Origin of the sequence: Micromonospora sp. NPDC049114, assembly GCF_040648635.1 — a bacterium.
In the GTDB taxonomy this organism is placed as follows: domain Bacteria; phylum Actinomycetota; class Actinomycetes; order Mycobacteriales; family Micromonosporaceae; genus Micromonospora.
In genome coordinates this window covers 807,576-922,918 of record NZ_JBEZEA010000002.1, presented here as the reverse complement: position 1 = coordinate 922,918, position 115,343 = coordinate 807,576, and the positions used below count along the sequence as shown (strand labels likewise).

General features: G+C 69.9%; 88 protein-coding genes (2 of these 88 cut by a window edge). 48 read left to right on the top strand and 40 right to left on the bottom strand.

The annotated features are described in order from the left end of the window. The 5 genes from AB0B39_RS11635 to AB0B39_RS11615 form a co-directional block, all read right to left on the bottom strand. Window positions 1–669, bottom strand: the 5' portion of a protein-coding gene (locus tag AB0B39_RS11635; protein WP_357574249.1) for a glycoside hydrolase domain-containing protein. It extends 591 nt beyond the left edge of the window; only the first 669 of its 1,260 coding nucleotides appear in the window; its start codon is at window positions 667–669; its stop codon lies off the left edge, out of view. A gap of 128 nt (window positions 670–797) precedes the next feature. Continuing rightward, entirely contained in the window at window positions 798–2,789 is a 1,992-nt protein-coding gene (locus tag AB0B39_RS11630; protein WP_357574248.1) for an acyl-CoA dehydrogenase, read from the bottom strand. 165 nt (window positions 2,790–2,954) lie between these two features. Then, a complete protein-coding gene (locus AB0B39_RS11625) occupies window positions 2,955–3,953 on the bottom strand; it encodes a carboxypeptidase regulatory-like domain-containing protein (protein ID WP_357574247.1) in 999 nt (332 codons plus the stop codon). A gap of 180 nt (window positions 3,954–4,133) precedes the next feature. Further along, a complete protein-coding gene (locus AB0B39_RS11620; protein ID WP_357574246.1) occupies window positions 4,134–4,715 on the bottom strand; it encodes a dihydrofolate reductase family protein in 582 nt (193 codons plus the stop codon). Between the two features lie 64 nt (window positions 4,716–4,779). Continuing rightward, window positions 4,780–5,610, bottom strand: a complete 831-nt coding sequence (locus AB0B39_RS11615) for a helix-turn-helix domain-containing protein (protein ID WP_357574245.1) — start codon at window positions 5,608–5,610, stop codon at window positions 4,780–4,782. A gap of 319 nt (window positions 5,611–5,929) precedes the next feature. Between AB0B39_RS11615 and AB0B39_RS11610 the strand changes: the two genes are divergently transcribed. Then, complete coding sequence (locus AB0B39_RS11610; protein WP_357492981.1) at window positions 5,930–6,940, top strand: mechanosensitive ion channel domain-containing protein; 1,011 nt, start codon at window positions 5,930–5,932, stop codon at window positions 6,938–6,940. Window positions 6,941–7,079: 139 nt separating this feature from the next. After that, window positions 7,080–7,907, top strand: coding sequence for an aldo/keto reductase (locus AB0B39_RS11605; RefSeq protein ID WP_357574244.1), 828 nt, complete (start codon window positions 7,080–7,082; stop codon window positions 7,905–7,907). A 35-nt stretch (window positions 7,908–7,942) separates the two neighbouring features. Here AB0B39_RS11605 and AB0B39_RS11600 read toward each other — a convergent pair whose 3' ends face one another. From AB0B39_RS11600 to AB0B39_RS11570, 7 genes are all read right to left on the bottom strand, one after another. Continuing rightward, window positions 7,943–8,626 (bottom strand): TMEM175 family protein, encoded by a 684-nt coding sequence (locus AB0B39_RS11600; protein ID WP_357492977.1) that lies wholly within the window; start codon window positions 8,624–8,626, stop codon window positions 7,943–7,945. Window positions 8,627–8,766: 140 nt separating this feature from the next. Continuing rightward, window positions 8,767–9,942, bottom strand: a complete 1,176-nt coding sequence (locus AB0B39_RS11595) for a zinc-dependent alcohol dehydrogenase (RefSeq protein ID WP_357574243.1) — start codon at window positions 9,940–9,942, stop codon at window positions 8,767–8,769. Continuing rightward, on the bottom strand, window positions 9,939–10,928 hold the full coding sequence (locus AB0B39_RS11590) for an SRPBCC family protein (protein WP_357574242.1): 990 nt from the start codon (window positions 10,926–10,928) through the stop codon (window positions 9,939–9,941). Before AB0B39_RS11590 ends, AB0B39_RS11595 begins: the two co-directional genes overlap by 4 nt. 168 nt (window positions 10,929–11,096) lie before the next feature. Then, window positions 11,097–12,221: a hypothetical protein gene (locus AB0B39_RS11585; RefSeq protein WP_357492972.1), complete on the bottom strand. Its 1,125-nt coding sequence runs from the start codon at window positions 12,219–12,221 to the stop codon at window positions 11,097–11,099. Between the two features lie 415 nt (window positions 12,222–12,636). Next, entirely contained in the window at window positions 12,637–13,938 is a 1,302-nt protein-coding gene (locus AB0B39_RS11580; RefSeq protein WP_357574241.1) for a PQQ-dependent sugar dehydrogenase, read from the bottom strand. A gap of 89 nt (window positions 13,939–14,027) precedes the next feature. Then, window positions 14,028–14,621, bottom strand: a complete 594-nt coding sequence (locus AB0B39_RS11575) for a lytic polysaccharide monooxygenase (RefSeq protein WP_357574240.1) — start codon at window positions 14,619–14,621, stop codon at window positions 14,028–14,030. 263 nt (window positions 14,622–14,884) lie between these two features. Beyond that, entirely contained in the window at window positions 14,885–15,463 is a 579-nt protein-coding gene (locus AB0B39_RS11570; RefSeq protein ID WP_357492966.1) for a hypothetical protein, read from the bottom strand. 707 nt (window positions 15,464–16,170) lie between these two features. Between AB0B39_RS11570 and AB0B39_RS11565 the strand changes: the two genes are divergently transcribed. Together AB0B39_RS11565 and AB0B39_RS11560 are read left to right on the top strand one after the other, a co-directional pair. Next, window positions 16,171–17,550, top strand: coding sequence for an endo-1,4-beta-xylanase (locus AB0B39_RS11565; protein ID WP_357574239.1), 1,380 nt, complete (start codon window positions 16,171–16,173; stop codon window positions 17,548–17,550). 198 nt (window positions 17,551–17,748) lie between these two features. Then, the gene (locus AB0B39_RS11560) at window positions 17,749–18,522 is read left to right on the top strand and encodes a hypothetical protein (RefSeq protein WP_357492962.1); all 774 of its coding nucleotides are present in this window, start codon (window positions 17,749–17,751) and stop codon (window positions 18,520–18,522) included. 177 nt (window positions 18,523–18,699) lie between these two features. On the opposite strand, the gene AB0B39_RS11555 is transcribed toward AB0B39_RS11560, so the two are convergent. Continuing rightward, window positions 18,700–19,929, bottom strand: coding sequence for a GAF domain-containing SpoIIE family protein phosphatase (locus AB0B39_RS11555; RefSeq protein ID WP_357492960.1), 1,230 nt, complete (start codon window positions 19,927–19,929; stop codon window positions 18,700–18,702). 192 nt (window positions 19,930–20,121) lie between these two features. On the opposite strand from AB0B39_RS11555, the gene AB0B39_RS11550 reads away from it, so the two are divergent. After that, on the top strand, window positions 20,122–20,559 hold the full coding sequence (locus AB0B39_RS11550; protein WP_357574238.1) for an ATP-binding protein: 438 nt from the start codon (window positions 20,122–20,124) through the stop codon (window positions 20,557–20,559). Window positions 20,560–20,626: 67 nt separating this feature from the next. Here AB0B39_RS11550 and AB0B39_RS11545 read toward each other — a convergent pair whose 3' ends face one another. Then, window positions 20,627–21,892, bottom strand: a complete 1,266-nt coding sequence (locus tag AB0B39_RS11545) for a PHB depolymerase family esterase (RefSeq protein WP_357492956.1) — start codon at window positions 21,890–21,892, stop codon at window positions 20,627–20,629. 111 nt (window positions 21,893–22,003) lie between these two features. Next, window positions 22,004–22,948: an AraC family transcriptional regulator gene (locus AB0B39_RS11540; RefSeq protein WP_357492954.1), complete on the bottom strand. Its 945-nt coding sequence runs from the start codon at window positions 22,946–22,948 to the stop codon at window positions 22,004–22,006. A 73-nt stretch (window positions 22,949–23,021) separates the two neighbouring features. Here AB0B39_RS11540 and AB0B39_RS11535 point away from each other — a divergent pair, with 73 nt between their 5' ends. Next, window positions 23,022–24,056, top strand: a complete 1,035-nt coding sequence (locus tag AB0B39_RS11535) for an SDR family NAD(P)-dependent oxidoreductase (protein WP_357492952.1) — start codon at window positions 23,022–23,024, stop codon at window positions 24,054–24,056. 153 nt (window positions 24,057–24,209) lie between these two features. Here AB0B39_RS11535 and AB0B39_RS11530 read toward each other — a convergent pair whose 3' ends face one another. Further along, on the bottom strand, window positions 24,210–24,773 hold the full coding sequence (locus tag AB0B39_RS11530) for a helix-turn-helix domain-containing protein (protein ID WP_357492950.1): 564 nt from the start codon (window positions 24,771–24,773) through the stop codon (window positions 24,210–24,212). A gap of 81 nt (window positions 24,774–24,854) precedes the next feature. On the opposite strand from AB0B39_RS11530, the gene AB0B39_RS11525 reads away from it, so the two are divergent. The 3 genes from AB0B39_RS11525 to AB0B39_RS11515 all read left to right on the top strand — a co-directional run bounded on the left by AB0B39_RS11525 (window position 24,855) and on the right by AB0B39_RS11515 (window position 30,612). Next, the gene (locus AB0B39_RS11525; protein ID WP_357492948.1) at window positions 24,855–25,739 is read left to right on the top strand and encodes an NAD(P)H-binding protein; all 885 of its coding nucleotides are present in this window, start codon (window positions 24,855–24,857) and stop codon (window positions 25,737–25,739) included. Between the two features lie 318 nt (window positions 25,740–26,057). Continuing rightward, window positions 26,058–29,243: a penicillin acylase family protein gene (locus AB0B39_RS11520; protein WP_234581028.1), complete on the top strand. Its 3,186-nt coding sequence runs from the start codon at window positions 26,058–26,060 to the stop codon at window positions 29,241–29,243. Between the two features lie 301 nt (window positions 29,244–29,544). After that, window positions 29,545–30,612, top strand: a complete 1,068-nt coding sequence (locus AB0B39_RS11515) for an FUSC family protein (RefSeq protein ID WP_357574380.1) — start codon at window positions 29,545–29,547, stop codon at window positions 30,610–30,612. On the opposite strand, the gene AB0B39_RS11510 is transcribed toward AB0B39_RS11515, so the two are convergent. Beyond that, window positions 30,588–31,295: a TetR/AcrR family transcriptional regulator gene (locus tag AB0B39_RS11510; protein WP_357574237.1), complete on the bottom strand. Its 708-nt coding sequence runs from the start codon at window positions 31,293–31,295 to the stop codon at window positions 30,588–30,590. The two genes, AB0B39_RS11515 and AB0B39_RS11510, sit on opposite strands and share 25 nt — an antisense overlap. Before the next feature lie 157 nt (window positions 31,296–31,452). Next, the gene (gene msrA / locus AB0B39_RS11505) at window positions 31,453–31,959 is read right to left on the bottom strand and encodes a peptide-methionine (S)-S-oxide reductase MsrA (RefSeq protein ID WP_357574236.1); all 507 of its coding nucleotides are present in this window, start codon (window positions 31,957–31,959) and stop codon (window positions 31,453–31,455) included. Window positions 31,960–32,386: 427 nt separating this feature from the next. Here msrA and AB0B39_RS11500 point away from each other — a divergent pair, with 427 nt between their 5' ends. Further along, entirely contained in the window at window positions 32,387–33,304 is a 918-nt protein-coding gene (locus AB0B39_RS11500; RefSeq protein WP_357574379.1) for an NADP-dependent oxidoreductase, read from the top strand. Window positions 33,305–33,459: 155 nt separating this feature from the next. On the opposite strand, the gene AB0B39_RS11495 is transcribed toward AB0B39_RS11500, so the two are convergent. The 6 genes from AB0B39_RS11495 to AB0B39_RS11470 all read right to left on the bottom strand — a co-directional run bounded on the left by AB0B39_RS11495 (window position 33,460) and on the right by AB0B39_RS11470 (window position 45,069). Further along, window positions 33,460–39,642: a S8 family serine peptidase gene (locus AB0B39_RS11495; RefSeq protein WP_357574235.1), complete on the bottom strand. Its 6,183-nt coding sequence runs from the start codon at window positions 39,640–39,642 to the stop codon at window positions 33,460–33,462. 15 nt (window positions 39,643–39,657) lie between these two features. Next, window positions 39,658–39,822, bottom strand: coding sequence for a hypothetical protein (locus tag AB0B39_RS11490; protein ID WP_357574234.1), 165 nt, complete (start codon window positions 39,820–39,822; stop codon window positions 39,658–39,660). An 80-nt stretch (window positions 39,823–39,902) separates the two neighbouring features. Continuing rightward, the gene (locus AB0B39_RS11485) at window positions 39,903–42,854 is read right to left on the bottom strand and encodes an AAA family ATPase (protein WP_357574233.1); all 2,952 of its coding nucleotides are present in this window, start codon (window positions 42,852–42,854) and stop codon (window positions 39,903–39,905) included. An 88-nt stretch (window positions 42,855–42,942) separates the two neighbouring features. After that, window positions 42,943–43,734: a maleylpyruvate isomerase family mycothiol-dependent enzyme gene (locus AB0B39_RS11480; RefSeq protein ID WP_357574232.1), complete on the bottom strand. Its 792-nt coding sequence runs from the start codon at window positions 43,732–43,734 to the stop codon at window positions 42,943–42,945. Between the two features lie 96 nt (window positions 43,735–43,830). Continuing rightward, entirely contained in the window at window positions 43,831–44,136 is a 306-nt protein-coding gene (locus AB0B39_RS11475) for a hypothetical protein (RefSeq protein ID WP_357492930.1), read from the bottom strand. A gap of 57 nt (window positions 44,137–44,193) precedes the next feature. Further along, entirely contained in the window at window positions 44,194–45,069 is an 876-nt protein-coding gene (locus AB0B39_RS11470; RefSeq protein WP_357574231.1) for an IclR family transcriptional regulator, read from the bottom strand. A 76-nt stretch (window positions 45,070–45,145) separates the two neighbouring features. Here AB0B39_RS11470 and AB0B39_RS11465 point away from each other — a divergent pair, with 76 nt between their 5' ends. From AB0B39_RS11465 to AB0B39_RS11440, 6 genes are all read left to right on the top strand, one after another. Then, window positions 45,146–46,393, top strand: a complete 1,248-nt coding sequence (locus AB0B39_RS11465; protein ID WP_357574230.1) for a sugar ABC transporter substrate-binding protein — start codon at window positions 45,146–45,148, stop codon at window positions 46,391–46,393. A gap of 75 nt (window positions 46,394–46,468) precedes the next feature. Next, the gene (locus AB0B39_RS11460; protein WP_357492924.1) at window positions 46,469–47,422 is read left to right on the top strand and encodes a sugar ABC transporter permease; all 954 of its coding nucleotides are present in this window, start codon (window positions 46,469–46,471) and stop codon (window positions 47,420–47,422) included. Further along, a complete protein-coding gene (locus AB0B39_RS11455; RefSeq protein WP_357492922.1) occupies window positions 47,419–48,249 on the top strand; it encodes a carbohydrate ABC transporter permease in 831 nt (276 codons plus the stop codon). Before AB0B39_RS11460 ends, AB0B39_RS11455 begins: the two co-directional genes overlap by 4 nt. Window positions 48,250–48,257: 8 nt before the next feature. Further along, on the top strand, window positions 48,258–49,439 hold the full coding sequence (locus tag AB0B39_RS11450) for a mandelate racemase/muconate lactonizing enzyme family protein (RefSeq protein WP_357492920.1): 1,182 nt from the start codon (window positions 48,258–48,260) through the stop codon (window positions 49,437–49,439). Then, window positions 49,436–50,644: a fumarylacetoacetate hydrolase family protein gene (locus AB0B39_RS11445; RefSeq protein ID WP_357574229.1), complete on the top strand. Its 1,209-nt coding sequence runs from the start codon at window positions 49,436–49,438 to the stop codon at window positions 50,642–50,644. The genes AB0B39_RS11450 and AB0B39_RS11445 overlap by 4 nt, the downstream gene beginning before the upstream one ends. After that, on the top strand, window positions 50,641–52,158 hold the full coding sequence (locus AB0B39_RS11440; protein ID WP_357492916.1) for an aldehyde dehydrogenase family protein: 1,518 nt from the start codon (window positions 50,641–50,643) through the stop codon (window positions 52,156–52,158). The genes AB0B39_RS11445 and AB0B39_RS11440 overlap by 4 nt, the downstream gene beginning before the upstream one ends. A 255-nt stretch (window positions 52,159–52,413) precedes the next feature. Here AB0B39_RS11440 and AB0B39_RS11435 read toward each other — a convergent pair whose 3' ends face one another. Further along, window positions 52,414–53,937, bottom strand: a complete 1,524-nt coding sequence (locus tag AB0B39_RS11435) for an alpha-N-arabinofuranosidase (protein WP_357574228.1) — start codon at window positions 53,935–53,937, stop codon at window positions 52,414–52,416. A 691-nt stretch (window positions 53,938–54,628) separates the two neighbouring features. Between AB0B39_RS11435 and AB0B39_RS11430 the strand changes: the two genes are divergently transcribed. The 7 genes from AB0B39_RS11430 to AB0B39_RS11400 all read left to right on the top strand — a co-directional run bounded on the left by AB0B39_RS11430 (window position 54,629) and on the right by AB0B39_RS11400 (window position 64,209). Further along, on the top strand, window positions 54,629–55,651 hold the full coding sequence (locus AB0B39_RS11430) for a LacI family DNA-binding transcriptional regulator (RefSeq protein WP_357492912.1): 1,023 nt from the start codon (window positions 54,629–54,631) through the stop codon (window positions 55,649–55,651). Window positions 55,652–55,823: 172 nt separating this feature from the next. Further along, entirely contained in the window at window positions 55,824–58,001 is a 2,178-nt protein-coding gene (locus AB0B39_RS11425; RefSeq protein ID WP_357574227.1) for an alpha/beta hydrolase-fold protein, read from the top strand. Between the two features lie 104 nt (window positions 58,002–58,105). Next, window positions 58,106–59,446, top strand: coding sequence for an extracellular solute-binding protein (locus AB0B39_RS11420; protein WP_357574226.1), 1,341 nt, complete (start codon window positions 58,106–58,108; stop codon window positions 59,444–59,446). Between the two features lie 69 nt (window positions 59,447–59,515). Continuing rightward, entirely contained in the window at window positions 59,516–60,457 is a 942-nt protein-coding gene (locus AB0B39_RS11415) for a sugar ABC transporter permease (protein WP_357492906.1), read from the top strand. Further along, window positions 60,458–61,342 carry a carbohydrate ABC transporter permease gene (locus AB0B39_RS11410; protein ID WP_234581062.1) on the top strand — a complete coding sequence of 295 codons (885 nt, stop codon included), beginning with the start codon at window positions 60,458–60,460 and terminating at the stop codon, window positions 61,340–61,342. A gap of 49 nt (window positions 61,343–61,391) precedes the next feature. Then, window positions 61,392–63,119: an IlvD/Edd family dehydratase gene (locus AB0B39_RS11405; protein ID WP_357492904.1), complete on the top strand. Its 1,728-nt coding sequence runs from the start codon at window positions 61,392–61,394 to the stop codon at window positions 63,117–63,119. A 76-nt stretch (window positions 63,120–63,195) separates the two neighbouring features. After that, window positions 63,196–64,209: a LacI family DNA-binding transcriptional regulator gene (locus tag AB0B39_RS11400; RefSeq protein WP_357574225.1), complete on the top strand. Its 1,014-nt coding sequence runs from the start codon at window positions 63,196–63,198 to the stop codon at window positions 64,207–64,209. Between the two features lie 76 nt (window positions 64,210–64,285). On the opposite strand, the gene AB0B39_RS11395 is transcribed toward AB0B39_RS11400, so the two are convergent. Then, window positions 64,286–65,695, bottom strand: a complete 1,410-nt coding sequence (locus tag AB0B39_RS11395) for a ricin-type beta-trefoil lectin domain protein (protein WP_357492900.1) — start codon at window positions 65,693–65,695, stop codon at window positions 64,286–64,288. A gap of 481 nt (window positions 65,696–66,176) precedes the next feature. Beyond that, window positions 66,177–67,316 carry a substrate-binding domain-containing protein gene (locus AB0B39_RS11390; protein WP_357574224.1) on the bottom strand — a complete coding sequence of 380 codons (1,140 nt, stop codon included), beginning with the start codon at window positions 67,314–67,316 and terminating at the stop codon, window positions 66,177–66,179. Window positions 67,317–67,708: 392 nt separating this feature from the next. Here AB0B39_RS11390 and AB0B39_RS11385 point away from each other — a divergent pair, with 392 nt between their 5' ends. The 7 genes from AB0B39_RS11385 to iolB all read left to right on the top strand — a co-directional run bounded on the left by AB0B39_RS11385 (window position 67,709) and on the right by iolB (window position 75,750). After that, window positions 67,709–69,748: a DUF2264 domain-containing protein gene (locus AB0B39_RS11385; protein ID WP_357492896.1), complete on the top strand. Its 2,040-nt coding sequence runs from the start codon at window positions 67,709–67,711 to the stop codon at window positions 69,746–69,748. Further along, window positions 69,745–71,049 carry an extracellular solute-binding protein gene (locus tag AB0B39_RS11380; RefSeq protein WP_357492894.1) on the top strand — a complete coding sequence of 435 codons (1,305 nt, stop codon included), beginning with the start codon at window positions 69,745–69,747 and terminating at the stop codon, window positions 71,047–71,049. The genes AB0B39_RS11385 and AB0B39_RS11380 overlap by 4 nt, the downstream gene beginning before the upstream one ends. 76 nt (window positions 71,050–71,125) lie before the next feature. Next, window positions 71,126–72,031 carry a sugar ABC transporter permease gene (locus AB0B39_RS11375; RefSeq protein ID WP_357492892.1) on the top strand — a complete coding sequence of 302 codons (906 nt, stop codon included), beginning with the start codon at window positions 71,126–71,128 and terminating at the stop codon, window positions 72,029–72,031. Beyond that, the gene (locus AB0B39_RS11370; protein WP_357574223.1) at window positions 72,031–72,927 is read left to right on the top strand and encodes a carbohydrate ABC transporter permease; all 897 of its coding nucleotides are present in this window, start codon (window positions 72,031–72,033) and stop codon (window positions 72,925–72,927) included. Before AB0B39_RS11375 ends, AB0B39_RS11370 begins: the two co-directional genes overlap by 1 nt. A 5-nt stretch (window positions 72,928–72,932) precedes the next feature. Beyond that, window positions 72,933–73,610, top strand: coding sequence for a hypothetical protein (locus AB0B39_RS11365; protein ID WP_357574222.1), 678 nt, complete (start codon window positions 72,933–72,935; stop codon window positions 73,608–73,610). Window positions 73,611–73,694: 84 nt separating this feature from the next. Next, on the top strand, window positions 73,695–74,879 hold the full coding sequence (locus AB0B39_RS11360) for a glycoside hydrolase family 88 protein (RefSeq protein ID WP_357574221.1): 1,185 nt from the start codon (window positions 73,695–73,697) through the stop codon (window positions 74,877–74,879). Between the two features lie 46 nt (window positions 74,880–74,925). Next, window positions 74,926–75,750, top strand: a complete 825-nt coding sequence (iolB, locus tag AB0B39_RS11355) for a 5-deoxy-glucuronate isomerase (RefSeq protein ID WP_357493429.1) — start codon at window positions 74,926–74,928, stop codon at window positions 75,748–75,750. Between the two features lie 95 nt (window positions 75,751–75,845). Here iolB and AB0B39_RS11350 read toward each other — a convergent pair whose 3' ends face one another. Next, the gene (locus AB0B39_RS11350; protein ID WP_357492884.1) at window positions 75,846–77,159 is read right to left on the bottom strand and encodes an RICIN domain-containing protein; all 1,314 of its coding nucleotides are present in this window, start codon (window positions 77,157–77,159) and stop codon (window positions 75,846–75,848) included. 535 nt (window positions 77,160–77,694) lie between these two features. On the opposite strand from AB0B39_RS11350, the gene AB0B39_RS11345 reads away from it, so the two are divergent. After that, the gene (locus AB0B39_RS11345; RefSeq protein ID WP_357492882.1) at window positions 77,695–79,134 is read left to right on the top strand and encodes a glycoside hydrolase family 43 protein; all 1,440 of its coding nucleotides are present in this window, start codon (window positions 77,695–77,697) and stop codon (window positions 79,132–79,134) included. Window positions 79,135–79,247: 113 nt separating this feature from the next. Continuing rightward, window positions 79,248–80,684, top strand: a complete 1,437-nt coding sequence (locus tag AB0B39_RS11340; RefSeq protein ID WP_357574220.1) for an RICIN domain-containing protein — start codon at window positions 79,248–79,250, stop codon at window positions 80,682–80,684. Window positions 80,685–80,815: 131 nt separating this feature from the next. Here the strand turns inward: AB0B39_RS11340 and AB0B39_RS11335 are convergent, their stop codons facing one another. The 3 genes from AB0B39_RS11335 to AB0B39_RS11325 all read right to left on the bottom strand — a co-directional run bounded on the left by AB0B39_RS11335 (window position 80,816) and on the right by AB0B39_RS11325 (window position 82,638). Next, window positions 80,816–81,325, bottom strand: coding sequence for a DM13 domain-containing protein (locus AB0B39_RS11335; protein WP_357574378.1), 510 nt, complete (start codon window positions 81,323–81,325; stop codon window positions 80,816–80,818). Between the two features lie 222 nt (window positions 81,326–81,547). Continuing rightward, window positions 81,548–82,153 carry an STAS domain-containing protein gene (locus tag AB0B39_RS11330; protein WP_357574219.1) on the bottom strand — a complete coding sequence of 202 codons (606 nt, stop codon included), beginning with the start codon at window positions 82,151–82,153 and terminating at the stop codon, window positions 81,548–81,550. A 56-nt stretch (window positions 82,154–82,209) separates the two neighbouring features. Next, complete coding sequence (locus AB0B39_RS11325) at window positions 82,210–82,638, bottom strand: STAS domain-containing protein (RefSeq protein WP_357492876.1); 429 nt, start codon at window positions 82,636–82,638, stop codon at window positions 82,210–82,212. A gap of 152 nt (window positions 82,639–82,790) precedes the next feature. Between AB0B39_RS11325 and AB0B39_RS11320 the strand changes: the two genes are divergently transcribed. The 4 genes from AB0B39_RS11320 (at window position 82,791) to AB0B39_RS11305 (ending at window position 86,817) form a co-directional block, all read left to right on the top strand. Then, window positions 82,791–83,480, top strand: a complete 690-nt coding sequence (locus AB0B39_RS11320) for a response regulator transcription factor (protein ID WP_234581085.1) — start codon at window positions 82,791–82,793, stop codon at window positions 83,478–83,480. Continuing rightward, window positions 83,477–84,832, top strand: a complete 1,356-nt coding sequence (locus AB0B39_RS11315; RefSeq protein WP_357492874.1) for a HAMP domain-containing sensor histidine kinase — start codon at window positions 83,477–83,479, stop codon at window positions 84,830–84,832. The genes AB0B39_RS11320 and AB0B39_RS11315 overlap by 4 nt, the downstream gene beginning before the upstream one ends. Continuing rightward, on the top strand, window positions 84,829–85,389 hold the full coding sequence (locus AB0B39_RS11310; protein WP_357492872.1) for a GerMN domain-containing protein: 561 nt from the start codon (window positions 84,829–84,831) through the stop codon (window positions 85,387–85,389). The genes AB0B39_RS11315 and AB0B39_RS11310 overlap by 4 nt, the downstream gene beginning before the upstream one ends. 138 nt (window positions 85,390–85,527) lie before the next feature. Next, complete coding sequence (locus AB0B39_RS11305) at window positions 85,528–86,817, top strand: ArsB/NhaD family transporter (RefSeq protein WP_357492870.1); 1,290 nt, start codon at window positions 85,528–85,530, stop codon at window positions 86,815–86,817. A gap of 3 nt (window positions 86,818–86,820) precedes the next feature. Here AB0B39_RS11305 and AB0B39_RS11300 read toward each other — a convergent pair whose 3' ends face one another. Then, entirely contained in the window at window positions 86,821–87,267 is a 447-nt protein-coding gene (locus tag AB0B39_RS11300) for a CBS domain-containing protein (RefSeq protein WP_234581093.1), read from the bottom strand. A 70-nt stretch (window positions 87,268–87,337) separates the two neighbouring features. Next, on the bottom strand, window positions 87,338–88,660 hold the full coding sequence (nhaA, locus tag AB0B39_RS11295; protein WP_357574218.1) for a Na+/H+ antiporter NhaA: 1,323 nt from the start codon (window positions 88,658–88,660) through the stop codon (window positions 87,338–87,340). A 168-nt stretch (window positions 88,661–88,828) separates the two neighbouring features. On the opposite strand from nhaA, the gene AB0B39_RS11290 reads away from it, so the two are divergent. Together AB0B39_RS11290 and AB0B39_RS11285 are read left to right on the top strand one after the other, a co-directional pair. Then, complete coding sequence (locus AB0B39_RS11290) at window positions 88,829–89,212, top strand: hypothetical protein (protein WP_234581096.1); 384 nt, start codon at window positions 88,829–88,831, stop codon at window positions 89,210–89,212. 106 nt (window positions 89,213–89,318) lie between these two features. Continuing rightward, complete coding sequence (locus AB0B39_RS11285) at window positions 89,319–89,465, top strand: hypothetical protein (protein WP_234581098.1); 147 nt, start codon at window positions 89,319–89,321, stop codon at window positions 89,463–89,465. A gap of 139 nt (window positions 89,466–89,604) precedes the next feature. Here AB0B39_RS11285 and AB0B39_RS11280 read toward each other — a convergent pair whose 3' ends face one another. The 5 genes from AB0B39_RS11280 to AB0B39_RS11260 all read right to left on the bottom strand — a co-directional run bounded on the left by AB0B39_RS11280 (window position 89,605) and on the right by AB0B39_RS11260 (window position 96,706). Beyond that, window positions 89,605–90,003: a hypothetical protein gene (locus AB0B39_RS11280; RefSeq protein ID WP_357492865.1), complete on the bottom strand. Its 399-nt coding sequence runs from the start codon at window positions 90,001–90,003 to the stop codon at window positions 89,605–89,607. A gap of 135 nt (window positions 90,004–90,138) precedes the next feature. After that, window positions 90,139–91,638 (bottom strand): FAD-dependent monooxygenase, encoded by a 1,500-nt coding sequence (locus AB0B39_RS11275; protein WP_357492863.1) that lies wholly within the window; start codon window positions 91,636–91,638, stop codon window positions 90,139–90,141. A 127-nt stretch (window positions 91,639–91,765) separates the two neighbouring features. Next, window positions 91,766–92,386, bottom strand: a complete 621-nt coding sequence (locus tag AB0B39_RS11270) for a TetR family transcriptional regulator (RefSeq protein WP_357574217.1) — start codon at window positions 92,384–92,386, stop codon at window positions 91,766–91,768. Between the two features lie 95 nt (window positions 92,387–92,481). Then, window positions 92,482–93,141, bottom strand: a complete 660-nt coding sequence (locus AB0B39_RS11265) for a response regulator transcription factor (protein ID WP_357574216.1) — start codon at window positions 93,139–93,141, stop codon at window positions 92,482–92,484. Window positions 93,142–93,442: 301 nt separating this feature from the next. Next, complete coding sequence (locus AB0B39_RS11260; RefSeq protein WP_357574215.1) at window positions 93,443–96,706, bottom strand: BTAD domain-containing putative transcriptional regulator; 3,264 nt, start codon at window positions 96,704–96,706, stop codon at window positions 93,443–93,445. A gap of 629 nt (window positions 96,707–97,335) precedes the next feature. On the opposite strand from AB0B39_RS11260, the gene AB0B39_RS11255 reads away from it, so the two are divergent. From AB0B39_RS11255 to AB0B39_RS11215, 9 genes are all read left to right on the top strand, one after another. Further along, complete coding sequence (locus AB0B39_RS11255; RefSeq protein ID WP_357574214.1) at window positions 97,336–97,770, top strand: hypothetical protein; 435 nt, start codon at window positions 97,336–97,338, stop codon at window positions 97,768–97,770. Between the two features lie 10 nt (window positions 97,771–97,780). After that, window positions 97,781–98,323, top strand: a complete 543-nt coding sequence (locus AB0B39_RS11250) for a MauE/DoxX family redox-associated membrane protein (RefSeq protein WP_357492855.1) — start codon at window positions 97,781–97,783, stop codon at window positions 98,321–98,323. Then, a complete protein-coding gene (locus AB0B39_RS11245; RefSeq protein ID WP_357492853.1) occupies window positions 98,290–98,853 on the top strand; it encodes a hypothetical protein in 564 nt (187 codons plus the stop codon). Before AB0B39_RS11250 ends, AB0B39_RS11245 begins: the two co-directional genes overlap by 34 nt. Beyond that, the gene (locus tag AB0B39_RS11240) at window positions 98,850–99,209 is read left to right on the top strand and encodes a hypothetical protein (RefSeq protein WP_357492851.1); all 360 of its coding nucleotides are present in this window, start codon (window positions 98,850–98,852) and stop codon (window positions 99,207–99,209) included. The genes AB0B39_RS11245 and AB0B39_RS11240 overlap by 4 nt, the downstream gene beginning before the upstream one ends. A gap of 143 nt (window positions 99,210–99,352) precedes the next feature. Next, the gene (locus AB0B39_RS11235; protein WP_357574213.1) at window positions 99,353–99,874 is read left to right on the top strand and encodes a hypothetical protein; all 522 of its coding nucleotides are present in this window, start codon (window positions 99,353–99,355) and stop codon (window positions 99,872–99,874) included. A gap of 196 nt (window positions 99,875–100,070) precedes the next feature. Further along, complete coding sequence (locus AB0B39_RS11230; protein ID WP_357574212.1) at window positions 100,071–100,781, top strand: ThuA domain-containing protein; 711 nt, start codon at window positions 100,071–100,073, stop codon at window positions 100,779–100,781. Further along, window positions 100,751–101,869: a Gfo/Idh/MocA family oxidoreductase gene (locus AB0B39_RS11225; RefSeq protein ID WP_357574211.1), complete on the top strand. Its 1,119-nt coding sequence runs from the start codon at window positions 100,751–100,753 to the stop codon at window positions 101,867–101,869. The genes AB0B39_RS11230 and AB0B39_RS11225 overlap by 31 nt, the downstream gene beginning before the upstream one ends. A gap of 288 nt (window positions 101,870–102,157) precedes the next feature. Further along, window positions 102,158–108,463 carry an RHS repeat-associated core domain-containing protein gene (locus AB0B39_RS11220; protein ID WP_357574210.1) on the top strand — a complete coding sequence of 2,102 codons (6,306 nt, stop codon included), beginning with the start codon at window positions 102,158–102,160 and terminating at the stop codon, window positions 108,461–108,463. Beyond that, complete coding sequence (locus AB0B39_RS11215; protein WP_357492841.1) at window positions 108,454–108,921, top strand: hypothetical protein; 468 nt, start codon at window positions 108,454–108,456, stop codon at window positions 108,919–108,921. The genes AB0B39_RS11220 and AB0B39_RS11215 overlap by 10 nt, the downstream gene beginning before the upstream one ends. A 63-nt stretch (window positions 108,922–108,984) precedes the next feature. On the opposite strand, the gene AB0B39_RS11210 is transcribed toward AB0B39_RS11215, so the two are convergent. After that, window positions 108,985–111,339: an AbfB domain-containing protein gene (locus AB0B39_RS11210; RefSeq protein WP_357574209.1), complete on the bottom strand. Its 2,355-nt coding sequence runs from the start codon at window positions 111,337–111,339 to the stop codon at window positions 108,985–108,987. Between the two features lie 246 nt (window positions 111,340–111,585). Continuing rightward, window positions 111,586–113,823 carry a tetratricopeptide repeat protein gene (locus AB0B39_RS11205; RefSeq protein WP_357574208.1) on the bottom strand — a complete coding sequence of 746 codons (2,238 nt, stop codon included), beginning with the start codon at window positions 113,821–113,823 and terminating at the stop codon, window positions 111,586–111,588. Window positions 113,824–114,139: 316 nt separating this feature from the next. Here AB0B39_RS11205 and AB0B39_RS11200 point away from each other — a divergent pair, with 316 nt between their 5' ends. Then, window positions 114,140–115,343: the start of a LamG domain-containing protein gene (locus tag AB0B39_RS11200; protein WP_357574207.1), read on the top strand. 2,423 nt of this gene lie beyond the right edge of the window; only the first 1,204 of its 3,627 coding nucleotides appear in the window; the start codon lies at window positions 114,140–114,142; its stop codon lies off the right edge, out of view.

The window sequence follows — 115,343 nt, the reverse complement described above, 5'->3', positions numbered from 1 at the left end:
CCAGATCTGGTCGAGTCGGGTGTAGCTCGGGTTGCCGTACGCGTCGCAGACGTCCTTGATGCCGGACGAGCCGCTGGAGTACATGCCGGCGAGGTAGCCGCGCACGTGCAGTTGCTCGGTCCAGCCGGACAGGAACGACAACACGGCGGCCCGGCACGACGCGTTCGTCGGGTACTGCTCGATGTCGTTGTAGATGGTGCTCGCACTGCCGATGCCCAGTGCCTGAGCGGCGTTCGCGGACCGGTTCGCCGCGGAGACGCCCTGTGACCGGGCGGTGGTGGGGTCGGCGGACATCTTCGGAGCGCGAGTGCCGCAGGGTGCCTGGTAGCCCAGCTCGATGGGGAGCAGTCGCCATCCGTTGTTCGTCTGGTTGGCCACCCACGTCGGCGTGAGGTTGGGCTGGGAGCAGGTGCGGCTGTCCCCGCTGATGTAGATGCCGATCGCGCCGTAGGGCGAGCTGGCCCGCCACGTGTCCATGGCGGCCTGTGCCGGCGCCGTGCAGGTGTCGAACCCGCGGCCGGTGAAGGTGCCGGGCTGCGGGCCGGTGGCCAGCGGCACCACGGCAGTCGGTGCTGGCGCGGTTGTCGCGGCACCCGCGACCGGGCCAGCCGGTGCCACGACACCTGCGGCAACGGTGAGAACGACAAGCCACCCGGCGAATGCCCGCACGCCGCCTCCACATGTGAAGAAATCCTTGGCCTCTGGCAGCCACTGTGGAGGATTTCTACCATGAATCGATGAGCGGCAATAGAGGGGCAGTCGGGGTGGGCCCGGTTCGGAACGCCGCGAGCCGCGGACTACGCCGGGACCACCTGCGGCTCCCCGGCGGTGTCATGGGCGGCCATCGTCTCCTGCCGGCCGAGTTCCTCGCGCAGGATCGCGCAGTGCAGCCACGAATCCGGAATCGCGAAACCGTCCACGAGCGTCCGCATGTGCGGGCGTAGCTCCTTGAGCAGGCTGTTCACCACACCGGTGATCGCCTTGGATCGGGCCGGGGTGAGACGGCCGTGCTCCAGGTACCAGCCCTTGTTGGCCTCGATGACGCTGAGCGCGTACAGGTCGCAGACCCGGGACAGCAGATCCCGCAACGTCGGGTCGGCGACACCCTCGATGCCGGCGACGAACGCCTCCAGGGTGACCCGGTCGACGTGCGCGGCGGCAACAGCGAGGACATGATCCTGGACGTCGTTGAAGATGTCGAAGGGATGGTCCTTCTTCGTGGCCGCGCCACCGCGCAGGCGGCGGACCGCGCCCTCCAGGAGATGCCTCTCGCGGTCCTCGAAGGCCTTGAGCTGCCAGCCGCGGTCGGTGAGGGCGACCTCGTCGTCGCGTCCGGGCACCGCACTGATCAGCCGCTCGATGAGCGACCGCGCGGCGGTGCGCTCCAGCACCATCTCGCGGACCTGTTCGGCGACGAAGGAGGCACGACCCCAGCCGTCCAACGAGCCGAACTCGTCCCGATAGCCGGTCAGCAGTCCCTTGGCCACCAGTTGCAACAGCACCGTGTTGTCGCCCTCGAACGTGGTGAAGACGTCGGTGTCGGCCTTGAGGCTGGGTAGCCGGTTCTCGGCGAGGTAACCGGCGCCGCCGCACGCCTCGCGGCACATCTGGATGGTGCGCGTCGCGTGCCAGGTCTGCGCCGCTTTGAGGCCCGCGGCCCGGGACTCCAACTCCCGCTGCCGGCGCTCGTCGACCGGCCCGTCGCCGCCCTGCACCGAACTGAGCGCGGCGACCAGCTCGGTCTGGGCGAAGTGCAGCGCGTACGTGGTGGCCAGGGCGGGCAGGAGCTTGCGCTGGTGGGCCAGGTAGTCGTTGAGCAGCACCTCCCGGTCGGCGTCCGGCGTGCCGAACTGGCGGCGGATGTCGCCGTAGCGCACCGCGATGGTCAGCGCCGACTTCGTGGCTGCCGACGCGGCGCCGCCCACGCTGACCCGGCCACGGACCAGGGTGCCGAGCATCGTGAAGAAGCGCCGGGAGTCGTTCTCGATCGGGCTGGCGTACGTCCCGTCCTCCGCGACCTGCCCGTACCGGTCCAGCAGCATGTCCCGCGGCACCTCGACGTGCTCGAAGCTGAGCCGCCCGTTGTCCACGCCGAGCAGGCCGGCCTTGGGGCCGGCGTCGCCGATGGTCACGCCGGGCAGCGGGTTGCCCCGCTCGTCGCGGATCGGCACCAGCCACGCGTGTACGCCGTGCCGCTGCCCACCGCTGATCAGCTGCGCGAAGACCACCGCCATCCGCCCGTCCCGGGCCGCGTTGCCGATGTAGTCCTTGCGGGCCGCCTGGTGCGGGGTGTGCAGATCGAAGGTCTGCGTCTGCGGGTCGTACGTGCAGGTGGTGCGCAGCTGCTGGACGTCGGATCCATGGCCGGTCTCGGTCATCGCGAAACAGCCGAAGATCTTGCCCGAGGCGATGTCCCGCAGATAGGCGTCGTGGTGGCGCCGGGTGCCCAGGGCGGCGACCGCGCCGCCGAAAAGGCCCCACTGCACGCCCGCCTTGACCATCAGTGACAGGTCGACCTGCGCCAGCATCTCGCTGGCGATGATCGAGCCGCCGACGTCGCCCCTGCCGCCGTACTCGGTGGGGAAGCCCGACGCCATGCCCAGCTCGACGGGGAGCTGGGTGAGCAGCCGGGTGATCCGCTCCCGTGCCTGGTCACCGGTTTCGCCGTACACCGGGAGGAAGCGCTCGTCGAGGTGATCCCGGTGTGCCTTGCGAACCTCGGCCCATGGCCCGTCGAGCACTTCCCGCAGGTGTGCGAGGTCGATCCGGCTGGTCTCGTGAGCGGGCATGGGGTCCCCCCTGGGATGGCGGACATATGGGGACAGTCTGTACTCGATCAAGAGTACCGGGCCCCTGGCGCGATCCGCCCGGAGAACCATCGGTGAGACCGGACACCATCGCGGCCGGTCGCCGAGCGACCGCACCGCTGCGTCTCGGACGTGGTAACTGTCGGCTCAGCCCTCCTGGAAGGGCGACCTGCTGACGGGACGCAGGACAACCGTCGGAGCATCGACCATGCCCCCACCGGCCGGCGCCAACGGCTGGGTCGTCGAGGGAACGTCCTCCTCCGGTGCGCTCCTGCGGCGCATCACCACCAGTGCGAGCGCGCCCAGGCCCGCGGCGACAAGCACGCCGCCCAGGAGGAAGAACGGCGACGAACTGCTTCCCTCGTCGCTGACGGCCTTGAGGGTGGGCGGGGCGGCCTCGGGGGTGCCGTCGCCTGCCGCGGCGAGAGGGCTCTCCTCTGCCGTCGGCGACGCCGACGTCCTGGTGGGCGCTGCAACCGCCGAGAGGGTCAGCCGCACGGTCGCGGCGTCACCGGCGCTGCCGCGTACCGTCGTGCGAGCGGCGCGGTAGCCATCCTTGGTCGCGCGGACGGTGATGGCTCCCGCGGCGATCGTCCTGCCGGCGCTCGACGTGATCGAGAACTGGCCACTGGGGCCGCTGGTCGTCCGGTATTCGTGCCCGGCGCTGTCCTGGATGGTCAGGGCCACGCCGGCGATCGCCTTCCCGTCGGAGTCGCGGACCCGGCCGGAGACCCCGCTCACCCCGGCCGCCGGCTTGCCGCTGGCGGACGACGACGCGCCGGGGCCGTGGACGTAGACCATCTTGTACGCATAGCTGTTCTGCTCGGCAAGCCGTACGCCGATCGAGATGTTGAGGCCGGTGATCTCACCCGGGCGAGCCGCGGGGGCGACCAGCGTCGCCTCGAAGCTCTGGCTCTGGCCGGGTTTGAGGTTCGGCTCCGCCCGGCATCCGGAGGTGCACCGCAAGCCGCCACCGACCACCACGATGGCCTTTTCGGCCCGGCTTGCGCTGTTGGTGACGCGGTAGCGCACGCGTACCGTCTCGTTGGGTTTCACGTTCTCCGCCGACACGCTCAGGATGCTGACGGTCTCCGGGGCGGCCGCCGCAGGCGCCGCCGACACGGCGAGCGTCCCCCCGGTCAGCATGATCAATGCGGCCGCTCGGGTCCATCGGACACGTAAGCGCGTCGTCACTTCCAACCACCTATTCCAAGGGCAGGCAATATCGGTCGATGGTGCCGCGGGTCACTATGCCCTGTCCGGCACGGGCTGCGCGATCCACCTCCGACGGACGCGTCGCCATCGCAACCCGCCCACCGCGCACCGTCAGCGGCGCACCCGGTAGCGCAGGTGAAGCACCCGGTTGCCCGGAATCACCACGTCAGGGTCCTCCAACAGGTGCTGCGCGTCGACCGACCCGAAGTAGCGCTTGCCGGACCCGAACACGACGGGTACGACGTCCATGCGCACCTCGTCGATCAGGCCCGCGGCGAGCACCTGGCCACCGACGTCGCCAGCGGCCACCTCGACCACGCGGTCACCCGCGAGTTCCTGCGCCCTGGCCATGGCCGCCTCGACGCCGTCGACGAAGTGAAACGGCGCCTCCGGGTCCCAACCCTCGGGTGCCGGCCGGTGCGTCACGACGACCACGTGGTCGATCCCGCCCGGAGGCTTACCGTCCCAGCCGTCAGTCATGTCGAAGACGTGGCGGCCGACGACTGTCACCCCGATCTGGTCCCAGTAGGGCCGGGTGTAGTCGTAGGACGTCTGTGACACCATCAGCGCGCCGCTGTCGTCCAACGGGACGTCACCGCTGGACAACCAGTCGAACAGCGGGCCGGGCTGGTCGTTCTCGTCCGCGACGAAGCCGTCCACCGACACCGAGCTGTACATGACGACAGTGCCCACGGGGCTCTCCTCTGCCTGGGGGCCCTCAAATTAGCGTGCCGTGAGCCGTCGTTCTTGTAAGAAATCAATCGATTGGCAGCGGCCAGCCGTCCAGCACGTGGCCGGGATGGTCGCGGAGGAACCGCCGCCGGACTTCGACGTACCGGGTCGGCGTGAGGCCGGTGAACGCCCGGAACTCGTGGCCGAAGTGGGCCTGGTCGAAGTAGCCCGCGCCGCCGGCGAGGTGGCCCCAGTCGATCGGTCCGGCGGGATCGATCGAGAGCACGGTGGCGGCGAAGCGGTGGGTGCGGGCCAGTCGCTTCGGTGTGACGCCGATGAGCTCCTTGAAACGCCGTGCCAGATGGGTGCTGCTGACACCGGCTGCCACGCTCAGGTCGCCGATCGCCACGCTCCCGCTGGTCGTCGCGATGAGACTGCTCGTGTGCCTGACCAGCCCCAGGCCGGCGGTCTCGCACAGCCGCCGCATCAGCTCGTCCTCAAGCAGCGTCAGCATCTCGTGCGGTCCGGCCGACGCGGCCAGCCGGTCGCGCAGCTCAGCAACGGCGGGCCGGCCCCACACCTGTTCCATCGTCACCGGCCGGTCACACAGCTCGGCCGCGGGCATCGGCAGGAACGGCGCCAGCCCCCACGGCTTGACGTGTACGCCGACGGAACGGGTCGGGAGTGGGTAGCCGAACTCCAGCGCGCGGGTGGGCGTGGTGACCACGCAGCCGTCGGCGTAGTCGGCCGCCTCGATGTCGGTGCCGCCGCGGATGCGGAACGGCGCTCCGAGGTTCACGATCAGCAACGCCCCCGGCATCGGCGGCAGCATCAGCCGGGCGTACGGCGGCGTACCTTCCAGGTAGTAGATGTCGTCGATCAGTCGGTCCAGCGGTGGCCGCGGCAGTCTGGACACATACTCCACGCCCACAGCATCGCCGACACCCTGAACGAGGGCCGGCCGCAACACGTCTTCGGTGCGGACCAACGCCCGACCCGTGGCGCGGGCACCGGCCGGTCGAGCGTGCCGGGGAGGCGGTCGCGACGTTCGCGGCGAGAGGCGTGGCAACCAGGCAGGCAGACCGGCACCCACTGTCGGGCGTTTGCGGCAGGCTCGTTCAGCGCCTGTTTGCCGATGTTGCCGCCCGCCACCGGATCGGATGGCACCCTGGGCCCGTGGACCGGGCAGCGAGCCCGGGGGAGGGTGGCATCAGGATCACGGTGAACGGCTTCTGATGCATACCGCGTTGATCGTGTTGGCCGCGCTGGCGACGGCTGTGGTCGTCGACCTGGTCTCCGGCGTGCTGGTGCGCCGGGTTGCCCGGGGCCGCTACAGGTGGCTGCTGGAGCCGCTGCGGCTCGCCTGCCGCCGCCCGGCAGCCACGGCTCTGCTGGTCGGGGCGCTGTACTACGCGCTGCCGCCTGAACTGGCCGGGTGGGGGCGTTATCTGCGGCATGCCGCCCTGCTGGTCCTGATCGCCGTCGGTGCGTGGCTGGTGGTCAGGGCATTGCACGTGGCCGAAGCGGTCGCGTTCAGTCGACTGCCGAGTAATTTGGCAACGAACCGGCGGGTCCGGCGGGCCCGGACCCAGATCCGTCCGGTGCGGCGGCTCACGGTGGCTGTTGTCACGGTCCTCGCGATCGGCCTGATCCTGATCACCTTCCGGCCGGTACGCCTCTTCGGCGTCTCGATTCTGACCTCGGCCGGGGTGGTCGGCGCGCTGATCGGCCTCTCCGCCCGAACCGCGCTCGCCAATGCGTTCGCCGGCATCCAGGTCGCCTTCGCCGACGGGCTGCACGTCGGCGACGTGCTGGTGGTGGAGGGCGAATGGGGTCGGGTCGAGGAGGTGAAGCTGACCAACGTGGTAATCCGGCTCTGGGACGAACGGATTCTCATCCTGCCGACCACGTACTTCACCGAGCGGCCGTTCCAGAACTGGACCCGGAACGAGTCGCGGGTGATCGGCAAGATCCAGATCCACGTCGACCACACCGCGGACCTGGACGACCTGCGCCGGGAGGCACGCCGACTGGTCGAGTCCGCACTGCTGTGGGATCGCAGCCAGTGGGTGCTCCAGATGGTCGACGCCACCGCGCAGACCGTGATCGTCCAGGTGCAGGCCTCTGCTGCGGACGGTGCCAGCGCCTGGGACCTGAGCTGCGACCTACGCGAGGGACTGATCCGCTACCTGCGTGACCAACACCCCCAGTGGCTGCCCCGAACCCGCAGCCAGTACCAGCCCTGACCGGCGGGTATGTCTCCACGTCCTCCACTCCGTCAGTGGCGGGCGGGGGCGGCTCCCCGGTGCGGACCTCGCGTGTGCCGCCTGCCGCAGCGGGTAACCCAGGCAATCTACTGGTACCCAGGCTCAGGAAGGTCGACAAATGATCGAGCTGCCGTCCGGCCAGACCATGCCCGTACTCGGTCAGGGGACCTGGTACCTGGGTGAGCGCCCCGCACGGCGGCGGGACGAGATCGCCGCCCTGCACACCGGGCTCGACCTGGGCTTGACCATGATCGACACTGCGGAGATGTACGGTGACGGCGCTTCCGAGGAACTCGTCGGCGAAGCGATCACCGGACGACGCGCCGATGTCTTTCTGGTCGACAAGGTGCTGCCGTCCAACGCCAGCCGACGGGGAACCGTGCAGGCCTGCCGCCGCAGCCTGCAACGACTCGGCGTCGACCACATCGACCTCTACCTGCTGCACTGGCGCGGCTCGCATCCACTCGCGGAGACCATCGAGGCGTTCGCCGAACTCGTCGACGCCGGTGACATTGGGCAGTGGGGCGTCAGCAACTTCGATCTTTCCGACATGACGGAGCTATTCGAGGCAGCGGGCGGGCAAGACTGCGCGACCAATCAGATCCTGTACAACCTCACCCGCCGCGGCCCGGAATACGACCTGCTGCCGTGGCTACGCGAGCACGGGATTCCGGCGATGGCCTACTCGCCGATCGAGCAGGGCCGACTGCTCGGCCACTCCCAGATCGCGGAGATCGCCGCCCGGCACGGGGCCACCCCGGCCCAGGTGGCGCTGGCCTGGGTGCTGCGGCAGGAGATGGTTGGGGCCATCCCGCGATCGTCCAATCCGGAACACACCCGGGAGAACGCGGAAGCGCGAAACCTGCAGTTGACCGAGGAGGATGTAGCGGCACTCGACACGGCGTTCCCGCCGCCGACCGGTCCGCAACCGCTCGAGATCTTGTAGCGGCGCCCGCCTGGTGAAACCGCCGATCGCCCGCCTCAGCCTCTTGGTGGGTCAGGTTCGTGAGTGATCCGGCGGATCACCCGCGACTGGTAGAGGCCGGCGCTGGTGATCGCGTAGAAGACGGGTAGAAGGAGAAAGATGGCGAGGCCGAGCAACGGCGCCACCAGATAGCCGACTATCCCCGCGAGGACGTACAGGACGACCCCGGCGAGGGCCCGGAATCGCTCGACGTGAAAGAAGCCGTCCCTCACCTGGTCCTTCAGCAAGTCCGGGTTTCGGGCCAGGTAGTGGTAGAACGCCAGCCACGTCGCACACAGCAACGCGCCGATCAGCGCGTAGAAGCCGATAGCCACCCGCTGGTCCGCGTTGTCGTGCTCCTGCAACGCGTGCGACACGACGATTGTCGGAAACGGCAGCAGCGCCGTGCTGAACAACACAAACAGGTTCATCCAGTGCAGGCCGCGATCGACCTGCTGAATGCGGTTGAACGCCGCCTTGTGATTGAGCCAGACGACCGCCACGTACGAGTAGGAGGCGAGATACGCGGCATACGACGGCCACTGGCTGAGCAGGCCGGACAGGAGGTGGCCGGGCGGGACGTCCGGTACCCGGAGGTCCAGGACCAGCAGTGTGATGATGATGGCGAAGATGGCATCGCTGAACGCGACGGCGCGGCTGGTGTCCGATCGGGTGCCTAGGTCCGTGTCTGGCCCGCTCACCGACTGCGCCTACCCGGGGCCGTCTGCGGCAAACAGGTGGGCGGCTCGGTTGCGGATGCCTGGTGCCCGCAGGTCGACGCCTCTTGATGTGGCGCATCCGGCCACCGCGCGGGCGGCGGTGGCCGGATGCGGGTGGTGGCTCACGGTTTGAGAACGACCTTCTCGCAGTGGTCTTGCTTGTTCTTGAACATTTCGAAGCCGCGTTCTGCCTGGTCGAGCGGCAGGGTGTGGGTGATGACCCGGGTCGGATCGATCTCCCCGCGTTCGATGTGCTGTAGCAGCGGCTTCATGTAGCGCTGCACGTGGCATTGGCCGGTACGCAGGGTCAGCGCCCGATTCATCCACGCCCCGGCCGGGAACTTGTCGAGGAAGCCGCCGTACACACCGATCACCGACACGATGCCGCCGCTGCGGCACGACAGAATCGCCTGCCGCAGCGCGTGCGGGCGCTCGGACTCCGAGCGGACCGCCTGCTTGACCCGGTCATAGGCGTAGAGGGCCGCGCTGCCGTGGGTGGCCTCCATGCCGACCGCGTCGATGCACTTGTCCGGTCCCCGCCCACCGGTCAGCTCCAGCAGCCGGGACCGCACGTCCACCTCCTCGAAGTTCACCGGCGTATAGCCCGCCCGCTCGGTTATCTGCAGCCGGTACGGCTCCTTGTCGATGGCGATGACCTTCGCGGCGCCGAGCATCCGGGCGCTGTCCATCGCGAACTGGCCGACCGGGCCTGCGCCCCACACCGCCACCACGTCGGTGGACTGGATGTCGCACATATCGGCACCCATGTAGCCGGTGGGCAGGATGTCCGAGAGGAACAGCACCTGCTCGTCGGTCAGGTCGGACTCGATCTTCAGCGGACCGACGTCGGCGAACGGCACCCGCGCGTACTGCGCCTGACCGCCCGCGAAGCCGCCGGTCAGATGCGAATAGCCGAAGATCCCGGCGACCGGATGACCGAACATCTTCTCCGCGATCCCCGCGTTGGGGTTGGAGTTCTCGCAGCAGGAGTACAGCTCGGCGGCGCAGGCGCCGCACGCGCCGCAGGCGATCGGGAACGGCACGACGACCCGGTCACCCTTACGCAGCCGACCTGGATCGACGCCCCGGCCGACCTCGATCACCTCACCCATGAACTCGTGACCCATGACGTCGCCGTTCTGCATCGTAGGCACATAACCGTCGACGAGGTGCAGGTCCGAGCCACAGATCGCGGTGGAGGTGATCCGTACGATGGCATCGCGCTCGTTCAGGATCCGCGGGTCCGGCACGTCACGGACCTTGACCTTGTTCCGGCCGGCCCAGGTGTTCGCCCTCATGCCTGGGCCCCCTTCGCGAACTCGGCATCCGACAGCGGCTGCGCCGGACGCTGCGGGAACTCCTTGCGGGCCCGTTTGCCCCACGGGGCGCCGTCGGACCGGACCACCTCGCCGGTCTCCAGCACCTGCTTGAGCCGGCGCAGGTCGTCGTCGAGCTGCTGGTGCGGCTCCTCGCCGAAGTACCTGGCGACCGCCTTGCCGATCGCCCCGCCCGGGATGTCGTACGACAGAACGACGTGCACCTCCGTGCTCAGGCCATCCGGGGCGGGCACGAACCGGACCGTACCGGCGTTCGGCACGTCGGCGTTGCCGGTCGACCGCCACGCGATCTTCTCGCCGGGCGTGTCGTCGACGATCTCCGCGTCCCACTCGACGTTCGTGCCGAACGGGGCGCTGGCGGACCAGTGGCTCGTACGGTTACCGGTGGAGCGGATCTTTTCGAGATGAGCCATGAACGTCGGCAGGTTGTCCAGATCGCGCCAGAACGCGTAGACCTTGGGCGGCGGTTTGCGAATGGTTGTCGTGGCTGTCAGCTCCATGGGTCCTCCTCTGCGTGAACCTCGTACCGCGCCGACCTCCTTCGCCCGCGTGGCCTGTACGGCGGTCAACAGGTCCACCACCGTGATCCCGACGATGGCGCCGGTGACAACGAGGAGCCGCCGACGGCGGCGCCCGCCGCGGTGGGCGATGGCCAGTCCGAGCGAGGCCACGTCCATCGCGTCGCCCGCGACCCGGGTCCAGGCCCACATGCTCTTGCGCCGGCTCGTCAGGAGCCCGGCCGCGTGTATCAGCTCCCGCGCCCCGACGAGTGGCACCACCGCCCGGGACGTCGGGGAGTCGTCCACGCCGCTGATCCGGCGTACCGTGTCCGATGCCGCCAGTTGTGCCACGCCCAGGCCGAGGCTCATCCAGCCGAGCCCGCGCCCTCGCCGCTGTACCTCGTCCTGCCTGGCCTTGGTCGCCTCTCGGGTCGCCAGTCCGGTCACGGGTAGCCTCCGTATCCGGTCGCGCCCGCCCGGGCAGCCCGATTCACGGTGCCCCGGGGCACGACTCATCGCGGCCCGGTTACCCCCTGGGAACCACCCGAATCCGCCGATCGGCCGCTGCATCGAGATCGCCCTTGGATCATCAGCGGTTCGGTCGCACCTGACCGCTCATCCCGCCCGCGATGGACGGGCCGTCTCGTCCCGCCAGCCGTCGGGTTCGGGATGGTAGCCGTACGCGGCGGCCCGCACCGTCTCCTCGTTCTCCAGTCCGGAGCCGATCGCCCCGCCGACGGTGGCCAGCGAGCTGGTGATCCAGGCGAGCGTCAGATAGTCGGTGAAACCGACCGGTCGCTGCAGGGTCTGTTGCAGCACGGATGTGTCGATCAACAGCGCTCCGACGAGCACCGTTCCCACGAACAACACCACGTAGGACACTGCCGTGGCCAGCGTGAGGGTGAGGACCGTCCCCAGGTTGAAGAGGCGGGCCAGCTCAGCCGGTGTCTCGCGGTCTGGCTTCTCCCACAGGTCGTGCGCGACGATCAGCCAGGCCACCAGCGCGGCCAGTCCGAGTAGCATGATCACGGCGAGCCGGAGTCCGCCGAGCGCATCGCCCATCTGCCAGATGGTGTCCGTGGTGAGCGCGAACGCGGCCGTGCCGAACGCGCCGACCAGCAGCTTGGACAGGCCCAGCAGGGCACGCCCCGGGCGGTTGGCGCGGACCATGCCGGCCACCAGCCGTGCCCGGCCGATCAACCCGGAGGCGACGTAGCGCCGCTCGCCGGTGTCGGCCTCGCCGATGACCCGGTGTACGGCGGGAACCCGGCGTGCCAACTCGGCCGGTGCGCAGCCGGCCGGCGGTATTCGCTGGTCGGAAGCGTCGGTCAGCAGCCTGCTCACCAGATCCGGGATGGCCGAGCGGACCGCTCGCAGCTGTTGCAGTCCCAGCGCGGGCAGGGACACCATCACGGCTCGGCGCCGGGCCGAGGTCTGCGCGACCAGCGGCATCCGCTCGGCGTGCAGTGGCAGGTCGGTCAGGCAGATTGCGATGTCCCACTGGTCGTCGGCACGCCGCTGGGCAAGATCGTCGAGCAGTGCCTCAACGCCGCCGTTGCGACGTGGCGCCACCTCGCCCCAGCCCTCCCGGACGGTCCACCGCACGTCCGCGTTGACCCGCTCGGCGAGCTGGGCGGCCAACTCGGCGGCGAGCGGCGCGGCCACCCGGGCGGGCTGGTCCGGCGGGGTCGCCACCAGCCCGACGATGATCTCCGGGTGCTGCTGTTCGCTGGGGGTCATCGGTGCTCCTGCTCCTCACCGGTAGCCGGGCCCGGCCGTCGACCGCGAAAACCGGGGGCGTCGCGCGCCGAAGCGGCAGCTTCTGTGCCGACTGACGTAGTGGTGGAGCCCGGGCGCCGAGGGAAGCACCCCGACGAGCCCGGACAGCGTCACTGCGACGCCCTCATCGAGCCGGGTGCCCGCCCACGCAGCCTAAGAGACCACCCCGAGGGGTGCAGCGGATTCAGCGGAAGGCGCTCTTTTGGCTCGCACCACCGTGGCCAGCCGGTGACGAGGTGCGGGCGATCCGCGCGCGTGTCGAATGCCGGTGGGGCGGTAGGCGAAGCGGTGAGGGCCGGAACCGGTGTGGACGGCCGCCCCGGTGCGCGGCCGTCCACCAGGTTGGGGCGGATGCGGAGCGAACCGCCCCCAGTGCTCAGCGGCTCGCCACCGCGCTGGGCGAGGCCGGTGGGACCCGCTCGAACCGCACCTTGCTCAGCCATCCCGGGAGGTCACTGAGCACGTACAGCTCGCCGTGCACATCGGCGGCGAACGCCGTCGGCTGGGTGGGGAAGGTGCCGATCTCGGCGGACTCGTAGCCACCCGTGGACGTTTGACGCACGGCGAACGCGCGGGTCGAGCAGTAGTCGCTCGCGATGTAGGTCCCCTGCGCCTCCGGGGTGACGGACCCCCGGTACACCAGGCCGCCGATGATGGAGCAGTTCTCCGTCAGGTAGTGCTCGTACTCGACGACCGGGTCGGTGAGCCGTACGCCCGGCCGGCACTGCGTCTGGTCGAAGACCGGCGTGCCCTCCTTGCAGGACCAGCCCAGGTTCGCGCCGCGCTGCGACGGGCGGATGTGGTTGATCTCCTCGATCAGGCCCTGGCCGACGTCGCCGATCCACAGTGAGTTGTCGACCGGGTCGATGGAGAACTTCCACGGGTTGCGCAGCCCGTAGACCCAGATCTCCGGCCGCGCGCCGGCCGTGCGGACGAAGGGGTTGTCGAAGGGTACGCAGTAGGGCTTGCCTCCGCAGCTGCGGTTGACGTCGATCCGCACGATCTTGCCGAGCAGGGTGCCGAGGTTCTGGCCGCTCTTGAAGGGGTCGTTCGCGTCGCCGCCGTCGCCGGTGGACCAGTAGAGGTAGCCGTCGCGGCCGAAGGCCACCTGTCCGCCGTTGTGGTTGCCGAACTGGGCGTGCTCCTGGGTGAGCAGCACCTGCAGCCGGTCGGGAGCGCCGAGGGGCACTCGCGCCAGGGTCAGCGTGCCGGCCGGCAGGCTCGTGTAGGCCACGTACAGGATCCCGGTCCGCGCGAAGTTCGGCGCAGGCGTGATGCCGAGGAGGCCACGCTCGTTGTCCGACGTGTCGACGCGGGCGGTCAGGTCGAGCACCGGCTCCGCCGCCAGGCCGGTGTCGGGGTGGTACGCGCGGACGGTGCCGTTCTTCTCGGCGATCAGCATCCGACCGTCGGGCAGTCCGGTGATCGCGATCGGACGCTGCAGGCCGAACGCGACCCGTTCGGATACCACTGTCAGCTCGGCGAGTGGCGCCGCACGGGTGTGGGATGCGCCGGCCGTCGCGGTGCTGGCCACCGACGCCGATGGCATCAGAAGCGCGGACAGGGCCAGGGTGAGCAGCCCGACCAGCATGGTGGCCGGGCGATAACGCCGTCGCTGCATGTTCAGCTCCTCGAGCAGGTGGATGGAGGCGCGGTCGGGGAACGTTCCACAGAACATCGGCTCACGGCACTATCGGGAGGGCGCTCCGGCCCAGGGTGCCAACGCGCCCTGGGCCGAAGTGGTGCCGTGCCGGTCGGACCTGCCGATCAGGTGATGGTGATGTCGCTGCACCACATGTAGGTCTGGTCCAGGTGTGACGCCCTCCAGATCACGAACAGGATCTGGTTCCCGCTGCGTGCGGGCAGCGAGATGTTGAACGAGATGTTCTGCGCTGGCGCGTAGCGCCCGGTCGTCGCGATCAGGTCGAGGTTGCCCCACCCGAGTCGCTGGGTGGCCGGGTTGAACCCCTGCTTGGTGACGTAGACCTGGAAGTAGTCAGCACCGTGGCTGGCCTGGTCGTACATCTGGACCGTGAGGTTGCGGCTGACGGTGGTCGCCTTCCACGGTCCGGGCTGGTTCACCGCGTCGTTCCTGGAGAGGGCGTTGCTGCACAGTTGCCCGTCGGGCGTGCGGGCCTGGTACTGACCAGCGAGGCCGTCCCGCAGTTGGCTCATCCAGTTCCACATGGTGTCGGGGTTCGCCTGGAACGCCTGCCAGCACATCGGGTCCTGCTGCTGCATGGCCGGGTTGGTGTGCTGGTTGCCCCAGGTCTTCCAGCACTGGTACGCGCGGGTCGCCGGACTGATGACGGTGCCGTGGGCCTGGGCTGCGCCGGTCCAGGGCAGCGTGCCGATCACCATGGCGAACATCAGAACGAGCGCCTGGAGGGACCGCCGGACGGTTGACCTGGGTCGTCCGCCGGATTGATCGGACGTGTGTGAACGCACTGTTCATCCTCCGTTCCTCGGTACGAGAGATCAGCATGGGAACGCTCCCAAAGTCACTGTTTCATCTATTAACTTAAATATCAATGCTGATCTATCTATAGGTGGATGTGAAGCAAGCTGTCCGAGATCGCCGGATCGATGACGGGTCCACGGACCCTGCTGGGGCGCCGGTGTGGTCAGAGCCCGGCGGCGGCGTCGTACCGGCGCCGCTGGTCGGCCATCTCCGCGGCGGTCAGCGCCTCCTCCTGCGCCAACGTCGCGTATTTGGCCGGGAACATCTCGCGCAGCCGGTCGACGAACCTGACGTCGGCCGTCGCCTCGACGACCTGGATGCCGGGAGGGTCGGTGGACATGTCCATGATCAGTGGGCCGGCCAGCTTGACGGCCACGTCCCAGGGGCGCTTCTGCTCGGCGATTCCGCAGAGGTGGAAGCCGTAGACCTTCTGCACCTCGGCGACGGTGGTGGCGTCGGCCGGTTCGTAGCCGTAGACGCGCACCCCGCAGATGACCGGTGGCTTCTCGGCGGCGTCGCCCTGCTGGGCGCTGTGTCCGGCGTGGTTGTGCTGCCCCGGGTCCGTCTGTTCGAGCGTGGTCCGCATGCGGGCCACGATCTGCACCTGCAGATCGGCCGGCTCCGCCCCCGAGTCGGCCCGAGTGGCAAGGACGACCGCGCCGACCAGCACCGCCAGCAGGACCACCGCCGCCCAGAGCGGACGGCGGCCGTACCGCTCCGCGAAACTCTCTCCGGAATCCATGATCGCTTTTCACCTCGTCGCCGGTTCTGATGTGGTGGCAGGCCGAATCGGATGCCCGGCATCTCAGCGGTCGAGCGCGCCGGCCATCGGGTCGCGTGCCGGGGATACCTGTGGCGGGAAAGTGGCGGGGGAAATGCCTACCCGGCAGAGTGCCCGCCGTCCTGACGATGGCCCGGCGATGGGGGCATGCGGGCGTCTGTCACCAGGACGCGCTGCCACCCCTGCGATGCTCCCGTGCTGGCCGTTCTCAGCACGGTTGCCCCCGTGCTGCGGCGATATGAGCCATTCCAACACGTCTGTGTCCACTCTGGCAACATTGACAGGCGTCAGTGTGGATTCGGCCCGGGTGGGCCGGGGTGGCGGTGAGGCGCCGGTTGGCAGCCAGGTCGATACCCCGGAGTCGGTCGAGTGTGGGCTGGCCTCCACAAGCGCCCGCTCGTCGCTCGCCCGACGACGCGTCGATACATCGACCGCCGGATGCGCGGATCGAATTGATTCGATATAGCATCGCGGCAGGGCAGGGTCACTCCGCACGGGCGTACGACGCCGGTGCACTTCATCCACCGGGCGGACCGGGCAGCGGCCGGTGGGCACACCGAGGAGAAACGCAGATGAACGACGTACCCGCTCGACCCAAACACCGAACCAGAGGTGCCGCCAGGCTGCTTCTGGGCGGGGCCTGCTCCCTGGCGGTCATCGTGTCCTCGATGGCCGTGGCGACCTTCGCCCAAGCGGATCTCAGCGGCCCGCCCGGGACCACACTGCAGGCCGCCGCCGAGCGCAGCGGCCGGTACTTCGGCGCCGCCATGGGCGCCGACCGTCTCAACGACTCGGGCTTCCTGGCCATCGCGGACCGCGAGTTCGACATGATGACGGCCGTCAACGAGATGAAGCCCGACGCGACCGAGCCGAACCCCGGCCAGTTCGACTTCCAACGTGGTGACGCGATCTACAGCTGGGCCACCCAGCACGGCATGCGGTTCCGGGGCCACACCCTGGCCTGGCACGCCCAGCAGCCGAGGTTCTGGGGGAGCCTCAGCGGCAGCGCCCTGCGGTCCGCGATGATCAGCCACATCAACGGCGTGATGGCCCACTACAAGGGCAAATTCGCCTACTGGGACGTGGTGAACGAGGCCTTCGCCGAGAACGGCAGCCGGCGCTCGTCGAACCTGCAGTCCACCGGAAACGACTGGATCGAGGTGGCGTTCAGGACCGCCCGCGCGGCGGACCCGAGCGTGAAGCTGTGCTACAACGACTACAACATCGAGAACTGGACGTACGCCAAGACGCAGGGCGTCTACAACATGATCAAGGACTTCAAGGCCCGGGGCGTACCGGTCGACTGCGTCGGTCTCCAGACCCACTTCACCGGTGGCAGTTCGCTGCCGGGCAACTTCCAGCAGACGCTGTCCAGTTTCGCGGCCCTCGGGGTTGACGTGGCGTTGACCGAGGCCGACGTCACCAATGCCTCGACCAGCCAGTACCAGGGCCTGACCCAGGCCTGCATGAACGTCCCCCGCTGCGTCGGAATCACGACGTGGGGCATCCGGGACAGCGACTCCTGGCGCGGCAGCGAGAACCCGCTGCTGTTCGACCGCAACAGCAACCCCAAGGCGGCGTACACCGCCGTCCTCAACGCTCTCAACGCCGCCTCCACGACAGTGCCGGGCACGCCGCCGACCACCGATCCGCCGACGACCGCTCCACCGACGACCGCTCCACCGACGACGGCTCCGCCGACCACTGCTCCGCCGACGACCGCTCCGCCGACCACGGCGCCGCCTGGTGCCTGTACCGCGACGTACCGCATGGTCAACAGCTGGGCCGGCGGCTTCCAGGGCGAGGTCACCGTGGCCAACAACGCCTCCGCCGCCCTCAGCGGCTGGACCGTACGGCTGACGCTGGCCAGTGGGCAGAGCATTGCCAACGTCTGGAACGGCATCAACACCGGCACCAGCGGGACGGTGAGCGTCCGTAACGCCGACTACAACGGGTCCCTCGGCGCGAACGCCTCGACCACGTTCGGCTTCCTGGTCAACGGCAGCAGCAACGCCGCGCCCGGCGGTCTTTCCTGCACCAGCCCCTGATCGGCGAGACGTACCAGCCCGCCGCCGCCTCAGGACGCTGACCCGGCCCGGAGCCACCGGCTCCGGGCCCGGGTCCGTCGTGGTCGATCGAACCCGCTGTGCTTCGGTCGGTCGGCAGCCGGCCGACCGAAGCACCTGCCGAATGTTCCTGCTGGCCCGGCCCGTGTGGTGGGGGACCAGCCGTCATGGAGGATGACCATGCGCAATCTTCTCGCGGCGCTCAGCGCCGCCCTGATCCTCGGCACCGCAGTCGGCAGCGTTCCGGCCGGCGCATCGGGCGCCCCCCAGTCCTCGTGCCCCCGCGGCCTGCTCTTCTGTGAGGACTTCGAGCGACTGCCTCCCGGAGGGGCCAGCACGGTGAGCTGGGGCGTCGACACCCGCCACGGCACGCTCACCGTGGAACGCGCCCGTCGCGGCAACCAGGTGCTGCACATCCACACGGTGGACAACGGCCGCGCCTTCCTGCGCGTCGACGACTTCGCCGCGCCGGGCAACCGCTTCTACGGCCGCATGCGTCTGCGCGTCGATGCCTTCCCCACCGCACCGGACTGGGCGCACTTCACGCTTGTGGAAGCCACCGGCGCCGGCAGCGCGGAGGTCGTCCGTCCGGTCGGTGGCCAGTACGCGCCCACGGTCCCCGGAACGTTCTGGGGGGTCGGCGCCGACGGTGGTCCGACCGGCGACTGGACCAACTGGCGCGAATCCGCGCCGGTCGTCGAGGACACCTGGCAGTGCTTCGAGTGGAAGATGGACGCGGCGGACAACCGCGTCGCGGTGTGGATCGACGGCGTGGCGAACCCGGAGCTGACCGCCTCCACGACCGACCACGGTGGCAACGATGTTCCCTTCGTCCTGCCGACTGTCGACACGGTGAAGATCGGCTGGCAGCTTTACCAGGGCGGCACGACACCTGGCGAATTCGACCTCTGGATCGACGACATCGCCCTCGCAAGCAAGCGGCTCGGCTGCTGAGCCGAAGCCCGGCTCGGAGGCTCTCGACACCTGTCGTCGCGAGGTAGGTCCCGATCGGCGTCCCTGCCGGGGTGCGGCGGCAAAGCCGCACCCCGGCAGCGGGTCGCAGGGCGGGTCAGGCCGAGAGGGGAGGCACCGTCTTCCCGGCGGTGCGGCCGCACCTGTCGAGTCAGCTGCCTACGGGGCCTGTTCCGGTGGTGGTTGGCGGCGGATGACCAGGAGGGCGATGTCGTCGTTCGGGTGCTCCTGGGCCGCCGTGGCCATGATGTGGTCGCACAACGCCTCGGCTGGCCTGGACCGCACAGCGTCGGAGAGACGCTCGATACCGGTGTCGATCAGTTCGCTGCGGCGCTCGACCAGTCCGTCGGTGTAGAAGACGAGCGCCGCGCCCGGCGGCAGGTCCACGACTGTGGTGCGGCGGTTGGTTGCTGGTCTGCCCACACCCAGTGGCCGGTCCACCGTCAGGTTGACGGGCTGGGTGGGCTGGCCGGGGACAGCCAGCAGCGGCGGCAGATGGCCTGCCGAGGAGAGGTGCACCCGCGTGCCGTCCGGTGTGATCAGGGCGTAGACGGCGGTGGTGAGGTTGCCCGCCTCGAAGTGGTGGATCTTACGGTCGAGGGAGGTCAGTGCCTGGGCGGGATCGACGGAATCGAGGGCGTAGGCACGTAGCGCGCTGCGGATGCGTCCCATGACGACCGCGGATGGCAGCCCGTGGCCGGAGACGTCGCCGATGACGGCGCCGACCCAGCCGGAGGGCAACCTGAACACGTCGTACCAGTCGCCGCCGATGCCCAGGTCGTGGCCGGGTACGTACCGGGCGGCCAGGTCGAGGCCGGGAATGTCGGGTAGCTTGCCCGGTAGCAGGCTGTGTTGCAGGGCCAGCGCCGCCTGCCGGTCGAGGGCCCGCGCCCGGGCCTGTCCCGCGAGGCTGGCGCGATCGGCGACGAGCTGCAACAGCTGCACGTCGTCGGGGCCGAACTCGCGCAGGGCCAGGGAACCGACGTGTAGTACGCCGACGAGGTTGCCGTTGGCGAGCATGGGCACGCCCAGCAGGGCTCGTATCCCCGTGGCGAGCAGGATGGGATTGACGACGTCGTCGGGCGTGACGTTGTGAATCGTGACTGGCGCGCGTGTCGCTGCCACCCGGCCGGCGAAGCCGCGTCCGACCCGGATGCGGAAACCGCGCCGCACTTCCTCCTCCAGGCCCTTGGCCGCTGTCGCGACGAGTTCGCCGGTGTGGTCGTCCAGCAGGAGGATGGTGGCGGTATCGACCTCGAGCAGGTCCCGGACCCGGTCGAGTAGCTCGTCGAGCAACTCGGTGATGTTCAGCCCGGACAGGGCGGCGTCGGTGATCGCCTCGATACGTCGCAGCCGCTCGTCGTTCGTCATCAGCTCGGCATCGGCCACGCAGGAAGCCTAGACGCTGGCACGTCGTCGACGGCACACCCCGAGGAGAGCAGGAGTACACCGCCTGGGCGCGGGGTACGTTCTGATGTAACACCGGCGTGCTCATCGTCCGGCAAGTCGTTCTTGGAAGGCTGTCCGCCTTCGTGCCACCGGTAAGGTCACCGGCTCCACGTCCGACAGGGAAGGGAAGCAGTGGCTGATCCACCGCTGGACCAGCATGCCCCTGGCGCCGGCAAGGCCTTGTTCTCGTCGGCGTTCACCCTCTTGGATCTGACCCGGGTTCGACACGAGGTCGAGGCGGTCAGTCGCCGGTGCGGCCTCGCCCATGACGAGATTGAGAACTGGGTCATCGCGGTCAACGAGCTGATGATCAACGTGATTCGGCACGGGGGTGGGCAGGGTGGCCTACGCCTGCTCCTGAACGGGCAGCTCACCTGTGAGGTCACCGACCAGGGGCGGGGCTTCAACACCGCTCGTTACGTTCCCAGCGCCGAACGACCGCCCTTGTCCGACGCAGGAGGAATGGGCCTGTGGGTGGTCGGACGCATGGCCGACTACGTCCTCGTCGACAGCGGCCCCGCAGGCACCACCATCCGCATCGCGGCACGCAGCCGCGACACTCTCCGATAACCGTGCGGTTTCCCTGCTGCCGACCGGCGGACGGTCACCACGCGTCCTCTCGACCTCGGCCGGCGGATCACCGACGGTGGCGGGCCATCCACTGCCAGATGTGGGTGCCGTTGTGGCTCGGGTCGTTGCGGGCCACGTAGATCCAGGACCAGTGACCGGGGAACTGATAGCCGTTCCAGACGACATGGTCGTACAGGCTGATCAGTGATCCTCCGATGAGGTCGTGGGCGTGGATCGTGTTGGTCTCGGGGGGCACCGTGTCGTCGTCGCGCGAGGCGACCAGCCAGGTCGGGGTGTGGATCCTCGCCAACTCCGCGTCGGTGATCAGCGGCGGGCCCGCCCCGTCGAGCGGCTCGACGACCCCGCAGATCGGCACCGACGCGGCGAACAGGTCGGGATAGGCGACTGTCATCTCCAGGGACATGTAGCCGCCGTTGCTGCAACCGACCACGTAGATCCGGTCGGGGTCGACCCGCTTGCGGCGAACGAGGTCCTGGACGATCTCGCGGATCAGCGGGGCGAACCGGGGGCCGTCCTGGATCCAGTAGGAGGTGCTCTGCGGAGCGACGACGTACGCGCCGGAGAAGATCCGTTGAGCCTGCGGGGTGGCGAAGCCCAGCGCGCCGCGGTTGGCGCGCAACGTGGTCTCGTTGTCGTAGTAGTCGTCGGGCAGCGAGGCGCCCTCGCCGCCGCCGTGCAGCCACAGGATCAGTGGCCGTCGGCCGTGGCGGGGTGAACGCTCCGGCGAGTACAACCGGTACTTCAGACCCGAGCCCGACACGTGGTGGCTGAAGGCGTCCACCTCGGGGTTCGACAGCCGCCCCTGCACGAAGCGCGCGATGGTGACCGGCGGGCCGTGTCGCCGCACGAGCGGAGCGTTCTGCGTGATGGTGTAGACGAGGTCCAGCCGGACGTTGCGGCCCCTACTCACGATGTAGCCGAGGGTGCCACCGCCGAGTTGCCCCTCGGCGGTGCTGAGCTCCAGCACGATGTTCCCGTGCCGGTCGAGCCGGGCGGCGGTCACGGTGCGGTCCAGGTCGTACTCGCTGAAGATCAGATCGCCGGGAGCGATCGGGATCGGGCTGGTGGCCTTGGCGTGCACGGTGAACGTGCCGGGGGTGAGCCCGGCGGGGTCGATCGGTCCGAGCCCGCTGGTGTCGAGGGTGACCGAAGTGACCTGCTCACCGCCGTCGAGCGTCCTCGCGTCGAGGGTGAAGCTCACGCTGGTGCTGTGGTGGCCATCGGCGTGGGCGGCGGGGCCGGGCAGCGCCAGGCCGATGGCGGCACCGGCGCCACCTGCCAGGACGCTGCGGCGAGTGACAGACGTGGACATGCGGCCCCCGTACCCCGAAAGGTGTAGACGTTCGTCGATGGCATCCCAACGTAACGCCCCCGAGATCCGCCGGCAACCGGCGCCGCCGCAGTGCGCTCGACGGCGGTGCGGTCAGACGACGGCTGTCACGTTCTCCTGCTCGGCGCGCACCCGGTACCGGTAGCGCAGCGGTGACACGCCCACCTCGCGCTTGAAAGCGGTGCTGAAGGCGCTCTCGGACGCGTAGCCCAGGCGGGAGGCGAGCGATCCGACGCGGACATCGTCGTCGCGCAGGGCACGTTGCGCGAGCAGCATCCGCCACCGGTTGAGATAGGTGACCGGCGGCATCCCCGCGACGGCCCGGAAGCGGTCGGCGAACGACGTGCGCGACATCGCGGCGGCACGCGCCAGTTCTTGCAGGCCCCAGGGCTTTTCGGGTTCGGTGTGCATGAGGGTGATCGCCGGGCGCAGCCGTTCGTCGGTCAGCGCCCGCAGCCAGCCGGGAGGCAGCTCGGCCTGGTCGACGTAGGCGCGCAGCACCTCCAGCAGCAGGAGTTGGCCGTGCTGCCGGACCGCGAACGCCGAGCCGAGGCGAGCGCCCGTCGCCTCGTCGAACAGCCGGTCGAGGCTTGTGCGCAGGCTGCTGGCCGCCGCGGCGGACGCCCGTACGTGCGCGACCGGGGGGAGCGCCTGCAGCAGCAGTGTCCGACCAGCCTGGTTCAGGTCCACGCGTACGCCGATGACGACGTCGTCGGCGTCCCGGTCGGCGCCAGCGAGGCCGAAGTGGTGGCCGGCCTCCTCCGGGGCGATCACGCGGAGCGGAGCGTCGCCGGCGCCACCTGCGATCTCCAGCCACGACCGGCTGTTCACGATCGCGACGTCGCCCGGCCCGAGCTCGATCGACCCGTCGACCCCGTCGGTGGTCAGCCGGGCGCTGCCGCGCACCACCGCGAAGAACTTCAGGAGATCCTGCAACGGTGCGCGCGACACCCACCGACCCCGGGCTGTCAACCCGCCGGTCAGCAGCCCGCGCACCTCGACGAGGTCCAACACCTCGGACAACTGGTCACCGGGCATTCCCGTACTCTTGCATAAGAAATCCGGACCGACAACCATTCATAGTTCGAAAGCGCTGGCGCACAGTGGTGTCATGACACCGAACATGACCCACCGGCAGCACCCCATCGGATCCGGTTTCACCGCCGCGTCGACGGCCGACGAGGTGCTCGCGGACATCGACCTGTCCGGCATCAACGTCATCATCACCGGCGGTCACCACGGACTCGGCCTGGAGGCGACGCGCGCGCTGAGCAAGGCGGGCGCGTCCGTGACAGTGGCTTCGCGTAACCCGAACCGGGCGGCGGCCAGCCTGACGGGCATCGAGCGCGTCGACACCGGCGGGCTCGACCTTCTCGACCCGGGCTCGATCGACGCCTTCGTCGCTCGGTACCTCGACTCCGGACGCCCGCTGCACATTCTGATCAACAACGCGGGCATCATGGGTGGCCCCCTGGTCAGGGACGCCCGCGGGTACGAGTCGCAGTTCGCCACCAACCACCTCGGTCACTTCCAGCTGACCCTCGGTCTGCTGCCCGCCCTGCGGGCGGCGAACGGCGCCCGGGTGGTCAACCTGACCTCCGGGGGGCACCGCCTGTCCGACATCCGCTGGGACGACCCGCACTTCACCAGTGGGTACGACCCCATGGGGATGCTCGGATACGGTCAGTCGAAGACTGCCAACGTGCTGTTCGCCGTCGAGCTGGACCGCCGCTGGGCCGCGGACGGGATCCGGGGATACGCCGTGCACCCGGGCATCATCCACGGCACGAATCTGGGTCCCCACATCACCGAGGGCGCCCCACGCACGGCGATGTTGAGCGACGAGCAGTTGCGGGCCATGAGGCTCATCGACGAGTCGGGCCAGCCGATCATCGACCCTGACCGCGAGCACAAGACGCCGCAGCAGGGCGCCAGCACCACCGTCTTCGCCGCGACCAGCCCGCTGCTGGCCGACATCGGCGGCGTCTACCTGAAGGACAACGACGTCTCGCCACTGGACGAGAACCCGCAGCCCATCACCTTCGGCTCCGAGGAGGTGCCCCCCGCCACCGTCGTGCCGCACGCCATCGACCCGAGGTCCGCACAGGCCCTCTGGAAGCTGAGCGAGGAACTGCTGGCGGCGTAGGCAGGGGCAGGGTTCGCCGTGGTCCCGACCTGTCGGGTACGCCCCACCCGACAGGTCGAGTCCACGTGACTGACACCACCGCGGCGTCACGGGCACGGGCCGCTTGTCGGTCGGTCGGGCGACGTCCGCGCACCCCGATGTGCGCGCCTCGCGTCAGCGCACGGGGCCGCGGATGCCGTCGAGCAGGAGTGCCACGTGCCGGCGCCAGTCGCCGGTACCGGTCATGTTCGCCATCGCGCCACGGGTGATGAGGACGAAGTCGTCAGCGAGGAAGTCGGCGCGCAGGCGGCCGGCGGCAACGGCGCGTTGAGCGATGCGGTCGGCGATCGCCGCGAACTCCTTCTTCTCGGCGACGATGTCCGCCCAGTGCGGCTCGGCCGGGCCGAGGAGCGCGAAGCGAAATGCGGCGTCCGTCTGCGCGGCTGCCAGATAGTCCAGGAGCAGCGTCTCGAAGGCGGTCCAGGGGTCCTCGACGGCCTCGGCGGCGCGGGCCAGGGTGGTCATCGCCGCGAACCGGCGACCGATGATCGCCGCGAGCAGCGACTTCTTGTCGGCGAAATGCCGGTACAGGGTTCCGACGCCCAGGCCGGCGCGCTCGGCGATCTCGTCCATCTGCACCGCGTCGCCCCGCTGGGCGAACAGCTCACTGGCGGCGTCGAGAACGGCTTCGCGGTTGCGTCGGGCGTCGGCGCGCAGCGATCGGTCGGGAGCAGTCATGGCGGCTCCATCGTAGTTGACGTTCGAGGGCGGGCGACGATAGATTCGGAACCGGAATTCACCTTCAGGTTAGGGGTCCTCATGATCGTGGTCAGCGCGCCGACCGGACAGATCGGCAGCCAACTCGTCCGGCAGTTGCTCGACCGGGGGCGCCGGGTTCGAGTGATCGCCCGCGACGTCACGCGCCTGGACCGCGCCCTCCGCGAGCAGGTCGAGGCCGTCGAGGGCTCCCACGACGACCCCGTCGTGCTCGACCGGGCGCTGCCGGGCGCCGAAGCGTTGTTCTGGCTGGTCCCACCGAATCCGCACGCCCCGAGTGCCGAGGAGCACTACCTGCGCTTCGCCCGGGCCGGCACCGCCGCCATTGCCCGCCACCGGGTGGGCCACGTGGTCGGCGTGTCCAGTGCCGGGCACGGCTGGCCCAAGCCGGCGGGTCTTCTCTCCGCGGCCTTCGCCATGGATGCTGAGCTTGCGAAGTCGGGTGCGGCCTACCGGGCCCTGTCCATGCCCTTCTACCTGGAGAACCTGCTTGGACAACTCGATGCGATCCGCGGGCAGGGCGCCTTCTATCTGACCTGCGCCGGTCACCTTCCGCTTGCCACGGTCGCGACGCGCGACATCGCCGGCGCGGCTGCCGAACTCCTCACGGACCTGTCCTGGACCGGGCAGGAGGACGTCCCGGTGTTCGGGCCGGACCGCCTCACCCCGGACGGCATGGCCGAGGTGATCAGTCAGGAGCTCGGCCGGCCGGTCGCCTACCGCCGGACGACAGTGGAGGACTTCGCGGCGATGCTGCGGTCCCGGGGCGCGACCGATCAGGCGATCACGGACCTGACCGAGATGTTCGCCGCCCAGGACGAGGGCATCTACGACGCCGACTGGGCGCGCGCGAAACCCGTGGCGACCGACTTCCGGACCTGGTGCCGGCAGGTGCTCGTACCTGCCGCCAACACCCGCGAATCCTGATCAGGCCGGCTCGCTCGATCGCGACAGGCGGACGGGAGGGACCACGCGCCCGTCTGTCGCGATTCGCGCCGACAGATCGTGCCGGCCACTGACGAGGTGCCGCCGTGCCTGCCTCCGGAGTGGAAGGTGGCGAAACGTCGGCATTGGCGCGTGGTGAACGACGGGTATCCCGAACAGGGCTCCTGCGTCGATCATTGCCCGGAGATAGACATGAGTCACTCTCACCTCCTGGTGTAACGCCCGGGCGCGGAGGGCGAGACTTCGGCACCGAAGCCGGGCGTACCGAACGGCCCGACTCCGCGTCCCCGGAGGATCGCCATGCCTCGTCCCGCTCTCCGAAACCGGCTCGCGGCGTTCACCGCCGCCGCCCTGACCGCGAGCGTGCTGACGGTGACACCGCCAGCACCGGCGCTCGCCGCCAGCACGTTCGCCGCCAACGACTACTGCCTCGGCCAGTGCGCCGACATCCTGCCCCCCGGGCAGAACGGCAACGCCACGCTTGTCGCCATCCTGGCGCACCAGGCGCTCGGCACCCGCCCGGCGCACTCCAGCGACCAGCTCGACGAGTACGCGAACCTGGTCTACAACTACGCCGGGCTGACCGACGAGCAGATCGCCCACTTCTACAACGACGCCTCGTTCGGCGTCCCGGCCGCGCAGGTGGAGAGCACCGTCTCGCCGCGCGCGGACGTCACCATCGTGCGGGACAAGGCCACCGGCGTCCCGCACGTCACCGGCACCACCCGCGGCGGCACGATGTTCGGCGCCGGCTACGCAGGTGCCCAGGACCGACTCTGGGTGATGGACCTGCTGCGGCACGTCGGTCGCGGCAACGTCACATCGTTCGCCGGCGGCGCCCCCGGCAACCGGGAACTGGAGCAGAGCGTCTGGGCCAACTCGCCCTACACCGAGGCGGACCTCCAGGCTCAGGTGAACGCGCTGCGCACCAAGGGCGCCCGGGGTCAGCAGCTCTACACCGACGTGGCCGACTACATCGCCGGCATCAACGCGTACATCGACAAGTCGATCGCCGACGACAACTACCCGGGCGAGTACGTGCTCGCTGGCGCCGGTAAGCCGACGCACTTCACCATGACCGATCTCATCGCCACCGCAGGGGTGATCGGCGGGCTCTTCGGCGGGGGAGGCGGCAGCGAGATCCAGTCCGCGCTGGTCCGAGTGGCCGCGCGGGCCAAGTACGGCGCCACCGAAGGTGACCGGGTCTGGCAGGCGTTCCGGTCGCAGAACGACCCGGAGACAGTGCTCACCCTGCACGACGGGCAGAGCTTCCCGTACGGGGCGACACCGCCGGGCGCGACCAGCGCCGTACTGCCCGACGCCGGGTCGGTGGTCGCCGAGCCGCTCGCCTACGACGCCAGCGGCGGGGCCGCCGCCCGCACCGGCACCAGCACCGCCACCCAGGAGCTGATCGGCGGCCTGTCCAACCTGCGCGCGCACGGGATGTCCAATGCCGTGGTGGTGTCCGGGCGGCACACCACCACCGGCAATCCGGTCGCTGTGTTCGGGCCGCAGACCGGCTACTTCGCGCCGCAACTGCTGATGCTCCAGGAGCTGCAGGGGCCGGGGATCAGCGCGCGCGGCGCCGCGTTCGCCGGGCTCAACCTCTACGTGCTGCTCGGTCGGGGCCAGGACTACGCGTGGAGCGCCACCTCCGCCTCCCAGGACCTCACCGACACGTACGCGCTGACGCTGTGCACCACCGATGGCAGCGCCCCGACGCTGCGTACCAACCGCTACCTCTACCACGGGCAGTGTCTCGCCATGGAGGCGCTGGAGCAGCGCAACTCGTGGTCGCCGACGCTTGCCGACTCCACCCCGGCCGGGTCGTACACGCTGCGCGCGCTGCGCACGAAGTACGGGCTGGTGTCCTACCGGGGTCTGGTGAACGGGCAGCCGACCGCGTTCACCAAGCTGCGCTCCACCTACCGGCACGAGGCCGACTCGGCGATCGGCTTCCAGGCCTTCAACGACCCGTCGGCGATGGGCAGCGCGGCGGCGTTCCAGGCGTCCGCGGCCAGCGTCGGGTACGCGTTCAACTGGTTCTACGTCAACTCGACCGAGGCGGCGTACTTCAACTCCGGCTCGAACCCGGTCCGGTCGTCCGTCACCGACCCGAACCTGCCGGCCAGGGCCGAAGCGGCGTACGAGTGGGCCGGCTGGAACCCGGACACCAACGACGCCACCTACGCTCCGGCGTCGGCCCACCCGCAGTCGGTCAACCAGGACTACTACGTCAGCTGGAACAACAAGCAGGCGCGGGACTTCGGGGCGGCCGACGGCAACTTCAGCTTCGGCTCCGTACACCGGGCTCAGCTGCTCGACGGCCCGGTGCGTGCCGCGATCGCCCAGCGCAAGCTCGGCCGCGCCGACGTCGTCAAGATCATGGCGGATGCGGCGGTGACCGACCTGCGCGGCCAGCAGGTTCTCGGCGACCTGCTGCGGGTGCTGGACAGCACACCGGTCACGGATCCGGCGCTGGCCGACGCGGTGGGCAAGCTGCGCGCCTGGCAGCAGGCCGGGACCCGCCGGGTGGAGACGTCGCCCGGCTCCAAGGTCTACCAGCACGCCGACGCCATCCGGATCTTCGACGCCTGGTGGCCGCTGCTGGCCTCGGCGGAGTTCCGCCCCGGCCTCGGGCCGGACCTCTACGCCGCGCTTGTCGACGCCATCGAGGTGAACGAGGCACCGTCGGGCGGCCAGAACGGCGCGCGCGACGGCACCGCGAGCTGGGCATTGCAGGGTCAGGCGCACAAGGGCTCGTCGTTCCAGTACGGCTGGTGGGGCTACGTCGACAAGGACCTGCGTACCGTCCTCGGCGAGCCGGTGGCCGGTGGGCTGGGCCGCGCGTACTGCGGCAACGGCAACCTCGGCACGTGCCGGCAGGCCCTGCTCGGCGCGCTCGGCCAGGCCGCCGCGGTGCCGGCCACCACTGTCTACCCCGGAGACAAGTCCTGTGGGGCCGGCGACCAGTGGTGCGCCGACTCGATCGCCCAGTCCGGGCTCGGCGGCATCACCCACCCCCTGATCGCCTGGCAGAACCGCCCCACCTACCAGCAGGTCGTCTCGTTCCCGGCACGTCGGGGCGACGACGTCGCGAACCTGGCGCAGGGTCGTCCGGCCACCGCGTCGAGCACCCAGTTCCTGACCAGCTTCACCCCAGACAAGGCGGTCGACGGCAACCTCGGCAGCCGATGGGCAAGCAGTTACAACGACAACCAGTGGCTGCGGGTCGACCTCGGCGCGGCCCGCACGGTCAGCCGGGCCGTGCTGCGGTGGGAGGCCGGGTATGCCACCTCGTACCGGATCGAGGTCTCCGGCGACGGCAGTTCCTGGACGCCGGTGTTCGCCACCACCACCGGCAACGGCGGCGTCGACAACGCCACCTTCGCGCCGGTCACCGCCCGCTACGTGCGGGTGTACGGGGTCAAGCGGGCCACCTCGTACGGCTTCTCGCTCTACGAATTCGAGCTGTACGGACGGTGATCTCACCCGGGAGGGGTCGGCGGGGTGTCACTCGCCGGCCCCTCCCGGGCGTGTTCAGCGCCTCGGCTGGCCGGCGCCCCATCCGGAAGTCCCGTGAACTGGACAACTGTCGCAGTGGTGACGAAGATGGCGATCCCGTCGAGGTTCGCGAGGAACAACCGGGGTAACCACGGCGATGTCCTCCGACCGAAAGGGCCGGCCGGCCTACGACGCTCTCGGTGCGCAGGCCCAGGAGATCGCGGAACGAGCCCGTCGCCAGGGCGGTGCGGTTGGCAGGTCCCGGGTACGCCAACTCGAAATCATGCTCCTTCTCGCCGTCCAGTCCGGACTCGCCGCCGCGCTGTCCTGGGTGATCGCACACGAGTTGCTGCACAGGTCGGCACCGGTCTTCGCGCCCAGGGCGGCGGTCGGAACGATCGTCGCCGCCCTCGGGCAACGCGCCAGGCGAACGGCCGAACTCATGGTCGGCGTCGCGCTGGGCCTGCTGACCAGTGATGTCCTGATCCTCGCCATCGGGTTCGGGCCCTGGCAGATCGGTCTGGTGGTCACACTGGCCATCACCGTGGCGCTGCTGCTGACCGGACGCAGTGGCGCGCTCGTCGCACATGCCGGTGGTACCGCGGTACTGATCGCCACCCTGTCGCCGACCACGCGGGACCTTGAGATGCCCCGGATCCTCGACGCTGTCGTGGGCGGCGGCGTCGGACTGGCGGTGGTCGGGTTGTTGCTGCCGATCAACCCGATGCGCGTTCTCGACCACACCGCCGCGCCGGTGACGGAGAGGCTCTGCGCACACCTGCGGCAGGTCGCGCAGGCACTGCGACAACGCGACCCGAACCTTGCGAGACACGCACTCGACCGGCTCCGGGGCGTGGGACCCGACCTTGATCGGCTGCACGAAGCGCTGTCCGGTGCCGACGAGGTGGTGATCCTCGCGCCGGCACGGTGGCGGCGCCGGCGCGATGTGGAGCGCTACAAGCGCGGTATGCAGCACTTCGAGCGGGTGGCGATCGAGTCCCAGGAACTGGCCCGTTGGGCCACGACGAGCCTGGAATACGACGAACCGGTGCCCAAACAGCTCGCGATTGCCGTGGAGCGACTCGCCGACGGGCTCCGGTTGCTTCGGCAGGACGTCCGCAAGGGTAAGGCCCCGGAGCAGACCCAGCAGGCGGCCCTGGACGTCGGGCGCTTGGCCGGACAAGCCGACGCAACGGGCCTGCGGCCGTACGGTGCCGCCATGGTGACCCAGCTGCGTACGGCGGCGAGCGACCTGCTCCGGGCGAGCGGGTACGAGCCGGAGAGGGCAAACAGGCTGGTACGCGGGGCGGCCCAGGAGGGCTTCGGTCAGGCCGGCGCCAACCCGGCCTGACCCGCCTCCGGTGACGGCGCAGACGACGCAGGGGTCGGCTCACCGGCCGGCTGCGCGAGGAACGACCTGATGTGTTCCAGCGCCATGTCCAGGGCGACTTCCATCGGTGCGACGTCGTGCGCGGCGTTCGCCAGCAGGTAGCCGCCCTGCAGAGCGGCCATCAACCCCGTGGCCAACTTCTCCGGGTCGGCGTCCCGGCGGAGTAGACCGCTGTCCCGCATCCGGTGCAGACCATCACTGATCAGCTTTTCCCATGCCGCGAACGTCTCCGACAGCGACGATCGAGCCTGCTCATCCTGATCGGACAGCTCGAGGGCCATCGACCCGAGGCCGCACCCGTATTTGCCGTTGTTCAGCGAGTTGGCCTGGACCAGCGCGTTGCGCCAACGGACCAGCCCGGAGAACGATCTCAGTCGTTCGAGCCCCGCACGTTCACGCTGGAGCACGAGCGCGCCTCGATAGGTGACCAGGGCGCGCACGAGTTCCTGCTTGTCGGCGAAGTGGTGGTAGAGCTGGGACTTGCTCGTCTGGCTCGCCTCGCGGATGTCGTCAAGGGTCGTCGCGTTCACGCCGCGTACGAGCATCAGCCGGTTCGCCGCATCGAGGATCCGCTCGCGGGTCGCGATGCCCCGCTGACTGATCCTCCGCCCGTTTCTCGGCGCGGCAACCTGCTCCTCGCTCATCTGTCAAGTGTATCCAGCGCACCGGATGATCCAGCGAGAATGGGACCTCGCAGTCCATCCGGTGCCCTGTCCTATGTGCGAATGCCGAAGAGCCGACGGACTTGTTGCTGGACCATGTGGTCCTGTTCCTCAGACGCCGCTGCCGGCGCCGGAGGGGTCAGGCCGTCGCCCGCTTGGGAAGCTTCCACCCGGGGCGGGGGAAGTGGCAGGTGTACCCGTCGGGGTAGGTCTGCAGGTAGTTCTGGTGCTCGGGCTCGGCCTCCCAGAAGTCTCCTGCCGCGGTGACCTCGGTGACGACCTTGCCGGGCCACAGGCCCGAGGCTTCGACGTCGGCGATCGTGTCCTCGGCGACCCGCTTCTGCTCGTCGCTGGTGTAGAAGATCGCCGAGCGGTAGCTGAGGCCGATGTCGTTGCCCTGGCGGTTCTTCGTCGAAGGGTCGTGGATCTGGAAGAAGAACTCGAGCAGCGCGCGGAAGTCGGTCTTGTCGGTGTCGTAGACGACCTCGATGGACTCCGCGTGGGTGCCGTGGTTGCGGTAGGTGGCGTTCGGGACGTCGCCGCCGCTGTAGCCGACGCGCGTGGACACGACGCCGGACTGGCGGCGGAACAACTCCTCCATGCCCCAGAAGCAGCCGCCGGCGAGGATCGCCTTTTCGGTGTTCATGTCATCTCCCTGCCTGTCGTCGTGCCGGTGTCTCTTGTGCAAAGCGCAGTGCGAGCCAGGTGGAGCGCACCTCGACCCGCACGTACAGACGCTCTGCGGGGCGGTGGTATTCCCGCGGCCTTCACCTTTCTTGGACTGTATAGTCCGAAAGCGCATTGACAAAGCGCCCGGAGATCGCCCCAAACAAGCTGTTGAACTGGTAACTCTTGCAGCAGCGCGAGCGGTCGTTGCAGCCCCAAACTGGACTTGACGGACCAGTTTGAGGCGGCTAGGTTCGGGTCCCGCCGCTCCCGGCGCCATCCCCGCGCCCAACCGCTACCGATCAGCCCTGGGTGTACGGCGCCGGGGCTTGACGCCGCCAACGCTGGGAAACGGACATGCGCTCCTCGTGCGGCGCAGACGAGGGCTGGATACAGGGAGGTATCTGATGAAGGCGATTGTGGTGACGGACGAGGCTGCGGGAACAGCCGGAATGACGCTGGTGGACCGGCCTGAACCGGAACCGGCCCTCAACGACGTCGTCGTCCGGGTCCACGCGTCGGGGTTCGTCCCGACCGAGATGGCGTGGCCCTCGACCTGGACCGATCGCCTCGGACGTGACCGGACGCCGTCGATTCCCGGGCACGAGCTGGCCGGAGTGGTCACCGCTCTCGGGTACGGCACGACGGGCCTGTCGGTGGGACAGCGGGTGTTCGGCCTCACGGACTGGACCCGGGACGGCACCCTGGCGGAGTACGTGGCCGTCGAGGCGCGCAACCTCGCGCCGCTGCCCGGCGACGTCGACTTCACGGTGGGCGCGAGCCTGCCGATCTCCGGCCTGACCGCCTGGCAGGGACTGTTCGAGCACGGCCACCTTCAGACGGGGCAGAGCGTCCTCGTGCACGGCGCGGCCGGCGCGGTCGGTTCGATGGTGACGCAGCTCGCACGTGAGTTCGGCGCCTACGTCATCGGCACGGGGCGCGCTGCCGACCGGCAAAAGGCGCTCGACTTCGGCGCGCAGGAGTTCGTCGACCTCGAGAACGACGTCCTCGAAGCCGTCGGTGGACTCGATCTGGTCATCGACGTCATCGGCGGCGACATCGGGAAGCGGTCGGCGGGCCTGGTTCGGGCCGGGGGAGTCCTGGTCTCCGTCGTCGGGCCGCCCGAGGTGCGGCCCGCGGACGGCCTGGCGATCGACTTCGTCGTGACGCCTGACCGCGCCCAACTGGGGGAGATCGTCCGGCGGGTACGGGACGGGCGGCTGCGGACGAACATCGGCACCGTCGCGGACCTCGACGACGCCGTCGCCGCTCTCAATCCGACCGAGCGGATCACCGGCAAGACGATCATCCGCGTTCGCTCGTAACGGGTTCGGAGGACAGCGGGCGACGGCACCGCAGGTCCGCGGTGCCGTCGACGCGCTCCACCACGTCCGGCAACCGTGGGTGGTCATGGTCAGAGCCTCCCCGGCGATCGTTCTCCGAGGAGGCCCTGACCACTTAGCCGACCTGGTCGGTCAGCTCAGAGGCGCGGGTCCTCCTGCACCTTCAGCGCATTGAGGATCGGATCGCTCTCACCCTTCTCGCGGGTGAGCTGGATCCTCAGATCGCCACCGGCGTGCTCGACGGTGACCGTGTTGACGTCGGCCTTCAGCGCACCCACCTTCGCCTGCACGTCGTGGTCGTAGAGCACGACCTTGCCGTCGATGAGGACATCGAAGGCACGCTTGCCGGCCTTGACCTTCTCGATCTCCGCGAAGTCGAGAGCGATCCGGTACGTGCCGGCGGGAGCGTTCTTGAAGACGTAGCTGAACGTCTCGCCGGTCCGCTGGGTGCGGAACAGCGCGTCGTCCTCGGTGCCGGCGATGTCGGCCTTGGTGGCACGCGTCCTGCCGCCGACGTAGCCCCACTGTCGCGAGCCGAGCTCCTGGTCGGGGGACCAGACGAAGCCGTCGGTGCCGACGAACCCGGTTCCGCCGACGTCGACGCCCCTGTCGTAGGCGGAGGTCGCCAGGCGTACCGGCGTGAGCTGGGCCTCGCCCTTGCCGGCGTTGGACGCCACGAGCACGTCCCCGACGAGCACGCCCGGCTGGAAGCCTGCGTTGTCGGCCGTCGCGGTGACCGTGGTGGACTCGCCGACCGCGAGCGTGACCGTGCCGGTCGCGGCCGCGCCCGTGAGGGTCAGCCACGGAAGGTCGGCCGCCTCGTGGCCGCCGTCGCCGGTGCGCTTCTGCTCGCTGATCCGCACCTCGAGCGGGGCGGAGCCGGTGTTGGTCACGGCCACGTCGGCCGTCGCCTTCTGGTTCCGGTCGAGGAGCCAGTCGAGATTGCCCGCGGTGACGGTGGCGATGCCCGTGGTCAACGCCGTGTCGACCACCTCGGCCTGATCCTTCTTGGCGATGGTCACCCGGTGGCCGGCGGTGACGTAGTTCGGGGCCGACACCTCCACGGTGTTCTCGCCGACCAGCGCCTGGGCCTTCCACCGACCCTTGGCGTCGGCGGTGATGACCCGCTCACCGTTCGGCCCCTTGAGCGTGACGATGGCGCCCTCGATCGGCTTGCCGTCGTTCCGGTCGGTGACCGTGCCCTCGATCGTGCCCGCCGCGGGAAGCGTGTACTCCAGCCCCAGGCCGGCCTTCAGGATGGGCTGGTTGAAGGAGTACTGACCCGCGGGGTTGCGCGTCAGGCTCTCCACGCCGACGGTCGCCGACGACCCCCGGGTGAGGGGGTTGTCGCCGCCGACGCCGTCGCCGTACCCGATCTGGATGCGGCCGTCCGCGATCAGGGTGACCGAGAAGCTCACGCGGGCCGTCTGGTCGTCGTAGAAGGCGACGTTGCGCCATTCGATGACCTCCGCCGCCAGGCCGTCCACCTCGGTCCGGCCGAAGTAGATGCCTGCCTCGTCGTCGACGACGAGGTCGTCCCAGAGCGGATGGATCGCGTCGATCGGACCGGACGACGGCAGCGCCGTGTTGTTCCCCAGCGTGCTGGCGCGGTCGAAGGCCAGCGTGCCGTTCGTCGTCACGCACACGCCGTCCCAGGCCGTGTCGTAGAACGGGAACAGGAAGCTGGAGTCGAACCACAGCACGCCGCACACGTCGTCGCCGTGCCACCCGGACTCCTGGGTGCCCTGGCGGTAGAGCCCGTCGGTCACCTTCATCGCGTACGAGCGACCGGCGGGTGCCACCGGCACCGGGCCCGGCTCCGGCTGCTCGGGCTGGGGATCCGGCTCCACCGCGTCGGCGCGCGGATCGAGCGTCACCCGCAGCGCGGCGATGGTCGGGGCCTTCAGACCCTTCGAGCCCCGCAGCTCCACGGTCAGCGGACCGCCCTCGTGCTGCACGACCGCGGAGCGCCAGTCGGCGGCGTTCGACCCCACGGCCGCTGCCGGGTCGTACGCGTACTCCGTGAGCGCTCCGTCCACGACGACGTCGAACACCCGCTTGCCCCGGGCCACGTCCTCGATCTCGGCGAAGCCGAAGTCGATCGCGTAGGTGCCCTTGGGCGCGTCCGGGAAGCGGTAGAACAGCTGCTTGTCCGAGGTGGTGCGCTGCGACTGGAACAGGGCGTCGTCAGTCGTACCGGAGATCGGGGCCTTCGTGGCGGCGGCCTTCGTCTTCCCCTCGTAGCCCCACGACGTCCTGCCGGCGGCCTGGTCGGCGGACCAGATGTAGCCGGAGCCGTCGGTGAGCTTGGAGCCGCCGGCGTTGACGCCGACCTGGTACTTCGTGGTCGTGAGCGTCACCGGAACGTACGTCTTGGACTGGCGTCCGGAGTCGGACCGCACCACGATGTTCGCGCCCAGGACGCCGGGCTTCGCGCCCTTCGAGGAGATCGAGACCCTGACGGTCGTCGACTGGCCGGGGGCGAGGGTGCCGCCGGTCGAGGAGAGCGACAGCCACGGCAGGTCGGTGATCTGGTCGTCCTCGACGTCGACAAGCACGACGTCGTCGGCGAGCTGATCCGCCGCCCACAGCGCACCTGTCGAGTCGGTCTCCAGACCGCCGCCCTGGCCCACCTTCTGGCCCGGGAACCACCACGCGTTGACCAGCGAGCAGTCGTCGGGGTCGACCTGCAGCAGGCGGGTGGGCCGGTTCGAGGTGAGGTCGGTGTACCAGATGGTGTCGGACGCCTGGTTGTAGGCCAGGCCCATCACCTCGGGCAGCGGCGGGGTGCAGAAGGACAGCAGCGCACCCGCGTTGTCGTGCGATGTCCCGGCGACGGTGCCGATCATTCCGTTCGCCCGGCCGCCGACGTAGAACACGTCCTGGTTCGGGTTGTAGGCCAGACCGGTCAGCGGCAGCGTGGACCAGTCACCCTTGATCTGCCGGGTCTCCTTCCCGGTCGTGCGGTCGAAGCAGTGGATGTAGCTGGCCGGGCTGTCCTCCATCTGGCACATGTCACCGGTCTTGGTGTCGAGCGCCATGTCGAACGCCCGGTACGCGGGGTTCCACGACGCGTCGAAGACCTTGCCGGTCCGCTTGCCCGTCACCGTGTAGGCGGTGTTGGTCCGCGCGTTGTAGTCGTGGACCCAGACGTCGCCGTCGTACCCGATGCCGGTGGGCTCCTTCTCCGCGATGGTGCCGGGGATGGCGATCCGCGTGATGACGTCTCCGCCGGAGGTCGGGCCGACCTTGGCAGCGGCCTGAGCCTCCGCGGCGCTCGCCGTCGCGGCCTTGCCGTCGACGTTTGACGGCTTCATGCCGCTCGCGCCGGCCTTCCAGGCGGCGAGGTCGATCGTGCTGGCCGCGCCCTTTCCGGTGCGCGCGGTGGCGCCGACGGCGTCGAGGTCGGGGTGGCGTGCTGCCTCGCCCAGGTCGTACGTGAGTGGGGCCGAGCCGTTGTTGGTAAGCGTCAGCGAGCCGACGCCGTTCTGGTCGGTACCCAGCAGCGCCTCGAGGCCGTCGGCCTTGAGGCCGGCGACACCAGTGGTCAGACGCGCGTCGATCGTCGCCTTCGCGTAGAGCTTGTCCAGCGCGAAGGGGTACGTCCCGGTCGTGTAGTTCGGCGCGTCGACAGTCATGGTGTAGTCGTCGACCGGGAGCTGGCGGTGCACGACGCCCGTCCCGTTGGTGGTGACGGCCTCGACGAGCCCCTTCTCGTTGCTGAAGGAGACCTTGGCGCCGGCCACCGGGAGCCCGTCGTTCTTGTCGACGACCGTCGCGTCGAGGTACCCGAAGTCAGGCATGCCGTAGGTGACGACCATCCCGTCGCGCAGCACCGGCGCGCTGTCGGAGAACCGGATGCCGTCGACGCCGGCCCAGCCCTGGATGCCCGTGGTGGCGTGGGCGCCGGCGGTCACCGCGTCGTCGGTCCCGATGCCGTCGCCGTAACCGAAGATCACGGTGCCGGAGCGGGTGAGCGTGGCCGAGTAGCTGACCGGCTCCGTGTACTCCGACCGGTCCGGATAGGCCCAGAGCCTGGCCTTGCGGAATTCGACGACGAACGCGTCCTCGCCGTTGACCTTGGTGGCCGCCGTGAAGACTCCTCCGCCGGGGGCGAACTCGACGGGAGTCTGGACGTAGAGCGGGAAGACGCCGGCACCGCCACTGCCGGGTCCGGTGCTGGTGTCCGGGGAGATCACGCCGCGCAGGCTGATCCCGAGGCTGTCGTGGCTGCCGTTGTAGAGCGCGATCGGGAACGGCAGCTGCACCGTCGCCCACACGCCGCTGGTGAATGCGACCGGGTCGGTGCCGCGCAGGTATTCGCCGTCGGAGACGGCGCAGCTGTAACCGCCCTTGTCGACGACCAGCCCCACGGGGATTTCCCGCGACTCGTTCTGCGCCCCGACGGTCAGCGGGGCGGTGGTGGGCGAGAAACAGGCGTTGGGCTTGACGTTCAGCGAGTACGTGCCCTCGGGCACGGCGCTGATCGTGAACGCGCCGTTGGCGTCGGTGCGTACCGGCTTCAGCGGCGTGTCCGTGACGGACACGTCCGCGTTCGGGACGGGTCGCTTCTTGTCGTCGACGACCTTCCCGCTGATGTCGTGCCTCGCGGCGGCCGTGAGCGGCAGCGTGACCGACGTGTCCTGGCCGAGGGAGATCGTGACATTGGCGGTCGCCGTCAGGTAGCCGAAGACCTTGGTGCTGAGCTGATAGTCGCCGACCGGCAGGTTCGTCGTGAACCGGCCGTCCTTGTCGGTGCCGATCGACCGGCTGAACGGCCCGCTGATCGTCACGTCGGCAGCGGGGACCGGGGCGCCGTCGGCGGTGACCACACCGGTGAGGGTGCCGCCCTTGCGGGGCGCGAGTTCGAGGAGGCGGACGAGGTCGAGGCGGCCTTCGCCGTACTTGTTGTTGATCTCGGCGGTGCCGCCGCACTCGGTGTCGTCGACGTCGACAGCCGACTCGCCGAGCAGGCGGCGGGTCTCCTCGACCTGCCCGATGAGGGTCGGGTCGTAGCTCCACAGCGCCGCGACCGCGCCGGCGACGTGGGGGGCCGCCATCGAGGTGCCGGACATCTCGACGTAGCTGTTGTTCGGGTAGGACGAACGGACCGCGTCGCCCGGAGCGGAGATCTCCGGCTTGATCCGCCCACCCTCACCCTCGCCCTTGCGGGAGAACAGCGCCAGCGTCCCGTCCTCGGCGTACGCGCCGACCGAGTAGGCACTCTCGGCGGAGCCGGGCGAGGAGACGGTGTCGCAGGCCGCGTACGGCGTGGTGTTGCCCGACGACCAGACGCTGAACATGCCCGCGGCGCTCCACGCCTCGTCGATGGCCCGGAAGAAGTCGTCGAAGCTGTGCTCGACCGTCTGACCCCACGAGTTGTTGACGACGTGGGGGCGCTTGGACGGGTCGGGGTTGTTCCCCTGGACGTCGGTCGGGGCGAGCAGCCACCAGCCGGACCGCAGCAGCGACTCGACGCCACTGTTGTCGCAGCAGCCGTTCGTCGCGATCCACTGCGCGTCCGGGGCGACACCGACGTGGTTGGTGCCGTCGTCGCCGACCATGGTGCCCATGGTGTGCGTGCCGTGTCCGTTGTCGTCGCACGGCGCTCCCGTGCACGAGCCCCGGGTGGCCATCCAGTTGTAGTTGTGGTCGACGGTGCCGTCGGGCTTCGTGCCGCGGTACTGGTGCGCCAGGGCGGGGTGGTCGAACTGGACGCCCGAGTCGAGGTTCGACACGGTGATGCCCGCACCGGTAGCGCCCATGGCCCACGCCTCGGGTGCGTGGATGGCGTCCAGACCCCACGACACGGTGCCGGCCTCGCCCGCCTTCGCGGCGGGACGGGCAGCCTGGTCAGTGGGGACCTTCTCGTCCACCGGCTTGACCAGCGCGACCTGCGGCGTCGCGTGGATCTCGGCGACCTGCACCCGCGCGGCCACGTCGAGGGCGAGCTTCTCGGTGCCCCCCTTGACGAGCACGGCGTTGGCGATCGGGTAGGAGGTGTACGTGACGCCCGCCCGGTCGAGTTCGGTGGAGACCGAGGCCAGGGAATCCTTCGCCGCCGTGGTCAGCGCGTCGTAGACGAACTGACCACGAGCGGCCCACTCGGCGATCTTCTTCGCCGGCCCGAGGTCGGCCCTGGTCTCGAACGTGATCCAGAAGTCGGACGCCGGAGACGTACGGAAGCGGTCCTTCAGGCTCGGGGCGATCTTGTTGGCGGCGGCGCCCGGGTCGGGCTCCGCGGCGGACGCCGGCGGTGCCTGGATCAGGCTCAGGCCGACCACCGCGGCAAGCGTTGCCGCGAGGGCTTTCAATCTCATGGGGGGTCCTTCCGCCTACAGGGGTTGGTAGGGGTCGTGGCTCTCGTGGTCGCCGGCGTCGTCGTGGGCGTCGCGGGCGCCGTGGGCGTCGCGGGCGCCGTCGTGCGGCTCGCGCGACAGATCGAGAGGTGAGGGCTGCTCGGTGGCGGTGTCGTCGCGCGCGACAGGTCGCTCAGGCACGCATTGCCCAAGGGCTATGAATCATGGAGTCATGCTCGGTGGGCCGAGAGGCCGTCGCTATCCAGCGGATACGTCAATTTTCACGACGCGTCGTCGAGGGAGTCCTCTTCCGCGAACACGCCGGCCTCCACGGCCTTGACCGCAAGGGCGGTCCGCGAGCTCACCTTCAACTTGCGCATCGCCGCCCGCAGTTGCTGATCCACAGTGGCCGGTGACTTGGCCAGGATCCGGCTGATCTCCCGGTTCGTCTTGCCGGCGACAACCAGTTGGACCACGTCGAGCTCGCGAGGTGAGAGCTGGTCGCCGTACCCGCGTCGGCCGCCGCGCCACAGTCGCGGGACCTCGGCGCCGTGTTCGCGGAGCCGCTGCGCGACACGGTCCGCGTCGCCACGGGCGCCGAGCCTGAACAACTGCTCGTACTGTGCCGCCAGCAGCTCCCGGCCCCGCTCGATCTGGCCCTGCGCGATGAGCGCCTCGGCCTGCCGCTCGCGGGCGAGCATGGCGTCGTAGGGGCGCGGCAACGCACTCCAGGCGCGTGCCGCCCGATCGAATGCCGACGCCGCGCGGGTGTGGTCTCCGGCCGCGGCGAGCAGCAGCGCACGGCATACGGTGAGCGCGGCGCGCGGCGCGGGCGCCGTACGGCCCCGCAGCCCCCTGGCGAACTGGTCGCCGAGGCGTGTCGCGGCCATCAGGTCACCCGCGGCGAGGTGCGCCTCGACCCGGGCGGGGACGAGGTCCGTCGCCCAGACCCAGATGCCCTTTCTCCGGACGGTCTCCATCGGCTCGTTCGTGATCTGCAGCGCCCGGCCGCTGTTTCCGTCCGTCAGCCACAGTCTGGCCAGCGCGGCGGCGGCCTCCATCGTGTCGTCGGCCGCGCCGAGACGGGCGGACTCCTCAAGGACCAGCCGGAACTGCTCCTCGGCGGCACGGCGCCGGCCGGCCGCAGCTGCCAGCCGGGCGGCGAGGCGGATGCTGCCGAGGTAGTGGGCCGGCCGGTCCCGGTCGGCATCGGCGAGTGCCGCGCTTCGTTGGGCGAGGTCCTCCCACCGGCCGGTGAGCCACGCCAGGTTGGCCTGTTCGAGTTCGACGTTGTGGTGCAACCGGGACGCCTGCTCGGCGTCGGCAAGGCGCATGGCCACGGCCAGGTGTTCCTCGGCGTCGGCGTACCGACCCCAGATCAGCGCGCCGGTGCCGACATTCGCGTGGATGCGGGCCACGTCGAGACGCTCCGCCGGGGTCGCGCCGTCGATGGGCAGGTGGGCGACGACGTCCCAGGCCTCCTCCTCACCGAGCATGAGCAACGCCGCGGCCCGGTTGCCGGCCAGGTTCAGCCGCTCTGCGGGAGAGTCGAATCCGGCGGTGAGCTCAGCGGCGCGATCGAGCCAACGCCTGTGGGTCGACGCCGGCCACGGTCCCGCATAGGCCCAGCCGAGGTAGGTCATCGCCCGAGCCGCCTCGACCGGGTCGTGGTCGAGGTTGGCCACCGCCTGCTCCAGCTCGCTCAGCGCGGCCTGCGCCTCACCTCCGGTGATCAGGAGCCGACCCAGGGGATTGCGGATCTCGGCCTGCTGGCGGGCCGAGAGACCGGGGGTCTCCAGCACCGAGCGCAGAGTACGGATCACGCGGTGGTAGACCTCGTCGACCGCCTCCCGACGGCCCAGCGCGGCAACTCCGGCGATGCGCGCGACCCGCGCCCGATCCACCGGCGCCAGCACTGCCCACGTCAACAGATCGACAAGCAGGTCGACCGCCCTGGTGTGGTCACCCGAGGCCATCGCCAGCTCGGCGCTCTGCTCGGCGTACCGCGCCCAGGACCGCGTGTCGCCCGCCTCGCGGAAGTGGTGGGCGAGGCGGGCCACCGGCGGCGGATGGATGTGTTCCAACGCCCGGCCGGCCAGCAGGTGGACGTGCCTGCGGTCGGTCAACGGGATCGCCTCGTAGACAGCGGTGGCGGCCAGCACGTGCCGGAACCGCCAGCCGCGGTCGTCCCCGTCCAGGACACCTGCGGCGGCGGCCTCCGCGACAGCGCCTCGGCACGCAGCTGGCGACAGCCCGGCGGTCATCGCGATCGTGGCCACCGACGACCGCTGGGCCAACGTGGCCGCCGCCCGCAGCACCTGCTGCGCCGTCGGTGACAGACGGCCCACCCGTTCCCGGGTGGAGTCCCGCACCGTCGGCGGCACCTGGAGCTCGCGCAGCTTGAGCCGGACCCACTGTCCGTCGCGGAAGACGAGGTCGGCACGGTCGCACATGAGGCGGACCGATTCCTCCAGGGCCAGCGGTACGCCACCGGTCCGCTCGTGCATGAAGGTCGTGAACTCGTGCGAGATCGGGTTGCCGTCCAGCATCGAGGACACCAGCGCCGCCGTGTCGTCGGGTCGCATGGGCGCCAGGGCGATCCTCAACTGGGTCACGCCGGCAGGCAACCGGGACGTGAGCCGCAGCAACAGCGATCCGTCGTCCACCTCCTCCGGCCGATAGGAGATCACGAGGCTCGGCCCGTGTGCTTGCTGTCGGGAGGTGACGAACAGCAGGAACTCCAGGGTCACCTCGTCGGCCCAGTGCGCGTCCTCGAGCACGAGGACGCCGACACGCAGGGCCCGCAGCAGCTCGTCCAGGGCGCGGAACAGGCGGTGCCGTGCCGCCTTCGCGTCGTCCAGGGGCTGCGGCGCGGGGGGCAGGTCGGCGGACCATTCCGGGAAGAGGGGCCGCAATGCGCCCGCGAGTTCGGTGAGCCGCAATCCGGACACCGGGTGGTCGATCCCACGGAACGCGTCGACGATCGGCCCCAACGTCAGCGACTCGCGAAGCGGCGGGCACACCGACACCAGGGCGGTGCGCTGGTCCGGCGCGGCCAGCCACTCCCGCAGGAGTCGACTCTTCCCGATCCCCGCCTCGCCCTCCACCAGCACGATCGCCGGTGGCCGGGCCAGGGCGCTCCGGAGCGCCGCCATCTCCCGATCACGACCCACGAAGTGCGGCGTGGAAACGGTTGGTGAAGTCCTGGCATCCTCGGGGGAGGGGTCGAGCATGCGTGATGATCTCTCTTTTCGCTGCTCGGACACAAGTGCGTCGTTGCGGGGGCCGCATCGAGGCGCGGCCGACCGCCCCCGCTACGCCCTACTCCTCCGGCTCCCAGGCACGGAGCAGGTCGAGCAGCCCCGCGTCCCCGTCGACGTGCAGGGAGTCGGCCGGGATCCGGTCGTACAGGTAGATGACCAGCTCACTGGCCGTACCGCGAATGGAGGCGCCGGCGGCGTCGTCCGGGTCGTCGCCGGTCGCCGCGGGGATCCGGGTGACGCGTGCGCCGTCGCCGTCCACGGTGAGGCGCCAGGAGCGGCCCTCGGCGGCGTGGAAGTCGAAGGCCGTGGGCTTGTGCGGCCAGGCGCTCGGCGTTGCGCAGACGGTGAACAGGAACTCCTCCACACCGTCGAGTGCCACCTCGACCGGCAGCGGCTGCGGTGCGCCCCCGGTGAGCTGGACGTCGTACGTGTGCATCGCGCTCTCCTGGACCCGGTGCCGGGCGACACCGCCGGCGGTCTGCGGCGACTGCGACCCAGGCCACCACGTCCAGCAACCGCTCTCCGGTCCCGCCTCGCGCAGTGTGCTGAGCAGAAGCTGCGTCGACCCGGCCAGCCAGGCCAGCAGGGCCGTACGCTCGCGCGGCACGTCCAGACCGGCGCGCGCGGCGGCAGCCTCGGCCGGGGGACCGTCGGCAGGCCCCGCGCCGACGATGGCGGCCCAGAAGCGATCTCCCCCACCCAGGTGCTTGACCAGGTCGAACAGCGTCCACCCGGGGCAGGAGGGCACCTGCGCGTCGAGGCTGGGCGCGGCGGCGACTGCGGCGCGGAAGGCGGCCGACCGTTCGTCGATCAGTCGTAGCAGGTCAGGGAACTCGAGGTTCTTGTCCACGCCGGTTGTCTACCACCGCGCTCCGGTGAACGGACAGCGATTTCGGCGGCAGCCATCGTGGACGTCCCGCCTGCGACGGGTCCGAGCGACAGGGCGTCACCGCTCGACGGGGAGGTGGGCGGCGATACGGTCCACCGCCTGCTTCGCCTCGACCAGGCTCGTGCCGGTCTGCCTGCGGTAGGCGCGAACCGCCTCGATCGTGCGGCCGTTCTCCAGGTGCCGGAGCACGTCCGGGTCCACTGGCTCGGCGATGCCCAGGTGATCCATCACCAGGTCGAGCTTGCGCTCCATCGCCGCGAGCCGGGCGGTCGAGCTGCGTCTGTCCTGGGACCAGCCTCCGATCGCAGCCGCGACCGCCCCGATCGTGGCGATGACGAGCAGTGTTCCTTCCCAGGGATCCATCAGCACATCTAATCAGCGGTGCGCCACCCGGGAAGGTTCGGTGTGGTGACCGCCCGGTCAGGTCGTGGACCGGCCGTCACCGTCCGGGTTCGCGGAGGGCCGCGGGTAGCCGAGCTCGTACGAGATCTGACTGGCGGTCTCCAACAGCAGCGGGAGGTTGCTCTTGAGCTTCTCGAGGCTCGCGATGACCTCGATGGCCGTGATCGAGGCGGCGGCGATGACCTGACCTCGCGAATCCCTGATGGGGGCGGCCACGCACATCACGTAGGCGTCGTGCTCGCCGTTGTCCACGGCCCAGCCGCGTTCGTGGATGCGGGCGAGTTCGGCTTCGAGGGCGTCGTGGTCGGTGAAGGTGGTCGCGGTGAATCTCTCGAAGACGACGTGGGACAGGAGACGGTCGCGTTCCTCCCGAGGGAGGTAGGCCAGGATCGTCTTGCCCACCGCGCTCGCGTAGATGGACACCGCGCGCCCGATCCGCGAGGGCAGCTTGACGGCGTCGAACGCGGGACTGTCCACCTTGTCGATGTAGATAATCTCGTCGCCGGTCAACTGTGCCAGGTGGACGGTGTGGCCGGTTTCGCGTTGCAGCGCCCGGAGGTGCGCGGCGGCGGGCTGGCGCAGGTCCATTGAGCCCAGAGCGAGCTCGGACAGCTCGATGAGTCCACTGCCGAGCACGTAGGTGCCCGCTCCGGTCCGGCGGACGAAGCGCGCCGATTCCAGTGTCTGCAGGATCCGCAGGGCGGTGGACTTGTGGACGCCGAGCACGTCCGCAGCCTCGGTGAGAGACAGCGGGTGCTCGGCCGATCGACGGATGAGGTCGATCGCGCGGCGAATCGATTGCGCCAAGGCTCTGTCTCCCCTCGGACGACGGTACGGCACCGTCGCTGTCATTGCATCATGTGCAATGTAGTTGACGAGATGCGCAACCGCCACTTGACACCGTTGCACATGTCGCTACGATCGTTGCAATTTCATCAGCTCGACGCCAACTCGTAACAGTGGAGTAACGATGGGTAAGCAGCGCGCTCGTTTCGGCTTCGCCAGGGCGGCATGTGCCCTCGGTCTGGCCGCCACTTTCTTGACCGGTTGCGGCTCCGACGGCGGTTCCAGTGACGGGGTCACCAAACTGACCTTCGCCGCCTCGACCTTCGGCGACCCCGGCCGTGGGCCCCAGTTGACGAAGTGGCTCGACGAGTTCAACCAGAGCCAGACCAAGATCCAGGTCTCGGCCGCCGCGGTGCCGTACCCGACCTTCGGTCAGACCGTGCTCACGCAGATGGGCAGCGGCAAGGGCCCCGACCTGGTCCGATTCGACATGCCCGAGTTCGAGGCCGCCTCGGACGCCGGCCTCGTCGCGCCGCTGGACAAGCTCGTCGACGCCAGCAAGTACGACCTGCTCAAGCAGCCGGACCAGTTCATGGTCCACGACGGTGTCCGGCACGGCGTCATCTTCGAGGCGTCCAACTACGCGATGTTCTACAACGCGGACCTCATCCCGACGCCGCCGACCACCTACGAGCAGTTCGCCTCCACCGCGAAGTCGCTGACCAAGGGTGATGTCTTCGGCCTGGCGTTCCGTCAGACGGAGGCCGAGGAGGCGGGCGTCTGGCAGGACATCTTCAACTACGTCTACGGCTTCGGCGGCGCGTGGTCCGACGGCAAGAACCTGACGATCAACTCGCCCGAGAACCTCAAGGGCCTGCAGGCGTTCAAGGACCTGTACGACGCGAACGTGATCCCGCGCGGTGCGGACGCGGCGACGTTCCGGCGGATGTTCGCCGAGGGCAAGGTCGGGATGGAGCTCAACAACGGCGGGTACGTGACCGCCACCCGCGGCCAGAACGCGAAGCTGAACTTCAGCGTCGCGCCGATCCCGTTCCCGGTCCGTAAGCAGGGCACGATCCTCGCGCCGATCGTGATCAACGAGGCGAGCGAGGGCAAGGACGAGGCGGCCACCTTCATCAAGTGGGCGCTGGAGCCGCAGAACCAGGTCAAGCTCCAGGAGATCCTCGGCGCGAGCAGCGTCGCCACCACGACGCAGCGCAGCGCGGAGACGCTCAAGGCCACCCCGTTCCTTCCCGTCTTCGACGGGCTGACCGAGAGCAGCCTGCCGCAGATCGTCCTGGGGTTCGAGGCCAAGACGCCGGACATCCGCAAGGTGGTCGTGCAGAACGTGGTCGCGGCACTGCAGGGCAAGACCGACCTCAAGTCGGCGCTGGATCGCGCCCAGCAGCAGGCGACCGAACTGGTCCGCTGACAGCTCGACGCGGCGACGCTGCCGGCGCGACGGTTCGTGCGCCGGCGGCGTCCTTCCTCAGGAGGATCGAACCCGATGACTGTGGTCGAGCAGACCGGAACACCGAAGACAACACCCCCAGCCCGGGCCTGGCGTCGGCCCAGCCCGCTGGGCAGCAAGTGGACGCCGTACCTGTTCCTGGCGCCCGCCGCCCTGTTCATCCTCGTCTTCCAGGCGGTACCCCTCGTTCAGGAGGTGTACCTCAGCTTCACCAGGACGAGGCTGCTCAACCCCACGCAGAGTGAATGGGTCGGGCTCGACAACTTCAACCGCGTCTTCGGCGACTCGGACTTCCACCGCACCCTGCTGATCACCGTCGTCTACGTGATCACCTGCGTGGTCGTCGCCATCGGCGCCGGGCTCGTCGTCGCGCTCCTGCTCAACGGGAAATTCCGGGGACGTGGTGTGGCGCGTGCGCTCGTGACCGTCCCCTGGGCCGCCCCCGGCATCGCGGTCGCGCTCATCGCCACCTGGATGCTCAACGCGCAGTACGGCATCGTGAACCGCTTCCTCGACGCGGTCGGGCTCGGGGTGCCCGGTGGCGCCATCCTGGACAGCCCGCGCTACGCGCTGCCGGCGGTGCTCGCGACGACGATCTGGCAGCTGTTCCCGTTCACCTCGGTGGTGCTGCTCTCCGCGTTGCAGTCCGTTCCGCAGGATCTCAACGAGGCCGCGACCGTGGACGGCGCGGGACGATGGGCCACCTTCCGCGCCGTCACCTGGCAGGTCATCAAGCCGACAGTGGGTCTGCTGGCGCTGCTGATGACGATCTGGTCGTTGCGGAGGTTCGAGCTGATCTGGCTGATGACCAAGGGTGGGCCGGTCGGCGCCACCGAGACGCTGGTCATCGACCTCTACTCGCAGGCGTTCGACTCGAAGGAACTCGGATCGGCGGCGGCCATCGGAATGGTCGGCGTCGTCATCTCGCTCATCGTCGTCATCGGCAGCCGCCTGGTCGCCCGTGCCGTGGAGAAGGGGGACGTCCGATGAGGCGCTTCCGTTTCGGTGTCACCGCACGGATCGTCGCCGTGCTCGTCGTGCTGGGTGTCGCGGTGTTCCCGCTGTACTGGATGTTCGTCACGGCGCTGTCCAGCAACAGCGACCTCTTCGCCGATCAGCCCCGGCTCACGCCCGACCTCGGCCAGTTCGGGGTCTTCGTGGACGCGTTGGCCGAGGGCAAGGCGGCCGGGTGGCTGTTGAACAGCCTGATCATCGCCGTGGGCACCATGGTCGTCTCCGTCGGCCTGGGCATCCCGCTCGGCTACGCGCTGTCCCGGTTCTCGTTCGGGGGCAAGGCGGTGCTGACCGTCGTGCTGCTGTTCACGCAGATGCTTCCCGAGGCGCTCATGGTGGTGCCGCTGTTCGCGCTGTTCCGCCGCTTCGAACTGCTCGACTCGCTGACCGGCCTCGTCCTCGTGAACTCCGCCTTCGTCCTGCCGATCGTCGCGCTGATCCTCAAGGGCGCCATCGACGGCATCCCGAAGGAGCTGGAGGAAGCCGCACGTGCCGACGGCGCACGGCCCTTCACCACCCTGACCCGCATCAACGTGCCGCTCATCGCGCCGTCGATCGCGGCCACCGCGGTCATCGCCTTCTTCCACGCCTGGAACGAGTACGTATTCGCGGTGACGTTCATCTTCAACCCCGACCTGCAACCCGCCTCCGTCGGCATCGCGAACTTCATCGGCGAACTGGGTACACCGATCCAGACGGTGATGGCCGTTGCCTTCCTGTTCACGTTGCCCGCCGTCGCCTTCTACCTGTTGGTGCAGAAGTACGTGGTCTCCGGCATGACCGCCGGCGCGGTGAAGGGTTGAGCCGAACTATGAAGATCACCTCTGTCGACACGCTTGTCGTCGACTTCTACCGCACGAATCTCGTCATCGTGCGCGTCCACACCGACGAGGGGATCGTCGGGCTCGGTGAGGCAACCCTGGAGGGCAAGGAACGGGCCGTCCAGGGCGCCATCGCCGAGCTGGCCGAGGCGGTGGTGGGCCTGGACCCCACAGGCATCTCGAAGATCCTCTACGAGACCGCGCGGGACTGGTACTGGCGGGGCGGGCCGGTCATCATGACCGCGTTGAGTTCGCTGGAGATGGCCCTCTGGGACATCTCGGCGCGCGAGCTCGGCGTCCCGGTCTCCCGACTGCTCGGCGGCGCGACCCGCGACCGGGTCCGGGCGTACGCGAATGGCTGGTTCTCCGGGGCCGTCACGCCGGAGGATTACGCGGCAGCGGCGCGCAGGACTGTCGAGTCCGGTTTCCGGGGCCTCAAGTGGGACCCGTTCGAGAACTACGACCTCACCATCAGCACCGCTCAGCTGGACCGGGTGCTCGCCCAGATCGACGCCGTCCGTGGGGCCGTGGGCCGCGATGTCGAGCTGTTCGTCGAGGGGCACGGCCGTTTCGACGTCCGCCACGCGATAAAGGTCGCCAACGAGATCGCCCAGTTCGACCCGGTGTGGTTCGAGGAACCCTGCCCGCCGGACAACCTCGACGCGCTCGTCGACATCCGCCGCGCGTCGCCGGTGCCGATCGCGGCTGGGGAGCGGTGGTACGGCCGGCAGGGCTTCGCTCCGGCGTTGGCCCGCCAGGCTGTCGACTTCGTCCAGCCCGATGTGACGCACGCCGGCGGGATCGCGGAGCTGGCCTTCATCTCGACCCTCGCCGCGACCAGCTACGTGGGCTTCGCACCGCACAACCCGAGCGGGCCACTGAGCACCGCCGCGACCCTGCAACTCGGGGCGACGCTGCCCAACTTCCGGTACCTGGAGATCATGGCGACGGACGTGCCCTGGCGTCCGGAGATCACCAACGAGCGACTGGTGCTGACCCCGGACGGCGACATCCTCATCCCGACCGGTGTCGGTCTGGGCATCGAGGTCGATCTCGCCGCGATCGAACAGCACCCGTTCACACCGCACCCGCTGCGGATGTTCCAGGACGCCGTCTACGACATCCGTCCCCGGGACGAGCGGTCCTTCTTCAACCTGGAGAGCGGATCATGACGGTCCCACGGCCCCGGGGTGGGGCCGCCGGCGCGGACTGGGCCGGGACCGCCGCCGAGGCGTTGCCGGACGATGCGGACGCGGTTCTGATCGGCCGGATCTGGGATCCGTCCGTCGACGGTCCCACGCCCGTGGCCGTGCGCAACGGCGAGGTCATCGACCTCAGCCACCGGTTCCCGACCGTACGGGACATCTGCGAGCTGCCCGACCCCGCCGCGACCGTGGCCGGGCTCGACGGGGCGCGGGTGGGCGACTTCGGGGCGATCCTGGCCAACACGGGGGCCGCGACCCGGGACCGTGCTCGGCCCTGGCTGCTCGCCCCGGTGGACCTCCAGGCGCTCAAGGCCGCCGGCGTGACCTTCCCCATCTCGATGATCGAACGCGTCATCGAGGAACGGGCGCGGGGTGACCTGGCGCTCGCGGCCGACATCCGGCAACGGATGTTCGCCGACATCGGTGTCGACCTGCACAACCTGGAGGCGGGCTCGGCCGAGGCGGACCGGCTCAAGAGCCTGCTGGTCGCCGAGGGCATGTGGAGCCAGTACCTGGAGGTGGGGATCGGCCCGGACGCCGAGATCTTCACCAAGGGCCAGATCCTCAGCGCCGTCGGCACCGGCGTTCCGGTAGGCGTGCTCGCCGCGTCGACCTGGAACAACCCGGAACCCGAGATCACGCTCGTCGTCCAGTCCAGCGGCCGGATCGTCGGCGCCACCCTCGGCAACGACGTGAACCTGCGCGACATCGAGGGCCGCTCGGCGCTCCTGCTTCCCCTGGCCAAGGACAACAACGCCTCCTGCGCGCTCGGTCCGCTGATCCGGCTCTTCGACGACCGGTTCGGAATGGATCGGGTACGCGAACTCGAGGTGCGCCTGGAGGTCCACGGTCAGGACGGCTTCCTGCTGGAGGCGGTCTCGGAGATGACCCGGATGTCGCGCGACCCGGAGGAGCTGGTGCGGCAGTTGATCGGCCCGCACCACCACTATCCCGACGGGGCCGCCCTGATGCTCGGCACCATGTTCGCGCCCATCCAGGACCGGGACCGCCCCGGCGAGGGCTTCACCCACAAGGTCGACGACGTGGTACGGATCAGCTGCCCGGCACTCGGGACCCTGGTCAACCGGGTGCGGCACGCGGAGGAGTGCGAGCCCTGGCACTTCGGCGTCCGCGACCTCATGGGCAATCTGGTAAGGAGAGGACTGCTGTGAACGTGGTCAGCACTGTCGATCCGCGCGACGGTAGGCGTCGCGCGACGGATCTCACCGAGACCGACGAGTCTCGGCTGGAGGTGATCACCGGTCAGGCGTCCCTGGCGACGCGGTGGTTGGCCGACCTCGGGAGGCTCGGCCGGGCCGAGCTGCTGGACGCGATCGCCGCGTCGCTGGAGGCCCACCGGGTGGATCTGGTCGCTGCCGCCGAGGCGGAGACCGGGCTGAGCCACGCGCGCCTCGACGGGGAACTCACCCGGGCCGCCGTCCAGTTTCGGATGTTCGGCGAGGTGCTGCGCGACGGGGCGTACGTCGAGGCGGCCATCGACCACGCCGCCGACACACCGCTCGGACCCGGCCCGGACGTGCGGCGGATGCTCGTACCCCTCGGGCCGGTCGCCGTCTTCGGTGCCAGCAACTTCCCGTTCGCCTTCTCGGTCGCCGGCGGTGACACGGCCGCCGCGCTGGCCGCCGGCTGTCCCACGGTCCTGAAGGCCCACCCGTCGCACCCGTTGACGTCGCACGCCTCCGCCGCCGCGATCGCCTCGGCCGTCCGCGACCTGGGCGGGCCCGACGGTGTCATCGCGACCGTGTACGGGGAGCCGGCGGGCCGCTCGCTGGTGCGTCACCCCGCGATCCGCGCGGCCGCCCTGACCGGCTCGGTGAACGCGGCCCGCGCCATCCAGGCGGCCATCGACGAACGACCCGATCCCATTCCCCTGTACGCCGAACTGAGCAGCGTCAACCCGATCGTCGTCCTGCCCGCCGCGGCCGCCGAACGGGGTGACCGGATCGCCGAGGGTCTCTTCGGCTCCTTCACCGCCTCCGGTGGCCAACTGTGCACCAAGCCCGGCCTGGCGTTCATCCCGGCGGACCAGGGCGGTGACCAGTTGGTCGACGCCCTGCGGTCGAAGGTGGCCAACTCGGGCGGCACGGTTCTGCTCAACGAGCGCATCCGGGACGCGTACGAGAGCCGGGCCACGGAGTTCGAGCGGGCCGGTGCCCGGATCTCGGCACGGGCCCAGGACGACGCCGGCGCGGGCTTCACCGCCGCACCGAGGCTCCTGGAGGTCGATCTGCCGGGCCTGACCGCCGAGATCGCCGACGAGTGCTTCGGTCCGCTCATGGTCGTGGTCCGGTATCACGACGCCGCCGAACTCGACGCCGCGCTGGGCGCCGTGCCCCCGTCGCTGACCGGCTCCGTCCATCGTGGCTCCGGTGACGACGCCGATGTCGTACGCCGGCTGGTCGACGTGCTCGCCGCCCGCGCGGGTCGCATCGTCTTCGACGGCTATCCCACGGGTGTGCGGGTGTCGTGGGCGCAGCACCACGGTGGACCCTGGCCGTCGACGAACGCCGTGCACACGTCGGTGGGCGCCACCTCGATCCGACGGTTCCTGCGCCCGTTGGCGTGGCAGGACGCCCCGGCCTGGGTTCTTCCCGAGGAGTTGCGCGACGAGTACACCGCCATTCCGCGGCGAGTCGACGGGAGGTTGGCGCCAGCGGCCGAATAATCGCGTCTGCCGGTCTCTCCCGGGTGCTTTTGTGGGCCACCCGTGAGTGGCGCGCGAATTCCGTGCGGAAACGGAACCGACACCGAATTCGCACGCCGGTCGCCGGGGCGTCGCTGACGCGTGCCCGAATTGTTTTCGACGGCGCTTTCGGATCCCATTCCCGGGCCCATCCTGACCGTCAATGCAATTCCTGGTTTTGGGGAAGTCCCGGCCGCGCACCCCTGGTGAAAGCCAGGGTTGCGCGGCCGGGGCGGCTCACGACGTCACGTCGGTGGCACGGAGTCGCAGCATGGTCCAGGACGCGGGCGGGAGAGTCAGCTCGACGCTGGCGCCGCTGCCCCGGACCGTGTCGTTGGCGCGCGGCTCGGCGTGGTCCGGACCGTCGGCGGTGTTCTTGGCGTCGAGGTCGGCGCCGCCGACGGTGACGCACTCGATGATCCCGCCGACCTGGGCGCCGGCGACCTCGACCGTCACCTCGGCCGCGGTGTCGACGACCCGGTTGACGAGGAAGACGGTCATCTCCCCGGTGTCGTCGTCCCAGGTGGAGGCCGCGTCGACCGCGTTGACCGCGCCGTAGCGGTCGGTGCTCGTCGTGCTGCTGTCCAGGAGCACGTCGAGGACGGCGCCCTGGGCGTGCCGGGCCGTGCGGGCGAAGGGGTGGAAGATGGTCTGCCGCCAGGCCGAGCCGCCCGGTTCGGTCATGATCGGTGCGATGACGTTGACCAGTTGGGCCTGGCACGCGGCGGTCACCCGGTCGCTGTGCCGCAGCAGGCTGATCAGCAGGCCACCGACGACGACGGCGTCGGCCACGCTGTAGTGGTCCTCCAGCAGGGGCGGCGCGACAGGCCAGTCCTCCCCGCTGGGCGGTGTGGACGGCGCGGCCGACTGGTACCAGACGTTCCACTCGTCGAACGCGATCATGATCTTCTTGGTCGACCGGCGGATCGCACCTACCGAGTCGGCGATCGCGGTGACCGCGTCGATGTACCTGTCCATGTCCTCGCCCGAGGCGAGGAAGCTGGGCAGGTCGTCGTCGACCGGCTGGTAGTAGGCGTGCAGCGAGATCAGGTCGACGTCGTCGTACGCCTCGGTCAGCACGTCACGCTCCCAGCTGCCAAAGGTCGGCATGCCGAGGTAGGAGGAGCCGCAGGCGACGAGTTCGAGATCGGGGTCGAAGCGGCGCATCGCCTTCGCGGTCTGCGCCGCGAGTCGCCCGTACTCGGTCGCGCTGCGCTGGCCCACCTGCCACGGGCCGTCCATCTCGTTGCCCAGGCACCACAGCCTGATCCCGTACGGGTCGACGGCGCCGTTGTCGCGGCGTTGATCGGCGAGGTGGCTCCCCGCGCGGTGGTTGGCGTACTCCAGCAGGTCGACGGCTTCAGCGGTGCCGCGGGTGCCGAGGTTGACCGCCATGATCGGGTCGACGCCCGCCTTGCCGACCCAGCGCATGAACTCGTCCAGCCCGAACGCGTTCGTCTCCAGGCTGTGCCAGGCGAGGTCGAGCCGTGCCGGTCGCTTGTCGACCGGGCCGATGCCGTCCTCCCAGCGGTAGGAGGAGACGAAGTTGCCGCCCGGGTATCGGACCGTGGTGATGCCCAGCTCGCGGACGAGCGCGAGGACGTCGCCTCGGAAGCCGTCCGCGTCGGCGCTCGGGTGGCCCGGCTCGTAGATTCCGGTGTAGACGCAGCGGCCCAGGTGCTCGACGAACGAGCCGAAGAGCCGCCGTGGCACCGGTGCGACGCGTCGACGGGGGTCCAGGAGCAGGCGCGCGGTGTTCACGACTGCCCTCCCTGCTTGTCGCGTCGGTGCCGGACCGGCGGTGCGGCGCGGTGGTGGGGGAGTGGGGTCGTGCGGCCGGCCGAGCGCTGCGGCAGATGGTCGAGGTGGGTGTTCAGGGCGGGCTCCCTTCGTGCGAGGCCCCGACGTCGAGACCTGCATCGCGGCGGCGGGACCCGGGGGGTGGTGGGTAGGTGCGAGCTCTGGACATCGCCATGATCGTCGATTACGTTCTCGATCTATGTAAACGTTACCGATCACGTTTGCGCAAGGGAACACGGCGCCCGTGGTCAATGTCCGCGCCGGGCGGCTCCGCAGCACGCCGCCCCCTCGGGTGCTGCTGTCGTGCCCGCACGCCCCGTCCCGGCGCGCTGCCGCCCGGGACCGTCGACCCGCATGTCGGTGAGCGTTCACCGACGTCCGGGAATGGTCCCTGACGGAGAGTGCCGTCTCGTTGTTCGGGGTGGAGCGGACGCGGAAATCGCGGTCCACTTCGACCGCTGGTGATGGCAAGCGATCGCGTTCTCCGCATCGGTTACCACAGTGGGAAGTGCGCCCTGCGAGCATCCCGTTAGGACGTTCCGGTGGAGCGTCGCGGAGGGGCGAAGAGGTCTTGTGTTCGTAATCGGTGTCCGTTACGTTGGCAACATCCTGGAAACGTAACCGATAACGATTGCAGTCCAGAGAGAGCCGCATGATTGAAGCCAATGCGCCGGTAACAATGAGTGATGTCGCCCGGGTCGCCGGCGTTTCCACAGCCACCGTCTCGCGCGTGGTCAACGGGCATTACGGCGTCAGCGCCCGCACGATCGCTCGGGTCCGTACCGCCATCGAGCAGCTCGGCTACGAGTCGAGCCTGGTGGCGTCGAGCCTCCGACGCAGCCGCACCAACGTTCTGGGCCTCGTGGCGCACAGCTTCCAGTCGTTCACGGCGGAGGTGCTCAAGGGGGTCATGAAGGCCCTGAGTCGCTCCGGCTTCGACCTCATCATCTACGCCAACAGCGACCTCTACGGGTCGTACTCGGAGGGTTGGGAGCAGCGGCACCTGACCCGCCTGTCGGGCACCCTCACCGACGGGTGCATCGTCGTCACGCCCTGGGGTGAGGTGCGCAGCCGGACGCCGGTCGTGGCGATCGACCCGGTACGCGGCTCGACGGCGCCCTCGGTCACCGCCGACAACCTCGTGGGCGCGACCACCGCGGTCGAGCACCTGCTCGGTCTGGGCCACCGCCGCATCGGGTTCATCGCGGGTCGCGACAGTCTGGCCTCGGCGTGGTCGCGGGAGGAGGGCTACCGGGCGGCGCTGGCCGAGGCCGGCGTCCCGGTCGACCCGACGTTGATCGGCAGGGGGGATTTCAACCCCGAGTCCGCAACTCCGTTGGCGCGAGCGCTGCTGCGACGAGCGGATCCGCCGTCGGCGATCTTCGCGGCGAGCGACGGGATGGCTCTCAAGGTCCTGGAGGTCGCCAGGGAGCTGGGGCTCTCCGTCCCGGGGGACCTGTCCGTCGTCGGGTTCGACAACATCCCGGAGTCGGCGTCGACCGAACCGGGTCTGACCACAGTGGACCAGTCGATGTATCAGCTCGGCTACGAGGCCGCGCGGATGCTCAAGTCACTGGTGACGGGCGAGTGGGACGAACCGAACCAGCTAGTGCTACCGACCAGCCTCGTGGTCCGCAGCTCGACCGCAGCACCGAAGAGCGCGGCACGACAATGACATCCGCCAACGGGTGCCCGAGCCTGATCGCTCCCGACCGGGCGATCAGGTCAGGTGTGCCCGTGGGAGCAGCCTGAAGGAGGTGCACGAAGCACACACGGTCAGATCCACCGTTGAGTTGCGCCGGTCAGTCGGGTCGCATCCGCTGCCGGCACCTTGAAGGGAGTGGAGTGTGGCTACCGAACAGTATCATGGGCGCTTACGCCGCCCGGGCGTACGCCGGCGGCTGTCGGCGGCGTTCACCGCAGGCGTCATCGCCGCCGCGGCGGTGCTCCTCGCGCCGCAACCGGCGGCGGCTGACACGCCGTGGCTGGCCGTCTCCCCGGACCGCTACGCCTCGTTCTCCGTGCCGGCCGCGTACGTCCAGGAGAAGCTGGGCACTGTCTCGCAGGTCGTCGTCGAGGGAAACTTCGGACCGTCCGCCGCCTGGGCGGAATTCGGTCTGACCCGGCGCGGTGACGTGTGGTCCGGTGTGCTGGGCGCGCTGAAGCCCGGGCTGTACCAGTACCAGCTCACCGCCGACGACACCAAGAGCATCAAGGACCCGACGAACGGCACGAGCGTGGCGTCCGACCCGCTCCTGAGCACCTTCCTGGTCGCGGGCGACTCGGCACGCTGGCTGGCCGACGCCCCGGCCGGCACCGGCGGTGCGGTCGGGACGTTGACCTACCGGGTCCGCGGCGAGCAGCGCTCGGCCCTGGTCTGGACTCCGCCGGGGTACGCGGCCAAGACACCGAAGGGCTACCCCACGCTGTTCCTGGAGTCGGGCGACGGTGTGGCCGCCACCGACTGGCTCGACCTCGGGCGCACGAAGCAGATTCTCGACAATCTCTCGGCGGCCGGCGTCCTGCAGCCGATGGTGGTGGTGATCGCCGACAGCGCGGACGATCGGGAGTTGAAGGATCTGCGCAAGGCGGTCGCCGACCACTACCGGGTCCTTCGCGATCCCGCGCACCAGGCCATCGCGGGAGTGTCCGAGGGGGGCACGCAGGCGCTGGCGGCAGCGCTCGCCACGCCGCGCCAGTTCGGCTACGTCGGTTCGTTCTCGGGCACGTCGGCTCCGGCGATCGACCGCAGGGACGCCAAGGCGATCAACCGCGACGTCAGGTTGCTGCGCCTCTACACCGGAAACGTCACCGATCCCGCGTACAACACCACCTACCGGCTGATGACAGCGTTGGATCGAGCCGACGTCAGGTTCGAGTTCGACGGGGTCGACCCGGACGGCGGCGCGAACTGGACCACCTGGCAGCAGAACCTTGTCGACTTCCTGCCGCGGCTGTTCCGGCACGTGGCGGATCACGGCCCGAGTGCCGGTCACCAGCCGTTGAAGCGCGAGTTCAACCCGCCGCCGGCCGGCACCACCCCGACGCCCTTCGTCAGCGAGGGCGGGTTCGTCACCTTCGAGACGACCACGGACTTCACGGACGCTCAGCACGTCACGGTGTGGGCCAACATCGCGCCGGGCGGCAGCTGGCTGCGCGTGCCGATGACGCGGGACGGCGACCGGTGGCGGGCGACAGTGGGGCCGCTGAAGCCCTGGTTCTACTACTACCGGCTGATCGTCGACCGGGTCCCGTTCAAGGACGTCTCGAACCCGACGACTGTGACCTCCGAACCGATGTGGAGCACCTTCCTCCTCCCGGGGCCGGGCGCCCGACTGCTGTCGGACGTCCCCGCCGGCCAGGGCGGGAAGGTCGAGAGCATGACCTACACCAGCACGGTGGCGGGGCAGGACCGCACCGCGCTGGTGTGGACCCCACCGGGGTACGACCCGGGCCGGGCACAGCCGTATCCCGTCCTCTATCTCCAGCACGGCAGCGGCCAGAGCTACACGGACTGGGTCGAGATGGGACGCGCCAAGCAGATCCTCGACCATCAGTTCCTCGACGGCGACCTCACGCCCATGGTCGTGGTGATGGGCAACGGCAACTCGTCGAACTTCAACAAGGAGCTGTTGGAGAACATCGTGCCGACGGCCCGGGCCCGCTACCACGTCTCCAGTGATCCGTCCCAGCAGGCCCTCGCCGGCCTGTCGATGGGCGGCGGGCAGGCGCTGGGCGTGCTGCGGGCCTACCCGGGGGAGTTCGCCTACGTGGCGGCCCTCTCGGCCGGGTTCGGCAGCGGCACCGGCGTCGACGTGGCCGCGATCAACAACGGGACGAAGATGCTGCGCCTGTACGTGGGCGACCAGACCGACTTCGTGTACCCGAGCTTCATGGCCTCGCTGACCACGTTGAACACCCTCGGTATCCGCTACGAGTTCGACGGCGTCACCCCCGGCCCGCACGGCTGGGACGTGTGGCAGAAGAACCTCATCGACCTGGCGCCGCGTCTGTTCAAGCGCTAGGAGCCTCCCCGGCGACGCCACCGGGAGCAGGTTCTCCTGCCCCGGTGGCGCCCGCCCAGCGCACGGATGCCTGTGCACCGCCACCACCGAAGGGAACCATCTCAATGAAGAGAAGTCGCATACTCGCCACGGTGGCCATGCTCGCGGTCGGGAGCGGCCTGGTCGCCTGCTCCTCGGACGAGGGCGGCAGCGACGCGAGCAACTGCACGAACACCATCACCAAGCAGAACGTGCCGGTCGTGACGATGTGGGGGTGGTACCCCAACACGCAGCTCGTCGTCGACAACTTCAACAAGCTGCACGACGACGTGCAGGTCTGCTGGACCAACGTCGGGCAGGGCGGCGACGAGTACGACAAGTTCCAGACGGCCATCTCGGCGGGCACCGGCGCTCCCGACGTGATCATGGTCGAGGCGGACCGGATCCCGACCTTCCAGATCCAGGGCGCGCTCGTCGACATCAAGCAGTACGGCTACGACGCGGTCAAGGCCAACTACGGCGAGGGCGCCTGGAAGGACGTGTCGGTCGGCGCCGCGGTCTACGGCGTCCCGGTCGACGGTGGCCCGATGGGCATGATCTACCGGAAGGACATCTTCGACAAGTACAAGATCAGTCCGCCGAAGACCTGGGCCGAGTACGAGCAGGCCGCGCAGAAGGTCAAGGACGCCGGTGGTCCGCTGTTCGGGGACCTCGGCGCGAACGTCCCGGCGGTCCTGATGGCGCTGCAGATCCAGAAGGGCGCCGCGCCCTTCACCTTCGATCCGGCGCAGCCGAAGTCGATCGGGGTGAAGCTCAACGACCAGGCGTCCAAGGACGTGCTCGACTACTGGGGCGGGCTCGCCCGCAAGGGCCTGGTCGGTACGCAGGACCAGTTCACCCCGGAGTACATCTCCGGCGTGATCAACGGCAAGTACGCGACGTACATCTCGGCGGCCTGGGCGCCCGGCTACCTCACCGGCGCGGGTGTCGGTAAGGGGCAGGACACCGGCAAGTTCGCGGTGGCGCCGCTGCCGCAGTGGGATCCGGCCAACCCGGTGCAGGTGAACTGGGGTGGGTCGGCCTTCTCGGTGACCAAGCAGGCGAAGAAGCCGGAGCTGGCGGCGAAGGTCGCCTACGGGCTCTACGCCGACAAGGAGTCACTCACCGACGGCTGGACCAACCAGATCATCTTCCCGCTGAACCTCACGGCGCTCAAGGATCCCGCGTTCGTCGACCTGAAGGTGGCGTTCTTCGACGGCCAGCAGGCGAACAAGGAGGTCTACCTTCCCGCCGCCGAGGCCTACAAGGGTGTCGCCTACGCGCCCTTCGGTCAGTACTACCTCGACGCCATGACGAAGCAGGTCAGCGAGATCATCAAGGGCTCCGTCACCGGGTCGCAGGCTGCCGACAAGCTCCAGGAGGACGTGGCGAAGTACGCCAAGGAACAGGGCTTCACCGTTCAGTGACACCGATGGGTGGGCCGGCACCGGCCGGCCCACCCACGGTCCCCAGCGTCCACGTCCCGGAGACCAAAGATGACACTCCTGACCGAGAAGCGCGCACGGCGTCCCCAGAATGAGACGCGCAAGATCCGTGGCAAGGTGCACCTCCGCGAGCACCTGATGGGGTGGCTCTTCGTCGGGCCATTCGCTGTCGTCTTCCTGGCGTTCCTCATCGCGCCGCTGGCGTACGCGCTGTACCTCAGCCTCTTTCAGAAGAAGCTGATCGGCGGCACCAGCTTCGTCCTCTTCGACAACTACGTGAAGGCGTTCACCGACCCGAGCTTCCTGTCCGGGGCGTGGTTCGTCATCCGCTTCTCGCTCGTCTCCATTCCGCTGCAGATCGTCCTCGCGCTCGTGATGGCCCTCATCCTGGACTCGGTGACCACGCTGTTCGCGCGCTTCTCCCGCCTCATGATCTTTCTGCCGTACGCGATCCCCACCGTCATCGGGGCGGTGATGTGGGGGTTCCTCTACAGCAAGGGCTTCGGCCCGCTCACCGACATCTTCGGTCTGTTCGGCGCCACCGCGCCCGACTTCCTGGGCAGCAACCTGATCTTCTATGGCCTGCTCAACGTCGTCACCTGGCAGTGGGCGGGCTACTACATGATCATCCTGTACGCGGCGTTGCAGGGAGTCGACCCGACGCTCTACGAGGCCGCCCGGATGGACGGCGCCGGACGATGGCAGATCGCGACCCGCATCAAGATCCCGCTGATCGCGCCCGCGTTGATCCTGATCCTGGTCTTCTCGCTCATCGGCACCCTGCAGTTCTTCAACGAACCGCAGATCCTGCGCTACCTCGCCGCAGGCACGATCGGCTCCGACTTCACGCCCAACATGTACGCGTACCAACAGGCGTTCTCGCTCGCCAACTTCAACTACGGGTCCGCGATCTCGTTCGCCCTCGGCGGCATCGTGTTCATCTGCGTGTACGCCTTCCTGTTCTTCACCCGCAAGCGGAGGAGCTTCCTGTAGATGACCGACCACACAAGCGTCCGCGCAGGCTCTCGCCGCCCGCAGCGCTATCTCCCTCTGCAGATCCTCCTCGGCTTCCTGGTGATCTATTTCCTCGTGCCGTTCTGGTGGGTCATCGTCAACAGCTCCAAGGACGCGCCGGGCCTGTTCGGTGGCGGCAACACCCTCTGGTTCACCGACCAGATCGACTACCTCGGCAACCTCAAGCAGCTCTTCACCTACGACGGTGGCATCTACCTGCGGTGGATCCTCAACTCCACCCTGTACGCCATCGCCGGCGGAATCGGCGCCACGGTCCTGTCGGTAATGGCCGGCTACGGCTTCGCCAAGTACCGGTTCGCCGCGCGGCGCTTCAGCTTCGCCGTCGTGCTCGGCGCGCTGATGGTGCCCGCCACCGCCCTGGTCATCCCGACCTTCATCATGTTCTCCCGGCTCGGCATGACGAACACGGTCTGGGCGGTGATCCTCCCGTCGCTGCTCAACCCGTTCGGCGTCTACCTGATGCACGTGTACGCGCGCGACGCGGTGCCGGACGAACTCCTGGACGCGGCGCGGGTCGACGGGGCGGGAGAGGTGCGGACGTTCATCCAGATCGCTCTTCCGCTGATGCGCCCCGCGGTGGTCACCGTGCTGCTCCTGTCGGCCGTGGCGTCCTGGAACAACTACTTCCTGCCCCTGGCCATGCTCTCGGACAACCGGCTCTTCCCGGTCACCGTCGGCCTAGGCCTCTGGCAGGGGATCGCGTCGGCGAACAACTCGGGAGGCACCTCGCTGTGGAGCCTCATCATCCTGGGCTCGCTCGTGTCCGTGATCCCACTGGTCATCGCGTTCTTCAGCCTGCAACGACACTGGCGCGGCGGACTGTCCGTCGGAGGCCTCCGGTAGGCCGCCCTTCCCACCAGGAGCCCGGGCGGATGAACAGAAAGGTGTGCTGATGTCGACGACGGATCGAGCGCTGCGTAGCGGGCAGTGGTTCGGCGCGGAAGGCCGTAACGGGTTCATCCATCGGTCCTGGATGCGCAACCAGGGTTTCGCGGACGACGTCTTCGACGGTCGCCCGGTGATCGGCATCGCCACCACCTGGTCGGAGCTGACGCCCTGCAACGCCCACCTGCGCGACCTGGCCGAATCGGTGAAGCGGGGCGTGTGGGAGAGCGGCGGTCTGCCGCTGGAATTCCCCGCGATGAGCCTGGGTGAGCCGCTCATGCGACCCACCACCATGCTCTACCGCAACCTGCTCGCGATGGAGTTGGAGGAGTCGGTCCGCGCCAACCCGCTCGACGGGGTGGTCCTGCTCTCCGGCTGCGACAAGACCACTCCCGGCCTGCTGATGGGGGCGGCGAGCGTCGACCTGCCGACGCTGATGATGACCGGCGGGCCGATGCTCAACGGCAAGTTCCGCGGTCAGGACATCGGCTCGGGCACCGTCGTCTGGCGCTTCACGGAGGAGATGCGGGCCGGCCGGATGACCGCCGCGGACTGCGCCGAGGCGGAGGTCGGCATGTCCCGCAGCCGGGGCCACTGCATGACAATGGGCACCGCCTCCACGATGGCGTGCGTGACCGAGGCGCTGGGCGTGCAACTGCCGGGGGCCGCCGCCGTGCCGGCAGTCGACTCCCGGCGGTACGCGCTCGCCCAGGCCGCAGGCCGCCGGATCGTCGCCATGGTCGGCGAGGACCAGCGGCTGTCCTCGGTGCTCACCCGGGAGGCGTTCGAGAACGCGATCCGGGTCAACGCCGCGATCGGTGGCTCCACCAACGCCGTCGTGCACCTGCTCGCGATCGCCGGCCGCCTCGGCGTGCCCCTGTCGTTGGAGGACTTCGACACCCTCACCGCAGACGTGCCGCTGCTGGTCAACCTGATGCCGTCCGGGGCATACCTGATGGAGGACTTCGCCTACGCGGGGGGCCTTCCGGTGGTGATGAAGGAGCTCGCGCCGCTGCTGCACACGAACCACATCACCGTCAGTGGCAGGAGCGTGGCGGAGAACGTCGACGGCGCGCAGTGCTGGAACCGGGACGTCATCGCCACCATGGAGGAGCCGTTCCAGGCCGCCGGTTCGGGGACCGTCGTGCTGCGCGGGTCGCTCGCGCCGTCCGGGGCGGTGCTGAAGGTCTCCGCGGCCTCGGCCCACCTCCTCACGCACACCGGCCCGGCGCTCGTCTTCGACCGGATCGAGGAGTACGTCGTCGCCGCCGACGACCCGGACCTCGACGTCACAGCCGACACGGTGATCGTCGTGCGCAATGCCGGCCCACGTGGCTACCCGGGCTTCCCGGAGGTGGGGAACGTGCCCATGCCCCGCCGGTTGCTCGCCGACGGCATCACGGACATGGTGCGGATCTCGGACGCCCGCATGAGCGGCACCGGCTACGGCACGTGCGTCCTGCACGTGGCGCCGGAGGCCTCCGTGGGCGGGCCTCTCGCGCTGGTACGCACCGGCGACCTGGTCCACGTCGACGTCACCACGCGTCGCCTGGACCTCCTGGTCGACGATGCCGAACTCGCCGAACGCCGTGCCGCCTGGGAACCGCCACCGCCGGTGGCCGATCGAGGGTGGACGCGGCTGTACAGCGAGCATGTTCTGCAGGCCGACAGCGGCGCGGACCTCGACTTCCTCGTCGGTGGCAGTGGCAGCGCAGTGCCCCGTCACTCACACTGACGGCCCCGGAACGTACGAGGAAACGACTCATGGAAGAACGGACGGCCCGCCAGTGCGAGTTCACACGGAGAAAGCGGTGACCGCCGCCCATCGGCCACCGGTGATGGCGGACGTCGCCCGGCTGGCGGGCGTGTCGCACCAGACGGTGTCCCGGGTCATCAACGGGGCACCCGCCATCAGGCGCGAGACGCGGGAACGGGTTCTCGAGGCCATCCGACGGCTCGACTACCGCCCCAACACCGCAGCCCGCGCGCTGGTTCGCGGACGCTCCGGGATGATCGGCATCATCGGTACGGCCAGGACGCTGTTCGGTCCGACGAGTATTCACCGCAGCGTCGAGGATGCCGCCCGCGCCGCCGGCTACTTCGCCACCTCGGTGAGCCTCTCGGAGGTGACGGTACGCGCGCTCAGCGACGCCACCGAACACCTCATGCGCGTCGGCGTGGAGGGCGTCGTGATGATCGCCGGCAACGACGAGGCTCTCGAGGTGGTGCGGATGACCCGATCCGGTGTCCCCTTCGTGGTCGTGGAGGGCGATCTGTCCAGGGCCAGCGTCACCGTCGGCGTCGACCAGGTGCTCGGCGCCCGGATGGCGACCGACCACCTGCTCGGCCTCGGGCACCAGGAGATCGTGCACGTGTCCGGTCCGCTCAACTGGGCGGAGGCTCGCGCCCGCCGCGACGGCTGGCGTGCGGCGATGAGTGCGGCGGGCCTACGCCCGCCCGAGCCGGTCCAGGGTGACTGGATGGCCCACAGCGGCTATGTCGCCGGACTGCGGATCTGCGAGATGCCCGGGACCACCGCGGTCTTCGCCGCCAACGACCAGATGGCCATCGGGGTGCTGCGCGCGCTGCACGAACGGGGACGGCGGGTGCCCCAGGACATCTCCGTCGTCGGATTCGACGACGTCCCCGAGGCGGCGTACCTGATTCCGCCGCTGACCACGATCCAGCAGGATTTCGGCGCGGTAGGTCAACGGGCCATCACTGCCGTCACCCAGGCCATCGACGACACGGCGCCGCAGCCACTGCCGTTGGTCGTCCCCAAGCTCGTGGTGCGTGCGAGCACAGCGCCGCTGAGCGCCACGTGAGCGATTGTGACCCGCCGCCCACCCGAGCGGGCTCGGCGTGACGCCGAGCCCGCCCGGTTCGGTCCAACCGTGATCATTAGTTCAGGGCGGTGAGCCGGAACTGCTGGTTGGTCTGGCCGTGGCAGTCGTAGAGCTGGACCTGGGCGCCGTTGGCGGTGCTCCAGACGTCCAGGCATCGTCCGGACTGGACGCTGCTGATGGTGCCGTTGGAGTTGACGTTCCACTGCTGGTTGGTCTGGCCGTGGCAGCTGTAGATCTGCACGGCCGCGCCGTTACCGGTGCCCGCCGCGTCCAGGCACATGGTGCCGTACACCTGTAGTTGTTTGTTGGCGGTGTAGGTCCACGCCTGGTTGGTCTGCCTGTTGCAGTCCCAGAGGTGCACCCGCGTGCCATTGGTGCGCGAGGCGTTGGGCACGTCGACGCACCGGCCGGACTGCGTGCCGACGATCTGGCTGGCCGAGCCGGGCGGCGTGGTGGGTGTGACGGTGGGCGTCGGTGTCGGGGTGCTCGTCGGGGTGGTGGTCGGCGTCGGGCTGGTCGGCGTCGACGGCAGCAGCGGGCAGGTGCTGCGGTAGGTGACCACGCCGCTGTTGTCCAGCAGCGGGCAGAGGAACTGGCTGTACCGGGCGTCGTTGTCGAGGAACATCTTGACGAACGGCAGCATGGTCCGGACCAGCACGGGGTTCGACCGTCCGACCATGAACCCGTGGTCCGCGCCGGCGACCTCCAGGTAGGTGCTCTCGGTCGTGGTCGGGAGGCTGTTGTACAGGCCGGTGGCGTAGGACGGGGTGACCACCGTGTCCGCCTGGCCGGCGAAGATCATGGTGGGCACCCGGTCGTTGGCCAGGTTCGACGACGGCGAGTACGGCGCGATGCCGACGACCGCCTTCAGCGACGGACGCCTGGTGGCTGCGCTCAGCGCCCCGCCGCCGCCCATGGAGTGGCCGGCGACAGCCAACCGGTTGGGGTCGACCCGGTCGCGTACCGGGCTCTGCTGCGTCAGGTAGTCCAGCGCGGCGAGCAACTGGGTGCCGCGGGCCGTGTCGAAGTCGTTGCGGCTGTTGGTCTCGATGCCGATCACGACGAAGCCGTGGGAGGCCAGCCACGGGCCCATCCAGGCCAGTTCGGCGGAGAACAACGCGGTGTAACCCGGGGAGATCGCGATGGCCCCGAAGGTGCCCTGGCTGGTGTCGGTCGGGTAGTAGATCCGGCCACCGTTGAAGCCGTACCCGGTCGGGACGCTTACCGACGTGTTCGCGAAGGGGCCGTTCACGGCGGTGACGCTGGCCGCGGTGGGGTCCGGGCCGCGCTGGTACGGGTTGTCGGCGGCCGATGCCGACCCCGTCGCCACGGTGATGGTGAGCAGCCCGACCGCTGCGGCGATCCCGGCCGCGGCGAGCTTGAGGAGCCGTCCGCGCGAACGCGGGGACGTTCGGTCGGCATGGGTGTCACCCGGGGGCGGGGGGTGGTCTGCGGGTCCTCGCACTGTCGGTACCTCCTGGTGGTGGATGAGTGCCCCGACGCTGTCCGATCGTCGGCGTTGCAGCGTCAGCCGACCCGCCCGGTACGGCAGCAGGCCGTAGTCGCCGCGGGAGCTGAGACTGGCCAGCAGCGACGCAATCAGAGCGGCAACTATCGCGGCTGTTCCGGAAACAGTGGGCGTCCGGATTCGGTACGCCCGGGGGGACGGTTCCGGGAAATCATGCTGATCCGCTGGGGGTGGGCTCGACGGTCACGCTCGGGCCTCCAGAGCTGAGTGGATCATGTTAACGTTCACAGCGATCGATGGCTCTCAGGCTCGCAGAATGTTCCAGGATTTTCAACCGGTAGTTTCGGGCCTGTTGCGGGTCAATCGAGCGGCGCGCGGCCCCCTGCCGGCTCCCAACGCGACGCGCCGCTCGGGGTCTGTCCCGAGCGGCGTGTCTTCGACCGGCTGAACGTTCCCGAGGCGGGAACGCGAAGAGCCCCTACGCGGGTGGTGGCGCGGTCGACCCCCGGACCCGCAGCGACGGGCTGATGACGATCCGGTGGGTGGGGCGGTCGGGGTCGGCGAGCCGGTCGGCGACGAGGCGTACGGCAGCCCGGCCGATCGAGCGTCGCGGCGGTCGGACCGCGGTCAGCGGCGGGCTGAAGAGCCCGGCGATCTCGTCGTCGTACGCCACGATGGAGAGGTCGCCGGGAACGGACAGGTGCCGCTCCTCGCAGCGCTGCACCAGCGCGATCGCCTCGGCGTCGGCGTGCACCAGCAGTGCCGTCGTCCCGGTCGCCTGGCACCGGTCGAGCACGTCGTCGAGCACCGTGTCCCGCTCCGGTGACCGCGTGTCGGGCACCACGGCCACCACCGTCGCGTCCGAATCGAGGCCGCACTCGGTGGTGGCGTCGAGCCAGCCACGCCGCACGTGCTGGCTGGTGGGGCTGTTGGCGTCGAGCACCAGGCCGACCTTGCGGTGACCGAGCGAGGTGAGGTGGCGTACGGCCATGGCCGCGCCGAGCGCATGGTCGGTGACCACCGACTCCAGGACGGCGTGATGACTGCCCACCGTGGCGGTGCGTTCCAGCAGGACGACCGGGACGCCGACCTGGTCGAGCCACTCGATGGTGCGCTCGGCGGTCGGCGAGTCCATGCTCGGCGCGATGATCAGCGCGTCCACGTCCATCCGCTCCACCAGGCGGGCCAGTTGCGGCTGGTCGTCCTCGGTGTCGTACGAGGAGCCGCGGAGCACCACACGCATGTCCAGCTCGCGGGCGGCGCCCTCGACGCCGCGCGCCACGTCCGGCCAGTAGTAGTCCAATGAGGGCACCAGCATGCCGAGCACGCGTCCGACGAGCGGGTTCCGAGCTGCGGCGGGCGGTTCGTCGGGTGCCGGGACGTCGTCCGGCAGGATCAGGGCGACCCCGCCGTGGACCCGGCGAACCAACCCTTCGGCGGCGAGTTCCGCGATGTCGCGCCGGATGGTGACCGGCGCGGCGCCCAGCACGTGCGACAGGTCGGAGATGCGCATCGAGCCGTCGCGTTGCAGCGCTGCCAACAGTTGCTGGCGGCGGGCGACCTGAAGCGGTGCGCGGGAAGCCTCCGCCGTGGCGATGACAGGACTGTCCTTGGTCATGGGGGACCTCCGAGGAACGCGACGGTCGTGACCCGCCGTCGACCCGAGCGGCTGTGATCGATTGTGATCGTATCAGAGCGGTTATGGCGTCCAGAGTGGTGATGGATCAGTGTGCGGGCAGGGTTGCCCGGGCCGCAGGCGGTGGAACGATCTCCAATGGGAGCTTTCTGTCCACATTGAGGGCAAATGTTGGTAGCTCCGGCCCAGGCCGACCCCGGTGACGGTGTGTGCCTTTTTGATCGTATGTGTTCGTCTGGTTTGAGAACAGCATTGACTTGATCTGATGTGAGCGTTTTACTTCGGAAACCCTACGGATGCCGGGGCGTCACATTCCTGGCAACGCCCTCGCTCGCCACATTCCACGGAGACGGATCGATGCGACAGGATCTGGGATGACGTCCGGGACGGCCGGCCGGTCAACGCCGGGGACGGCCTCGGAGGCCGCGACCTGGAGCCGGGACGACTGGCTGGGCCTGGCCGACCGGATGCTCGCCGCGGTCCGGCCGTTCGCGTCGCCCGGCCACGCCCTCGTCAACCTTCCCGGGCCGGAGGGCGGTTACGGGCGGGCCGTTGACGGCCTCGAGGGTTTCGCCCGCACCTTCCTCCTGGCCGGCTTCCGCATCGCGGGGGCCAGGGGAGTGGGCATGGACGAGCTCGTCGACAGGTACGCGGCCGGCATCGCCGCCGGCACCGATCCGGGCTCCCCGGACCGCTGGGTGCGCCTGGACGAGCACCCCCAGGCGAAGGTGGAAGCCGCCTCCATCGCGCTGGTCCTGGACCTGACCCGCCCGTGGATCTGGGACCGGCTGCCGTCCGCGGTGCACGAGCGGGTGGTCGACTACCTGCGCCCGGCGGTCGGCGACGACACGTATCCACAGATCAACTGGGTCTGGTTCCGGCTGGTCGTACAGACGTTCCTGCGTTCGGTGGGTGGGCCGCACTCGCTCGACGAGATGGCCGCGGACCTGAGCACGCACGACGGCTTCGCCCGCCGGGACGGCTGGATGTCCGACGGGCCACACCGCGCGTACGACCACTATGTGGGCTGGGCCCTGCACCTGTATCCGACGCTGTGGGCCCGGATGGCCGGCGCTGCGGACCTGGCCGAGCAGCGTCGCGATCGGGACCTGGCCAGCCTCGACCGCTTCCTGAGCGACGCGGTCGCGCTCGTGGGCGCCGACGGGTCGCCGCTGATCCAGGGGCGAAGCCTGATCTACCGCTTCGCCGCGGCGGCGCCGTTCTGGGTCGGTGCGATCGCCGGCGTGCCCTCGGTCAGCCTCGGCCAGTTGCGTGGCGCGGCCACCCGCATCGTGCGCCACTTCGTCGCCAACGGGGCCCCGGACGAACGAGGACTGCTCACCACCGGCTGGCACCGGTCGTGGCCGAGACTGGCGCAGTCCTACTCCGGACCGGGCTCGCCGTACTGGGCCAGCAAGGGCCTGCTCGGCATCGCGCTACCCGCCGAACATCCGGTGTGGACAGCTCCCGAGGAGCCGCTGCCCGTCGAGGAGCGGGACGCGGTGCGGGCGGTGCGCGCGCCAGGCTGGTTGGTCTCCGGCACCCGTGCCGACGGCATCGTCCGTGTCGTCAACCACGGCACCGACCACGCCGTAGAGGGCGCCACTGTCGGAGACTCCCCGCTCTACGCGCGACTGGGCTACTCCACCGCCACCAGCCCCGTCCTCGACGACAGCGGCTGGGCCAGCCCACTCGACCAGTCCGTCACTCTCGTCGACGGCGCGGGCCGGGCCACCCACCGCGCCGGAATGCGCCTGCTGACCGTGCACGTCGACACCGACGGCGTGGGCGTGGCCGGGTCACGTGGCCTCGCCCGCTGGGTCGACCCGGACCCGGGCCAACGCGATCATGGCGGCGGCCGGGCGGGCCGGTCCCGACCGGCCGGGCACCTCACCGTGTACTCGGTGGTCCGTGGCCCCTGGGAGCTGCGTCTGACCCGCGTCGACGACCTCGCCGACGGCATCGAGGCCGATGCGCTGCGGCTACGGATCGGCGGCTGGGCCATTGCCGGGGACGCGACGGCAACCCTTCGCGGCGACGCGGCGGCCGTGACCGGCGCCGGCCTGACCAGTCGGCTCGAGAGCGTGCACGGCGGCGGAACCGCCGGCGCCACCACCCTTGCGCACGGCGGGCCCCTGGCCGGCGGGCTGGTCGTGCCCTGGCTGGAGCACCCCGTCCGGCCGGGCGCATGGGCCGCGGCCCTCCTCGAGTTGTCCACGGTGCCGGCGTCCCGGGTCGGGCAGGCCTGCCAGGCCGTGATCACCGAGGACGCGCGGGGCCTCCACCTGGCGGTGGACTGGCCCGACGGGATCAGCACGTCGACCCATCTGGACACGGAGCACCCCAGGCCCAGCCACGCGGCCTGGTTGCAGTGCGGGCCCGACCGGGCCCCTGACCTAAGGAGAAAGGGATGAAGCGTGCGATACCCGCCGTCATCAGCGCTGCGACGGCCCTGACGCTTGTTCTCGCCGGTTGCGGCGGCGGAGACGAGCCGGTCGACCCCAATGCCCCGGTGACCATCACCCTGGCCGGCTGGACCCTGTCGTCCACGCCCGAGTTCAAGACGCTCGCCGACGGCTTCAAGGCAACCCACCCGAACGTGACGGTGCAGCTCAAGGAGTACGCCGCAGGCAACGACTACGACACCCAGATGATCACGGACCTGGCCGCCGGCACCGCCCCGGACGTCTACGTCATGAAGACCCTCAAGAACTTCTACACGTACCAGAGCGGTGGTCAGCTGCTCGACGTCTCCGACGTCACCTCCGGTCTCGGCTCGAGCCCGGCGCTCACGCCGTACCAGGTGGACGGCAAGGCGTACGCGGTGCCGTACCGGCAGGACTCGTGGGTGCTGTTCTACAACAAGGACCTGTTCGCGAAGGCGAAGGTGGCCCCGCCGGACGGCAGCTGGACCTGGGACGACTACACCGACGCGGCGAAGCGGCTGCACACCGGGCTGAAGGGGGCCGGCTCGAACGCGACGGGCGCGTACCAGCACACCTTCCAGTCGACAGTGCAGGGATTCGCGCTCGCCCAGACCCCCAACGCGGATCTGCTCTCCGGGGACTTCGGCTACCTGAAGCCGTACTACGAGCGGTCACTGGACCTGCAGGCGGCCGGCGCGCAGCCGACCTTCGGCACGGCGAAGACCAACAAACTCACCTACCAGGCGCAGTTCGGCAAGCAGCAGTCGGCGATGCTGCTGATGGGCACCTGGTACGTGGCCACGCTGCTCAACCAGCGCAAGAGCGGAGACGCCGACACGTTCGGGTGGGGCATGGCACCGGCGCCGCAGTTCGACAAGTCCACCACCGGCACCTCCGCCACTCCTGTCACCTTCGGCGACCCGACTGGCCTGGGGATCAACCCGAAGATCAGCAAGTCGAAGGTCGCCGCGGCCAAGGCCTTCCTCCGCTACGCGGGCGGCCCGGACGCCGCAAAGGCGCTGGCCGGGATCGGCATCACCCCGGCCCAGGTCACCGACGCGGTCACCGCGACGCTGTTCGGGCTGGACGGCGTACCGCAGGACGACCTGTCGAAGTTCGCCTACGCGAAGCACACCGTCAAGCCGGAGAACCCGGTGTCGAAGCACACCGCCGGCCTGCAGAACCTCCTCAACGAGACGCACTCGGCGATCCTCTCCGACGGCAAGGGCGTCGACGCGGAACTGAGCAAGGCGCAGACCCGTGCCAAGAACGAGGTCCTCAACCAGTGAGCTGATGGCGGGTCCGGCGCGCGCCTTCGCCGCGCGCCGGATCCGCCGCCGAGCCGAACGCTCCCGGAGACTGCCCATGACAACATTGCCGCGCACGCGGCCCAGGCGCCGGCGGCTGGTGTCGCGCAACACGGTCGCCGGTTGGTCGTTCATCCTGCCCAACTTCGTCGGCTTCGCCGGGTTCACCCTGCTACCCGTCGTCGTGCTGTTCTACGTGGCCTTCACCAACTGGAACGTCTTCGGGGTGGCCGAGTGGACCGGCACCGCCAATTTCCGGCGCATGTGGGACGACTCGAGCTTCTGGACCGCTCTGCGCAACACCGTCTACTACACGGTCTTCCACATCCCGCTGACCCTCGCGGCGGCACTCGGGCTGGCGCTGCTGCTCAACCGCAAACTGCGTGGCGTGCGGTTCTTCCGCACGGTCGCCTTCTTTCCGTACATCACCTCGATCGTGGCGATCGCGATCGTCTGGAACCAGCTGTTCAGCCCGGAGTACGGCCCGATCAACGCTCTCCTCGGTGCCGTCGGGGTGGACGATGCCCCGGGCTGGACCACGTCGTCGACCTGGTCGATGCCGGCGGTCATCATCGTCGGCACCTGGCGGTACATGGGTTACTACATGCTGCTGTTCCTGGCCGGCCTGCAGACCATCCCGGCCCAGCTATACGAAGCGGCCGAGACCGACGGCGCCTCAGCGTGGCAGCGGTTCGTGCACGTGACAGTCCCCGGCCTGCGACACACCACGTTCTTCGTCACGGTGCTGCTCACCATCGAGAGTTTCAAGGTCTTCGACCTCATCCTCGTGATGACCGGCGGCGGACCGGGCCAGTCGACGCTGGTGCTCTCGCAGTACATCTACCAGAAGGGCTTCGAGGAGAACCAGTTCGGCTACGCATCGGCGGTCTCCATCGTCCTGTTCGCCATCTGCTTCGGCATCACGGTGATCCAGTTCATGGTCAACAAGCGGAGGAACAGCTGATGACCGCGACCGACCTCTCCCTGCCCACCCCGGCCGTCGCCGCGCCCGGAGACCGCAGCGCACCCGGCCGGCAGGCCCGGTCCCGGGGCTGGCGGCTCGTCGGGTACGCCGCCCTCGTGCTCGCGGCGGCCGGGCTGCTGCTGCCGTTCTACTGGATGGTGGTGGCGTCGTTGAAGACCAACAGCGACGTCTTCACCATCCCGATCACCTGGCTCCCCGATCCGGTGGTGTGGCGGAACTACCTCGACATCTGGCAGCGCTCGGACATGACGACCTGGCTGGGAAACACGTTGCTGCTGTCGGTGCTCGTCAGCTTCCTCCAGGTGGTGACCGGCAGCTTCGCCGCGTACGGCTTCGCCCGCGTCCGCTTTCCCGGCCGCAACGCGCTCTTCCTGGCGTACGTCGGGACGATCGCGGTGCCGTGGCAGTCGTACATGATTCCGCAGTTCATCCTCATGTCGAAGTTGCAGTTGTCGAACACGCTGTGGTCGATCGTCGCGCTGCAGGCGTTCGGCGCGTTCGGCGTGTTCCTGATGAAGCAGTTCTACGAGACGATCCCCGAGGAGCTCAGCGAAGCGGCGCGGGTGGACGGGCTCAGCGAGTTCGGCATCTACCGACGGATCATGCTGCCGCTGTCCCGACCGGCTCTGGCCAGCCTCGCCCTGCTGACGTTCGTGACCACCTGGAACGACTACCTGGGTCCGCTGGTCTACCTGCGCAGCGCGGAGCTGCGCACCATCCAGTTGGGGCTCAACACCTTCATCTCGCAGTACAACGCCGAGTACGCGCTGATCATGACGGGCTCCGTGCTGTCCGTGCTGCCCGTCGCGGTCATCTTCCTGCTCGGCCAGCGCTACTTCATCGAGGGCATCGCCACGACCGGACTGAAGGGTTGAGGCCCATGCGTTCGCGCCACCACACCATCGCCGCCGTCTTCGACGGGTTCTACGTCGCGCTCGTCAGCAACCTGCTGCTGGTGCTCGGTTGCCTGCCACTGGTGACGCTCGCGTTCACCACCGAGGCGGCGCGCTCCTGGCCGCTGTACGCGCTGACCGCCCCGCTCTGCGCGCCCGGGCTCTGTGCGGTCTTCGCGGTCATGTCCGCCTATTCGGCCGGCGACACCGGCGGCGTACTGCGCACCTACCGCCGCGCCTGGCGAGCCACCGCCCGGCCGGCGATGCTCTGGACGGCGACAGCCATGGCCGCCCTGGTCGTGCTCGCCGTCGACGCCCGCGCCGCGTGGGGCCACCGGGTCGGGGCACTCGCACTGCCGGTGCTGGCGACCCTGATCGTCCTCACCGTCGCCACCACGTTGCTGGGGTTGGTGACCGTCGCCGAGCGACCCACCGCGCGGTTGCGTGAGGTGGCCCGCGCCTGCGTGTATCTGGCGGTGCGCCGGTGGTACCTCACCGCCGTGTCTCTCCTCGCCCTCGTGCTGCTCGCACAGATCCTGGCGGCCCGCCCCGCGATCGCGCTCGGCCTCGCCGCCGCGCCACTGCTCTACGTCGTGTGGGCCAACAGCCGCTTCACAATGCGCGCCGCCCTCGACCCACCGACGACCGCACCGCAGAGCACCTGAGCACCACGTACCGGCTACCGAGCCGGGACGCCGACAGCACACCTGCCCGGCACCGGCCCGTACCCACGAGGGGGAACAGCATCCATGACGGCGACCGACGTCCGTCCCAGCTCCGACGCAGACGCCATGGCGGCCGCGGTGGCCGCCGCGATACGCACCATCGACGCGAACATCGCCACCTTCGGCGACCGGTACCCCGCGGACACCACCGCCGCCAACCGCTACCCGCTGCGGCCGGCGGGCGGTGGCCAGCCCGAGGGCGCCAACATCGGCTGGACCACCAGCTTCTGGCCCGGGATGCTCTGGCTGGCACATGATCTGACCGGTGCGGAGAGCCACCGGCGGGCCGCGCTGTCCCACGTGGACAGCTTCGTGACCCGGATGACCCGCGGCATCGACCTGGACACCCACGACCTCGGGTTCCTCTATACCCTCGCCTGCGTCACCCCGGCCCGCCGTACCGGCGATCCGCGGGCCCGGGGCGCGGCTCTCGCCGCCGCCGACCACCTGATGACGCGCATCCTCGAACCCGCCGGGATCATCCAGGCCTGGGGCGACCTGAGTGACCCCCGGCAACGTGGCCGCACCATCATCGACAGCCTCATGAACACGCCGCTGCTCTTCTGGGCCAGCCACACGACAGGCGACGACCGCTACGCCGCGGCGGCCCGCCGGCACGCTGCCCAGCTACGCCGGCACCTCCTGCGCCCGGACGGCACCACGTTCCACACCTTCTACTGGGACCCCGACAGTGGGGTGCCGCTACGGGGCGAAACCGAGCAGGGCCACGCCGACCACTCCTGCTGGGCCCGCGGGCAGGCATGGGGCATCTACGGGTTCAGTCTCAACCATCGACACACGGGCGACCCCGCGCTGCTCGCCGCCGCGAGGATCTGCGCGGACCGCTTCCTCGCCCGCCTGCCGAACGATCACGTCGCGTACTGGGACCTGGAATTCGGCGACGGCAGCGGTCAGGAGCGGGACAGTTCGGCCGCGGCCATCGCCGCCTGCGGCCTGGTCGAACTCGCCGACAGCCTCACCGACACGGCCAGCGCCGACCGGTACCGGACGGCAGCGGCCGAGATCCTGCGCTCGCTCATCAGCCACTACTCCACCGGCGGCCATCCGGTCTCGAACGCGCTGATCCTGCATGGCGTCTACGACAAGCCCAAGGGCATCGGAGTCGACGAGGGAACCCTGTGGGGCGACTACTTCTACCTGGAAGCCCTCACCCGCGCCACGATCCCTGGCTGGACCAGCCCTTGGTGACCACCGCGATCGTCCCGCACCGTCCGCATCCTGAAGAAAGGTGATCATGGACTACCGCTACCACTGCGCCATTCCCGCCGCCGACGGCCGGAACACGCTGCCCTTCAATCCCTGCCGGCTGCTGGACTTCACCCTGCTGCGGTTGTCGGCCGGCGAGTCCTGGACCGGCGAGTCCGGCGACCGGGAGATCCTGGCCGTCATCCTCGGAGGCACGGCCAGCTTCACCGTCGCCGGCCGCCACTTCCCGCAGGTCGGTCGACGCCCGGACGTCTTCTCCGGCAAGCCGCACTCGGTCTACATCCCGGCCGGCTCCGCGGTGACCGTCGAGGCGGTCACCGCCGTGGAGATAGCCCTCCCCAGCGCACCCAGCGAGCTGGCCACCGACCCCTATGTCATCTCGCCGGACCAGGTCGTCAGCGGGCGCTGGGGAGCTGCCAACTTCGGCCGTACCTACCACCAGATCCTCACCGAGGTCTCGCAACCGGACCTGCCCGCCCGCCGGCTCATCGTCGGCGAGACCTACACGCCCTCGGGCAACTGGAGCACGTACCCGCCGCACCGGCACAAGGTCGACGACCTGCCCGCCGAGGCCGCGCACGAGGAGATGTACTACTACCGCGTCAACCCGGCGGACGGGTTCGGCATCAGCCGGGTCTACACCGACGAGGGGTACGAGGAGAACGTCACCATCCGCGAGCACGTGATGCAGATGATGCCCGAGGGGTACCACACAGTGGTCAGCGCGCCCGGCTACACCACCTATTTCCTGTGGTTCCTGGCCGGTGCACAACGCACCCAGGGCGCCCGCGAGGACGCCGCGCTCGCCTGGGTGGGCCAGACCGTGCCGACCCTGCGCAGTGTGGGCCTGTAGCGATGGCCACCCCGCTCGGCCATCCGCACCGCCTGACGGCGACGCGCCGCCCGGGACCTGACCCGAGCGGCGCGTCGTCGACAGGCTCAGCGGTACTAGGTGCGCGTTGTCCACTGCTGGTTGGCGCCGCCGTGGCAGGCCCAGAGGTGCATTTGCGTCCCGTTGGCGGTGCCGGAGCTGACGGCATCGAGGCAGAGCCCCGACTGGACTCCGGTGATGGTGCCGTTGGCGTTCAGGTTCCACTGCTGGTTGGGCTGGCCGTTGCAGTCCCAGATGATGACCGCGGTGCCGTTGCTGCTTCCCGCCCCGCTGGCGTCGAGGCACTTGTTGCCGTAGACGGTCAGGGTGCGGCTCGCCGTATGGGTCCAGCGCTGGTTGGTGCGACCGTGACAGTCCCACAGCTGCGCGCGGGTCCCGTTGGTGGTGCTCGAGTTGGGGATGTCGATGCAGCGGCCGGACTGGCTGCCCACGATCAGCACGTTCTGCTGGCCGGACGGCGGGGGAGTGCTGGGCGGGGGAGTGCTGGGCGGAGGGCTGGTGGGCGGCACCGTCGAGCCGAACTGGGTGAAGAACCGCCACACCTCCTGCTTGACCCAGCTGCGCGCGCCGCTCTCACAGCCGGCGCAGCCGTCCACCGGACCTTGCTGGTGGCCGCCGTCGAACGCGGCCCAGACCACCGGATAGCCGGCCTGACACGAGTAGGCGGTGGTGATGTGGGTCAGACTGCCCGCCCTCGGTTCCGGCGGGTTCTGCGCGGCGCAGCCGTTGTTGCGGACGAACCTGTCGCGCAGCGCCCGTCCGTTGGGGATGTTGTCGTTGATGCCGTGAATCCCCAGGTACGCCACCGGCTGGGTGCCGCCGCTGCAACCGCTGATCGCCCCGGGCGCCGCGATCGCCGCGACCGCGCGGAACACGGTGGGGCGGGAGCACGCCAACGAGTAGCTCATCGCGCCGCCGTAGCTGAATCCCACCGAGAAGAGTTGCGTCGTGTCGACACAGAGAGCGTTCTCGATGACGCGGACCATGTCGTCGGTAAAGGTCACGTCCTCGCCGTTGGAGTTGCCCCAGCCGTTGTTGAGGCCCTGCGGGGCAACGAAGATCGTGGTGTTGTTCGACTGGGAGAGCATGCCGTAGTAGGCCCACGGAGCCCCGTCGGTGCCGCCCGACGCGACCTGATCGGCGGTGCCACCCAGCCAGTGGAACCCGAAGGCCAGTCGGTGGGCGTAGGTGTTGTTGTAGCTGTCGGGCAGCCGAAGGATGAAGCTGCGGTTCTTTCCGCTGCTCTGGATCGTGTGGGTGCCGCTGTTCAGTCCGGGCGTCTTGCCGCAGCCGGCGGTGGTGGCGGCGGTCGCCGGCCCGCCAGCCATGACGACGTACGCCCCGACGGCGACGAGAACCAGGACAGCCATCGCGGCCCCTATCCAGGGGCTGGAGAGTCTGCGAAGTGGCACGGTTGCGCCTCCTTGTGGTGGACGAAGATCCATTGGTGGTGTTGGCGTGGGCCGTCACCGGCCGGCGAGGGAGCCGCGAGGCGGTCCTTCGCAGGCCGTCCAGGGTGGTGCCGATGCCGCGACAGCCGGTTCTGGTCGCCGGGACGACGGCTGGCGATGAGCCACGCAACACATAGACTAGCATCATGGTGTGACGTATGACGTTCGTGATTGTGGCGGCGCGTGCCCGCGGGGTGGATTCACCCTCCGGAGTGCTCCGTCCGGCCAGGTCGAACGAGCATCTTCGATGCCTTGACACCCCAGATGCGATCGCTAACACTTGTCCGCAACACGTACTTAATGATCTGGACACATGGCGTCTGCCTCGTCGGCGATACCGGCACAGCACGTCGCGAACCGCTCCCCACCGCGCCGCCCTGGGACGCGTCCCCTCAGAGCTGTTAACGCTCACATGTAGGTCGATCGCCCGCCCCTCCGCGAAGGAGAAGGACCCATGTCGAGAGTCCTCGCCCGGCTCTACGCGGTGTCGCTCGCCGCGTGCCTGCTCTTCACCACCTGGTCGGTGACGACGCCGAAGGAAGCCCTCGCGCTCGACCCGGCCGTCGGTTACCTGATGGCGCACTTCACCGGCGAGTCCTCGACCGGTCAACAGATCTACCTGGCCCACAGCACCGACGGCCTACGCTGGACGGACCTCAACAACGGCGGGCTGGTGCTGCGATCCACAGTCGGCACCCGCGGCGTCCGCGACCCCGCCCTGGTTCGCTCGCCCGCCGGTGACCGCTACTGGATCATCGCCACGGACCTGTGCATCGGCTGCGGCCAGGACTGGTCGACCGCGGTCAACAACGGCAGCCGCAACCTCGTCGTGTGGGAGTCCACCGATCTGGTCACCTGGTCCGCGCCGTGGCTGCTGAACGTCGCCGGCCCCATCCCGGACGGACGTAACGCCTGGGCTCCGGAGGCGATCTGGAACCCGGCCACCGGCGACTACGTCCTCTACTGGGCGACGAACGTCCCGCTCAACGGAGTGACCAAGCACCGCATCTACTACGCGCGCACGGCGGACTTCCGCAGCATCACCACGCCGCAGGTCTACCTCAGCCGACCCGGCAGCCAGGAGATCATCGACACCCAGATCGTCGAGGTGCCGGCCGGCGTCGGCGCCTACCGCTACGTCCGGGCCTCCCGCGACGGCCAGATCACCCTCGAAGGCAGCAACTCCATCCTCGGCACCTGGACCACGCTCGGGAACCTCTCGGGCATCGGCCTGACGGGCTCCCAGGTCGAAGGTCCGATGTGGATGCGGTTCAACTCCCGCAACGAGTGGGTCCTCTACCTCGACCAGTACGCCAGCGGGCGCGGCTACCTGCCCGTCCTGACCACCAATCCGTCGAGCCCGGCCAGCTTCCGGCTGCCGGCGTCCGGCTCGTACGACCTGGGCGGCACCAAGAAGCGGCACGGTTCGATCCTCAACCTGACCGCCGCCGAGCAGAACCGCGTGCTCGCCCGCTGGCCCGCCACGGCGGTCAACCGGATCCAGTCGTACAACTTCCAGGACCGCTTCGTGCGGCACTACGACTACGACGTCCGCATCGACCCGAACGTCAGCCCGGCCCCGGACGGCCAGTGGCGCCTGGTGCCCGGCCTGGCCGGCTCCGGCACCGTCTCCATCCAGTCGGTCAACTATCCGGGCTACTACCTGCGCCACTACGGGTTCGACTTCCGGCTGGAAGCCAACGACGGCACCGCCACCTTCGCCGCCGACAGCACCTTCCGGCAGGTCGCCGGTGTCGCCGACTCGTCGTGGACGTCCTTTCAGGCATACAGCCACCCGGACCGCTACATCCGGCACTACAACTACCTGCTCCGGCTCGACCCGCTCTCCGATGCGCAGAGCCGTGCCGACGCCACCTTCCGCATCACCAACTGAACACCGATGTCTCCCCACCACCGATTGGACCTGTCATGAAACGGAAAAGGCCGTCACACGGGCCTGTCAGCACCCGGTCCCTGCACCGCCTCCTGGTCGCGCTGGTGAGCGCGATGACCGCGCTGGTTGGCGTCGTCGTCGTCACGTCGTCGCCGGCCACCGCCGCCACCAGCCAGTTCCGCGGAATGAACTGGGCCGTGCTGGGTGACAACTTCAGCACCGGTCCGCTCGTCGTGCAGGGCCTCAGCTCGTCCGACAGCAATGCGACGGTGCGGGCCAAGGCCAACGCCCTCTACGACACCATGGCCTCCACCATGGGGGTCAACACCGTGCGGCTGCCCATCAACACCCACACGGTGGGGACGGCGTGGTGGGAGGCGTACCGCGGCGCCATCGACGCCGCGACCGCCCGCGGATTCAAAGTCATCCTCGCCTACTGGGAGGACGGCGCGGCCTCCGGCGGCAGGATCACGAACCTCGCCGCGTGGAACGCGATGTGGTCCACGGTGACCAACACGTACGGCTCGAACCCCAACGTCTACTTCGAACCGATGAACGAGCCGCACGGCTACAGCTCGGCCGAGTGGCGCACCGTCGCCGCGAACTGGCTGAGCTACCACTACTCCGCGGTGCCCGGCCGGGTGCTCATCGGTGGCACCGGCTTCAGCCAGGACCTGCGCGACATCTGCAACGACAGCCGCTTCAACTCGACCCTGCTGTCCTTTCACTACTACGCGTTCTTCTACGGTGCGATGACGTACGACGCCTTCCGCAGCCACATCCAGACCCGCCTGGGCAATTGCGCCTCCCGCGCGGTCGCCACCGAGTTCGGCGCTCCCATGAACGACGGCCGCAACTACGCCGACGCGGGCAGCACCGACAACTTGGTGCGCTACATCCGCGCGATGGCCCAGGTCATGCGCGACAACCAGATGGGCGGCACCTACTGGCCCGCCCTCGGCGGCAAGCCGGGCACCATCGGATACGACTGGTACTCGATGTTCGCCCTCGGTGGCAGCGGCACCAACCTCACCCTGACCATCCGCAACACCTCCGGCGCCGACCGGATCCGGTACGCGTGGGGCGACACCATCGGCGGCGGCGACCCGACGACGCCTCCGCCCACGACGGGAACGTTCTACCGGCTCACCGTGCGGCACAGCGGCAAGGCCATGGACGTCCAGCAGCCGAACACCGACAACGGCGCGCGGGTCGGCCAGTACACGTACGGCGGCAACGCGTGGCAGCAGTGGCAGTTCCAGGACGCCGGCAGCGGCTACTGGCGCATCATCAGCCGACACAGCGGAAAGTGCCTCGATGTGGTGAGCGCCTCGACCGCCGACGGCGCCGAACTCGTCCAGTACACCTGTGGCACCGGCACCAACCAGCAGTTCCAGATGGTCGCCAACGGCAGCTACTTCCAACTCCGTGCCCGCCACAGCGGCAAGTGCGTGGACGTACCGGCCGCGTCGACCGCCGACGGGGTGGTCCTCAAGCAGTATTCGTGCAACACCGGCGCCAACCAGCAGTGGTCGCGCACGGCCGTCTGACAATCGTTGCGCCGGACGACCGACTCACGGTGGCCCGCACCCCCGGTACCGAGCTGACCGGTGCCGGGGGTGCGCCGCACCGACGCCACCCCCGTGGGCGTCGCAACGGGTGAGCCCTCGCGATCCGCGCGTCAGACGGCCCTGAGGTCGGCCGCGCCGAAGGAGACGGCGAACCGTTTGCACCAGATGGAGACGCTCCGGAAGTCGCGTGGGTCGACCGATGACGGGATCTCGTACACCTGGTTGCCCTGATTGCCCTTGAGCCTGGCCAGTTCGACCCATTCGCCGTCATCGAACACCCGCCACCCGGCCCTGCCGAGGGTGACCGGCTGGTCGGTCAGCCACACCCGCAGGTCCGGCCCGCTCGACGTGCTCAGGTCCCGCAGGACGAGCTGGTGGCGCCCGTCGGCGAGCCGGTGGATCTCGACGCTGCCGGTCGTGCGGTGCTCGTGGGTGACGAACTCGCCGGCGGTCAGGATCTCGTTGCCCGCCGGTGTCGCCGTCGGTGCCACGGGAGCCGCGGACGCGGGAGCGGGCGTCGGCGTGGTCGATGTCGTCGGCGCGGGGGGAACCGCCTCGTCGACGTACGTGTCGGTGAACAGCTTCCACGGCTGGAACCAGTAGAGGGCCAGAGCCGTCACGAGGACAGCGGAGGCGAGAGCGGTCCAGGCCGCGCGCGACCGGAAGATCCTTTTTCCCACACCCGCAGCGTACGACCGCTGCAGCCGTCGAACTGGTCGCGAACCCTTTCGGATCTCTTACGACGCTCCGGGTCGCCCGCTCCCGCCCACGTCAGCGCCGGCGCCGGCGCTCGGCCGACGTGTTGGCCGAGTTTGGCGCTCAGCGTGTCCGCGTACGACCCGTCAGCCCTGGGTTCCGCTGGCCGTCGGCGTGGACAGCGCGGGCCGGGGCATTCGGGAGAGAGCGTCGTCGCGGCTGTCGAAGATCGGGAAGACCCCGTCAAGGCGCATCGTGTGCAGGACGGTGCGGATGAACCGCGACGGCGCGGCGAGGCAGAGGGTGACACCCCGCTCGCGGGCGTCGAGGTGTGCCCGCACCAGCAGGCCGAGGCCGGTGGAGTCGATGACGTGTACCCGGCTGAGGTCGACGACCACGGGACCGTCCGCGTCGACCGCGTCGCGTAGTGCGGCGCGCAGCGCTTCGCCCGTATCGAGGTCGATGTCACCGGTGGTCGTGACGACTGTCGCGTCGTCGAGGTGGTCGATGCCGAGAACCTCGCCGGAACCGTGGCCCTCGCCCCACGAGTGCCCGGGACGGGCGGGCGGAAGCAGGCTGCAGTGAGGGCAGCGGTGCGGGCCGGTGGCGAACGGGGAGCCGCTCCAGCCGTGCTCCGACACGAGCGTCCACACCACCTCCGCGTCGGGGAGCACGCACGCGGCGGCCGTGATGCTGTCACCGCAGGTGTCGCAGATCAGTGTCATCAGGTGGTCGTCCGGGACGACTGTCATGCTGCTGGTCCTTCCTGTGCCCGGGATGTCTGGCCGGCGGTGGTGGGAACGAAATCTCAGGACCGCGACGAGCCCGAGTGGTCGACGCGGGCTCTGCCGACAGCGACAAGCGTCGGCTCCGCGGGCCCCGACTCGTCCTGTGGCGTCGGTCCGCCGCGCGGTGCCGGCGACGTTCCGGTGACGATCGGCAGGACCTGGTCCAGACGGGCAAGGTGCAGAATGCGTTGGATCCGGTGGTTCGGGTTGCGTACGACGAGGACCCCGTCCATGCGGGTCAGCCGTCGGTGCACGTCGAGCAGCAGGCCGATGGCGGCGGCATCGATGTACCGGCACCCGGCCAGGTCGACCACGACCCGCCGGGGGCGCAGCGCGAGCAGCTCGTCCAACGCGGCTCCGGTCTCCGCCAGGCAGGCCAGGTCGAGCTGGTTGATGGACACCTCCACCAGCGGCAGCGCGTACGACCTCGGTTGCAGTGGGCCGGTCACGGTCGTACCCCTCTCGTCGTGGTCCTGGACGCCTGTACCGTGCCGGGCGGGCTTGGCGGTTCCCGCGCGGATCTATGACAGTTGCGTGACAAATCAGCAGGCCACCGGCCGCGATTGGCTGCGGTGCCGGTGCCCTGGGGATGATGCCGGTCATGACGGCCGTACTGGTGATCGAGGACGACGACCGGATCCGCTTGGCGCTGCTGCTCGCACTCGAGGACGAGGGCTACGACGCGGTGGGCGCGGCCACCGCCGAGGAGGGTCTGCGCGCGCAGCGCCGTGACCCCGCCGACTACGTGCTGGTCGACCTGATGCTGCCCGGACTCGACGGTTTCGAGTGCATCGGGCAGCTCCGCCGCGACGACGACGTACCCATCGTGGTGATCAGCGCCCGCGACGACACCCACGACATCGTCGCCGCCCTCGAAGCCGGCGCCGACGACTACCTCGTCAAGCCGGTGGCGATCAAGGAACTGACGGCGCGACTGCGCGCACTGCGCCGCCGCGCTCGCACCGGCTTCGGGGAATCGGCATCGGACCGGGTGCCCGTGCTGGCCTTCGGCGAGCTGGAGATCAGTCCCGATGCGGGCGAGGTAAGCCGTGGAGGCCAGCCCGTCGCCGTGACCCGCACCGAGTTCCGGCTGTTGTGCGAGTTGGCCGAACACGCCGGCCGGGTGTTGTCGCGCCAGCAGTTGCTGCAGCGGGTCTGGGGGTACGACATCGGTGATGAGCGACTGGTCGACGTGCACGTCGGCCGGTTGCGGCAGAAGATCGAGCCGGACCCGACGAACCCGCGGCATCTGGTCACCCTGCGGGGCCTGGGCTACAAGTTGCAGCGATGAGGCGCCTCGGACTGCGGACCAGGGTCACCGCGGCGTTCGCCGTCGGGGCGCTCCTGCTCGCCGCCTCAATGGCCCTGGTCTCCTACGAGCTGACTCGTCGTTCCCTGATCGGTGAGCGGGAACGCACGGCCCTGCGCGCCGCGTACTTCGATGCGACAGTCGTTCGTGCCGGGATCGACACCGACACTCCCGACGTCGTGGCGGTGCTGCGGTCCCTGGACACAGGGGGCGGTCGCCGTCCGGTGCTGCACCTCAACGGCGAGTGGTACGCCCGCACCGCCGACCCTGGCCCCACCACCGCCATTCCCGTCGACCTGCGACGTACCGTGGCGTCCGGGCAACCGGCGGTGCAGCGGGTGCGGGTGGACGGCCAGCCCGTCCTGGTGGTCGGCGTCCCCCTGTCGGCCACAGCAACGTACTTCGAGGTCAACTCGCTGCGCGAGTTGGAGCAGACGGTCCAGGTCCTGGCGCTCGCCCTGACCACGGTGGCCATCATGATCGCCGGTTCCGGCGCCGCGCTGGGCTGGTACGCCACCCGGCACGGACTGCGCCCGCTGACGGCGGTCGCCGACGCGGCGGAGAAAATCGCCGCTGGTGACTTCACGGCCCGGCTGGACCCGGCCACCGACCCCGACCTGACCCGGTTGTCCTCCTCGTTCAACCAGATGGTCGACCGGCTCGCCCACCGCATCGAGCGCGACCGCCGTTTCGCCGCCGACGTCAGTCACGAACTGCGCTCGCCGCTGCAGACCCTCGCCGCCGCGGCCAGCGTCCTGGCTCGCCGTCGGGAACAGCAGGACGAGCGGACGGCGATCGCGGCGGGGCTGGTCGCCGACGAGATAGACCGTTTCCAGCGGCTCGTCAACGACCTGATCGACCTGGCCCGTAGCGACCGGCCCGCCCACCGCGCCCCCGTGGACGTGGTGGCGCTGGCCCGGGACGCCTGCCACGCTCTCGACCTGCCCGCGTCGGTCGTTCGCCTCGCACCCGAGGTGCCCGCGACGTGGCGGGTCGAGCGGCGACGCGTCACGCAGGTGCTGGCGAACCTGTTGGACAACGCCGTGACCTACGGGGGTGGCCCGACGTCCGTCCTGCTCGATCGCGACGGCAGCGCGGGCGTCATCGAGGTCGAGGATGACGGCCCGGGCGTCCCCGTCGAGGACCGAGAAGCGATCTTCGATCGCTTCGTCCGCGGGCGAGCTGCCCACACCCGGGGTGCCGGCGACGGTACCGGCCTCGGTCTGGCGCTGGTCGTCCAGCACGCCACCGCGCACGGCGGACACGTCGCTGTCACCGACCGTCCCGGCGGGGGTGCCCGCTTTCGCGTCACGCTGCCGGAGAGCCTGACGTGAAGCGCCGTCACCTGCTCGCCGTAGGGCTTGTCGCGTTACTGGCCGGCTGTGGCATCCCCACCGACGAGGCGCCTCGCGCGGTGGCACCGCCACGCGGGCCGTTTCCGACCTCCGCGCCCGCCGAGACCGCGCCGGTCGGCCCGGCCACCGAGACACTCTGCCTGGTCCGCGACAACCGGATCGTCCCGGTGCTCCGGCGCGTCGAGCGCTCACGCGGCATCGAGGACCAGCTGCGGCATCTGCTCTCGGGGCCCACCGGGGTCGAACGCGACGCGGACCTCACCAGCGCGCTGCCGGGAGCGGTCAATGCCGCCGGTGTGACAGTGACCGGCACCCAGGCCCGGGTCGCGGTCGACGAACCCGCCGACGACGCCGGCCGCAGCGACGAGGTCCTTGCCTTCGGACAGATCGTCTGCACCCTCACCAGCCGCGACGACGTCACCTCAGTGACGTTCCTTCGCGACGGCAGGCCGCTGGGAGTGCCCCGCGCCGACGGATCGCTGTCCGAGCAGCCGCTCACCCGCACCGACTATGCTCCGCTGATCACCCCACGGTGAGCCGTCGTGCACCCTGCGCATCGCCCGCCTGGCACCACGCCCGATGCTGATCGCCCAGGCTGATAGGTTGATCTCAGGTGTGCCGGGAAGCCTGGTCGGCGTTGCGATGACGGCTGACCAGAACCGGAGAAGCGCCGAATGAGCATCCTGGCCTGGATCGCGGTGGCCGTGTTCGTCGCCGCGTACGTCCTGATCGCCACCGAGAAGATCAACCGGGTGACGGTGGCCCTGGGCGGCGCATCGATCATGTTGGCGATCGGGGCGACCGATGCCGAGCACGCGTTCTTCTCCGAAGAGGCGGGCATCGACTGGAACGTCATCTTCCTGCTGCTGGGGATGATGCTGATCGTCGGCGTGCTGAAACGCACCGGCCTGTTCGAGTACCTGGCGATCTGGAGCGCGAAGAAGGCCCGGGGCCGTCCGTTCCCGATCATGGTGATCCTGGTCGTGGTGACCGCCGTGGTGTCGGCGGCGCTGGACAACGTCACCACAGTGCTGCTGGTGGCCCCGGTGACGCTGCTGGTCTGCGAGCGCCTCGGCGTGCCGCCGATCCCGTTTCTGATCGCCGAGGTCATGGCGTCCAACATCGGCGGTGCCGCCACCCTGGTCGGCGACCCGCCGAACATCATCATCGCCAGCCGGTCGGGGCTGAGTTTCACCGACTTCCTGAACGTCATGGCCCCGCTGGTGCTGATCGTGCTCGTCGTGTTCATCGGCCTGTGCCGGATCATGTTCCGCACGGCGTTCCGCTACGACGCCGAGCGCGCGGCCCGGGTGATGGCGCTGCGGGAGGCGGACGCGATTCGCGACCGACGCCTCGTGGTGATCAGCCTGGTGGTGCTCGGCACGGTGCTGCTCGCGTTCAGCCTGCACACGGTGCTGCACCTGGAGCCGTCGGTGGTGGCCATACTCGGTGGCCTGCTGTTGCTGGCGCTGTCGCGGCTGGACACGGAAGACGTGGTCAAGGACGTCGAGTGGCCGACGCTGGTGTTCTTCGCCGGCCTGTTCATCATGGTCGGAGCCCTGGTCGCCACCGGGGTGATCGACAGCATCGCCCGGTCGGCGACCGAGGCCGTCGGGGGCAAACTGTGGCCGGCCACCATGTTGATGCTGTGGGCGTCGGCGGGGCTGTCGGCGATCGTGGACAACATCCCGTACGTGGCGACGTTGAGCCCGATCGTGAGCGAGCTGGTGAACGCCGAAGGTGGGCTCGACAAGGCTCAGGTGCTGTGGTGGGCGCTCGCCATCGGGGCTGACTTCGGCGGCAACGCCACTGCCGTCGGCGCGTCGGCGAACGTGGTGGTGCTCGGCCTCGCCGAACGCGCCGGGCACAAGATCACGTTCTGGGGATTCACGAAGTACGGTCTGATCGTCACAGTGATCTCGGTGGCGATCGCGGTGCCGTACCTGTGGCTGCGATTCTTCTGACGCTCAGGTGCCGAGCATCCGGTCGAGCAGCCCGTCCAGGGTGATCGCGCCGGTCATCACCCGGTCGCGGTCGACGACCGCGACCAGCGGCACATTCGATCGGGCCATCACCGAGGCGACCTCGAGCAGGGTGGCGTCGGCGCCGACGGCCGGCAGGTCCGGGCGGTTGCGGGGCAGCAGGTCCGCGACGGTGCGGTCGCCGATTCCCTCCAGGATCACGTCGGCAGCGGCCTCGTCGATCACCCGGGCCAACGTCGGATCGTCCTGGCAGTAGGACGGCAGCGCCATTCGCAGCACCTGCGTGCCGGCCAGCACCGTCGACGGACGGCCCTTGGTGTCCACCACGATCAGACCGGGCAGGTCCTGCGCCGCCAGGATCCGCGCGGCCTCGCGGGCCGGCATGTCCTCGGTGACGGTCTCCATCGGGATGGCCACATCGCTCGCGCGCATGCACCGACGATACGCCCGGACGCCGCGTCGCCCGCGCTGATGCGCCCTGGCAGCCCGTGGGGCGGCGGGCCTATTGCTGGTAGACGTCGGGAACGTCGTCACGGTCACTGTCGACCTGCTCGGCCTCGTAGATCTGCCGGTACACGCGATTGCGGGCCCGCAGGATGATCGTGGCGAGCGCGGCGGCGATCACGGAGCCCGCCAGCACGGCGATCTTGACCCGGCCGTTGGCGTCGGTGCCGATGCCGAAGGCGAGTTCGCCGATCAGCAGCGAGACGGTGAACCCGATGCCGGCCAGCACGGCCAAGCCGGCCACGTCGATCCAGGCCAGCCCCGAGTCCAGTCGGGCCCGGGTGAACCGGGCGACGAGCCAGGTTGCCAGCAGGATGCCGATCGGCTTGCCGACGACCAGGCCGAGCATGATGCCCACGGCGATCGGGTCCATGAATGCCTGCGTCAGGCCGTCGAGCCCGCCGACGGCCACCCCGGCGGACATCAGCGCGAACACCGGTACCGCGACGCCTGCGGAGATCGGCCGGAACCGGTGCTCGAAGTGCTCGGCCAGGCCGGGCCCGGGGCCGGCCCCCGTGGAGCGCAGCACCGGCACGGCGAAGGCGAGCAGCACCCCGGCGACGGTGGCGTGCACGCCGGAGGCGTGCACCAGCGCCCAGGTGGCGAACGCCAGCGGCAGGAGCAGCCACCAGGAGCGCACCCGACGCTGCACCAGCAGAGCGAACAGGCCCAGCGGCACCACTGCGGCCAGCAGCGGCAGCAGAGACAGGTGGGCGGTGTAGAAGACCGCGATGATGACGATCGCCAGCAGGTCGTCCACCACCGCCAGGGTCAGCAGGAAGGTGCGCAGCGCGCTCGGCAGATGCCTGCCGATCACCGCCAGCACGGCGAGGGCGAACGCGATGTCGGTGGCGGTCGGAACCGCCCACCCCTTCACCGCGCCGCCCCAGTTCACCGCCGCGTACAGCAGGGCCGGCACGAGTACGCCGCCGACCGCGGCGGCGACCGGGACCGCGGCCCGGCGGGGATCACGCAGGTCGCCGGCGACGAACTCGCGCTTGAGTTCGAGACCGGCGACGAAGAAGAAGATCGCCAGCAGCCCGTCGGCAGCCCACATCGCCAGCGACAGGTCGAGGTGCAGCGTGTGCGGCCCGACGGTGAACGCCGTCATCGCCTCATAGCGGTGCGCCCAGGGTGAGTTCGCCCAGACCAGCGCCACGACGGCACCGATCAGCAGCAGCGCGCCGCCAATCGTCTCCTTGCGCAGCACGTCGGCGATGCGCCGGGCCTCAGCCCAGGAACCACGGCCGAGGACACGAGGGGGTGACTGGGGGTTCGACGGCACAGGCGGGCCAACTTTCGAGAGACGGGTCGGAACCATTTGCCGACCAGACTTCCCGGCGCACCGGGACCCATCCTACCGGGGCCTTTCGGCCACCGGCCCGTCGACCGCCGGCAGCCTTCGGCCGCTCGATCTCGTTTCAACCGACCGGGTCCGTGGGTACGCTCCCACCGGCTGATCATCCGATCGACGGAGACCCTCGTGATCATGGCTCTGCTGCTCGACCTCGCCAACATCGTTGGCGGTTTCCTGCTCGCCGTCCCTGTGCTGCGGCTGTTGCCACGCGTCGGTGACGACCTGGGTCGCCTCGCTGGTCGGGCGGCCCCGATCGCGTGGGTGGTCGGCCTCGTGGCGCTCGTGACCGGCGGCTACTACCTCATCGTCCACCTGGTGTCCGGCCCTCGGGTGTTCCACTTCGAGGTGGTGGGGATCGGTGTGGGGCTCGCCTTGTTGTGGGGCCGGCTGACCGGCCGGCCGGCGTCCCGCGAGGAGCGGTCGGACGGCGCGACAGGCGTCCGCCTGTTGCTCGCGATCTTCGGTCTCATCGCGATCGTCGTCGGCATTCAGGGGCTCTTCACGCCGGACGGCTGATCACGCCCGCACGCCCGGCCCGCCCGTGCGGCGTTCGCGCACGGGCGGGGTGTCACCCCGGCGGTCACCGTCGGTCCCCCCAACTCATCGATTCCAGGAGAGTCACATGTCGGCCCAGGCATTCCTCTACATCATCGCGGTCATCCTGATCGTGCTCGCCGCACTGCCGCTGCCCACTCGGGGTGTCTCGTTCGCGCTGCTGGGCGCCGCCTGCGCCCTGCTCGCCTACGCCTGGCCGGTGATCACCGGCTGATCCGTCGTCGGTGTGGTCGGTGGCCGGCAACCAGCGCCCGACAGCGTTGCCGGCACCCGGCCACTCCACGTCGCCGGGTTGGCCATGGACTCGGCGATGGACGCGACCGACGCCAACGGCGTCCCGGGGACGCGTGCGGTCAGGCGGTGGTGGACGCTCGGGATGCCCCGGCGCTCGCGGCGCAGGCGATGAGCAGCGCCGCGGCCGGCAGGAACGCGCCGCCGACGCCCAGCCCGAGCAGCAGCCCCCACCCGACGATGATCAGCGCGGCCGTCAGGTCGACGACCAGGCTCGGCCGGCCGATCCACTGTGCCAGGACCGGCAGCGACGCGGCGACGACAGGCACCCCGAGCAGATAGCCGGCCGCGCCCCCGGAGTCGTCGACGGTGAAGGGGGTCAGCACTGCGGCGACCAGCACGGTGATGGCCAGGGCCGACCAGCGCAGGACCCGTCGAGCGTCGTCCGGTCTGCCGACGACGACCACCACACCGACGAGCAGGACCGCCGCGATCGCACCGATGGTCGCCGCACCGATCATCATGTTCTCCTCGACCGCCGCAGGTGGTGTCTCATCGAAGACCGCGGATCGTCGTCTCTGCGTGCCACGATACGGCCCGTCGGGCGTGCCGCACGAGAGCCGGAGCCCAGCCTGCCGAAGGACTGTGTTCTCCGGTCACCCGGGCAGGCCGAAGTGGTGGGTGAGCGAGGCGCGCAGCGTGTCCGCATCCCCGGCGGACCAGGCGACGAAGCAGTCGGGGCGTACGAGCAGGGCGGTCGCGGTCGTGCCCCGCAACGCGCCGGTGACGACGTCGACCCGGTCGCGCCAGGGCGCGGCCACCTCGGCGTAGACACCCGTGGAATCCAGGAGCAACGGCCGGGCGGTGCGGGTCAGCTCGGCGAGGCGTACCGCGCCGTGGTCGCCGTGCACGACCACATCGGGGGCGCACCGGCCGGCCAACGGATCGGCGGGGTCGGCGGGGTAGTGGATGTCCGCGCCGGACATCAGCGCCGCGATGTGCCCGGTCACCTCCGGCTTGCGCAGCAGTTCGGCGAAGAGTTCCCGCAGGCCGGTGATCTCGTCTCCGGGGCCGATGAGCGCGGACTGCGCCTGGGTGGACATGACCACCCGTTCGGCGACGGGGCGGCGCTCGGTCTCGTACGTGTCGAGCAGGCCCTGCGGCGCCCAGCCGCGCACGGTGGCGGCGAGCTTCCAACCCAGGTTGACGGCATCCTGCAGGCCCAGGTTGAGCCCGGGGCCGCCGATCGCCGGGTGCACGTGTGCGGCGTCGCCCACCAGCAGCACCCGGTCGGCGCGGTAGCGGGCGGCGATGCGGGTGTTCTGGCCGGCCAGCCGCCGCAGCAGGCCGGGTCCGTCCGGTTCGCCGAGCGGAACGTCGGCGCCGAGCACCCGGGCGACGCTGGCGCGTAGCTCCGCCAGGCTCATCGGGGTCTCGTCGCTCGTCGGGACGTCGGGCCACTCCGTCGTGCTCAGGATCGCCGGGCGGCCGGGGAACGGGGCCCACGCGATCAGGCCACGCCCGGTGCGGGTGTGCTGGAACGGCGCGACGACGCCGTGACCGGGGACGCACAGGCCGCCGGTCTCGGGATCGAGGGACGACGAGGGGACGGTCACCGTGGCGGTGCGCGAGACCGACCGGTCGTTCGTGACGCCGGGGAAGTCGATGCCGGCGAGGCGGCGCACCACGCTGCGGCCGCCGTCGGCACCGACGACGAAGCGGGCGGTGAGCTGCGTACCGTCGGCAAGGCAGACCTCTACCGCGTCGGGGCGTTGGCGAAGGTCGACCACCTCGTGGCCGCGGCGCAGGTCGACTCCGAGCTCGGTTGCCCGGGCGGCGAGGGTGGCCTCCAGCTGGGCTTGCGGCACGCCGAGCACGTAGTGCGGGTTCTCCGCGAGCATCGTGAGGTCCAGCGGGAACGCGCCGAAGACGAAGGCTGGTTGGGGCGACGGCGGGGTGCTCTCGCCACTGAGCCGCGTGTAGAGGCCGCGCCGGTCGAGCAGGCGGACGACCTGGCCGACGACGCCGTTGGCGCGGGGCTCGCCGGTGGGTGTGACGTGGCGTTCCAGGACGACGGGATGGACGCCGGCCAGGGCCAGCTCGCAGGCGAGCATGAGGCCGTTGGGGCCGGCTCCGACGATGAGGACGTCGATCATGACAGTGATCCCTTCGGGGCGTGCGTCATCGCCCCGACGGGCGTGGCACGCGGCCGGCTCACCGTGGGGTGGGACGCTGCTTCTGGAGACGTGTGGGTGCGGCGGTGCCCGAGCGAGGGTCGGGGTTTCAGCGGGGCGGCGCGGGGAGGCCGGCGGCGACCTGGGAGAAGGCGTCGGTGATGAGGTGCTCGATCGGGGTGGGCGGGTCGGGGCTGTCGAGGTAGTGCTGCATGGCGACGGCGACGGCGGCGCTGGCGGCGGCCGCGACGAGCCGCGGATACATGTCGGTGGCGAGGTCGGTGCCGGTGCGCTCGGCGACCGCGGCCGCCAACTCGGCCTCGGCGATCGCGACGGCGCGCAGTCGCTCGCCCTGCAGGGCGGGCTCGGCGAGCATGGTGCGGACGCCGGCCACCCACTGGGCGTGCGCGGGAGACGGCATGGCGTCGACCTCGGGGCCGCGGGTGAACTGCTCCAGCGAGGCCTGGGTAAGCGCCGTCCAGAGTGGCTCGTCGGCGGGGCGCTCGCGCAGCGCGGCGGCGGTGCGCAGGCTGCGGTCGAGGTGACGCGAGGCGATCGCCTCGGCCTTGCTGGAGAAGTAGTTGTTGAAGGTGCGCGGGGAGACGCCGGCCGCCTCGGCGATGTCCTCGACGCGGATGTTGTCGTAGCCGCGCTCCGCGGTGAGGTGGATCGCGGCCCAGCCGAGCGCCGCCCGCGTCTCGGCTTTCTTGCGCTCCCGCAGCCCCGTCATGTCACCACCCTAACACTAGTTGCGTACCCCGCAAATATGCGTGTCACGCAAAACTGGTGATCGTTGGGTGTCCGGTTCGCGTGATCTGGGCGGCCTCACTCGACGGGGAGGCGGTAGCCGAGCCCTCGTACCGTCTGAATCAACTCGGGCCGACCCAGTTTGGCGCGCAGCGCCGCCACGTGGACCGCCAGGGTGTGCCGGCCCGACCAGGTGGTCTGCCACACGTCCAGCATGATGCGCTCGCGTGTGAGCGCGAGGCCCGGCCGGCGGGCGAGCGAGGCCAGGATGTCGAATTCCTTGCGGGTCAACGACACCGGCCGGGCGTCCACGTGGACCGTTCGGGCCGAGAGGTCGATCCGCAACCCTCCGACGTCGATGACGTCGGAGGGTTGCGGACCCTGCCGCGCCGTCCGCCGCAGCAACGCCTCGATGCGCGCCTGAAGCTCGTCCATCGCGAACGGCTTGACGACGTAGTCGTCGGCGCCCATCCGCAGGCCGACGATGCCGCCGCGCTCCTCGCCCCGTTCGGTGACCACGATGATGCCCAGCTCGGCGCTGCGTTCCCGCAGGGCCCGGCACACGGCGAAACCGTCGCCGTCCGGCAGACCGAGATCCAGTACTACGAGGTCGCAGGGGGCTGCCACGAGCGCCGCGGCACCGGTCGACGCCTGTTCCACCTGATAACCCTGCCGACGCAGCGTCGAACCCATGACCGCGAAGATCCACCGGTCGTCCTCCACGAGCAAGATCCGCATCGCCCCGCCTGTCGTCGTCGCGGTGCCCACCCGCCGCGGGGGCGAGAGCGGATCGCCGGCGGCCAGGGCGGCCGGCGACGTCGTCGATGCATCTCGTCAGTCCCGAACGACGGGGGGTCGTTCCGCTGCGAATAACAGCCGACAGCGCTGAGCCGGCGCTGATTTCTCGCTGAGGTGGCGATCGGACGGGCGGACGTCGAGGGCGCGAGCCATGGTTGCTCCGCACGGAATACTGTTCGGTGCCGGACTCGCAGTCGAGGCGTCGCGATCGAACTTGAGAGAGTCTTGATCGGCGGCCCGGCTAGCCGAGCGGTGCCGCCTCGGCGGCGCCGATCTCCCGGAACAGCTCGTGTGCCGCCCGCCACCGGGTCTGAGCCGCCGACGGACGGCCCAGCGCCGCGTAGGCGCTGCCGACGGTCATCAACGTGCGGGCGTACGCGAGACGTTGCCCGGCCCGGCGTTGGACGCGCAGCGCCTGGCGGCCCTCGACCAGGCACCCCTCGGGATCGCCGAGGCCCAGTCTCGCGGCGGCGAGGCGACTGCGCGCCTGACCGGCCACCAGCCGGTACCCGCCGGCGCGGGCCGCCGATATCGCACCTGTGGCGTGCTCGTGGGCGCTGTCGAACTCCTTGGCGGCCGCGCTGAGATCGGAGAGCAGCATCAGCGCCTCGACCCGGGCGCGCTCGTTGCCGGTCCGATCCGCCAGGTCACGCACCAGATCGAGCCGGCTGCTCGCCTCCGCCAGTCGGTTCTGCCGCAGCAGTACCTCGGCGAGCGCGGCCTGGGTGACCACCTCCAGCCGGCCGTCCGGCAGTCCCTGGACGATGTCGAGGCCGAGGTGGAGCACCTCCTCGGCCTCCGCGTAGCGTCCCGCGTCACCGTGCACGCGGCCGAGCGTGGTGAGCGAAGCGGCCTCCTCGTGCCGGGCGCCGATCGACCGGCCGACGCGCACCGCCTCCTCCGCTGCCGTCCGTGCCTCGTCGAGCCGGCCGAGCTCGCGGGCCACCAGCGCGAGGTTCTCGCTGGCCACTGCGGCGCCCAGATGTTGGCCGGTGGCACGCAGCAACCTCATCGCCAGTTCGCCGTGCCGCGCGGCCGCGGCCAGTTCGCCCACCTCCTCGCAGGCGGCCGCCAGGTTTGCCAGCGTGCCGGCCTCGGCTCGGCGGTCGCCGATCTCCCGATCGATGACCAGGGCCTGCTCGAACCGGCTGATCGCGGCCCGGGGCCGGCCCAGCTGGGCCAGTGCGATGCCGATGCTGCAGTGTGCCGCCGAGGCCCCGACCTGCCAATCGGCTCGGGCGGCGAGCGCCGCGACCGCCTCGTACTCGGCGCGGGCGGCGCGCAGATCGCCGGTACGCCAGTTCAGCAGTCCCAGGCTTTGTCGCATCACCGCCTCGCCGCGCAGGTCGCCGTCGCGGCGGGCCGCTTTGAGTCCGGTCCGGGCGATCGACCGCCACTGGCTCAGCGGCGTCCGCATGCGGAGGAAGTCGTACAGGACGTGGGCGAGTTGCCACGCCATCCGGTCTCGGCCGTCGGCGGCCGCGTGTTCCAGCGCCGCCACCAGGTTCGCCGTTTCCGCAACGAGCCATTCGCGGGCGTGTGCCTGATCGTCGAGCTCAGGGATCCGTACGCCGGTCGGCGGTGGATCCGGCGGCAGCCGTAGCCGCGACGGGCCGTTCAGCGCGGCACTGGCCCGGGCGACAGCATGCAGGTAGAAGTGCAGCAGCCGGTGCACGGCTGCGGCATTGTCGGCCGCGTCGCCATGTTCGGCGGCGAGCTGTGCTCCGTACTCGAGCAGCAGGTCGTGGCTGACGATCCGGGTTGCCCGGGTGATTCGGATCAGGTGCAGTCGGGCGAGGGTGTCGATGAGCGGTTCGAGGTCGTCGCAGGGCAGGCCGGTCAACGCCGCGGCTGCGGGCGCAGCGAGGCCGGCCGGTGCCGGCACCAGCCCGAGCAGCCGGAACACCCGGCCCGCCGGGGCCGGGAGCGCCTGGTACGACAGCTCGAACGCGGCCCGGACGGCGGTGCTGTCGTCACCCTCGACCCGCAGCTGCGCGACCCGGCCCCGCGCGATCAGCTCGTCGAGGTGCCTGCGCACGCTCACGTGCGCCCGGTCGGCCAGGCGGGCGCCGGCGATGCGCAGGGCCAGCGGTAGGTGCCCGCAGATCTCGGCCAACTCCCGAGCAGCGGCCGGGTCGGCGTTGATCCGCTCGGCCCCCGCGGTGCCGACGAGCAGTTCCACCGCGTCGGCGGCAGGTAGGACGTCGAGAGTGAGCCGAGCGGCACCGTCCCGGGCGACCAGGCCGCTGAGCCTGTCCCGGCTGGTCACCACCACCAGGCAGTCCGGGCAGCCCGGAATGAGTGGCCGCACCTGGTCGGCGTCGGCAACGTTGTCCAGTACCAGCAGGACGCGCCGACCGGCGAGCGTCGAACGGTACAGCGCGACCTGCGCGTCCGGCTCGGCCGGTATCCGGTCGGCGGGGACGCCCAGCGCGTCCAGCAGCAGCGGCAGCGCCTCACCGGGGGTCCGGCGTGGACGAGGGTGGAACCCGCGCATGTCCACGAACAGATGTCCGTCCGGGAAGTGGTGGTGGACGTCGTGCGCCCACCGCACCGCCAGGCTGGTCTTCCCGGCCCCCGCTGGGCCGCAGACGACGGCGACCGGTGCCGTCCGCTCCTTGCGCACCTCGTCGAGGACGGCCAGTTCGCGTTGGCGGCCGACGAAGCCGGGTGTGGCCGCCGGCAGTTGCCGCGGCACCACGCCCGTCGGTTCCCGCACCAGTTGGACCGCGGGTTCCGCGGCGGGCTCGGTGCCGGCGAGCATTGCGCGATAGGCCCGCTGGAGCTCCTCGCCCGGCTCGATGCCGAGCCTCTCGACCAGGTTCTCGCGGACCCGACGGAACAGGGTCAGCGCGTCGACCCGACGGCCGCACCGGTGCAGTGCGATGAGCACTGCCAGCGCCAGACGCTCCCGGGCCGGATTGTCAGCGATGAGGTCGGACAGATCGTCGACGATGTCACCGTACCGGCCCAGTCGGAGGTCGAGGTCGGCTCGCAGCTCGACCGCCGCGAACCGTTCCTCGTTCAGCTGCGGGGCGACGAGTTCGTCCAGCCACGGGCCGGCGACGTCCGCCAACGCCGGCCCCCGCCATCGGCGCAGAGCGCGGTCGACCAGCTCACGAGCCCGCTGCGGCTCGCACGTGCGGGCGGACCGCAGGAGATCCCGAAAGTCGTGCAGATCCACCGCGGACCGGTCGACGGTCAGCCGATAGCCGGTCCCCACCCCCACGAGCTGGGCCGTGCGGGACGGCTGGTCGACCGAGTTGAGCAGGGCCCGTAGTCGGGAGACGCAGCCCTGCACCGCGTTCCGAGCCGATGCGGGCGGTGCCGTGCCCCACAGTGCCGTCACCAGGCGGTTGATGGGAACGATGTTTCCGCACTCCAACGCCAGCATGGCCAGCACGGTGCGTTGCTGCGCGGCCGACGGGCCCAGGAGTCGGCTGCCGTGCCACACGCCGACCGGACCCAGCAGCCGGATCTGCAGGCCGTCCTCCACTTGGTCCACGCCCGGTCCGATCCGTAGGAATCCACGTTGCCGGAAATGATCTCACCATCGACGCGCCCTCAACGGCCCATCGACGCCCGGTTTTGAATCAGCCATCCGTGTCGTGGGTCACGCTCTCGCCGAGGCGTCTCAACGCTCTCCGGGACCTTGTGTCCACAACAGACGGACCGGCGTGGTGCGCCGCCACGGGTCGCGGCAGCTTCGGTCAAGATCTGTTCAAGAACACCGCCGAAGCCTGGACCCCTGAATTGGTCTCTTGAAACGGTGATGCACGTGGATCTGAGCAGCATCGATGTCCGGAGACCATCGACGCTGCCGATCCTCCGGACGCCGTCGTCACCACCTCGAAGAGCACCGCCGTGTCAGGACCATCCGGAGCGCACTGGGGGAGCGCCGCGGGTCGATCAGCAGCACGGTCGAGGCGACCCCTGCGGGGTGGTCGACCGAGTAGCCCCCAGTCCCGCCGCGGCGTCGCTCCGGACCCGCGGGTTCGCGCTCGATTCGGGCGCCGACACCGGTAGATCGTCCTCATCGACCAGACCCGAGGAGTACGCATGAACCAGGAAAAGGGACTATCGCGGCGGCAGATCCTCCGCGTTGGTGCCGTGGTGGGATCGACAGTCGCTGTCGTGGCCGTCACGGGCGAGTCGGCATCGGCCGACCCGGGGACGGATGCGGCACAGGCCGGCTCGCGCGGTGAGCTGGCCCGCGTGTCAGCGGTGGCGGCCGGCGGCGCCGTGGTGGGTACGCCGAAGGTGGCGAACCGCACCGCGATCCGGGCCGCGGAGCGTGTCCCGTTCGCCGGCTTCCCGGACGGGATCACCCCACGACCGGGCGACCTGGTCACCGTGACCGACCTGTGGCCCGACCTCGCAGTGGCCGCCGTGCCGGTGGTGCACTGGGTGACCGGAGTGCCGAAGCGCGACGGCAGCGGCTATGCGGTCGCGGGCCAGCGGCTGGCCGCCTCGCCGTTGCTCGACAAGCGGACCGCACGGCGTGTGCGGGTCTGCGTCCTGGACACGGAACTGGCCGACGCCCAGGTCCTCGCGGTCGTCCCGGCCTGAGCTGGTGCCGATGATCGACGCAACGGTGCGGATCGTCGCGGCGGCTGTCCTGCTCTACACGGCGGGTCAGAAGCTCGCCGCGCCCATCGCCTTCCGTCGCACGCTCGTCGCGCTCAGGATGCCGCGTCCGCGCGTCCTGGCCCTGCTGGTCAGCGGCGTGGAGCTGGTCACCGCGGTCCTCCTGCTGACCGCACCGCGCTCCTGGGTGACCGCGGGCCTGGTGGTCGCGCTCGGCGCGTCGTTCGCAGGCGCGGCGTCGATCGCGCTGGCACGGGGCGCCTCGGTGCGCTGTGCCTGCTTCGGCGGCAGGTCCGAGGCGAAGCTCGGTTGGACGCAGCTCGCGCTGCTCCCGATCTGGCTCGCCGTCGCCTGGACGGCGCACCGCGACTCATCGGATCTGCTCGTCGGTCCGGACGCCGTCGCGGTGACGGCGCTGGTGCTGTGCCTGGCGACCGTCGTCCGTCAGCTGTTGCCTCTGGCCCTGCGGAGCTGGAGCTACCTCAAAGTGTTGGAGAGTCAATGGGCTTCCTCTGGGTCGTCGTCGCCGCATTGAGCGTGCTGATGGGGATCTGCGTGTTGGCGCTGATCGACCAATATCAAACCCTCGAACTGATCCGTACGTCCCTCAAGCTCGAAGACAACCCGTCGCCGATCCCGATCCCGATGGACGACTCGATCAGGCCCTCCCTGGTCGGGCTCCCGGCACGGCTCGATGCGCAGCCGCATCTCGCGCTGCTCTTCCTGTCCGTGTCCTGCACGACCTGCCGGTCGATCGCGGAGGGCCTGCGCCGCAAAGACCTGGAACTGGTGTGGATCGTCCTGCAGCAGGCGCATTCCGAGCAGGAGGGCCGCGCCTGGCTCGAAGGACTGAACATGCCGATCGACCGGGCGACCATCGATGTCGACGAGAACGTCGCACGGGCGATCGGCATCGACACCGTCCCGTCGGTGGTCCTCTACCGCTCGGGTGAGGCCTTCCTGGCCCAGACACTGCCCTCATTCCGGCAGCTGCAACCGCTGTTGAACCCCCGCACCGTCCCGTCCCGCCTGCCCGTCGCCAAGGAAGGAACCGTACGGCTATGACCGATCAGATGGAGTGTGTGACACCGACCGAGACGGCGGTGCTCACCGACCGCCGCCCCAGCCGCCGATTCGCGCTCATGGGCGCGGCCTCCGCGGTCGTCGCCGGCCTGGCCACCGTGCTGAAGGCCTCTCCGGCGGTGGCCGACTGCCTGGGGTCGCCCTGCTGCTCGCTGGCCAGCTGCACCCGGTGCCACTACGCGGTCGAACCCGATCGCTACACCTGCCCGTCAGGCTATTACCGCACATTCTGGACCTGCACCAGCGGCGGCCGCACGTACGGCTGCGGTGAGTGCAGCAAGAGCAAGACCTCGTGCTGGTCCGGTCCCTTCGCCTGCTCGATCTGGTACGTATGGTAGTTCTGTGGACGATCGCGCTCGCCGCGGTGGCGGGCTTCGCCCAGCTCTTCAGCCCTTGAGGCCAGTCCTTCATCGGAGTCATCCGCCCCTTCGTGCAAGGGGACTCGTCCCGTCTCGTCCGAAGCGGTCTGCGCTTCGTCGCCGTGCTGTCCGTCGCGCACATCGCCATGGCGGGCTTCGTCACCGCGTCGCTGTACCAGGTCGGCACACTGTTCGCCGGGCGGCTCGACGCCCAGCTCACAGTGGGGCTGTGCCTCGTGGCGGCACTGGTGGCGGCGTGCTTCGACGTACACGCGATTCGGACGGACTCGTACGCCCCCGGGCTTCGTCGACAGACGTCCAAGGAGCTGGGCCATCGGGAGAACCTCCCGTGGTGGGTTCCGCCGATGATCTGGGGTCTGGACACCGGGCTCATGTGGAGCACGTTCCGGGTGTCGGCGACGACCTGGGTGGTGCTGGTGGCGGCGTTGCTCAACGTCGCTCCGCAGTGGAGCGGGCTGGTGTTCGGCGGCGCGTTCACCGGTCCACTGGTCGTGGCGATTCTCGCCGGTCGTGGAAGCGTGAGTGACCTGGGGCGTCCCGGGCCACGGCGGCTGGTGCAGTCCGCGGCGGTCGCCACGGCGTTGCTACCGGCCACGGTGGTGATCGTGACGTCCGCGATCTGAGGTTCGGTCGGGGCCCGACATGGGCCCCGGCCGAACCGGCGCGACCCCGTCCACACCCCGCGACCGCTCCGCGACTCCGGCTTTTGCCCGCGACCACGGGTACGGTTTCTGTGCTCGACAAGCACGGACACCGATGGGACGCCGTCGGGGCGGCAACGACCGGCCCGGTGGCGACGGAGCGTGGAAGGGAGCGCGGGTGGCGCAGCCGAGAGCACTCGTGGTTCGGGGCGGCTGGGAGGGACACCAGCCGGTCAAGGCGACGGAGTTGTTCATCCCCTTCCTCGAACGGAGCGGCTATGCCGTACGGGTCGAGGAGTCGACGGAGATCTACGCCGATGCCGCCGAGATGGCCGCCACCGACCTGGTCGTGCAGTGCATGACGATGTCGCAGATCACCGCGGACGAGGTGGCGGGCCTGAGCGCCGCGGTCATCGCCGGTACGGGCTTCACTGGCTGGCACGGCGGGATCGTGGACGCGTTCCGCGCGTCGTCGGAGTACCTGCATCTGGTGGGCGGCCAGTTCGCGACCCACCCCGGTAAGGAGCCGTGCGAGCGTCACGGCGGCCCGGAGGACAACTTCCTGCCGCACACCGTGCGCATCACCGACCTCGGCCGGGAGCATCCGATCACCGCGGGAATCGAGGACTTCGACCTGGTCACCGAGCAGTACTGGGTGCTGCACGACGACCTGATCGACGTCCTGGCCGTCACCACCCACCCCACGCGGGCGTGGCATCCATGGCACCGGCCGGTCACCTCGCCGGCGATCTGGACCCGGCGCTGGGGTGCCGGGCGCGTCGTCGTGACGACACCGGGGCACAGCCTCGACGTGCTGGAGCACGCGAACGTTCGTACCGTCATCGAGAGGGGGATGGTGTGGGCGAGCCGCACCGCGTCGGCATCGTAGGTCTCGGGGTCATCTCCCGCGCGTACCTCGACACCCTCGCGAACCACCCGGCCGTGAGCATCGTCGCGCTGGCCGACCTCGACGCCTCCCGGTCGGCCGCGGCGGCGGCCGCGATCCCCGGCGCCGAGTCGATGGGCGTCGAGCGTCTGCTCGCTCGCCCGGACGTGCAGACGGTTCTCAACCTCACGATCCCCGCGGCGCACGCCGAGATCTCACTCGGCGCGATCGAGGCGGGCAGGAACGTGTACGTCGAGAAGCCTCTGGCCGTGACGATCCCGGACGGTCGCTCGATCATCGAACGTGCCTCCTCGGCGGGCGTCCACATCGGGTGCGCGCCGGACACCGTCCTGGGCACCGGTACGCAGACGGCGCGGGCGGCGATCGACGGGGGGCTCATCGGACGCCCGCTGTCGGCGACGGCTGTGATGGTCACACCGGGGCACGAGCGCTGGCATCCCCACCCCGACTTCTACTACGCCCCGGGCGGGGGGCCGTTGCTGGACATGGGGCCGTACTACATCTCGGCGCTGATCCACCTGCTCGGGCCGGTTCGCGCGGTCGTCGGAGCGGCCAGCCGCCTGCGCGCCGAGCGTGTCATCGGCTCGGGTCCCCGAAACGGCCAGCGCATTCCGGCGCAGGTGGACACTCACGTGACAGGTGTGCTTGAGCATGCCAACGGAGCGCTCTCCACCATCACCACGAGCTTCGACGGCGTCGCGACGACTGCCGCGCCGATCGAGGTGCACGGAGAGACCGGCACGCTCGCCGTACCCGATCCGAACACCTTCGACGGGGACGTTCGCGTCTTTCCGCTGGGCGGCACCGGGTGGCGCGTTCTCGAACCGCGGGCCGGTTACGTCGAGGGCTCCCGCGGCATCGGGCTGATCGATCTGGTCAGCGCCGACGGTCAACGGTCGCCCCGCGCTGGCGGCGACGTCGCTCTGCACGTCCTCGAAACGATGACCTCGCTGCTCGCCTCGGCGGCCGAGGGCCGGCGGATCGAGCTGACGACTGTGGTGCAGCGGCCGGCGCCGGTTCCGCTCACTCCGGTGCACGACTGGACGGAAAGCAACGCGTACGGACGCTGACGTGCGCCGTACGGTCCGGCCGACATCCTCGCGCGCGGCAGGCGCGGACGACCGCCACGGCTGGCGATCCGGCGGCCGGCCCTCGGCCGAATCACCCTGTGTGACCAGGATGGACAGACGGTTCCCAAGACCTTACAGTTCGCCAACTGGTTCAGCTTCATCACGGGGGATGCGATGGCGCCGGATAGATCAATGCTGCCCACATCACGTTCAGGTTCGCACCGTGCCGCGGCGGCACTGCTGAGCGGTGCCCTGGTCGTCTCGGTCCTGGTGGCCCCGCCTGATGCGGTGGCCAAACCGAAACCGCACCTGTCGGCCCAGCAGGAGGCGTTGGATTCCGACGGCGGGCCCGCCACCGGGCGGGCGTGGCCGGCGAAGGCGGCGCGCAACGCCCAGCTCGCCGCTCCGGTGTGGCCGAAACCCGGCCGGGCAACAGTCACGCTGCCCGAAGCGGGCGTGGGCCAGCGGCAGAGCGCCGCCCCCGCCGTGCGCGCCGGCGCCCTGCCCGTCACGGTGCGCCGGGCCGGCGGGCCGCGCGGTGAGCGGACCGGCGCGGTGGCGGTCGAGCTGCTCGACCGTTCCGCAGTGCCGCAGCAGTGGCGTGACGGCCTGCTGATGCGCGTCAGTGGCACCGCCGCGAAGACCGAGGGCGGCGCGGCAGCCGGTTCCGGCGCCGCAGCGGTCTCGGTGGACTACCGCGAATTCCGCAACGCCATCGGCGGCAGCTGGTCGTCCCGGCTGCGCCTGTGGCAGGTGCCCGAATGCGCCCTGCAGGACCGGCCGGCGCCCGGCTGCGTCGCCACGCCGATGCCGTCGGTCAACAAGGACGGCCAGGTGAGCGCGGAGGTGCCCGTGCCGGTGGCGGCGCCCGGTGCCCGTTCCGCCGGCTCCACTCTCGTCGCGCTCGCGGCTGGTGCCGCCGGGTCTGAGGGTGACTACACCGCCACCTCGCTCACACCGTCAGCCACCTGGTCCGCAGGCGGTGCGACGGGCGACTTCAACTGGTCGTATCCGATGAAGATGCCCCCGGCGATCGCCGGCCCGGTGCCGACGTTCTCCCTCAGCTACTCGTCGGCAGCGATGGATGGCAAGTCCGGCGTCGACAACAACCAGCCGACCTGGGTTGGTGAGGGATTCGACCTGTGGGGCGGCTACATCGAGCGCAAGTACGTCGGCTGTGGCGAAGACATGACCAACAGCAACAGCAGCAAGAAGACCGGTGACCAGTGCTGGCGGTCGGACAACGCCACCCTGTCGTTGAACGGGCGCGGCTCCGAGCTGGTGTACGAGGCCGGCAAGGGCTGGCGTACCCGCAGCGAGGACGGTTCGAAGATCGAGAAGGTCACCGGCGGCAGCAACGGTGACGACAACGGGGAGTACTGGAAGGTCACCACGCCCGACGGTGTCCAGTACTTCTTCGGCCTGCACGGCCTGCCCGGCCAGTCGGCCAAGACCAACTCGACGTGGACCGTGCCGGTGGCCGGGAACCAGAGCGGCGAGCCGTGCCACAGCAGCTCCTTCACCGGCTCGTTCTGCAACCAGGCCTGGCGGTGGAACCTCGACTACGTGGTCGACCCCCGTGGCAACACGATGTCCTACTGGTACGGCACCGAGACCAACTACTACGGGCGCAACGCCACCAACACCGACAAGGCGTCCTACATTCGGGCCGGCACGCTCACGCGCATCGACTACGGCACGTGGGACCGGGGCTCCGCCGACCGGTCCGTGACGCCGACCGCCCAGGTGCTCTTCACCACTGCCGACCGCTGCGACGCCGACTGCGGCACGCACGACGCGGCGCATTGGAAGGACGTGCCGTGGGACCAGGAGTGCACCGCCGCCGCGGCGAACTGCAAGGAGAACTACTCACCCACCTACTGGTCGACGAAGCGACTGTCGAAGATCACCACCCAGGTCTGGGACACCACCAAGACCACCCCGGCCTGGCAGGGCGTGGACTCCTGGACCCTCACGCACACCTATCCGGCAGTCGGTGACGGCAGCGACCACGCCGGCATGTGGCTGAGCGCGATCGCGCACACCGGCCTGGCCGGCACGGCGGTCGGCATGCCGCCCGTGACGTTCGAGCCGGTGGCTCTGCGCAACCGCGTGCTGACGTCGAACAACACCACCAACAACCGGATGCGCATCGGCAACATCGTCACCGAGACCGGTGCCAAGATCCAGGTCACCTACAGCCTTCCGGACTGCTCGTCGGGCAACCTCCCCGCGACGACCTACGACAACACGAAGCGGTGCTATCCCGTCATCGGCGCCGACCCGTACGACCCGGACGGCCCGGACATCACCGAGTGGTGGCACAAGTACGTGGTCACCCAGATTTCCGAGTCCGACCTGATGGTGATGGTGAACGGCACCGACCACGGGCAGCCGGTGAAGAACACCTTCTACACCTACGTGGGCACGCCGGCCTGGCACTACGCCGACGACGACGGCCTGGTCAAGCCGAAGCGCAAGACGTGGAGCCAGTTCCGGGGGTACGCGACTGTCGAGACCCGAACCGGCGACGCGCCGAACCAGACGCTGACCCGCACCACGTACCTGCGCGGCATGCACGGAGACCGCGCGACCATCTCGGGCGGCTCGCGGACCGTCCCGGTCGGCGCGTCGCTGGGCAGCGAGACGGTGTACGACGAGGACCAGTTCGCCGGCCTGGTCCGCGAGCAGGTGACCTACAACGGCGTCAGCACCAAGCCGGTCAGCAAGACCGTCAACGTGCCCTGGATGTCACCCGCACTGGCCTCCCGCACGATCAACGGGGACACGGTCACCGCCCGGTTCACCCGGACGATGACCACCTACTCGGCCACCGCGCTCGGGGTGGACGGGGCCAAGGGATGGCGCACCACCCGGTCGGAGTCCCGCTTCGACGACACCTACGGCACAACGACCTGGACCCAGGAGGACGGGGACACGGCGAAGACCGGCGACGAGAAGTGCACCACGTACAGCTACAACCGCAACACCGCCGCGAATCTCGTCGAGACCGTCAAGCAGACCACAGTCACGGCGCTGGCCTGCGGGGTGGCGCCGGCCGGGCCCGACGACGTCATCTCGGACGAGCGGAGCTACTACGACGGCGCGACGAGTGTCGGCACCGCCCCGACCAAGGGGCTGGTGACCAAGGTGGAGAGCCTGAAGGACTGGTCGAGCGCCAGCGGCACGGTCTGGCGGGTCAGCAGCGAGTCCGCCCATGACGCCTTCGGACGGCTGACCCGAAGCACCGACGATCGGGGCAACGTCACCACAAAGGCGTACCTACCGGCTTCCGGTGGACCGCTGCGGAAGCTGACCACGACCACCGCGGACCCCAACGGCGGCAGCGGCTGGGTCAGCACCATCGAGTCGGAGCCGTACCGGGGTTCGCCGGTGCGTACCACCGATCCCAACGGGCGGGTCACCGACATCGAGTACGACGCCCTCGGCCGTACCGCACAGGTCTGGAAGATCGGCTGGGCGAAGGCCGACCACCCGAACAGTCCTTCGGCGCGATACGACTACACCTTCGCCGCGGCGCGGAACGCCTACCCCTACACCACCAGCCGGACGTTGCACGCTGGCGGCGGGTACACCACGTCCTACCAGATCTTCGACGCGCTGCTACGGGCCCGACAGGTCCAGACGGCGGCCGTGGGCGGTGGTCGGGTCGTGACCGACACCCTGTACGACAAGGCCGGCCGGGCGGTCACCACCTACTCGGCCCACGCCGAACCGGGCACGCCGTCGGGCGCGCTCTGGTGGGAGCCGGAGTGGTCTGTTCCCGCGCTGACGAAGACCGTGTTCGACGGCGCCTCCCGGGCCACCGACCAGATCTTCTTCGGCACCGACGGGGTGACGAACCTGGTGGAGAAGTGGCGCACCACCACCGAGCACCTCGGTGACGCCACGACCGTCACTCCGCCCTCAGGAGGCGTACCGACCACGACCGTGGTGGACGCCCTGGGTCGTACCGTCGAACTTCGCCAGCTCGGGTCCAGCACGGTGACGACGCGCTACGCCTACGACCGCAAGGGAGAGCTGCGTACCGTCACCGATTCGCTGGGCAACGAGTGGCGGTACACGGTTGACATCCGGGGGCGCAAGACCGCCACCACCGATCCGGACAAGGGCACGAGCCTGAGCGAGTACAACGACTACGGCGACCTGGTGAAGAGCACCGACGCCCGTGGTGAGGTACTCGTCTACGAATACGACAAGCTCGGCCGCAAGATCGGCATGTACGACGACCTGATCTCGGCCGGCACGAAGCGGGCCGAGTGGAAGTACGACCGGCTGTACACCGGTCAGACATTGCGGGGCCAGCTGGGCCAGAGCATCCGCTACGAGCCCGCGGGTTCGGCGAACGCGTACACCTACCGGGTGAACGGCTACAACGACCGCTACCAGCCCACCGGTGCGCAGTACGTGGTTCCGGGCGTGGAAGGCACCGGCATCGCCGGAACGTACAACTACGGCTTCGGCTACTCGCCCTACACGGGCGACGCGACCTCGGTGACGCTGCCCGGCGCCAACGGGTTGACCACCGAGACGGTGACCACCCGGTACGACGCCACGACAGGTCTGCCCAGCGGACTGGACACCAACCTGATCAACGTGGGCGCCTACGTGATCGGCCAGCAGTACACCGCCTACGGCGAGCCGACGGTCACCACCCGGAAGATCAACGGCGGGGTCTACGTCGAGGACGCGGCGTACTACGACCTGACCACCCGCCGGCTCGAGCGGTACAAGGTGCAGCCCGAGACGGCAGCCGGAACGGTGCAGGACACGAGCTATGGCTACGACGCCGCCGGGAACATCCTCGCGGTCGCGGACGCGCCGCAGGTGGGTTCGGCGGACAGCCAGTGCTTCGGCTACGACTCGCTGCGCCGGTTGACCTCGGCGTGGTCGCCGAAGGCCGGGGTCGCCTGCGCGACGGCGCCTTCGACGGCGAACCTGGGCGGCCCGGCCCCGTACTGGCACGAGTGGAAGATCGACGACATCGGCAACCGTCGTACCGAGACCGTGCACACCGCGGGCGGTGACACGGTCCGCACCTACGGGGTGCCCGCCAGCGGCAAGGACCAGGTCCGCCCGCACGGACTGGATTCGGTGAGTACTGCCATCAACGCCGGCGCCGCGGTGACGACCCGGTACGGATACGACAGCACCGGCAACATGACCTGTCGCCCGACGGGTACCACCGCCAACACCTGCGACGCGGCCTACACCAACTCCCAGGCGTTGAGCTGGAACAGCGAGGGCAAGCTGGTCAGCGTGAGCACTGCTGGTCAGTCCGTCGAGTCGAACGTGTACGACGTCGACGGCAACCGGCTCGTCCGCCGGGACGCCACCGGCACCACCCTCTACCTGCCGGGCCAGGAGATCCGGCGGGCCAGCAACTCGACGACGTCCGCCGTCCGGTACTACACCTTCAGCGGCCGGACCGTGGCCAGCCGGGACGCCAACGGACTGACCTGGCTCTACTCCGATCACCAGGGCACTCAGCAGGTCAGCGTCGACGTGCTCAGCCAGCAGGTCTCCGTCCGGCGGCAGACCCCCTACGGCGATCCCCGTGGCAGCCAGCCACAGTGGCGCAACTCGAAGGGTTTCGTCGGCGGCGACAAGGACCCGACCGGCATGACCCACATCGGCGCCCGCGACTACGATCCCGGCCTCGGCCGCTTCGTGTCGGTGGACCCGGTCCAGGACCTCAAGGACCCGCAGCAGTTCCACGCCTACGCGTACGCGAACAACTCGCCGGTGACGGCCTCCGACCCGACGGGCACCATCCCGGAGGGCGTCTCGATGCAGGAGTACCAGCAGGACATCCTGCATGACGTCGAGAACCGCAAGCGGCTGGCTCGGGATCCCGTGCTCAACGGCTGGGGTGGACGTCGTCCACCGCGACTGACCAAGACGAAGGACTGGGAGAAGCAGTATCGCAAGGTCGTCGGGGCGACGATGTGGCGCAACCCGAGTGGTCCGGCGGCGTGGCTGCTGATGGCCGTCGAGTCGGCCCAGGAGGCGGACATCGACCCGCGGTGGCTGCTCGCGGTGCTGATGGCCGAGGTCGGCAACTCCGAGAAGTACGCGTCGATCGACCAGAACGTGCAGGCGGCCAGCGTGGTGGCCGACAAGTTGGGCATCTACGGCCCGTTGAAGGAGTTCGTCGGCAACGTGACGGGCTTCAAGAAGGGTGAGCAGGCGAACCCTCCGTCGATCGGTTGGGGCAACATCCAGCAGGAAGCGTTCGAGCAGACCAAGACGAATCACCCGGAGGCCCTGGGCGACCTCGACTGGTCCTCGCTGATCTGGCACAACGACCTCTCCATCAAGGTGACGGCGTACCGGCTGAAGGACACCACCGCCATGGCGGAGCGGACCGCCACCGCCGGAATGAAGGAGAAGTGGACGCCGCAGCAGGTGGGTGCCGGGATCTACAACGTCGGCGAGCGCAACTACAACGACGCTGTGGGGCAGGGTGGTGATCTGGGCCCGCGGGCGACGGTCTACGCCACGAGCATCGGTCGCTACTATCAGACGGCCGATCGGCTGGTCTGTTACTCCGGAGTGTTCACGTGTTCCTGACGTCGGTGCCCCGCCGGGCTCTGCTCGCGGTGACGGCCACGCTGCTGGCCGTCACCACGGCGGGCTGCGGCGACGACGGCAACGAGACCCAGCGGTACGCCGACCGCGTGCGGGTGGAGGGATTCACGCTGGTCAAGACGGCGTACTCGAACGGCGAAGGTCGGTCCTACCTCGGGCCGGCCGGCGAGGGCGTGCCCGCGGTCACCGCGCCGGGGCTCACCCTGAGCCCCGGCGGCACGGACCTGTCGTACCTGTTCTACGACTACCTGGCCACCGGCCAGGGCACCGACTCGGACACCGGCACCTGTCGGGTGACGGTGTACGAGATCCGGGACCGGACCAAGGCCGTGGACTACCTCGATGACGACCTGAACAGCAGCCAACAGCAGTCGGTGCGTGCGGGCACGTCGAGGGTCGTGCAGATCGACGTGCTCTGCGACGCGCAGGCCGACAAGTGACCCGGTGCGGGCCGGCGGGAAGCCGCCGGCCCGCACCGTTGGTCAGCGCACGGTCCGCCGCTGTCAGGGGGCCCAGGGGGCGGCGATGGTCCAGGTGCTGTCGGCCGCCCAGAGGGTGGGCCTGTTGTAGGCGTCACCGCCCGCGCCGTTACTGAGCCAGACCTCCGAGTTGTAGTGCCGGAGGTACTTGCCCCGGAAGTTGTACGACTCCAGCGACACGCCGCTTCCGGTGAGCCCCACGCGGGCGCACCAGGTGGCGTCGGCCCGCAGGAGCGCTGACCCGTCGTTCGGCGAGTTGCGGACCCGGGAGTCCTGGTGCCGCAGGTACTGACCGGGATAGTTGACCGACTCGAAGGAGTAGCAGGCGCCGTCGGCCAGGCCGGGCCGGATGGTGTACGTCGCGTCGTTCTTGAGCAGCGCCGAGCTGCCCGCGTCGACCACCTCCGTGTACGCCAGGCCGTTCTGGTGCCGCAGGTACCGGTTGGTGTAGCCGGGAGTGGTGACCTGCAGGGAACGCCGGGTGTTGACCGGCAGCGCGACGGGTGCGGAGCTGCCGATCGTCCGGGAGGTGTTGATGAGTGCGGTGTTGGCCGCGCGGACGCGAGCCTGGTCCATCTTGACCACCCGCCGGTCGTACGTGAGGAAGCCGTTCAACTCCCCCTCCTGGTCGGCGATCTCGGTGTAGATCGAGGCGCTGAGTCCCTTGCCGAGCATCAGGTTCTGCGCACCCTCCACCAGTCCCACGTACCGGTCGGTGAGCGCGGCGGAGGTGGGCTGCCACTCGTAGGCGAAGAACTGCCCGTTCGGGCTGTACTCGTGGCCCGGGGTGTGCAGGCCCAGGCCGCCGAACTCGCCGAGCACCGCGATCCGGCTACTCGATGGCGAGGGGGAGTCCGGGCCCAGGTACACGTGCCAGTCGTCGATGTCGCCGTTGCCGGGGTCACCGAGGGACTGGCAGCAGTTGTGCCCGCTGTGCGGGTTGACCAGTCGGGTGGGGTCCTGATTCTTGATGTTCTGTGCCACGCGGCGGGTGTCGGCCAGGGTGCGCTCGCCCCAGCCCTCGTTGTAGGGCGTGTAGGCGACGACCGCGGGGGAGCTGCGGTGCTCGTCGACGATCTCGCGTGCCTCGCTCTCGAACTGCGCCTGCTGGGCGTCGGTGGGGTCGATGTTCTGCGCGGTCAGCGACGGGATGTCCTGCCAGACCAGCAGGCCGAGCCGGTCGGCGTGATAGAACCAGCGCTGCGGTTCGACCTTGATGTGCTTGCGCACCATGTTGAAGCCCAGGTCCTTGTGCTTCTGCAGGTCGAAGGCGAGCGCGGCATCCGTCGGCGCGGTGTACAGGCCGTCCGGCCAGAAGCCCTGGTCGAGGGTGCCGACCTGGAAGACGAACTGGCCGTTGAGCTTCGGTCGCAGCACCCCGTTGACCATGCCGGTGGTGATCTCGCGCATTCCGAAGTAGTGGAGGGTCTGGTCGACAGTCGCGCCGCCGGCGTTGCGCAGGCGGATCCGCAGGTTGTAGAGGAACGGATCGTCGGGTGACCAGCGGCGGGCGTTGGGCACCGGGACGCTGAACTCGGTGAAGCCGCCGGTGGCGGAGCCGACGACGGTGGCGCCGTCGAGCGCCTCGGCGAGCACGCTGTGCCCGCTCACGTCGCCCCGGGTGAAGACCCGGACCCGCAGGGTGTTGGTGCTCAGGTTCGGGTAGGCGTCCACGCTGCTGATCGACGCCGCCGGAACCGGCTCCATCCACACCGTCTGCCAGATACCGGAGCTGGGCGTGTAGAAGATCCCGCCGGGCTGCTTGGTCTGCTTGCCGATCGGGGGCAGGCTGCCGTTCTGCCGGGTGTCGGTGGGATCCCACACCTTCACCACGATCTCGTTCGCGCCGCCGTTGAGTTGCGCTGTCACGTCGAAGGTGAAGGCGTCGTAGCCGCCGGTGTGCGCGCCGACCCGTACGCCGTTGACCCAGACCGTGCTCTGCCAGTCCACCGCGCCGAAGTGCAGCAGGGTCCGCCGGCCCGACCAGTTGGGCGGGACGGTGACGGTGCGTCGGTAGAACAGGTAGTTGCGGTTGTCGTTGGCGGCCCGCTGGACACCGGAGAGTGCGCTCTCGACGGGGAACGGCACGTTGACCCGCTCGGGCAGATCGGTGTTGAACTGCGGGGCGTCGTCGGTGCCGGACTGGCGCAGCTGCCACTCCCCGTTGAGGTTGAGCCAGTCCGGTCGCGTCATCTGTGGTCGCGGGTACTCCGGCAGGGGCGTCCCGGCCAGCGCCTGGCTGGTCCACGGGGTGGTCAGTGGCGGCGTCTTGGCCGGGGCGGCCCGCACCGGTCGGGCCGGTGCGGCGAACACGCCGACGACGAGGGTGAGGATGAGCAGTAGGGGCAGGGCGGGGCGGGCGGGGACCTGACGTGTCATGCCGTCTCCGAGGGGCGGGTCGCCGCGGGCCGTGCAGCTGAGCCCGCAGCGCGCGGGCGGTGGGCATCGGGTGGCTTCTCGAACGCGGACGGCGGATGTCGGCGGGATTCCCACCCACAGGCAATGGTGATCCGATCGACATCCATCACCACCCGTACAACGTTATAGAGGCACCTCGACCACTCAGTCAATTGCCGGCGGTCAATGGCAGCGCCAGACCGGGCGTGACCGGTACTTCGGGGCACCTCAGCGCAGCGCGGCGAGCTTGGCCTCGATCGCACCGGTGCCGGCCTCCCGCAGGGACACGAGGATGTCCAGCGCCTGCTGCCAGGCCACGCGGGCCGGGCCGGCGTCGCCTGCGGCGAGGTGAGCGTCGCCGAGGCTCACCAACGCATCCGCCTCCAACCGTCGATGACCGATCTCGCGACGCAGGCGGACGGCGTGCTCGTGGCAGGTGACCGCCTCCGTGAACGCGTCGAGCTGCAGGTGGGCGTGCCCGAGACTGGCCCACGTGATCGCCTGGCCGAGGACGTTGTCGACCGACGTGAACAGGGCCAGTGCCTGATCGCAGCTCTCGATCGCGGCGTGGTGGTCACCGAGCTGACCGTGCGACCAGCCGACCGCGTTCAGCGCGAAGGCCTGGCCGGTGACGTGTCCGGCCTGCCGGTGCAGGCGCAGCGCCTCCAGCGCGTGGGCGAGGGCCTGCTCGGGACGCCCGGTCCGATCATGGATCCACCCGAGGTTGAGCTCGACCCGGGCCTGCCCGGCGAGGTCGCCCAGCCGCCGGTACCTGTCGTACGCCAGCTCCAGGTGGCGCTGCGCGTCGGCGTACTGCGCAAGCGCGATGTCGGCGAAGCCGAGCACCCCGTGGGCGTACGCCTCGGCCCGGTCGTCGGCCAGCCGGACGGCCGCCGACAGCGCCGCCCGCAGGCTGCTGGTCCAGTCCTGGAAGTAGCCGCGCTGGTTGAGGTAGGTGGTGATCGCCCAGGCGAGGTGACACGTGTGGCGGTCGAATCCGTGGTCGCTCGCCAGCCGCAGGGCCGAGAGCAGCACCGGGTGCTCGTCGGTGAACCACCACATTGCGGCGTCGCGATCGGCCAGCGCCACCGGCGCGACCCCGGGCCCGGGCGGGTCGATCGCCAGCCGGTCCCGCTGCGGATAGAGCAGCTCGTCGGCGGCGTACGCGACGGACAGGTAGTGGTCGAGCAGGCGGCAGCGGGCGGCGTGACGACCCGCCTCGCTGTCCTCGGCCGCCGCCAGCTCGGTGGCGTACGCGCGCAGCAGATCGTGGTACGTGAACCGTCCCGGGCGGTGCTCGGTGAGCAGGTGGGCCCGAGTCAGCTCGGCCAGGTTGCGGTGGGCCTGCGCGAGCGTGATCCCCGCGATGCTGGCCGCCGCCGCGACGGCGAAGTCCGGGCCCGGATGGACGCTCAGCAGACGGAACAGCCGGGCGGTGGGCTCATCGAGGGTCCGGTACGACCACGACATGACCAGCCGCAGGTCGGTGACCGGTTCGCCGCCGTCGAAGGCATCCAGGCGCCCGGCCACCTGGCGCAGACTGGCCGCCAGGTCCATCAGTCGAAATCCACTGTGGATGGCAGCCCGGGCGGCGACGACGGACAGCGCCAGGGGCAGCCCGGCGGAGGCGCTGACGATGGCGTCCACGGCCTCGGGCTCTGCGGTGACGCGCTCCGCGCCGAGGCGTCGGGTCAGCAGTTCGCGGGAGTCGGCCCCGGACATGACGTCCAGGGTGATCGGATCAGCGCCGTTCACACTGACCAGACCCAGGAACTGGTCCCGACTGGTGACGAGGACGAAGCAGCCCGGAGCGCCCGGCAGCAGCTGGCGTACCTGGTCGGCATCGCCCGCGTTGTCGAGGACCACCAGCACCCGCCGGCCGCCCAGCAGACTGCGATATCGAGCGACCTGCTCATCCAAGGCCGTCGGCGGACGGGCGTCCGGTCCCGCGAGCGCGTTGACGAATCCGGCGAGCGCCGTGCTCGGGCTGACCGGGACGCCACCCGGGTCGAAGCCGCGAAGGTTGACGTAGAGCTGGCCGTCGGGAAACTGCGCGGCGACGCGATGAGCCCAGTGCACCGCGAGCGCGGTCTTGCCCACCCCGGCGGTGCCGGAGATGATCGCGAGACCCATCGCGGTCGGCTGATCCGCCGCTCGGGCCAGAATCCCGTCGAGGCGGGCCAGCGCATCGGCGCGGCCGACGAAGCCGAAGCCGTCCGCCGGCAACTGCGCCGGAACGCCGCTGGTGGCGGCAGGGGTCGGCGTACCGGAGAGAAACCGGTCCCGTCGGACCCCGCGCAGGCCGAAGGCGTCGGCCAGCAACAGCATCGTCGCGGGTCGCGGTCGCGCGATCCGTCCCGCCTCAAGGTCCCGGAGATGCCGGACCGACAGCCCTGTCTTCGCGGCCAGATCCTCCTGCGTCAGCGCGCTGTGACGCCGCAGCTCCTGTACGGCCTCCCCGAACACGGGGATCACGGTATCGACGGCTTTCAGTGCGGGCAATCGGCCATACGACGCATGTGATCGGTCGGTGGTGACAGCGGATCTGCCGGAGGAGGTCCGCGATCGCCGTCACCGTCGGTCGTGCGCGCCTCTCGTATGGACGATCTTGCCCGATTCGAGATCACTCACCGTGGTCGATGTGGACACCCCCTCGTTTGAGCCCTACAGTCTCGCCACCGGTTCACGTTCAATCACGGGGGTTGAGATGGTGCCTGGCCGCTCGATGCTGCCTGCCTTCTTTCTGAGACGTTCCCGATTCACCGCCGCCAGCGTCGCAGCCGTGGTCGTGGGTTCCCTGCTCATCGCGCCGTCATCCGTCGAGGCGGCGGCGCCCGCCGCGGAGCCCGCCAACCCGTCGGTCGCACCGGACGCCGCGTCGGCCGTCGCCCAGGCGAAGCGTTCCGGCCGTCGGGTGGAGGTCGCGGACGCCCGTACCGAGCTGACGCAGGTCTTCGCGAACCCGTCCGGCGGTTTCACGTCGGAGTCGGCGGTCACGCCGCAGCGGGTCCGCCGTACGGACGGGTCGTGGGCGCCCGTCGACCTGACGCTGCGAGCCGGGGCGGGAGACTCGCTGCGTCCGGTCGCCTCGGTGGCCGACGTGCGGTTCTCCGCCGGCGGCAAGGGCCCGGCGGTGACGCTGGTCCGACAGGGGAAGTCGCTGACCCTGTCCTGGCCGGGTGGGCTGCCGAAGCCGACAGTCAGCGGGGACTCGGCCACCTACCCGGAGGTGCTACCGGGCACGGATCTGGTGCTTCGGGCCACCCGGAGCGGCTTCACGCACGTCTTCGCGGTCAAGAACGCACAGGCCGCGGCCAACCCTGCGCTCCGCACGCTCCGCTTCGACCTCGGCGGCGACGCCCGCGTGGTGCGCGGCGCCGACGGACGGCTTTCCGCGATGGCGGGTGCCGAGGTGCTCGCCTCGGCGGAGCCGGCCGTGATGTGGGACTCGAACACCACGCCGTCGGCCGTCGCGAGGTCGATGGCCGGCGGTGACGCCGAGGGTGGCCCTGAGCTGGCCCGCTCCACGGCGGCAGCGCCGGGCGACGTCGCGAAGACGGCCGCCGTCGGTGTCGAGGTCGCCGGGGGCGACCTGGTGCTGCGTCCGGACACCGGCCTGCTCTCGACCGCGGCGGCCTTCCCGGTGTTCATCGACCCGGCGTGGTCGACGGGCAAGTCCCGGTGGGCGTACGCGACGAACAACAACACCAACAACACCGACACGTCGGTGGCGCGGGTCGGCCGGGATCCGGACAGCGGCAAGCTCTACCGCTCGTACTTCGACTTCCCGCTGACCTCGATGAAGGGCAAGCACATCGAGTCCGCGTACGTCCAGATGAAGCTGGACCACTCGTGGTCGTGCGGGAACACGCCGACGTACCTGTACCACTCGGCGGGCATCTCCTCGACGCCGCGGACCGCGTGGGCGCCGAAGCTGAACAGCTTGAAGTCGACGGCGCAGTCGCACGCGAACGAGGGCTCCGGTT

Bases quoted from the DNA above. Each gene is read 5' to 3' on its own strand.
- AB0B39_RS11510 (WP_357574237.1), bottom strand. From the start codon at position 31,295: ATGAGCGAGGAGCAGGTTGCCGCGCCGAGAAACGGGCGGAGGATCAGT.
- AB0B39_RS11465 (WP_357574230.1), top strand. From the start codon at position 45,146: ATGGGTAAGCAGCGCGCTCGTTTCGGCTTCGCCAGGGCGGCATGTGCC.
- AB0B39_RS11585 (WP_357492972.1), bottom strand. From the start codon at position 12,221: ATGACCCCCAGCGAACAGCAGCACCCGGAGATCATCGTCGGGCTGGTG.
- AB0B39_RS11455 (WP_357492922.1), top strand. From the start codon at position 47,419: ATGAGGCGCTTCCGTTTCGGTGTCACCGCACGGATCGTCGCCGTGCTC.
- AB0B39_RS11385 (WP_357492896.1), top strand. From the start codon at position 67,709: ATGACGTCCGGGACGGCCGGCCGGTCAACGCCGGGGACGGCCTCGGAG.
- AB0B39_RS11330 (WP_357574219.1), bottom strand. From the start codon at position 82,153: ATGACAGTCGTCCCGGACGACCACCTGATGACACTGATCTGCGACACC.
- AB0B39_RS11530 (WP_357492950.1), bottom strand. From the start codon at position 24,773: ATGACTGCTCCCGACCGATCGCTGCGCGCCGACGCCCGACGCAACCGC.
- AB0B39_RS11580 (WP_357574241.1), bottom strand. From the start codon at position 13,938: ATGTTCTGTGGAACGTTCCCCGACCGCGCCTCCATCCACCTGCTCGAG.
- AB0B39_RS11370 (WP_357574223.1), top strand. From the start codon at position 72,031: ATGACCGCGACCGACCTCTCCCTGCCCACCCCGGCCGTCGCCGCGCCC.
- iolB (WP_357493429.1), top strand. From the start codon at position 74,926: ATGGACTACCGCTACCACTGCGCCATTCCCGCCGCCGACGGCCGGAAC.
- AB0B39_RS11485 (WP_357574233.1), bottom strand. From the start codon at position 42,854: ATGCTCGACCCCTCCCCCGAGGATGCCAGGACTTCACCAACCGTTTCC.
- AB0B39_RS11275 (WP_357492863.1), bottom strand. From the start codon at position 91,638: ATGATCGACGTCCTCATCGTCGGAGCCGGCCCCAACGGCCTCATGCTC.
- AB0B39_RS11445 (WP_357574229.1), top strand. From the start codon at position 49,436: ATGACGGTCCCACGGCCCCGGGGTGGGGCCGCCGGCGCGGACTGGGCC.
- AB0B39_RS11265 (WP_357574216.1), bottom strand. From the start codon at position 93,141: ATGCGGATCTTGCTCGTGGAGGACGACCGGTGGATCTTCGCGGTCATG.
- AB0B39_RS11315 (WP_357492874.1), top strand. From the start codon at position 83,477: ATGAGGCGCCTCGGACTGCGGACCAGGGTCACCGCGGCGTTCGCCGTC.
- AB0B39_RS11460 (WP_357492924.1), top strand. From the start codon at position 46,469: ATGACTGTGGTCGAGCAGACCGGAACACCGAAGACAACACCCCCAGCC.
- AB0B39_RS11290 (WP_234581096.1), top strand. From the start codon at position 88,829: ATGGCTCTGCTGCTCGACCTCGCCAACATCGTTGGCGGTTTCCTGCTC.
- AB0B39_RS11210 (WP_357574209.1), bottom strand. From the start codon at position 111,339: ATGACACGTCAGGTCCCCGCCCGCCCCGCCCTGCCCCTACTGCTCATC.
- AB0B39_RS11420 (WP_357574226.1), top strand. From the start codon at position 58,106: ATGAAGAGAAGTCGCATACTCGCCACGGTGGCCATGCTCGCGGTCGGG.
- AB0B39_RS11345 (WP_357492882.1), top strand. From the start codon at position 77,695: ATGTCGAGAGTCCTCGCCCGGCTCTACGCGGTGTCGCTCGCCGCGTGC.
- AB0B39_RS11595 (WP_357574243.1), bottom strand. From the start codon at position 9,942: ATGAGGGCGAACACCTGGGCCGGCCGGAACAAGGTCAAGGTCCGTGAC.
- AB0B39_RS11495 (WP_357574235.1), bottom strand. From the start codon at position 39,642: ATGAGATTGAAAGCCCTCGCGGCAACGCTTGCCGCGGTGGTCGGCCTG.
- AB0B39_RS11240 (WP_357492851.1), top strand. From the start codon at position 98,850: ATGACCGATCAGATGGAGTGTGTGACACCGACCGAGACGGCGGTGCTC.
- AB0B39_RS11430 (WP_357492912.1), top strand. From the start codon at position 54,629: ATGATTGAAGCCAATGCGCCGGTAACAATGAGTGATGTCGCCCGGGTC.
- AB0B39_RS11340 (WP_357574220.1), top strand. From the start codon at position 79,248: ATGACCGCGCTGGTTGGCGTCGTCGTCGTCACGTCGTCGCCGGCCACC.
- AB0B39_RS11475 (WP_357492930.1), bottom strand. From the start codon at position 44,136: ATGGATCCCTGGGAAGGAACACTGCTCGTCATCGCCACGATCGGGGCG.
- AB0B39_RS11520 (WP_234581028.1), top strand. From the start codon at position 26,058: ATGCCTCGTCCCGCTCTCCGAAACCGGCTCGCGGCGTTCACCGCCGCC.
- AB0B39_RS11390 (WP_357574224.1), bottom strand. From the start codon at position 67,316: ATGACCAAGGACAGTCCTGTCATCGCCACGGCGGAGGCTTCCCGCGCA.
- AB0B39_RS11575 (WP_357574240.1), bottom strand. From the start codon at position 14,621: ATGGTGATCGGCACGCTGCCCTGGACCGGCGCAGCCCAGGCCCACGGC.
- nhaA (WP_357574218.1), bottom strand. From the start codon at position 88,660: ATGGTTCCGACCCGTCTCTCGAAAGTTGGCCCGCCTGTGCCGTCGAAC.
- AB0B39_RS11305 (WP_357492870.1), top strand. From the start codon at position 85,528: ATGAGCATCCTGGCCTGGATCGCGGTGGCCGTGTTCGTCGCCGCGTAC.
- AB0B39_RS11545 (WP_357492956.1), bottom strand. From the start codon at position 21,892: ATGTCCACGTCTGTCACTCGCCGCAGCGTCCTGGCAGGTGGCGCCGGT.
- AB0B39_RS11500 (WP_357574379.1), top strand. From the start codon at position 32,387: ATGAAGGCGATTGTGGTGACGGACGAGGCTGCGGGAACAGCCGGAATG.
- AB0B39_RS11625 (WP_357574247.1), bottom strand. From the start codon at position 3,953: ATGCTGACCGGGGGGACGCTCGCCGTGTCGGCGGCGCCTGCGGCGGCC.
- AB0B39_RS11410 (WP_234581062.1), top strand. From the start codon at position 60,458: ATGACCGACCACACAAGCGTCCGCGCAGGCTCTCGCCGCCCGCAGCGC.
- AB0B39_RS11365 (WP_357574222.1), top strand. From the start codon at position 72,933: ATGCGTTCGCGCCACCACACCATCGCCGCCGTCTTCGACGGGTTCTAC.
- AB0B39_RS11405 (WP_357492904.1), top strand. From the start codon at position 61,392: ATGTCGACGACGGATCGAGCGCTGCGTAGCGGGCAGTGGTTCGGCGCG.
- AB0B39_RS11320 (WP_234581085.1), top strand. From the start codon at position 82,791: ATGACGGCCGTACTGGTGATCGAGGACGACGACCGGATCCGCTTGGCG.
- AB0B39_RS11610 (WP_357492981.1), top strand. From the start codon at position 5,930: ATGCATACCGCGTTGATCGTGTTGGCCGCGCTGGCGACGGCTGTGGTC.
- AB0B39_RS11535 (WP_357492952.1), top strand. From the start codon at position 23,022: ATGACACCGAACATGACCCACCGGCAGCACCCCATCGGATCCGGTTTC.
- AB0B39_RS11380 (WP_357492894.1), top strand. From the start codon at position 69,745: ATGAAGCGTGCGATACCCGCCGTCATCAGCGCTGCGACGGCCCTGACG.
- AB0B39_RS11285 (WP_234581098.1), top strand. From the start codon at position 89,319: ATGTCGGCCCAGGCATTCCTCTACATCATCGCGGTCATCCTGATCGTG.
- AB0B39_RS11280 (WP_357492865.1), bottom strand. From the start codon at position 90,003: ATGATCGGTGCGGCGACCATCGGTGCGATCGCGGCGGTCCTGCTCGTC.
- AB0B39_RS11565 (WP_357574239.1), top strand. From the start codon at position 16,171: ATGGCCGTGGCGACCTTCGCCCAAGCGGATCTCAGCGGCCCGCCCGGG.
- msrA (WP_357574236.1), bottom strand. From the start codon at position 31,959: ATGAACACCGAAAAGGCGATCCTCGCCGGCGGCTGCTTCTGGGGCATG.
- AB0B39_RS11630 (WP_357574248.1), bottom strand. From the start codon at position 2,789: ATGCCCGCTCACGAGACCAGCCGGATCGACCTCGCACACCTGCGGGAA.
- AB0B39_RS11570 (WP_357492966.1), bottom strand. From the start codon at position 15,463: ATGGATTCCGGAGAGAGTTTCGCGGAGCGGTACGGCCGCCGTCCGCTC.
- AB0B39_RS11415 (WP_357492906.1), top strand. From the start codon at position 59,516: ATGACACTCCTGACCGAGAAGCGCGCACGGCGTCCCCAGAATGAGACG.
- AB0B39_RS11300 (WP_234581093.1), bottom strand. From the start codon at position 87,267: ATGCGCGCGAGCGATGTGGCCATCCCGATGGAGACCGTCACCGAGGAC.
- AB0B39_RS11525 (WP_357492948.1), top strand. From the start codon at position 24,855: ATGATCGTGGTCAGCGCGCCGACCGGACAGATCGGCAGCCAACTCGTC.
- AB0B39_RS11270 (WP_357574217.1), bottom strand. From the start codon at position 92,386: ATGACGGGGCTGCGGGAGCGCAAGAAAGCCGAGACGCGGGCGGCGCTC.
- AB0B39_RS11350 (WP_357492884.1), bottom strand. From the start codon at position 77,159: ATGGCTGTCCTGGTTCTCGTCGCCGTCGGGGCGTACGTCGTCATGGCT.
- AB0B39_RS11250 (WP_357492855.1), top strand. From the start codon at position 97,781: ATGATCGACGCAACGGTGCGGATCGTCGCGGCGGCTGTCCTGCTCTAC.
- AB0B39_RS11515 (WP_357574380.1), top strand. From the start codon at position 29,545: ATGCTCCTTCTCGCCGTCCAGTCCGGACTCGCCGCCGCGCTGTCCTGG.
- AB0B39_RS11450 (WP_357492920.1), top strand. From the start codon at position 48,258: ATGAAGATCACCTCTGTCGACACGCTTGTCGTCGACTTCTACCGCACG.
- AB0B39_RS11605 (WP_357574244.1), top strand. From the start codon at position 7,080: ATGATCGAGCTGCCGTCCGGCCAGACCATGCCCGTACTCGGTCAGGGG.
- AB0B39_RS11540 (WP_357492954.1), bottom strand. From the start codon at position 22,948: ATGCCCGGTGACCAGTTGTCCGAGGTGTTGGACCTCGTCGAGGTGCGC.
- AB0B39_RS11375 (WP_357492892.1), top strand. From the start codon at position 71,126: ATGACAACATTGCCGCGCACGCGGCCCAGGCGCCGGCGGCTGGTGTCG.
- AB0B39_RS11560 (WP_357492962.1), top strand. From the start codon at position 17,749: ATGCGCAATCTTCTCGCGGCGCTCAGCGCCGCCCTGATCCTCGGCACC.
- AB0B39_RS11360 (WP_357574221.1), top strand. From the start codon at position 73,695: ATGACGGCGACCGACGTCCGTCCCAGCTCCGACGCAGACGCCATGGCG.
- AB0B39_RS11245 (WP_357492853.1), top strand. From the start codon at position 98,290: ATGGGCTTCCTCTGGGTCGTCGTCGCCGCATTGAGCGTGCTGATGGGG.